The 115343-nt window shown below is 67.0% G+C and carries 74 protein-coding genes and 4 tRNA genes (2 of these 78 cut by a window edge); 37 read left to right on the forward strand and 41 right to left on the reverse strand.

Going from position 1 to position 115343, the window contains the following annotated elements:
* Nucleotides 1–799, forward strand: the 3' portion of a protein-coding gene (locus ABZ824_RS11525) for an N-acetylmuramoyl-L-alanine amidase (RefSeq protein ID WP_355073447.1). It extends 395 nt beyond the left edge of the window; 799 of the gene's 1194 nt are visible here — the last part of the coding sequence; its start codon lies off the left edge, out of view; the stop codon is at nt 797–799.
* Between the two features lie 71 nt (nt 800–870).
* Here ABZ824_RS11525 and ABZ824_RS11530 read toward each other — a convergent pair whose 3' ends face one another.
* The 9 genes from ABZ824_RS11530 to rpmH form a co-directional block, all read right to left on the reverse strand.
* Nucleotides 871–1599, reverse strand: coding sequence for a GNAT family N-acetyltransferase (locus ABZ824_RS11530; RefSeq protein ID WP_355073763.1), 729 nt, complete (start codon nt 1597–1599; stop codon nt 871–873).
* Between the two features lie 251 nt (nt 1600–1850).
* Nucleotides 1851–2864: a ParB/RepB/Spo0J family partition protein gene (locus ABZ824_RS11535; protein WP_356963227.1), complete on the reverse strand. Its 1014-nt coding sequence runs from the start codon at nt 2862–2864 to the stop codon at nt 1851–1853.
* A gap of 70 nt (nt 2865–2934) precedes the next feature.
* The gene (locus tag ABZ824_RS11540; RefSeq protein ID WP_355073444.1) at nt 2935–3945 is read right to left on the reverse strand and encodes a ParA family protein; all 1011 of its coding nucleotides are present in this window, start codon (nt 3943–3945) and stop codon (nt 2935–2937) included.
* A gap of 1363 nt (nt 3946–5308) precedes the next feature.
* Nucleotides 5309–6100: a 16S rRNA (guanine(527)-N(7))-methyltransferase RsmG gene (rsmG, locus tag ABZ824_RS11545; protein WP_356963228.1), complete on the reverse strand. Its 792-nt coding sequence runs from the start codon at nt 6098–6100 to the stop codon at nt 5309–5311.
* A 142-nt stretch (nt 6101–6242) separates the two neighbouring features.
* On the reverse strand, nt 6243–6794 hold the full coding sequence (locus ABZ824_RS11550) for a protein jag (protein ID WP_355073440.1): 552 nt from the start codon (nt 6792–6794) through the stop codon (nt 6243–6245).
* 115 nt (nt 6795–6909) lie between these two features.
* Nucleotides 6910–7989, reverse strand: coding sequence for a membrane protein insertase YidC (gene yidC, locus ABZ824_RS11555; RefSeq protein WP_355073438.1), 1080 nt, complete (start codon nt 7987–7989; stop codon nt 6910–6912).
* Between the two features lie 4 nt (nt 7990–7993).
* Entirely contained in the window at nt 7994–8392 is a 399-nt protein-coding gene (gene yidD, locus ABZ824_RS11560; RefSeq protein WP_356963229.1) for a membrane protein insertion efficiency factor YidD, read from the reverse strand.
* The gene (rnpA, locus tag ABZ824_RS11565; protein WP_355073434.1) at nt 8389–8820 is read right to left on the reverse strand and encodes a ribonuclease P protein component; all 432 of its coding nucleotides are present in this window, start codon (nt 8818–8820) and stop codon (nt 8389–8391) included. Before rnpA ends, yidD begins: the two co-directional genes overlap by 4 nt.
* A gap of 21 nt (nt 8821–8841) precedes the next feature.
* Nucleotides 8842–8985 (reverse strand): 50S ribosomal protein L34, encoded by a 144-nt coding sequence (gene rpmH / locus ABZ824_RS11570; protein WP_006550910.1) that lies wholly within the window; start codon nt 8983–8985, stop codon nt 8842–8844.
* A 635-nt stretch (nt 8986–9620) separates the two neighbouring features.
* Between rpmH and dnaA the strand changes: the two genes are divergently transcribed.
* From dnaA to ABZ824_RS11615, 9 genes are all read left to right on the forward strand, one after another.
* Nucleotides 9621–11549, forward strand: a complete 1929-nt coding sequence (gene dnaA / locus ABZ824_RS11575) for a chromosomal replication initiator protein DnaA (RefSeq protein WP_356963230.1) — start codon at nt 9621–9623, stop codon at nt 11547–11549.
* A gap of 884 nt (nt 11550–12433) precedes the next feature.
* A complete protein-coding gene (gene dnaN, locus ABZ824_RS11580) occupies nt 12434–13609 on the forward strand; it encodes a DNA polymerase III subunit beta (RefSeq protein WP_355073428.1) in 1176 nt (391 codons plus the stop codon).
* A gap of 243 nt (nt 13610–13852) precedes the next feature.
* The gene (gene recF, locus ABZ824_RS11585) at nt 13853–15133 is read left to right on the forward strand and encodes a DNA replication/repair protein RecF (protein ID WP_356963231.1); all 1281 of its coding nucleotides are present in this window, start codon (nt 13853–13855) and stop codon (nt 15131–15133) included.
* A gap of 349 nt (nt 15134–15482) precedes the next feature.
* On the forward strand, nt 15483–16052 hold the full coding sequence (locus ABZ824_RS11590; RefSeq protein ID WP_356963232.1) for a DUF721 family protein: 570 nt from the start codon (nt 15483–15485) through the stop codon (nt 16050–16052).
* A gap of 128 nt (nt 16053–16180) precedes the next feature.
* Complete coding sequence (locus ABZ824_RS11595; protein WP_356963233.1) at nt 16181–17092, forward strand: alpha/beta fold hydrolase; 912 nt, start codon at nt 16181–16183, stop codon at nt 17090–17092.
* A gap of 311 nt (nt 17093–17403) precedes the next feature.
* Complete coding sequence (gyrB, locus tag ABZ824_RS11600; protein WP_356963234.1) at nt 17404–19449, forward strand: DNA topoisomerase (ATP-hydrolyzing) subunit B; 2046 nt, start codon at nt 17404–17406, stop codon at nt 19447–19449.
* Between the two features lie 70 nt (nt 19450–19519).
* The gene (gene gyrA, locus ABZ824_RS11605; RefSeq protein ID WP_355073421.1) at nt 19520–22036 is read left to right on the forward strand and encodes a DNA gyrase subunit A; all 2517 of its coding nucleotides are present in this window, start codon (nt 19520–19522) and stop codon (nt 22034–22036) included.
* Nucleotides 22037–22075: 39 nt separating this feature from the next.
* A complete protein-coding gene (locus ABZ824_RS11610; protein WP_356963235.1) occupies nt 22076–23260 on the forward strand; it encodes a DUF3566 domain-containing protein in 1185 nt (394 codons plus the stop codon).
* A gap of 221 nt (nt 23261–23481) precedes the next feature.
* Nucleotides 23482–23555: transfer RNA gene (locus tag ABZ824_RS11615), tRNA-Ile, on the forward strand.
* A gap of 191 nt (nt 23556–23746) precedes the next feature.
* On the opposite strand, the gene ABZ824_RS11620 is transcribed toward ABZ824_RS11615, so the two are convergent.
* Nucleotides 23747–23938, reverse strand: a complete 192-nt coding sequence (locus ABZ824_RS11620) for a hypothetical protein (RefSeq protein ID WP_356963236.1) — start codon at nt 23936–23938, stop codon at nt 23747–23749.
* 154 nt (nt 23939–24092) lie between these two features.
* Complete coding sequence (locus tag ABZ824_RS11625) at nt 24093–24308, reverse strand: hypothetical protein (protein ID WP_355073416.1); 216 nt, start codon at nt 24306–24308, stop codon at nt 24093–24095.
* A 419-nt stretch (nt 24309–24727) separates the two neighbouring features.
* On the opposite strand from ABZ824_RS11625, the gene ABZ824_RS11630 reads away from it, so the two are divergent.
* Nucleotides 24728–25447 carry an LppP/LprE family lipoprotein gene (locus ABZ824_RS11630; RefSeq protein ID WP_356963237.1) on the forward strand — a complete coding sequence of 240 codons (720 nt, stop codon included), beginning with the start codon at nt 24728–24730 and terminating at the stop codon, nt 25445–25447.
* Nucleotides 25448–25509: 62 nt separating this feature from the next.
* Here ABZ824_RS11630 and ABZ824_RS11635 read toward each other — a convergent pair.
* Together ABZ824_RS11635 and ABZ824_RS11640 are read right to left on the reverse strand one after the other, a co-directional pair.
* Nucleotides 25510–25582, reverse strand: a tRNA-Ala gene (locus ABZ824_RS11635).
* Between the two features lie 109 nt (nt 25583–25691).
* On the reverse strand, nt 25692–25940 hold the full coding sequence (locus ABZ824_RS11640) for a hypothetical protein (RefSeq protein WP_356963493.1): 249 nt from the start codon (nt 25938–25940) through the stop codon (nt 25692–25694).
* Nucleotides 25941–26249: 309 nt separating this feature from the next.
* Here ABZ824_RS11640 and ABZ824_RS11645 point away from each other — a divergent pair.
* The 4 genes from ABZ824_RS11645 (at nt 26250) to ABZ824_RS11660 (ending at nt 29300) form a co-directional block, all read left to right on the forward strand.
* A tRNA-Ala gene (locus ABZ824_RS11645) sits at nt 26250–26322 on the forward strand.
* Between the two features lie 197 nt (nt 26323–26519).
* Entirely contained in the window at nt 26520–27365 is an 846-nt protein-coding gene (locus ABZ824_RS11650; protein WP_355073412.1) for a ParA family protein, read from the forward strand.
* Complete coding sequence (locus ABZ824_RS11655) at nt 27365–28156, forward strand: hypothetical protein (protein ID WP_355073410.1); 792 nt, start codon at nt 27365–27367, stop codon at nt 28154–28156. Before ABZ824_RS11650 ends, ABZ824_RS11655 begins: the two co-directional genes overlap by 1 nt.
* Nucleotides 28157–28835: 679 nt before the next feature.
* Nucleotides 28836–29300: a C40 family peptidase gene (locus tag ABZ824_RS11660; protein ID WP_356963494.1), complete on the forward strand. Its 465-nt coding sequence runs from the start codon at nt 28836–28838 to the stop codon at nt 29298–29300.
* A 34-nt stretch (nt 29301–29334) separates the two neighbouring features.
* On the opposite strand, the gene ABZ824_RS11665 is transcribed toward ABZ824_RS11660, so the two are convergent.
* Together ABZ824_RS11665 and ABZ824_RS11670 are read right to left on the reverse strand one after the other, a co-directional pair.
* Nucleotides 29335–30519, reverse strand: a complete 1185-nt coding sequence (locus ABZ824_RS11665) for a hypothetical protein (protein WP_356963238.1) — start codon at nt 30517–30519, stop codon at nt 29335–29337.
* Between the two features lie 44 nt (nt 30520–30563).
* Entirely contained in the window at nt 30564–31268 is a 705-nt protein-coding gene (locus tag ABZ824_RS11670) for a YoaK family protein (RefSeq protein WP_355073406.1), read from the reverse strand.
* Nucleotides 31269–31492: 224 nt separating this feature from the next.
* Here ABZ824_RS11670 and ABZ824_RS11675 point away from each other — a divergent pair, with 224 nt between their 5' ends.
* The 3 genes from ABZ824_RS11675 (at nt 31493) to ABZ824_RS11685 (ending at nt 35107) form a co-directional block, all read left to right on the forward strand.
* Nucleotides 31493–32431, forward strand: coding sequence for an acyl-CoA dehydrogenase family protein (locus tag ABZ824_RS11675; protein WP_356963239.1), 939 nt, complete (start codon nt 31493–31495; stop codon nt 32429–32431).
* Nucleotides 32432–33260: 829 nt separating this feature from the next.
* Nucleotides 33261–34262: an ATP-binding cassette domain-containing protein gene (locus ABZ824_RS11680; protein ID WP_355073403.1), complete on the forward strand. Its 1002-nt coding sequence runs from the start codon at nt 33261–33263 to the stop codon at nt 34260–34262.
* Complete coding sequence (locus tag ABZ824_RS11685; RefSeq protein ID WP_355073401.1) at nt 34259–35107, forward strand: ABC transporter permease; 849 nt, start codon at nt 34259–34261, stop codon at nt 35105–35107. The genes ABZ824_RS11680 and ABZ824_RS11685 overlap by 4 nt, the downstream gene beginning before the upstream one ends.
* Nucleotides 35108–35122: 15 nt before the next feature.
* Here the strand turns inward: ABZ824_RS11685 and ABZ824_RS11690 are convergent, their stop codons facing one another.
* Nucleotides 35123–35335 carry a hypothetical protein gene (locus ABZ824_RS11690; protein ID WP_355073399.1) on the reverse strand — a complete coding sequence of 71 codons (213 nt, stop codon included), beginning with the start codon at nt 35333–35335 and terminating at the stop codon, nt 35123–35125.
* A 106-nt stretch (nt 35336–35441) separates the two neighbouring features.
* Between ABZ824_RS11690 and ABZ824_RS11695 the strand changes: the two genes are divergently transcribed.
* Together ABZ824_RS11695 and ABZ824_RS11700 are read left to right on the forward strand one after the other, a co-directional pair.
* Nucleotides 35442–35969, forward strand: a complete 528-nt coding sequence (locus tag ABZ824_RS11695) for a peptidylprolyl isomerase (protein WP_356963240.1) — start codon at nt 35442–35444, stop codon at nt 35967–35969.
* Nucleotides 35970–35973: 4 nt separating this feature from the next.
* A complete protein-coding gene (locus tag ABZ824_RS11700) occupies nt 35974–36846 on the forward strand; it encodes a rhomboid family intramembrane serine protease (protein ID WP_356963241.1) in 873 nt (290 codons plus the stop codon).
* Between the two features lie 66 nt (nt 36847–36912).
* Here ABZ824_RS11700 and ABZ824_RS11705 read toward each other — a convergent pair whose 3' ends face one another.
* Both ABZ824_RS11705 and crgA read right to left on the reverse strand, forming a co-directional pair.
* A complete protein-coding gene (locus tag ABZ824_RS11705) occupies nt 36913–37398 on the reverse strand; it encodes a PH domain-containing protein (protein WP_356963242.1) in 486 nt (161 codons plus the stop codon).
* A gap of 89 nt (nt 37399–37487) precedes the next feature.
* Nucleotides 37488–37751 (reverse strand): cell division protein CrgA, encoded by a 264-nt coding sequence (crgA, locus tag ABZ824_RS11710; protein ID WP_039803465.1) that lies wholly within the window; start codon nt 37749–37751, stop codon nt 37488–37490.
* Between the two features lie 97 nt (nt 37752–37848).
* On the opposite strand from crgA, the gene ABZ824_RS11715 reads away from it, so the two are divergent.
* Together ABZ824_RS11715 and ABZ824_RS11720 are read left to right on the forward strand one after the other, a co-directional pair.
* Nucleotides 37849–38493, forward strand: coding sequence for an aminodeoxychorismate/anthranilate synthase component II (locus ABZ824_RS11715; RefSeq protein WP_355073392.1), 645 nt, complete (start codon nt 37849–37851; stop codon nt 38491–38493).
* Nucleotides 38490–39170 carry a dihydrofolate reductase family protein gene (locus ABZ824_RS11720; protein WP_356963243.1) on the forward strand — a complete coding sequence of 227 codons (681 nt, stop codon included), beginning with the start codon at nt 38490–38492 and terminating at the stop codon, nt 39168–39170. The genes ABZ824_RS11715 and ABZ824_RS11720 overlap by 4 nt, the downstream gene beginning before the upstream one ends.
* 210 nt (nt 39171–39380) lie before the next feature.
* Here ABZ824_RS11720 and ABZ824_RS11725 read toward each other — a convergent pair whose 3' ends face one another.
* From ABZ824_RS11725 to ABZ824_RS11760, 8 genes are all read right to left on the reverse strand, one after another.
* Entirely contained in the window at nt 39381–39800 is a 420-nt protein-coding gene (locus ABZ824_RS11725; RefSeq protein WP_355073389.1) for a CBS domain-containing protein, read from the reverse strand.
* 107 nt (nt 39801–39907) lie between these two features.
* Entirely contained in the window at nt 39908–41809 is a 1902-nt protein-coding gene (pknB, locus tag ABZ824_RS11730; RefSeq protein ID WP_355073387.1) for a Stk1 family PASTA domain-containing Ser/Thr kinase, read from the reverse strand.
* Entirely contained in the window at nt 41806–43326 is a 1521-nt protein-coding gene (locus ABZ824_RS11735; RefSeq protein WP_356963244.1) for a protein kinase, read from the reverse strand. The genes pknB and ABZ824_RS11735 overlap by 4 nt, the downstream gene beginning before the upstream one ends.
* 37 nt (nt 43327–43363) lie before the next feature.
* Nucleotides 43364–44830, reverse strand: a complete 1467-nt coding sequence (locus ABZ824_RS11740; RefSeq protein ID WP_356963245.1) for a penicillin-binding protein 2 — start codon at nt 44828–44830, stop codon at nt 43364–43366.
* The gene (locus ABZ824_RS11745) at nt 44827–46311 is read right to left on the reverse strand and encodes an FtsW/RodA/SpoVE family cell cycle protein (RefSeq protein WP_355073382.1); all 1485 of its coding nucleotides are present in this window, start codon (nt 46309–46311) and stop codon (nt 44827–44829) included. Before ABZ824_RS11745 ends, ABZ824_RS11740 begins: the two co-directional genes overlap by 4 nt.
* Nucleotides 46311–47813 carry a PP2C family serine/threonine-protein phosphatase gene (locus ABZ824_RS11750; protein ID WP_356963246.1) on the reverse strand — a complete coding sequence of 501 codons (1503 nt, stop codon included), beginning with the start codon at nt 47811–47813 and terminating at the stop codon, nt 46311–46313. Before ABZ824_RS11750 ends, ABZ824_RS11745 begins: the two co-directional genes overlap by 1 nt.
* Entirely contained in the window at nt 47810–48277 is a 468-nt protein-coding gene (locus ABZ824_RS11755) for an FHA domain-containing protein (RefSeq protein WP_014980860.1), read from the reverse strand. Before ABZ824_RS11755 ends, ABZ824_RS11750 begins: the two co-directional genes overlap by 4 nt.
* A gap of 205 nt (nt 48278–48482) precedes the next feature.
* Nucleotides 48483–49913, reverse strand: a complete 1431-nt coding sequence (locus ABZ824_RS11760) for an FhaA domain-containing protein (protein WP_356963247.1) — start codon at nt 49911–49913, stop codon at nt 48483–48485.
* Between the two features lie 225 nt (nt 49914–50138).
* Here ABZ824_RS11760 and ABZ824_RS11765 point away from each other — a divergent pair.
* From ABZ824_RS11765 to ABZ824_RS11775, 3 genes are all read left to right on the forward strand, one after another.
* A tRNA-Leu gene (locus ABZ824_RS11765) sits at nt 50139–50221 on the forward strand.
* 113 nt (nt 50222–50334) lie between these two features.
* Nucleotides 50335–51231 carry a hypothetical protein gene (locus ABZ824_RS11770; protein ID WP_356963248.1) on the forward strand — a complete coding sequence of 299 codons (897 nt, stop codon included), beginning with the start codon at nt 50335–50337 and terminating at the stop codon, nt 51229–51231.
* A gap of 723 nt (nt 51232–51954) precedes the next feature.
* Nucleotides 51955–52461: a hypothetical protein gene (locus tag ABZ824_RS11775; RefSeq protein ID WP_356963249.1), complete on the forward strand. Its 507-nt coding sequence runs from the start codon at nt 51955–51957 to the stop codon at nt 52459–52461.
* A 236-nt stretch (nt 52462–52697) separates the two neighbouring features.
* Here ABZ824_RS11775 and ABZ824_RS11780 read toward each other — a convergent pair whose 3' ends face one another.
* The 5 genes from ABZ824_RS11780 to ABZ824_RS11800 form a co-directional block, all read right to left on the reverse strand.
* Entirely contained in the window at nt 52698–53126 is a 429-nt protein-coding gene (locus ABZ824_RS11780; RefSeq protein WP_355073374.1) for an ester cyclase, read from the reverse strand.
* Between the two features lie 143 nt (nt 53127–53269).
* Nucleotides 53270–54652, reverse strand: coding sequence for a hypothetical protein (locus tag ABZ824_RS11785; RefSeq protein WP_356963250.1), 1383 nt, complete (start codon nt 54650–54652; stop codon nt 53270–53272).
* A 171-nt stretch (nt 54653–54823) separates the two neighbouring features.
* Nucleotides 54824–83422, reverse strand: coding sequence for a helix-turn-helix domain-containing protein (locus tag ABZ824_RS11790; protein ID WP_356963251.1), 28599 nt, complete (start codon nt 83420–83422; stop codon nt 54824–54826).
* Nucleotides 83422–85146, reverse strand: coding sequence for a hypothetical protein (locus ABZ824_RS11795; protein ID WP_356963252.1), 1725 nt, complete (start codon nt 85144–85146; stop codon nt 83422–83424). The genes ABZ824_RS11790 and ABZ824_RS11795 overlap by 1 nt, the downstream gene beginning before the upstream one ends.
* Before the next feature lie 269 nt (nt 85147–85415).
* Nucleotides 85416–85745 (reverse strand): hypothetical protein, encoded by a 330-nt coding sequence (locus ABZ824_RS11800; RefSeq protein ID WP_356963253.1) that lies wholly within the window; start codon nt 85743–85745, stop codon nt 85416–85418.
* A 664-nt stretch (nt 85746–86409) separates the two neighbouring features.
* On the opposite strand from ABZ824_RS11800, the gene ABZ824_RS11805 reads away from it, so the two are divergent.
* Genes ABZ824_RS11805 through ABZ824_RS11820 form a run of 4 tightly spaced genes read left to right on the forward strand, consistent with a single transcriptional unit; the run spans nt 86410 to nt 90665 of the window.
* Entirely contained in the window at nt 86410–87459 is a 1050-nt protein-coding gene (locus tag ABZ824_RS11805; RefSeq protein ID WP_355073368.1) for a helix-turn-helix transcriptional regulator, read from the forward strand.
* Nucleotides 87456–88895 (forward strand): pyridoxal phosphate-dependent aminotransferase, encoded by a 1440-nt coding sequence (locus tag ABZ824_RS11810; RefSeq protein WP_356963254.1) that lies wholly within the window; start codon nt 87456–87458, stop codon nt 88893–88895. Before ABZ824_RS11805 ends, ABZ824_RS11810 begins: the two co-directional genes overlap by 4 nt.
* Nucleotides 88892–89866, forward strand: a complete 975-nt coding sequence (locus ABZ824_RS11815; RefSeq protein ID WP_356963255.1) for a hypothetical protein — start codon at nt 88892–88894, stop codon at nt 89864–89866. The genes ABZ824_RS11810 and ABZ824_RS11815 overlap by 4 nt, the downstream gene beginning before the upstream one ends.
* 31 nt (nt 89867–89897) lie before the next feature.
* On the forward strand, nt 89898–90665 hold the full coding sequence (locus ABZ824_RS11820; RefSeq protein WP_356963256.1) for an SDR family NAD(P)-dependent oxidoreductase: 768 nt from the start codon (nt 89898–89900) through the stop codon (nt 90663–90665).
* On the opposite strand, the gene ABZ824_RS11825 is transcribed toward ABZ824_RS11820, so the two are convergent.
* Nucleotides 90666–91304 (reverse strand): methyltransferase domain-containing protein, encoded by a 639-nt coding sequence (locus ABZ824_RS11825; protein ID WP_356963257.1) that lies wholly within the window; start codon nt 91302–91304, stop codon nt 90666–90668.
* Nucleotides 91305–91414: 110 nt separating this feature from the next.
* Between ABZ824_RS11825 and ABZ824_RS11830 the strand changes: the two genes are divergently transcribed.
* On the forward strand, nt 91415–92830 hold the full coding sequence (locus ABZ824_RS11830; RefSeq protein WP_356963258.1) for a hypothetical protein: 1416 nt from the start codon (nt 91415–91417) through the stop codon (nt 92828–92830).
* Nucleotides 92831–93637: 807 nt separating this feature from the next.
* On the opposite strand, the gene ABZ824_RS11835 is transcribed toward ABZ824_RS11830, so the two are convergent.
* Complete coding sequence (locus ABZ824_RS11835; protein ID WP_356963259.1) at nt 93638–94663, reverse strand: stage II sporulation protein M; 1026 nt, start codon at nt 94661–94663, stop codon at nt 93638–93640.
* Between the two features lie 43 nt (nt 94664–94706).
* Between ABZ824_RS11835 and ABZ824_RS11840 the strand changes: the two genes are divergently transcribed.
* Nucleotides 94707–95507, forward strand: coding sequence for an RDD family protein (locus tag ABZ824_RS11840; protein ID WP_356963260.1), 801 nt, complete (start codon nt 94707–94709; stop codon nt 95505–95507).
* On the opposite strand, the gene add is transcribed toward ABZ824_RS11840, so the two are convergent.
* The 6 genes from add to ABZ824_RS11870 form a co-directional block, all read right to left on the reverse strand.
* A complete protein-coding gene (gene add / locus ABZ824_RS11845) occupies nt 95486–96505 on the reverse strand; it encodes an adenosine deaminase (RefSeq protein WP_356963261.1) in 1020 nt (339 codons plus the stop codon). The genes ABZ824_RS11840 and add overlap by 22 nt on opposite strands.
* Before the next feature lie 72 nt (nt 96506–96577).
* Nucleotides 96578–97873, reverse strand: a complete 1296-nt coding sequence (locus tag ABZ824_RS11850; RefSeq protein WP_356963262.1) for a DUF58 domain-containing protein — start codon at nt 97871–97873, stop codon at nt 96578–96580.
* A 3-nt stretch (nt 97874–97876) separates the two neighbouring features.
* Nucleotides 97877–98854, reverse strand: coding sequence for a MoxR family ATPase (locus tag ABZ824_RS11855; RefSeq protein WP_355073352.1), 978 nt, complete (start codon nt 98852–98854; stop codon nt 97877–97879).
* 67 nt (nt 98855–98921) lie between these two features.
* The gene (locus ABZ824_RS11860) at nt 98922–99971 is read right to left on the reverse strand and encodes a DUF4129 domain-containing protein (protein ID WP_356963263.1); all 1050 of its coding nucleotides are present in this window, start codon (nt 99969–99971) and stop codon (nt 98922–98924) included.
* Nucleotides 99968–100765, reverse strand: a complete 798-nt coding sequence (locus tag ABZ824_RS11865; protein WP_356963264.1) for a hypothetical protein — start codon at nt 100763–100765, stop codon at nt 99968–99970. The genes ABZ824_RS11860 and ABZ824_RS11865 overlap by 4 nt, the downstream gene beginning before the upstream one ends.
* Nucleotides 100766–100856: 91 nt before the next feature.
* Nucleotides 100857–101396 (reverse strand): TetR/AcrR family transcriptional regulator, encoded by a 540-nt coding sequence (locus tag ABZ824_RS11870; RefSeq protein ID WP_355073346.1) that lies wholly within the window; start codon nt 101394–101396, stop codon nt 100857–100859.
* Nucleotides 101397–101481: 85 nt separating this feature from the next.
* Here ABZ824_RS11870 and ABZ824_RS11875 point away from each other — a divergent pair, with 85 nt between their 5' ends.
* From ABZ824_RS11875 to ABZ824_RS11885, 3 genes are all read left to right on the forward strand, one after another.
* Nucleotides 101482–103020 carry an MFS transporter gene (locus ABZ824_RS11875; protein ID WP_356963265.1) on the forward strand — a complete coding sequence of 513 codons (1539 nt, stop codon included), beginning with the start codon at nt 101482–101484 and terminating at the stop codon, nt 103018–103020.
* 382 nt (nt 103021–103402) lie between these two features.
* Complete coding sequence (locus ABZ824_RS11880; RefSeq protein ID WP_356963266.1) at nt 103403–104692, forward strand: MFS transporter; 1290 nt, start codon at nt 103403–103405, stop codon at nt 104690–104692.
* Nucleotides 104689–105273 carry an isochorismatase family protein gene (locus ABZ824_RS11885; RefSeq protein WP_356963267.1) on the forward strand — a complete coding sequence of 195 codons (585 nt, stop codon included), beginning with the start codon at nt 104689–104691 and terminating at the stop codon, nt 105271–105273. Before ABZ824_RS11880 ends, ABZ824_RS11885 begins: the two co-directional genes overlap by 4 nt.
* Before the next feature lie 138 nt (nt 105274–105411).
* Here ABZ824_RS11885 and ABZ824_RS11890 read toward each other — a convergent pair whose 3' ends face one another.
* Nucleotides 105412–106962, reverse strand: coding sequence for an adenylate/guanylate cyclase domain-containing protein (locus tag ABZ824_RS11890; RefSeq protein WP_356963268.1), 1551 nt, complete (start codon nt 106960–106962; stop codon nt 105412–105414).
* A 91-nt stretch (nt 106963–107053) separates the two neighbouring features.
* Nucleotides 107054–108757: a DUF4407 domain-containing protein gene (locus tag ABZ824_RS11895; protein ID WP_356963269.1), complete on the reverse strand. Its 1704-nt coding sequence runs from the start codon at nt 108755–108757 to the stop codon at nt 107054–107056.
* Nucleotides 108758–108982: 225 nt separating this feature from the next.
* Between ABZ824_RS11895 and aroQ the strand changes: the two genes are divergently transcribed.
* The 3 genes from aroQ to ABZ824_RS11910 all read left to right on the forward strand — a co-directional run.
* A complete protein-coding gene (gene aroQ, locus ABZ824_RS11900) occupies nt 108983–109558 on the forward strand; it encodes a gamma subclass chorismate mutase AroQ (RefSeq protein WP_356963270.1) in 576 nt (191 codons plus the stop codon).
* A gap of 739 nt (nt 109559–110297) precedes the next feature.
* Complete coding sequence (gltB, locus tag ABZ824_RS11905; protein ID WP_355073334.1) at nt 110298–114950, forward strand: glutamate synthase large subunit; 4653 nt, start codon at nt 110298–110300, stop codon at nt 114948–114950.
* A protein-coding gene (locus tag ABZ824_RS11910) for a glutamate synthase subunit beta (RefSeq protein WP_356963271.1) crosses the window boundary here: on the forward strand, nt 114943–115343 show its start. It continues 1069 nt past the right edge of the window; 401 of the gene's 1470 nt are visible here — the first part of the coding sequence; it begins with the start codon at nt 114943–114945; its stop codon lies off the right edge, out of view. Before gltB ends, ABZ824_RS11910 begins: the two co-directional genes overlap by 8 nt.

Here is a 115343-nt window from a genome sequence, read left to right on the forward strand (position 1 = left end):
GCTGACCGCCTTCCAGCGGGAGATCGGCCTGTCGGCCGACGGCATCTGCGGTCCCGACACGCTGCGCTCGCTCGACCTGCTCGGCGCCAGGGTGACCGGCGGCAATCCACACCGGATCGCTGAGGAAGAGGTCGTGCACCGGGCTGGGCCGCAGCTGACCGGCAAGCGGATCGTCATCGATCCGGGTCTCGGCGGTCCGGACAAGGGTGGTGCCGTGCCCACCGAGTACGGCGACGTCTACGAGTCGGAGATCCTGTGGGATCTCGCCAGCCGTCTGGAGGGGCGGATGGCTGCCACTGGCATGGAGACCTTCCTGTCGCGGCCGTGGGGCGCCAACCCCACCGACGCCGAACGCGCGGAAACATCCAACGCCTTCGACGCCGATCTGATGATCTCCCTGCGCTGTGCCGCTAACCCGAGCCCGCTCGCCAACGGCGTTGCCGGGTTCTACTTCGGCAACTCACACGGCTCGGTGTCCATGATCGGGCAGGTGCTGGCCGGGTTCATCCAGCGCGAGGTCGTCGCCCGAACGTCGTTGCAGGACTGCCGCACTCACGCGCGAACCTGGGATCTGCTGCGTCTCACCAAGATGCCCACCGTGCAGGTCGACATCGGTTATCTGACAAACGAATACGATGCCTCGGTGCTCACCAACCCGCGTATGCGCGACGTGATCGCCGAAGCCATTCTGATCTCGGTGAAGCGGCTGTACCTGCTCGGTCAGGACGACCAGCCCACCGGCACATACACTTTCGCGGAACTGCTGGCCGAAGAGCTGGCTGCCGCCGACCGGATGTAGCCATCGGTCTTTCGTAAGTCGAAGCGCCCCCTGCCCTTTCCAGCCCGGCAGGGGGCGCTTCGACGTTCAACTCAACGCGCTCCGATACGGGTCGGCGCGGTCATCGACGCCGCCGCGAGCAGCTGATCCAGCGCCCGTTCGACGTCTTCCTTCCAGCCGTGATCGGAGGCGAGCTCCAACCGCAAGCGTGGGAATCGGTGATGCGGGGCCACGACCTCGAAGCCGACATCCTCCAGGAAGTCGGCATCGATCATGCAACTCTCGGGTGAGCATTCGGTCGTCGCGCCCGCCGGGTTCGCATTCTTGATCGGCGCGACGATCCGCTCGAGCAGTGTCATCGAGCCGGACCGCTCCGAGAGCGCCTGCGTGGTCGGGTCGGTGCGGATACCGAAAGCCTCCAGGGCGCGCACGCCGCGACGCACCAGATCGGACACCACGGCCTGAACCAGGCTGTGGGCGACATCGGCATCCTGATAGGGGAATTCGGCCCGCAGCGTGGTCAACAGGATCGCGTCCGGGCTCACGGGGGAGGTGGGGAAGAGCGTGGCGCGCGGCACGGCGCTCGGTGGCGCGTACAAGGCGCAGCCGGCGACGTTGCCGTCGACGTTCGCCACCTGCCCGCACGAACCCCACTCCAGCATGACCGTGGACAGCCAGGCTTCCTTCTCGAACACCGGATCACTGAAGTTGCGCGAGTCCTCGGCCACAGCGGGGTCCATCTCCCAGAAGACACAGCGCCGCGCATGCGCGGGAAGCTTCTCGAGTCCGCCGAGGGTTAGTGCTGTGACGCTGGTCGACACCGCTCTGCTCAGCCTCCAGCTGTCCGATTCATCCACGCTCACGTCGCATCAATGTTTGCTCGCCAGCAAGAATAAGCGATCAACGGGAACCTGCCTCATTCCATGTCGCTGTGCTGTTGGTCGGAAGAACTTGTGTTGCTCCGCCGGGAGCGATAGACGCTCGCAGCCGTGCCGTACCCCTGCCGTCACAGTGACGTTTCGGCCGGGTACTCGCACCTATCGAAACCACAAGTTAAATTTCGTCACTTCTGTCACACTGCGGGTGCGTTCTGCTCCATCAGGGCGACGATCCGTTCGAGGTCTTCGACCGACCCGAACTCGACGACGATCTTGCCTTTGCGCTTGCCCATACTCACGAGGACCCGGGTGTCGAAGGAACCGGACAGCCGTTCGGCCACCGCTTGTAGGCCTGGCATCTCGATCGGCTTGCGCCGAGCGACGGGAGAGGGCGCGGCCGCGTCCTGCTCTCGGTTCGCCAGCATGACGGCTTCCTCGGTAGCCCGGACCGAGAGTCCCTCGGCGACGATCCGGGCGGCGAGCACCTCTTGAGCGTCCGCACCCGCTTCGAGACCGAGCAGTGCCCGCGCGTGCCCGGCGGACAGTACGCCCGCCGCGACCCGGCGCTGCACCGGGATCGGCAACTTCAGTAGACGGATCATATTCGTCACGACGGGGCGAGAGCGACCGATTCGCGAAGCCAATTCTTCGTGAGTGACGTCGAATTCCTCCAGCAGCTGCTGGTAGGCCGCCGCCTCTTCGAGCGGGTTCAGTTGCACCCGGTGGATGTTCTCCAGCAGGGCGTCGCGCAGCATGGACTCGTCCGCGGTCTCCCGGACGATCGCGGGAATCGCGGCCAGGCCCGCCTCCTGACAGGCCCGCCACCGCCGCTCGCCCATGACCAGCTGATAGCGGTCCACACCCGGTTCGGTCCGGCGCACCACGATCGGCTGCATCAAACCGAATTCGCGAATCGAATGCACCAGCTCGGCCAGCGCGTCTTCTTCGAAGACCGTACGCGGCTGCTTGGGATTCGGCTCGATCTGGTCCGGCGGGATCTCCCGGTAGACGGCGCCGCCTGCTTCCAGTTCGGCGTTGTCGGCGGGATCCGGTACCCGGTGCAGGTAGGCCGAGGGGGGCTGCGGCCCGACCGGATCCAGACCGATGACACTCGCCGCAGCGCTACTGAGGCCCGGTGATGCCGTCGGTGTCGTCGGGATCAGCGCGGCGAGACCGCGCCCGAGACCACCCTTCTTCGCCTGACTCATCGGTCTACCGACCCCTTCCTCATTCCGCTACCGAACCGCACTGTGCCGAGCGTCGACCCGGCCGGCCGAATCACTCCGCCGACTTCGTCGCGGCGACGCGCGGGGCAACCGCGCGGGCCGCCATTTCGCGTCCGGCGTCCAGGTAGCTCATCGCGCCCCGGGAGCCTGGATCATAATCGAGCACCGTCATGCCGTAACCAGGCGCCTCCGACACCTTCACGCTGCGTGGAATCACCGACCGCAGTACGACATCGCCGAAGTGCCCGCGAACCTCCTCGGCGACCTGGTCGGCCAACTTGGTGCGCCCGTCGTACATCGTGAGGATCACGGTCGAGACGTGCAGTTCCGGGTTCAAGTGCGCCTGCACCAAGCCGATATTGCGAAGTAGCTGACCCACGCCTTCCAGCGCGTAGTACTCGCACTGAATCGGAATCAGCACCTCTTTCGCCGCGACGAGCGCGTTGACCGTCAGCAGGCCCAAGGAAGGCGGGCAGTCGATCATCACGTAGTCGATGTCGTATCCGGCGATATTCGCCTCTTGGATAGCGGCTTTCAGGCGCCCCTCCCGGGCCACCATCGACACGAGTTCGATCTCGGCGCCCGCCAGGTCGATGGTCGCGGGGATGCAGAGGAGGCGCTCGCTGTGCGGACTCGTTTGGATAGCGTCTCTGACCGAGACCTCGCCGATGAGCAGCTCGTAGCTGGAGGGGACACCCGAGTGGTGCTCGATACCCAGGGCGGTGCTGGCGTTGCCCTGCGGATCGAGGTCGATCACAAGCACCGTCATCCCCTGATGCGCCAAGGCGGCCGCCAGATTCACGGCGGTGGTCGTCTTCCCGACGCCGCCTTTCTGATTGGCGATCGTGATGATCCGTTGCTCGTGAGGTTTCGGCACAGTCACCTTTCCTGGATGGAGGACCTGACTTGCACGTTGGGCTTCGGCGGCTATCGGGGTCTCGCTGGGGGAGATGTGCCCGAACGGCGTACTTCCGAATGCCTCCGTGTCGAAATTGCTGGAGTCCAGCATCCCCGGCACGCGCGACGTTGTTTCCCGTGAAACATTCGCCGGACCGCTCGACATAGACAGCTCCTAACCCGAGAAACTTCAGAACACGTGCGCGCGACGGGACGGGTCGGCGTCGTATCTGCAACAGCCTTTGTCGGTTCGAACACGATGCACAACTGGCTCCGCGGCGCCCGATCGACCGAGCGGAGCTGCGCGCCGCTGTGACAACCAGATCCCTCGTGGCACCTACGCTCACGCCCGACGCACACTAGCTTGCCAGCACTGAGCGGTTTAAGAAAGCTGAATCGCGGCGAGGCGCAAAGCGACACGCAAATCCGCACGAATTCGCCTCGACGCGCGCGCTGTTTCACATGAAACATTGCCGCCGGACGGTGCGTGGGACAGCAGGCATGCCGCGTGACCGATCGCGGATCGCGGATGACTACTCGCAGTGGCTGTTCGACACACCTGGTTCAGATGCTTCGGCTGACGACCTCGGACCGGCACACCGCCCCGCGCTACTTCGAATGGATTGAGCTCAGTCGCGCATCGACAGAACTGCCGGCGCCGAGGTATGCGTTGCCGCGCTTCGAGAGTGACGCAGCGGCCAGAGCGCCACACGTATTGCCCCTCAGCTGTGTTGGGAGACTGATCGCGTCTCCAGCGGGGCAAGACCGATTCACGTGAAACATCGGGCGGCAATTCCAGACGCGCTCAGGATTCCGGCGGACTCGTTCCGGGGGACTTTGATTCACGTGAAACATGGGCCGCGGCCTCCTGATCCGAGAAGCGCCCGCTAGGTCCGCAACCCACTCCTGTCTCATGCTCGAGGTGTAGTTCGAGACGCACCCCGATGAAGTCGAATGTGACTCGGACACGCTCGCATGGAACTTCGCTCGGGCAACACCCAAGCGTCCGAGAGCGAGGATCAGGCAGTGAGGGAGGCGCGGCCCTTACCGCGAATCAGAAGCGCAAGCGCTGATCGCAGGACAACGGCTTCAACCCGCTGATGGGCTGCCTGCCGATCCTCGCTCAGGTGCCGGTGGGGTTCTACTCTAGGCTCGCCGCGGACCGACTTCCCGCCGATGTTTCACGTGAATCCAGTACGCGTGGGAGTCTGCGCAACCACGCGCACACAACACGACGACTTCTCACCGACACACAACGGACTTGATCCAACCGCGACGCCAGTAGCAATCTCTTCCACAGCCACGGCAGACGCACGCCTCGACTTCAGCCACCAAGCGGCCACGCCGTTCCAGACGGACGTACCGCATGGGCCCCCTCCGTCCAGCCGACGGATCGAGAGAAAGCAAATCAAGTTCGAGCAGATCGCCCGCCGAGTCCACCCGGCGCGCGTTCAACCGGGCCATTCCGTCAGAGTGACGAAACGATCCCAGGCCCGAGGTCGACGGTCGAGTCTTCGCGATCGAAGCTTCTACTTGGCCTTGCGTGCCGCACGCTTACGCGCACGCTCCGTCGTCGCGGCGCGGACGGCCTTTCCGCCACGCTCGACCGCTCGTTCGGCGCGCCGTCGGGTGGCTCGCTCAGCGCGGGGGAGGCGCTCTGCGCTTATTACCATCGTGGGCGTCGCCACCAGGCCGACGCCACATGCCAGGACGACCGCGTTACCTGCGCCGGCCTTCGTCAGCGCGTCGCCATCGCGTTCGAGTTCCTCGGCCGCGCTCGCTCCCTTGAGGGCGAGCATGTGCCCGTGGTCGCGGAGGAGAGGAAGGGACCATTGGGCGAGTTTCCCGAGCGGGGCCACCGCGCGGGACGTGACCACGTCCGCGCCACCGGCCTCCTTCATCACACCCGACTGCTCCGCGCGCCCGCGCACCACGGTCACGTCCAGTCCGACCGATTCGATGAACTCGCTCAAGAAGATCGTGCGGCGCAGCAGTGGTTCGACCAGAGTGATCCGGAGATCCGGACGCGCGATGGCGAGCGGGATGCCCGGCAGGCCCGCACCGCTGCCGATATCGACCACGGACGCGCCCTCGGCGATCAACTCGCCGAGTACCGCACAGTTGAGGATGTGGCGATCCCAGAGGCGGGGCACCTCGCGCGGGCCGATCAGTCCGCGCTCCACGCCCGCGGTCGCGAGCGCCGTGTGATATCGACGCGCGAGATCGAGTCGGTCGCCGAAGACGGTCGCCGCCGACGCGGGTGGCTCCAACTCCGCGGGCTCCGCGGTGGTTCCACCGAGATCTCGTTCCACGTGAAACATCCTTCCGAACTCGGGTCGATCTACGAACGAGCAATCGGGCTCCGGACACGAACAAGGCCCCCGGTCCGAAGACCAGAGGCCCTATCCAACCACTACCCATCCGGGCCGCGAAACACGCCGCCCGCTCCGGGGATGTCGCGACTCAGCCGGGAACGACCACCACGTGCCGGTTCGGTTCCACACCTTCGCTCTCGCTGCTGACGCCCTCCACGGCCGCCACCGCATCGTGCACGATCTTGCGCTCGAACGGAGTCATGGGCGCCAGTGACTCCGGCTCACCGGAGTCCAGCACGCGCTGCGCCGCCGCTGCGCCGAGTTCGCTCAGCTCGGACCGCCGCTTGGCTCGCCAACCCGCCACGTCCAGCATCAGCCGGCTCCGCACTCCGGTCGCTTGCTGGACGGCGAGCCGGGTCAGTTCCTGCAACGCGTCGAGCACCTCGCCGTTACGTCCGACGAGCTTGGTCAGGTCACGTCCGCCGTCGATGCTCACCACGGCGCGATCGCCTTCCACGTCGAGATCGATGTCGCCGTCGAAGTCCAGCACGTCGAGCAACTGTTCGAGATAGTCGCCCGCGATCTCGCCTTCTTCGATGAGCGCTTCCTCGGCATCATTCACGACATCGTCGGTGTCCGCTCCGGCGTTCGCCGTCGTCGTCGCCACGGTGGCGTCCCCTCCGTCGGTCTCAACAGTCATTTGATTTCCTTCATCTGCTCATCGCGCGCGCCGGGCAATCGCCGCCGGGCGGTATTCGCGATCAAGGGGGTTGCTCAGCGATCGAGGTGGGCGACTCGGCCCACCGATGGTGCGATCAGCGCTTGCGCTTCTGGTTCGCCCTGCCCCGGTTGCCCGGCCGTTTCTGCCCGGCCGGACGCCGTTGGCCCGCCGACTGCTTCGGCGGCTTCGCGGTGCCGTTCGTCGACGCGACAGCAGTGTCCTCGTCCGACGCGGCATCGGCAGCGGCGGCGGTCGGCTTCTTCTTCACGTTGACCGGTTTGGCTCCGGGCTTGGGCGCGTTCTGCGCGCGCTGCTCGAGCTTCGCCTGCTTCTTGGCCTCTTCTTCTTTCGCCATGCGGCCGAACACGAGGTGCTGCTGCCCGTAGGTCCAGATGTTGTTGGAGACCCAGTACAGCAGGATGGCGATCGGCAGGAACGGGCCACCGACGAGCACGCCGAGCGGGAACACCCACAACGCGAGCTTGTTCATCATCGCGGCCTGGGGGTTGGCCGCGGCTTCCGGCGTCTGCCGCGCGACCGAAGCACGCGCGTTGAAGTGCGTGGCGATACCGGCGATGACCATCAGGGGGATCGCGACGAGCGCGATGCTCAACTTGGTCGGCACGCCGCCGTAGTCGGCGAAGGCCTGCAACTGGGGGGGCGGAATGGTGATGAACGCCGAGATCGGCGCACCGAAGATGCGAGCGCTCAGGAAGGACTGGACATCGGCGGCGCTGAAGACGTAGTTCGCGGTGTTCGCGTTCTGCTCCGGCGTCATTCCGAGCTGGCCGATACCGTGCCCGGTCCGGTTGAACGAGCGCAGCACGTGGAAGAGTCCGAGGAACACCGGCACCTGAGCGAGGATCGGCAGGCAGCCCATCAGCGGGTTGAAGCCGTTGTCCTTCTGAAGCTTCTGCATCTCGACCGCCATCTTCTGACGGTCGTTCTTGTACTTCTTCTGCAGCTCTTTGATCTGCGGCTGCAGTTCCTGCATCTGCTTTGTGGTGCGCACCTGCTTGACGAACGGCTTGTAGAGCACCAGGCGCAAGGTGAACACCAGGAACACCACGGCCAGCGCCCAGGTGAGACCGTTGTCCGCGCCGAACGCGAACCCGAAGACCCGATGCCAGAACCAGAGGATCCAGGACACCGGGTAATAGATGAAGTCGAGCACGGCTCTATGCACTCCCGTCGTTCGTGTCGCCGATCACCGCGTGCGGCGATCCTTTACAAGCTTTCGGCTCCGACCGCGGTCCGGTGAGCAGGCTCGTTTCCTGCGACGTCGCGTCGGTCGCTGCCCCGTCCGCCGGCTCGGCGCGATGCGTACTCCGCTTCCGCTCCGGGACGGGGTCCCACCCACCAGGGTGCCAGGGCGCGCATTTGGCCAAGCGCACGACCGTCAGTAAGAGCCCCATGAACAGGCCCCGAGTGCGCAATGCGGTCACCGCGTACTCACTACAGGTCGGGGTGAATCGACACACCGGCATGCGGGTGGGGGAGACGTAGGTCCGATACAGCTCGATCGAAAAGATCAGCACGTTCGCGGGCAGTCTGGCGATCTTCGCCCAGAGGCTCATGCCAGGCCACCCGTCGACATACCCGCCTGAGCGCCGACGCCGAGCTTGCGCAGTGCGGTGCGCAGCTGGCGCAGCAGGTCGTCCGACGACGCTGTAGCGGCGCCAGGAAGCGCGCGGATGACGACATCGGTCTCGGCGGGCAATTCGTCGACCACCTGGGCACACATATGACGCAGGCGGCGGGCGACGCGATGTCGAATCACCGCGTTGCCCACCGCCTTGCTGACGATCAGCCCGAAGCGCGGTCCGCCCACGCGGATCAGCACGTCGTCCGGGACCTGATCGTGTCGTCCATTCGCGCCCACGATTCCGTCATACCCGTGCGCGAGCGCATGTACGACCAGATCACGCCTCCCGATTCGCTGGCCGCGGCGCACCGTCCGGGAGAAGTCGGCACGATGATGCAACCGATACGGCTCAGGCAACACCCGAGCGTCCGAGAGCGAGGATCAGGCAGTGAGGGAGGCGCGGCCCTTACGGCGACGCGCCGACACGATGGCGCGGCCCGCACGGGTGCGCATCCGGAGGCGGAAGCCGTGAACCCGCGCCCGACGACGGTTGTTCGGCTGGAACGTCCGCTTGCCCTTGGCCACGGTCAACACTCCTCGAGTAGGCGGGCACCAGGTAGTGCCCGAAGCTTGTCGGTGATACGTATATTGCGCGAATGAATCGCAGGTCTGGTCATCATCGGCGCGCGTCGGTCCTGGCGCACAGTCGGTCGATCACGACCTAAACGCGGTCAGCACAAGACCGCCACCGCACCAAGGGGTGACTGTACGAGGGTACTGATCGGCTCGGGGCGGGTCAAACTCGCCCCATCGCTTCGCTCGCCCCCAGCGACCAGGCGGAATCGGCTCGCCGGATTCAGGCATTCTGGCAATGACCGTGAGTTCGTCCACACCCCTAGCCATCGCGCACCCCGCACCACTAAGGTACGTAGCCAGGCGATTGCTGCAGAACCCCAGGTCGTAGCGTTGTCCTTCCCGCGCGTACGCGCGTTTCACAGTTCCCGAGGGTTCTCCACATCTGTGGATAATTGTGTGGAAAGACCCCTGGAGTGGCATATTCGTAGGGCCGACGGTGCCACGCCGCTGTCCAGATGGGGGACCCGGGCAGCGTCCGAACCGGTTACGGACGTACGCAGGATCACGGGATCCATCCCGAGCATCACATTCCACGCGTGCCCCGGCCGTCTGCTCCTATCGACCTACTCCGGGGAGGAAACTGCATGGACGACGAGCAGAACGTGCTGGCCACGGTGTGGCCCGAGGTTGTCACCGAGCTGACCACCGGGTCGCCCGACGGCGCTATTCCTCCGGTGACCCGAGCACAGCAGGCTTGGCTGAAGCTGGTCAAGCCGCTGACGGTCGCACAGGGGTTCGCGCTGCTCTCCGTGCCCTCGTCGCTGGCCCAGGAGGCCATCGAACGCGATCTGCGCGAGCCCATCCTCCGTTCTCTCGGCCGTCGGCTCGGGCCTCAGGTGGAAGGGCTCGGCGTTCGCATCGCCGCCCCGACCACCCCGACCGTCGACCGGCAGTCCAACACGCCGCGGCACGCGCGGATGACGAGCAGGCCGGAGCGCAACCGAGAGGGCCGTGCTCCCGCCGCCTACCCGGGCTCGGAGTTTCCCGGTCGCGATGCCTACCCGGGGCCACGTTATGCACAGCCCACCGACTTTCCTGCGGCGCCCGCGTACCACGACGGCTCCGACTACCCGGGCACCGAATACGGGCAGGACTTCGCGCCGCCGGAGGAGTACCGCCAGCCGGAGTACGCGCACGCCGACTATCCACCGCGCGGTGAGTACGCCACGACGGCCGAGCTGCCCATGATGTCCGGGCCCGACGCCGCGCCGCGCCGCGAACCCGGGCTTCCGCCGCGGCGAGAGCCCGCCATCCCTCCGGGGCAAGAGTCACTGTTCAATCCGGAGCCGTCGCCGAGCGGTGTGCGCGGCCCGCTGCGCGCGCCGATGCGCGAGACCACCGACGACGACACGGGCTTGGCGCACGATCCGGTGCGTGAGCCGGTGGGTGACCGCGACCAGGACGACGAGCCCGTGGTGAACGTCCGCAACTCCTGGCCCACTTACTTCGCCAAGTCACAGGAAGCACCCGCGCCGTCGACGTCCTCGGCAAGTCTGAACGCGAAGTACACCTTCGAGACCTTCGTCATCGGCGCGTCGAACCGCTTCGCGCATGCCGCGGCCGTCGCCATCGCCGAAGCCCCGGCTCGGGCCTATAACCCGTTGTTCGTCTGGGGCGCATCGGGGCTGGGCAAGACCCATCTCTTGCACGCGGCCGGCCACTACGCACAGCGTCTCTTCCCCGGCATGCGGGTCAAGTACGTCTCGACCGAAGAGTTCACCAACGACTTCATCAACAGCCTGCGTGACGACCGCAAGGTCGCGTTCAAGCGCCGCTACCGCGAGACCGACATCCTGTTGGTCGACGACATCCAGTTCATCGAGGGCAAGGAAGGCATCCAAGAGGAGTTCTTCCACACCTTCAACACCCTGCACAACGCCAACAAGCAGATTGTCGTCTCCTCGGATCGTCCGCCCAAGCAACTGGCCACACTCGAAGAGCGGCTGCGGACCCGATTCGAATGGGGACTGATCACCGACGTACAGCCGCCGGAGCTGGAGACACGCATCGCCATCCTGCGGAAGAAGGCGCGGATGGACCGGCTCGACGTACCGCACGACGTGCTGGAACTGATCGCAAGCCGGGTGGAGCGCAACATCCGCGAGCTGGAGGGCGCGCTGATCCGGGTGACCGCGTTCGCCTCGTTGAACGGCCAGCCGCTGGACCTTCCGCTGGCGGAAGTGGTGCTGCGCGATCTGATGCCGGACACCGCGGCCCTGGAGATCAACGCGGCCACGATCATGGCCGTCACGGCGGAGTACTTCAACACCACACTCGAAGAACTCACCGGTCCAGGTAAGGCGCGGCCGCTGGCCCAAGCCAGGCAGATCGCCATGTACCTCTGCCGCGAGCTGACCGACCTGTCCCTGCCGAAGATCGGCCAGGCATTCGGCCGCGACCACACCACGGTGATGTACGCGGAGAAGAAGGTACGCAAGGAGATGACCGAGCGGCGCCGCGTCTACGACCAGGTGCAAGAACTCACAGCCCGGATCAAGCAGCGCTCCCGCTGAGCGCTATCCACATCTGAGCACCGCCCCTGACCTGGGGCGGTGCTTTTTTGTGGGTTGTGGATTCCTCGAGGAATCCTTGTGGAGTCCTCGAGGAATCCACCGGTTTGTCCACGGATCCGTGCACAGGTCGGGGCAACCGCTCCCTCGAGTTCACTCACAGGGCGAATTCAACAGTTTCCCCAGGCAGAGTTGCGCACAGCCGCTGACCAGGGGAGTGTCCGGATCGGGCCTTGTGGAATCCTCGAGGAGTCCGTGTGGAGTCCTCGAGGATTCCTCGAGCTGTCCACGATCTCGTGCACATGTGTGAACAACCGGGTGAATCCGGTGGAACAACTCGAGGAGCGCTCGAGGATGAATCCGGGACAACCACGGAACCTCCACAGACGCCTCGTGTTCATCCTCGAGACACTCCATGGCCATCCCCACGGCACCACGCCCCCTGAACAGCGGTTTCGGCCGCAGTCCACAGAATCCACAGCGCCTACTACTACTTCAGTTCTTTTCATTAGAGATCTCTCTTCAAAACAGGGTGTGTGGAAAGTCGGTCGAGCGACGCACTTCGCCGTCCGCTCCCGGTTTCCGGCAAGGAAGAGGGATCGACCCGGAGCGGGATCACCCGTCCCGACGACCGATCGCCGGCGGCGTCCGCCCGACCACCGCACGCCCGGCCCGATCTCCCTCGTCGCCCCGCTCGCGTCCGCTCGTGGCTCGGCCATCGGCGGCACCGGAGGGTCGGGCTAGGTGCATGTCCCTCGCGCGGGTACGGTTTGATGTCGGTCGCCTGTGCCAGACTTCGAAGGCGGCCGATTCGGCAGGACCCTTTCGAGCACCGACACTGACGAGCCGACAACAGATCACGGAACCGGGAGAGGACAGATCGGGCGATGGAGCTTGCAAGCATGAAGTTTCGGGTCGCCCGCGAGGATTTCGCCGAGTCCGTCGCCTGGGTGGCGCGCAGTCTTCCGTCCCGGCCGCCGGTTCCGGTACTCGGCGGTGTGCTGCTGGTCGCCGACGAGGACGGCTTGACCGTCTCCGGCTTCGACTACGAGGTCTCCGCACAGGTACGGGTCGCGGCCGAGGTCGCGGGTCCCGGGCAGGTGCTGGTCTCCGGTCGTCTGCTCGCCGACATCACCAAGGCGCTGTCCAACAAGCCCGTCGACGTCTCCGTCGACGGCACGCGCGTGCTGATCACCTGTGGCAGCGCGAAGTTCTCCCTGCCGACCATGCCGGTGGAGGATTATCCCCAACTGCCCGAGGTGCCTCAGCAGACCGGTGCACTGAGCGTGGATGTCTTCGCCGAGGCGGTCGGTCAGGTCGCCGTCGCCGCCGGCCGCGACGACACCTTGCCCATGCTGACCGGTATCCGGGTGGAGATCGAGGGATCGCAGGTCGTGCTCGCGGCCACCGACCGGTTCCGCCTCGCCGTCCGGCACATCGAATGGCAGCCCGCGCGCGCCGATATCGAGACTTCGGTACTCATTCCGGCCAGGACGCTGTCGGAGGCCGCCAAGACGCTCGGACCCTCCGACGCGCCCGTCCAGCTGTCCCTTGGCACCGGTGCGGGGTCGGACGGCCTGCTCGGCATCGTGAACGCGGGCCGCCGGACCACCACCCGCCTGCTGGACGCGGAATTCCCCAAGTTCCGCCAATTGCTCCCCAAGGAGCACACCTCGATCGCCACCCTGGCCGTCGCCGCGCTCACCGACGCCATCAAGCGCGTCGCGTTGGTCGCCGAACGCGGCGCGCAGGTGCGGCTGGAGTTCTCCGCCGACGGCCTGCTGCTGTCGGCGGGCGGCGACGATGCCGGCCGGGCCGAGGAGTGGCTGGAGGCGGATTTCCGCGGCGAATCCCTGACCATCGCGTTCAATCCCGGCTATCTCATCGACGGCCTGTCCGCGCTGCACGCCGACCGGGTCACCTTCGGCTTCACCACGCCGAGCAGGCCCGCCGTGCTGCTGCCCGCGTCGGAGGAAGAGCCCGAGGTACTCGACTCGGGGACGTTCGCGGCGCTGTCGAGCCCGTACATCTATCTGCTGATGCCGGTCCGGCTCCCGGGCTGATCGCCTGTGCACGATCTGGTTCCCGGCGGATCCGCTCCGCGTGATCCAGCGCGGGTGAGCGGTGCCGTCGCTGGAGAATTCCCAGCGACGGCAGAGAAATCGGTCTCCGCAAAGCGGAGGATCCACTTTATCCACAGGTGTTCCACAGGGGTATGGCTCGCCGAGCGGCATGCGCAGGACGCGCCAGCAATGCTTCCACCGGCGGAAATGTCCGCTTCGACGCAGGCAGGGGCGCGATAGCGGATGTTCGTCCGAGCTCTGTCGCTGCGTGACTTCCGCTCGTGGGAGCATGCCGAACTGGAATTATCCCCAGGTCGAACCGTTTTCTTGGGATCGAACGGCAACGGCAAGACGAACCTGCTGGAAGCGATCGGCTACCTGGCCACGCTCGGGTCGCATCGCGTCGCCACGGAAGCTCCGTTGATCCGGACCGGGACCGAGCGCGCCCGGATCGGCGCCACGGTGGTCAACGCCGGCCGCGAGCTGCGCATCGATGTCGAGCTGAATCAGGGCAGTGCGAACCGCGCGCAGATCAACCGCTCGCCGGTCCGCCGGACCCGGGAGATCCTGGGGATCCTGCAGACGGTGTTGTTCGCCCCGGAGGATCTCGCTCTGGTCCGCGGCGATCCCGGGGAACGCCGTCGATTCATGGACGAGTTGTGCACAACTCGCCTCCCCCGGCTGGCCGCGGTCCGCAGCGACTACGACCGGGTGCTGCGCCAGCGCTCGGCGCTGTTGAAAACCGCTGGGCGGCAGGCCAGGTCGAAGGCCGACCTGAGCACTCTGGACGTGTGGGACGGGCACCTCGCCGAGCATGCGTCCGTCCTGCTCGTCCAACGGCTGCGTTTGGTGCACGATCTCGCGCCCTATCTCGCCCAGTCCTATGCGTCGATCGCCCCCGAATCCCGGCCCGCGTCGATCGCGTATCGCAGCGCCGCGCTTCCCCCCGAGTTGCTGGATCCGGCCAGGCCTCCACGCCCGGAGGACACCGAGGAGCTCGCGGCGATCATGCTGCGTGAACTCGCCGCCGCGCGTCCGAGGGAACTCGAACGTGGTGTCTGCCTGATCGGTCCGCACCGCGACGACCTGGACCTGATGTTGGGCGATTCGCCCGCGAAGGGGTTCGCCAGTCACGGCGAGTCCTGGTCGTTCGCACTGGCTTTGCGCTTGGGCGCGTTCGAGCTGCTGCGCGCCACCGGCGCCGAACCGGTCCTGCTGCTCGACGACGTGTTCGCCGAGCTCGACCGGCGTCGCCGCGCCGCGCTTGCGGCCGTCGCCGCGAGCGCGGAACAAGTGCTGATCACAGCGGCCGTGCCGGAGGACGTGCCCGGCGAACTCGCCGCGCTGCCGCTGCGCGTCGAGACGGCGGGTGGCCCCGACGCCCGCGTTTCGCGGATCCTCGCCGAGGATCGGTCCGGCAGCGGAGGTTTCGACGACAAACAACGGCAGGACCACGCCACGCCTCCGGCAGCCGAGGGCGAACGTGATCCGGTCCCCGGATCGACGGAATCGCGGGCGCCCTAGCCATCCACAGGCGAAGTGGACAGAATCGCCATACACCGCCCCGGTCCACTACAGTGACCTCTCGTCGGGATCGTCGATCGAGTTCTCAACAGTGGAGACCGATTCCCCAACACCTGTGGAAAACTCGTCCGGTCACGCTTGCCCGCTTCCCCGAAACCTCACCCAGCAACAGCTGAGCAAGTCGTCGAACTTTGCCGGAAAAAGCCAGTTTGGGCGGGGAACAGAGCGTCCAAACCGCTGCCTGCGGCAGGCAGTAGGCAGGATTCTCGATGCAGGCAACCTTGTGCGACGGCTGGGGACAACTCGATCGAAGCTGGGGACAAATCATCGGACGCGGAGAAAGAGGGCGATGAGCGATCAGCCTCCGGAGCCCGGATCCGCCGAATCCACCGGACCGGAACCCGAACTGCGCGGAATCGACCTGGCCCGGCGTGCCCTGGAGGAAGCGCGTGCGGCGGCACGGGCGAGCGGAAAATCCGTCGGTCAGGGGCGTTCCTCGCCTCAGCGCAGGCTGCGAACGGGTGGCCGCAGACGAACCGGATGGTCGGGCGCGGGTCCGGACGATCGCGATCCACAGTTGTTGTCCAAGCTGGCCGGCTCCATCGCCAGGAGCCGCGGCTGGTCGGGCCGAGTCGCCGAGGGCATGGTCTTCGGTCGCTGGGCGGGCGTGGTCGGCGAGGACATCGCCGCGCACGCCACACCGGTCACCTTGAAGGACGGCGTATTGAGTATCTCCGCCGAGTCGACCGCCTGGGCGACGCAGCTGCGGATGCTGCAAAGCCAGATCCTCGCGAAGATCAATGCCGCGGTCGGGCAGGGGGTGGTGACCTCGCTGAAGATCTCGGGGCCCGCTGCGCCGAGCTGGCGCAAGGGCGAGCGTCATATCAAAGGTCGCGGACCGCGCGACACCTACGGATGACCACGGTGGCCAGTATCTGATACTGAGTGTTACGTTTATTCGAGGCGTTTCACGTGGAACGCCCCGGTTCGACGTCCCATCGGAAGCGCACGGCGTCGGATCGAAGCGTCCGCGCAGAAGGAATCTCGATGACGATCACCACCTCGGTCGGCCCGTTCCCCGCGACTGCGACCCGGACGGTTCACCGAGGCGACGTCGAGCTCGCGGTCTACGAGTGCGGCAATCCCGAGGGTGTTCCGGTACTACTGATCCATGGTTGGCCCGATACTCATCTGCTGTGGAGCCGGGTGGCGGGCCTGCTCGGCGGCCGTCATCGCGTGATCGCCTTCGACAACCGGGGCGCGGGGAGCAGTTCGGCGCCGGAAGCGGTCGAGGCCTACCGGATCGAAGAGCTCGCGGCGGACGTCCGCGCGGTCATCGCCGCGGTCGCGCCCGGTGAACGGGTGCACGTCCTCGGGCACGACTGGGGATCGGTGATCGGGTGGGAGTTGGTGGCCGCTACGGACGCCGCATCCGTCATCGCGTCCTTCACCTCGGTTTCCGGTCCGAATCTGGATTTCCTCGGCGCCTATCTGCGTGGACCGCTCACCTCGGCGCGGCTGCGCGGCGCGCTGACCCAAGCCGTGGCCTCGGCCTACACCGTCGCCTTCCAGATCCCCAAGCTGCCGGATCCGGCACTGCGCGTGTTGTCCAGCCGCTGGCCGCGATTCCTCGCGTTCTTCGACGGCCTGGACCCCGCGCTGGTAGAGACGGCGCCGACGCTGCGCACAGATATGGTCAACAACCTGAAGCTCTATCGAGCGAATATCCGGACCCACCTGCGTCATCCCCGACCGCGCCCGATCGAGGTGCCCGTCCAGTTGATCGTGGCCACCGGCGACCGCGCCGTGCGGCCCGTGGTGAACGCCGAGGCCGACCGGTGGGTGCCGCATCTGAGCCGGGTCGAGATCCCGGCGCGGCACTGGTCGCCGATCTCACATCCAGCGGAGCTGGCGCGCCACACCGCCGCGTTCATCGCTCGGGTCGACGCCGCTCGCTGATCCCGGGTGCTCGAAGGGTCGCCCTGCCAACGCATCTCTCAGCCCACTTCTGATGGATCGAAACCGGCGGGAGGCGGAACCGAGTCACCGAATTCCGATTTCTCGCATCCACGCCGCCGTGAGGGGTGTCGGAGGTGGGTTGTAAGTTGGCTGTACCAGTAGGATGGTGACGTAACTAGCGGCGATACCTTCGGCGCGTTCCGCACAGTCCGCGCGTGGACCCTAATTCTCCAGCAGGCATCACCAGGGCCCCACGTGTGCTGTCCGATCGCTCTATGCCGGGATCAGCAAGTAAGGAGAGCTACCGACCAGTGGCTGCCAAAGACTCCAACGCATCGGGTTCGACCAGAGCGACCGGGAAGCAGGACTACGGTGCCTCCTCCATCACGGTTCTCGAGGGACTCGAGGCGGTTCGCAAGCGTCCGGGCATGTACATCGGCTCCACCGGTGAGCGCGGTCTGCACCACCTGATCTGGGAGGTCGTCGACAACTCCGTCGACGAGGCGATGGCCGGATACGCGACGAAGGTCGAGGTCACTCTGCTGGCCGACGGCGGCGTCGAAGTGATCGACGACGGCCGCGGCATCCCGGTGGAGATGCACGCGCAGGGTATCCCGACCATCGAGGTCGTCATGACCCAGCTGCACGCGGGCGGCAAGTTCGACTCCGAGTCCTACGCGGTGTCCGGTGGTCTGCACGGCGTCGGCATCTCCGTGGTCAACGCGCTGTCGACGCGGCTGGAGGCCGAGATCGACACCGGTGGCTATCACTGGACCCAGGAATACAAGGACGCGAAGCCCGGCAAGCTCATCCAGGGCGAGCCGACGAAGCGGACCGGTACCACCATCCGGTTCTGGCCGGATCCGGACATCTTCGAGACCACCACCTTCAACTTCGAGACCGTCGCGCGCCGGTTGCAGGAGATGGCGTTCCTGAACAAGGGTCTCACCATCGTCCTCACCGACCAGCGGGTCAGCGACACCGAGATCACCGACGAGGTGGTCAGCGAAACCGCCGAGGCGCCCAAGCACGCCGAAGAGGGCGCAGCGCCCGCCGAGCACAAGGTGAAGTCCCGGACCTACCACTACCCGGGCGGTCTGGAGGACTTCGTCCGCCACATCAACCGGACCAAGCAGCCGATCCACAACTCGGTCGTCGCGTTCACCGGTAAGGGCACCGGCCACGAACTCGAGGTCGCGATGCAGTGGAACTCCGGTTACTCGGAGTCGGTGCACACCTTCGCCAACACCATCAACACCCATGAGGGCGGTACGCACGAAGAGGGCTTCCGCGCGGCGCTGACCACTGTGGTCAACAAGTACGCCAAGGACAAGAAGCTCATCAAGGAGAAGGACGGCAACCTCACCGGTGACGACATCCGGGAGGGCCTGGCCGCCATCGTGAGCGTCAAGGTCGGCGAGCCGCAGTTCGAGGGCCAGACCAAGACCAAGCTGGGCAACACCGAGGTGAAGTCGTTCGTGCAGCGCACCTGCAACGAGCACCTCACCCACTGGTTCGAGGCCAACCCGGCCGACGCGAAGACCATCGTCAACAAGGCGGTGTCCTCGGCGCAGGCCCGCGTCGCCGCGCGCAAGGCCCGCGAGCTGGTGCGCCGCAAGTCCGCCACCGACCTGGGCGGACTGCCCGGCAAGCTGGCCGACTGCCGGTCGAAGGACCCGAGCAAGTCCGAGATCTACATCGTGGAGGGCGACTCCGCGGGCGGCTCGGCCAAGTCCGGCCGCGACTCGATGTACCAGGCGATCCTGCCGCTGCGCGGCAAGATCATCAACGTCGAGAAGGCGCGCATCGACAAGGTCCTCAAGAACAACGAGGTCCAGTCGATCATCACCGCGTTCGGCACCGGCATCCACGACGAGTTCGACATCAGCAAGCTGCGGTATCACAAGATCGTGCTGATGGCCGACGCCGACGTCGACGGCCAGCACATCTCCACGCTGCTGCTGACCCTGCTCTTCCGCTTCATGCGCCCGCTGGTCGAGCACGGGCACGTCTACCTGGCGCAGCCGCCGTTGTACAAGCTGAAGTGGCAGCGCAGCGAGCCGGAGTTCGCCTACTCCGACCGGGAGCGCGACGGCCTGCTGGAACGCGGTCTCGCCGCGGGCAAGAAGATCAACAAGGACGACGGCATCCAGCGCTACAAGGGTCTGGGCGAGATGAATCCGAAGGAACTCTGGGAGACCACCATGGATCCCAGTGTCCGGGTGCTTCGTCAAGTGACGTTGGACGATGCGGCCGCGGCCGACGAGTTGTTCAGCGTGCTGATGGGCGAGGACGTGGAGGCCCGCCGCAGCTTCATCACCCGTAACGCCAAGGACGTCCGCTTCCTCGACGTGTGACCTGCCCGAGGCGCCGCCGATGGCGGTGGCGCCCGGCAGTTTTCGCACGTCAGCCCGTTAAGGAGACTTCATGACCGACATCACCCTGCCGCCGGACGGTGCGGGCGACCGCGTCGAACCGGTCGATATCCAGCTGGAGATGCAGAACAGCTACATCGATTACGCGATGAGCGTGATCGTCGGCCGCGCGCTACCCGAGGTGCGCGACGGCCTCAAGCCGGTACATCGCCGCATTCTCTACGCCATGTACGACAACGGGTACCGGCCTGATCGCGGATACGTGAAGTCCGCGCGCCCGGTGTCGGACACGATGGGTAACTACCACCCGCACGGCGACTCGGCGATCTACGACACCTTGGTGCGTATGGCGCAGCCGTGGGCGATGCGCTACCCGCTGGTGGATGGCCAGGGCAATTTCGGCAGTCGCGGTAACGACGGCGCGGCGGCCATGCGTTACACCGAGTGCCGCCTCACGCCGCTGGCGATGGAGATGTTGCGCGAGATCGACCACGAGACGGTCGATTTCGTCCCCAACTACGACGGCAAGACGCAGGAACCGGTGGTCCTGCCGAGCCGCGTGCCGAACATGCTGATGAACGGCAGCAACGGCATCGCGGTCGGCATGGCGACCAACATCCCGCCGCACAACCTGACCGAGCTCGCCGCCGCCATCTACTGGGCGCTGGACAACCACGCCGCCGACGAGGAGGCCACCCTCGCCGCGTGCATGGAGCGGATCAAGGGCCCGGACTTCCCGACCGCGGGCCTGATCGTAGGCACCCAAGGCATCCACGACGCGTACACCACCGGCCGCGGTTCGATCAAGATGCGCGGTGTCGTGGAGATCGAGGAGGACAATCGCGGCCGCACCACGATCGTCATCACCGAGCTGCCCTATCAGGTCAACACCGACAACTTCATCAACGCGATCGCCGAGCAGGTCAAGGACGGCAGGATCGCGGGGATCGCCGACATCCACGACGAGTCCTCCGACCGCGTCGGCCTGCGCATCGTGGTGACGGTCAAGCGTGACGCCGTCGCCAAGGTCGTGCTGAACAACCTGTACAAGCACACCCAGCTGCAGACCAGCTTCGGCGCCAACATGCTGTCCATCGTCGATGGCGTGCCGCGCACGCTGCGCCTGGACCAGATGATCCGGTTCTACGTCAACCACCAGTTGGACGTCATCGTCCGGCGCACCAGGTACTTGCTGCGCAAGGCGGAGGAGCGGGCGCACATCCTGCGCGGCCTGGTCAAGGCGCTCGATGCGCTCGACGAGGTCATCGCGCTGATCCGCCGCTCGGCCAACACCGACACCGCGCGCACCGGCCTGATGCAGCTGCTCGACATCGACGAAATCCAGGCGACCGCGATCCTGGACATGCAGCTGCGGCGGCTCTCGGCGCTGGAGCGGCAGAAGATCGTCGACGATCTGGCCAAGATCGAAGCCGAGATCGCCGATTACAAGGACATTCTCGACAAGCCGGAGCGGCAGCGCGCGATCGTGCGCGACGAGCTGGCCGAGATCGTGGAGAAGTACGGCGACGATCGGCGCACCCAGATCGTCTCGGCGGACGGTGACGTGGCCGACGAGGATCTGATCGCTCGCGAAGACGTGGTCGTCACGATTACCGAGACCGGTTATGCCAAGCGCACCAAGACCGATCTCTACCGCAGCCAGAAGCGCGGCGGCAAGGGCGTGCAGGGCGCGGGCCTCAAGCAGGACGACATCGTCAAGCACTTCTTCATCACCTCGACGCACGACTGGCTGCTGTTCTTCACGAACAAGGGCCGGGTCTACCGCGCCAAGGCCTATGAACTGCCCGAGGCCAACCGCACCGCGCGCGGCCAGCACGTGGCCAACCTGCTGGCCTTCCAGCCGGACGAGAAGATCGCCCAGATCATCCAGATCAAGTCCTACGACGACGCGCCGTACCTGGTGCTCGCCACCAAGAACGGCCTGGTGAAGAAGTCGAAACTGACCGACTTCGACTCCAACCGCAGCGGCGGCATCGTCGCGGTGAATCTGCGCGACGAGGACGAATTGGTCGGCGCCGTGCTCTGCTCGGCCGACGACGATCTGCTCCTGGTCTCCGCGCTCGGCCAGTCGATCCGGTTCTCGGCCACCGACGAGGCGTTGCGTCCGATGGGGCGCGCCACCTCCGGCGTGCAGGGCATGCGGTTCAACGACAGCGATGAGTTGTTGTCGCTCAACGTGGTCCGCGCCGGCACATATCTGCTGGTCGCCACGTCTGGCGGTTACGCGAAGCGGACCGCGATCGAGGAGTACACCGCGCAGGGCCGCGGTGGTAAAGGTGTATTGACCATCCAGTTCGACGCGAAACGTGGCACCCTGGTCGGGGCGCTCATCGTCGACGACGAAGATGAGTTGTACGCGATCACCTCCGGGGGCGGCGTCATCCGGACGGCGGCTAAGCAGGTTCGTAAGGCTGGACGACAGACCAAGGGCGTGCGATTGATGAACCTCGCCGAGGGCGATACCTTGCTTGCGATCGCGCGCAATGCCGATGAGCCCGATCCCGATCAGGTCTCCGGTGGCGGCGACACCGGCTCCTCCGAGAAGTAACCCAACAGCGGCGGCAACGAACGGATCTAAGGATTCCCATTGACCACTCCGAATCAGCCGAATGACGAGCGGCACCAGACGAACGGTGTGACCGAGCGGATCGCACCGTCACCGATTCCGCCGCGGCCGATCCCACGGCCGGTCGCCTCGGCCGAGAACGGTCAAGGCCAGCAGAGCGGCGGCCAGCCGGGCGGTCACCCTGGTGGCGGCCATCCCGGTGGGCCGCAGCCGGGTGGTCCGCAGGGCCAGTCGAACGGGCCGCAGTCCGGCGGTCATCCGGGTGGCCAGCCGGGCAACCAGCCCGGAGGCAACCAGCCGCGCGAGATCCGCGATCCGCAGGTCGCGCAGCAGCAGGGCGCGCCCGACCAGGTGCCCGGAGGCGACGGCCAGGATCGCTTCGACCAGAAGACGACCCGGATCCCCAATCAGGCCCCGCAGTCCGCGCCCGAGAGCGAGGACAAGCAGCCGGTGGGCGCCGCCAATGGCGGACAGCAGTCGCCGTATCAGGACGGGTGGGCGCAGCTGCCGCAGCGGGAGCCGCAGTCCAACCTGTACCGCCCGGGGCAGGCCCCGGTCACCGGCCGCCCGACCTCGGGCGGTGCGGGCGGCGGCCTCGGCGGTAGCACGTCCAACGCGCGTACCACCGCCGACTTGGCCGCCAAGGCGGCGCGCAAGGAAGCGGCGATGGTGAAGTCCGTCGGCATCGACGGCCCCACCCGCAGCATCGCGCGGCCGGAACTGATCAAGGACATGCCGGACCTGTCCGAGATCCGGCATCCGCTGCCGCAGACCGAAGCCGCGGGCCAGCAGTCCGGGCCGGTTTCGCCCGCGGTTCCGGTCGCGGTCGCGGCGGTCGCCTCCGGCGAGCCGCTGCGGGCCACCGTGCAGATCCGTCGCATCGACCCTTGGTCGACGCTGAAGATCTCGCTGGTCATCAGTGTGGCGATGTTCTTCGTGTGGATGCTGGCGGTCGGCCTGCTGTACATCGTGCTCGAGGGCATGGGCGTGTGGGAGCGGCTGAACAACACGTTCACCGACATGGTGTCCCAGGACAGCGGTTCGGTGGGACTGATCGACGCGGGCACCGTGTTCGGGTACGCGGGCGTGATCGGCTTGATCAACGTCGTGCTGTTCACCGCGCTCGGCACCGTCGGCACCTTCATCTACAACCAGTGCTGCGACCTCGTCGGCGGCATCCAGGTCACCCTGGCCGACCCCGACTAGTCCCGGAACGTCCAGACGGCCGGTACTCGCCCAATGGGCAGAGTGCCGGCCGTTTTCGGGGATGCTGTCGCCTGATGGACTGTCATACCGGCGGCACTGGACAGCGGCTGTCGCTGCCGCCGCAAGTGCGCCTCGCTAAGGCTTCTACCAGCCGTTTTGGTTCAGTGGATAGGTGTTGTGTAGTCTCTACACGTCGTTGTTCATGCAAACAACACAACTACGGGCCTATAGCTCAGGCGGTTAGAGCGCTTCGCTGATAACGAAGAGGTCGGAGGTTCAAGTCCTCCTAGGCCCACCTCCCTCAGTGCCAGGTCAGGCGCCATTCCGGTCTTCTCGAGCCGATCTACCGTTGCGTCATCAACCGGCCGTCCGCCGTTCAGCGAACTTCGCCGCGTTCCCTGTAGACCCGGCGCGTCCGCTGCTTCACCCCGCGCTCCAGGGGCCGAGTACCGCACCGTCTACTCGGCGCTGATGCGTCAAGGACTTCTACGCCGATTGGCTGATGAAGCACCACAAGGCGAGGGCGGGGTGTGGGTCACAAAGCCCGCCAGCGACGGAGTCGGTCGGTGCCGGGGTGAAGGCCTCGAGCGGAAGGGGTTCGGCCGTGGCGGCGCCGGCGCCGACAAGGGTCGCGGCACTGATCAGGGCGCCGACGAGGATTCCACGCAGTGTGGACATCTGAAACTCCTGAAACGCTGGTTGGTAGCGATTCATGTGAGAGCGGGGTCATGTCGCCTGGGCGAGACCGCCGGGGGCACCGTCGTCCGGCAATCGCCGGTGCCCTGCGCACACGCCGGTCGGTCGTCGAAATCCCGGCCGCGCTCTCGGGGTTCTACTGGCAGAACTGGGGGCCCTGGTTCATGAGCATCAGCTTGATGATGGTGCAAAGGATTCCCGACGACGAACCGCTCGCCGAGCCGCTGTCGCCGGCGGCGATCGAGGACACAGACGGAGTGGGCTGCGAAGTCTCCGCCTGCGCGGTTGCGGCAGGTGCCAGCACAGCCACGGTCAAAAGCGCGCCGATGGTGAGCCGAGTGATTCGAGTCATGTCGAATCTGCCTTTCTCTCTTCGGTTTTCGGTCCGCTCAGGCGTACCGCCAAGTCCATCGGCGACTCCACTTCCGCCGTTACAGCGGTGTTATCCAACGACCGTTCGCCCTCCGAACGCTGCGCCGGCCCAGAATGACCTCCTGCGGGACGGTGTTCTGGGCCTGGGCGATTTCCTGGAGGGCTCGCGCGTGCCCGAGATGTCTCCGCGTATCGGCACTTGCTGTTCAGACCGGAGACTCCCGCTGGACGCACCCCTGTAACACCACGGGCCGTCGGTCCGACATCTCTGACAACAGTTGAGGGACAAGAACATTCGTCGCGCTGCGAGGCCGCAACGCGTCGCTTCGGCGCGCCGGTGATCGAGGCACGAACGAATATCGAAACCGAAGCTCGGTCAGCAATTTCGAGGGGTGCGCAATGAACGTCAGACTATCGGCTGTGCTGTCGATCGCGGCCACCGTTGTGGTCGCAACCACCGCGTGCGGGACCGACTCGAGCACATCGGCCGGGTCCGCGACGTCGGCGGGAAGTACGACCACCGCGTCATCGGCGGGTCCGGCGGCGACGCGGACAACAGCGATCGGCGAACAACCGGGGGCGCCGCCACAACCGGGAGGGGCACCACAGCCGGCGACGGCGCAACAACCGGCTCCCGGGGCCACCGCGGTCCCGGAACCATCCGTCGCGGCGACGTCGTCTCCCGCTACGCAGTCGGCGCCGGAAGGTAGCGGCCACGGCCTGTGCTTCGACGTCAACTCGGCGCTCGCGGCGTCCTCGGTCGCCACGTTGGCCGCGCCGCCCGGTGGCGGGTCGTGGACGATCCAAGGGGCGAGCGAGGATCCCATCGCGGCAGGATGTTCCGGGGTGCTGTCGTGGATGACTGTGGAATGGCCGGGAATTCATCCCGGCACACACGTTCTCTTCTTCACCGGCGGGAAGTATCTCGGGACCGCGAGCGCGCGGCCATACGGGTACACGACAGTTCTGGGCAAGACCCGCGACACCGTGTCCGTGCAGTACCGCTGGCCGTTGAAGGACGACGCGCTGTGCTGCCCGCAAGGAGGACCGAGCGTCGTGACATTCACCCTGAACGGCACCACCGTGCAGGCGAACGGGCAGTTCCCGCCGGAGAACTGAACGGTCCACACCGGAACCACACGAAAAAGGCTCACGCTCCGCGAGCATGAGCCTTCGACGAGTGGAGCCTAGGGGAATCGAACCCCTAACCCCTGCCTTGCAAAGGCAGTGCTCTGCCAATTGAGCTAAGGCCCCGCGCGTACATACGCCTGCAAAACGTTACCTTCTCGCCGCTGAGATGGTCAAAACGGCAGGTTGTCGCGTCAAGCCGAGCGCCGTCGGCCGCGCCCCGGGTGACGCCCGGTCAGGCGGCGCGCTCGAGCACCTCGGCGAGGGAAGGCAGGGGGCGTGAGCAGATCTCGTCCGCCTCGTCGGCCGGAACGCCGAACATCCGAAGCAGGTCTTCGATGACCTGATCGGTGGCGGCAGCGTCGTCACGGTCGGGGTGATCGGGCAATAACCGGCCGAGACACAGAGCGGCTCCGGCCACGATCGTCATGGCCAGGTCGGCGTCCGGTGTGCGGAAACGGCCGATGCGAGCGGCGGCCTCGATGTCGCGGCGAGCGCGCGGTGCGAGTCCCTTCGGGGAGCGTCAGGCCGTTGTTGAGCAACACCCTTGCTCAGAGTCGGGATTCTCCGGTGTAGCCTCGATGACGATAATTCATTGTTCAGTCTTGACGAATCCATCAGTGATCCGGCTCGGGTCTTTCTGGGCGGGCTTCGGGCACCGCAGTAGGGTGGAAGCCATGAAACTTCTTCTCACCGCCGGTGTCGTGGTTCTGGTTCTCTTCGGCATCTCCAAGCTGCGCCAGCGCAGCGACGCGGACATGTGGCACGAGGTGACCACCCGCTGATCCCGGGAGGGGCCTTAGCTCAATTGGCAGAGCACTGCCTTTGCAAGGCAGGGGTTAGGGGTTCGATTCCCCTAGGCTCCACTGATGACCTGAAACGCTTCGTTCCGGTGCGGCGGCCTACCGCTGGTGCGTTGGTGTACGCACCCGAGCTTCGAGGCCGATACGGATAACGGGCGTCCCCCCGACGAATTTCGAGTCGGCAGCAGCGGTAACACGGGCTCGCCGTCCCGGTGGGGTGGTGAAATTTCCGACCGGATAGCCGGAGCCTTTGTGTCCAATTGGACACAGAGCGGCAGCGGCACAGCCGCGACAAGGCGCCGCAATCAGACGATATTCGTCGATACTGTGCCAGACTGGCCCGGCACAGTAATACACTCCTCACCCTCGGAGGAACGTCAATGACGAATTCTGTTGCGCCACTCGAATTGCCCGAACCTCTGGTCATCACGCTGGGGAATCTCAAGGGCGGTGTCGGCAAAACGACATCAGCGTTCTTCTTGGCGAGCTACTTCGCTTCTGTTCACGAACTGCGGGTGCTGGTGATCGACGCCGACCCGCTCAGCCAGACCGGCTACTCCTGGTACCGGCGGCTGGTCAAGGGGGGCATCGAAGTGCCGTTCCATCTGGTCGCGTTCCCGTCGCGGCATGTCGGCGACTGCATAACGGACAATGCCGCCGATTTCGACGTCATCATCGTGGACGCCGGGGGTGAGTCGGCCGATATCTTCAAGGCCGCTGTTCCGGAGAGCGACGAGCTGTTGCTGTTGACGAGTGTGAGCCCGTCGGAAGTCAAACGCGTGCCGAGTACGTTCAAAGCCGCCGAGGAGGCGGCGGCCGACACCGACCGGGAAATCCGGGTGCGGGTGCTGATGACCAAAGTCCCGGTGATCATGAAGAAAGGCGTCAATGTCTCGACCGAATACCGTGCGCAGCGGGGCCATTTGGAAAGCGCGGGCTACGACGTATTCGATTCCTATTTGAGCGCCTGGAAATGGTATCGGGAGGCGGCCGACGGGGAGGTGGGGGAGGGCGCCGAGAATCCGATCGAGGATTTGGGCGAGTACCGCAAGGTGGGCGACGAGCTGCTGAGCGCGTATCGCGCCCTGCTGGAGGTGCCTGCCTGATGCCTCCACAACGCAGGAAGGGTTCGATCGGCGGGGCGAATCCGCTATCCGACGGGGCCGAGCACACGCCACCGGTGTCCCCGCTGCGCGACGCCGAATGGCGGCGGTCGAAGCCGGCCGTGAGCCCGAATGTCTTGACCATGCCGGTGCCGGACGCGGGTGACGGACCCCTGAGCGACCGAGAACGGGCGCAGTTGACGGCGTGCGAGTCGTCGATCGACACGCTGCGGATCGCATTCTGGGCCGCCGGGCGTGCGCTGCAGATCGTGCGGGACGGCAGGCTCTATCGCGACAGCCACGAGACGTTCGACGACTACGTGGAACAGCGGTGGGATATGCAGCGGTCGTACGCGCACAAACTGATTCGCGCTTGGCCGCTCGCCGCGCGGCTGCAGCCGGTCGCGCCCGCGATCAACGAGGGCCAGGTCCGCGAACTGCTGCCGGTGGCGGCCGAATACGGGGAAGACGCGGCGGTCACCATCTACACCACCGTGGCAGCGGGTGCCGACGTGAAGGTCACCGCGGGAAAGCTCCGGCAGGCGGTGGCCCTGCTGCCCGAACGCTATGACGAAGAAGTGGTGGTCGAGCGTCTCCAAGCGTGGCTGCGCGGCGAACTGCCGGGCGACCCGACCGATCGCTCCGCCGACATCTTCACCGCCATGGAATCCCGGCTCGCGGCGCTGACGAAGCGCGTGGTCAAAGGATCCAGCGACGACCCACGCGCGGCGCGCGAATTCGCGGCCAAGCTCCGTACGATCGCCGAGCAGATCGAGGAACAGATCACCGCGTGAAATCGCAGTCGGCGACGGCCCCGCAGCGGAATGTTTTCCCTGCGGGGTCATTGCGTATAGGGGGAACGAATTGCGAGACGCGGAATTATCGTTGCGGGTGCCGGAACGAGTTATTATTTCGTTATGGAAATAAAGGTGTGTTGTGCTTTACGTGATGCAAACTATGCCGAAAGGTGAATACTCGGATCGGATCCGCTGGACTGACGAAGCACCGTGATGGTTTTCGAATCAATTCGAGGTCTTTGGTGAAGTCCGTCGCGCCACGCATGGCGGCGTCGTATGGCTCCGCCGGAGGCCGGCGATATGAGCATCGGAGGACCGCATCATGGCATCATCGACCGACGACCGATATATCCGCTACCTGCGACGTGCTGTGCTCTGGGCACTCGCCACCGGAGCGGCCGCATTCATCGGCGTGTTGTGCAACGCAGGGGAGGCATCGGCCCAGCCGGTGACCATTCCGGGCGTGGGAACGTTCGAGATTTCCGACTACATTCCCCTGAACAACGCCATACTCCCCGTCACCGAATCTCCGGTGACCGCGGGGTTCTCGGATATCGAGAACATCGCGAGTACCCCGGTTCCGCAGATCGAGATCGCGCCTGCCACGCTCGGCCCGGCGATCGAGTCCCCGGTTTCGGTGAAGATTCCCGTAATCGAGCTGCCGTTACCGACGACTGTGCCCGCGATCGAGATCCCCCTGATCGGCGTGCTTCCGGAGATCGAGATCCCTTTCCTCGGTGACCTCCCGCAGATCATGCCTCGGGCGCCCACTCCGCCCGCCGCGGTGATTCCGCAGAGGACCGCCGGTGAGATGGCCGTCGACGCGGCACGAACCAAACTCGGTTCCGATTACAGCTATGGCGCCGTCGGCCCAGACTCCTTCGATTGCTCCGGGCTGGTGCAGTGGTCCTACGAGCAGGCCGGCGTGGAGTTGCCACGCACCAGCTACGACCAGCTCGCCGCCGGAACGCCGGTACCGCTCGACGAACTGCGTCCCGGCGACATGGTCTCGTTCTACGGCGGAAGCCACTCCGCCCTCTACGCAGGCGACGGCAAAGTCATCCACGCATCGACATACGGCACGGGCGTGACCACTTCCCCCCTCTCCTCGATGCCGGTGACAGGCGCCCGCCGATTCTGATTCCCTCTGGTGCGGCCGCACCGCAGTTCGCAGGTCAGGGAGAGACCGCCGCCGCTTCCAGTGCGGCCAGCGTCTCGGCCTCCGGCCAGTGGCGGATTTCGTAGCGGCGAGGTGAGAGATCCGGGACCGGAGTGAGGCCGGTCAGTCCCACGACAGCATCGAACGGGACCTCGAAAAGGCGCTCCAGTTCACCTCGGTCGTCACGGCAGAAGGCGACGTAGTCGGCCTCCGGGAGCAAGTAGTCGACACCTTCCCCCCAGACGGTGATCGTGAAGGGACCGTTGTCGCCATGGCCGTACATGACCGAACCGACATAGGCGGACTCGAGGTCATAGGGCGTGAATTCCAGATCGCGCTCGACGATCTCGTTGAGAATCTGAGCCTGCGCGTCGTATTCGGTGACCGCCAAACCGCATCGGGCCCGCTGCACGGCGGGCAGGTGGCGGTGCGCGGGCGAACGATCGAGCGGAATGACCGCGCCACTGTCGTCCACGGTGTACCCCTGTGGCGAGACCGGCCGGGCCGCGTCACGGTACTGCTCTTCCACCACCTCGAAGATCGGCTCGAGATCGTCCGCGCCGGTCGCGATGATGAGCGTGTCGACATCGGGCATGAAGGCGACAGGTAGTCGGGTTCCGAAGCCGGAACCGGCGAGCCAGCCGGGGAACAGCGGCCATGATGTGCAGTAGCCGTCGCCGTCGTCGACGAATTGCAGGATGCCGTCTTCCTCTATGTCGGTGAAACTCACTATCGCGCCGAGGTTCTCGCGCGCCGCCGCGAAAACCTCCTCGGGACTCACATCCCATTCGCGCAACGACGCGTAGGTGACGATCGATCGGGTGTGTGGCAAATCGATGGCCACCATCTCGTCCACGAATGGAAACGCGGAGCGAGCGATCGGCCGCGACTCCGGTTCGACGCCCGCGCCGAAGCTGTTGGGACGCAATATCGGCCGCAGCATGGACCGCACCGAAGGCCAACCCGGTGCGGGGGTGCGTAGCTCACGCACGGCGTCGCAGTGCTGTGCGACCCGGGCATCGCGCTCCGTGGCATCGAGCTCACGCGTTTCCCGAAAGATGTTGTGCAGGTCGAGAAAAAAATCGCCGACCCGTATCGCGAACTCGTCCGGGTCGTATTCGACATCGGTTTCGCCCAGCGCCGCCAGATGCTGCATGACGAGCGCGGCGAAGGCGGCGGCTTCGTCTTCGATATTCTGCACGCCGCCACCGTAGTCGCGAAGTCCCGCGGTCACCCGGCGGTGGCTTACCGTGTGAGGGGACCGTGCCGATCCAGGTGCAGATAGGTGAAGCCGGTGACGAGCAGGCACACGACTGTCGCGGTGATCAGCATGGCCCAGCCGGCGACCAGCAGGCTCAGCAGTCCGCCGAGCAGCGCGCCGAGCGAGAAACCGGCATAGAGCAGGAAGTACCCGAGCCAGTCCGCGTAGTCGCCACCGCTGAGGTGGCGTTCGACACCTTGACCCAGCTTGACGAGCGTCCCGGTGACGTAGCTGAGCGGTATGGAGACCTCACCGTTGCGGACGAACGATGTGTTGAGCGCGCCGACGCCGAAGGCGACGAACAAGATCGGCAGCAGACCGATCGGCTTGCTGGACGTCTGGTATTCGAGCAGGTCGACGGCCGAGGCCAGCGCCAGGCAGACAGTGGTGAGCAGAGTGGGCCCGTGTGGGTGCCCGGACCAGTAGCGTCTGCGGCACCATGAGGCCACCACGACACCGGACAGGAAGGACATCAGCAATCCGGCGGCCGCCAAACCCATGTCCGATTCGTCGTGAAAGTACCCGAGGACGGCCCGTTCGGTATTGCCCGTCATGAAAGTGACGAAATAGCCGGCGGTATGCATGAACGCCGCCGCACCGATCAGCCCGGCGAGTGCCGCCAGCACCCAGGACAGTCTGGCTTCGGAGTCGAAAAGTGCCTTCTTGCGATCTTCTTCCAGTTCCGGCACAGGTCGAACTCCTTCCGGTACGGCGCGGCAGTTCAGTCAAGCAGGCTCGTCGACGGAATCGGCCCACGCAGGGCCGACCGTTGCTCATAGATCGCCGGCATTCCGGGCACGTTCCGTCGACGCATGCTCCCACGCGATATCGAAGCGCCGTTTCACCCTGGTCGGCGGGCCGTCGTCCGCACCGAGCCCTCTCGAGCGAGTCGCTGCTCGGTTACCGTGCTGAGGTGGATACTCTGCTCGACTTCCTGCTGACCGAGCCGGTGGCGGCCGCGCCGCTCGATGACGTCGCCGCGGCGTGGACGCGACATCGTGTGGCGGCGAATCGTTTCGAGCAGCCGGTGGAGGTGTCGATCGCGGGCGGCTTCGGAGCCGACCGGCTCGGCTTCGCCTTCCTGTCCGGTTATCAGGAAGCGCTGCGGACGCTGATTCCCGACCTGCCGGACGACGAACTGGTCGCGATGTGCGCCACCGAGGAAGGCGGCGGTCACCCCGCCGCGATCCGCACCACGCTCACCGAGCGGGACGGGGTCTGGCTGCTCGACGGCACCAAGTCGTTCGCGACCATGGGCTCTTACGCGCGACAGCTGGTGGTGATCGCCAGTGTCGGCACGGCGCCGGACGGGCGGAACCGGTTGCGCGCCTGCACGGTCGAGACGGGGGAACCAGGCGTGCGCCTGACCGATCATCCCGCGCTGTCGTTCGCGCCCGAGGTCCCGCACGCGTCGGTCGTGCTGACCGGCGTGCCGGCGCTGCCGCTTCCCGGTGACGGATATCTGGACTACCTCAAGCCGTTCCGGACGATCGAGGACATCCACGTGCTGGCCGCCACGCTGGGCTGGCTGGTGCGGGTGGCTCGGGTGTCGCAGTGGCCGCGCGCGAGTCGGCAACGACTGTTGACACTGGTGGCCGCCGTGCGCGGCCTGGACATCGATGCGCCGGGTGCTGCCGGGGTGCACATCGCCCTCGGCGGGGTCTTCGATTCGTTCGGTGACGTGCTGGCCGAGCTCGAGCCTTTGTGGCAGTCCGCCGACCCCGTGACACGGCAGCGGTGGGAGCGTGACCGGCCACTGCTCGCCACCGCCGGGCGCGTGCGCGCGCAACGCCTCACCGCCGCGTGGCGGGCGGTGGAACCGGGCGACGACCAAGCGGGAACAGGGGTCTGACCTGGTCTGAAAATGGGGAGCGGGCCTCGGCGAAGGGGGGGAGTTAGCCGAGGCCCGCGTAGGGTCGGCCCGGGGGGGAGGGGCCGACGAGAACGATGCTACTCGATGATGTGTGTTTGTGTGTGCGGGGGGACGGCCGCGCTCCAAGTTTTTTTGGGTGGGCTTACTTTCTGGATGCCGCATGGCAGTTGTCCCTGGCCCCTCGGTCGCCAACGCGATTCCCGCCTGTTGGCTTAGTGTTTGCCAAAACTGTTGTAAAGCAAGCGTTTCCATGGCTGTACGGCAGCATGACCTGCTGCGGATACGCGTTGTGCACAACATGCCGACCGGTCGCCGAAGAAAGGAATCCACGAGAACGTTCGGGCGTGTCCGCCATTCCGGGCGTGGTGCCGCCCGGCGCATGGACCGAATGTGTCGTACCCCGATGCGAACATGTGTTCGTGATCACCGACTGGACCGTTCGCGCGGAGCGCCCCCGCTCGCCGCGACAACGCGCATGCGAATTTCCGTCATCCGAGTACGGGGCCTCGGCGATTCGGGTAGCCCGCTACGCGCGCTCAGGTACCCGTGCGCGCGGGATCATCGAACCGGTCGCATTCCGATCCGGTACCCCCGAGCACCGACCGGATCGGAATGCGGCCTTCTCGCGTTGCACGAGTCGTCCTTCCGGGGCAGACAGGTCTCCGGAAACAAATCGGATGAAATTGTCGGCGAGCGGGACGATACTGTGCCGGGTATCGGCCGGTGATCCGATCCAGCGAATTGATCGGCGCCCGGGGCTCCTGGGGTCGCGCTCATTCGCATCGAACTCGTCAACTTCAGGAGAATCATGCCCGACGCAATAGTCGCCGAGGGTCTGGTCAAACGATACGGCCAGCTGGTGGCCCTCGACGGACTCGATCTGCGAGTCCCGGAAGGCACCGTCACCGCACTGCTCGGACCCAATGGCGCAGGCAAGACCACCACCGTCCGCGTGTTCACCACTCTGCTGGTGCCGGATGCCGGACGCGCGACGGTCGCCGGAATCGATGTGCTGCGCGATCCGCAGACGTTGCGTTCCCGCATCGGGGCGTCGGGACAGTATGCCGCGGTCGACGAATACCTCACCGGTTTCGAGAATTTGGAAATGGTGGGACGTCTTTATCACATGGGGGTGCAGCGAAGTAAGGAACGCGCGCGCGAATTGCTCGAACGATTCCGGCTCACCGACGCCGCGGACCGTCCGGTCAAGGGTTACTCCGGCGGCATGCGCCGTCGCCTCGATCTGGCGGGCGCGTTGGTCGCGAACCCTCCTGTGCTGTTCCTCGACGAGCCCACCACCGGACTGGACCCTCGTGCGCGCCTGGATCTTTGGGACGTGATCGAGGAATTGGTCGCGGGTGGGACAACGTTGCTGCTCACCACCCAGTACATGGAGGAGGCGGATCGGCTCGCCGATTCGATCGCGGTGATCGACCACGGCAAGGTGATCGCCAAGGGCACCGCGGACGAACTCAAGACCATGGTCGGCGGCGACCGCATCGAGTTGACCGTCGATCGCGTGGACAATCTCGCGACGGCCGAGGCCGCGCTGAAGAGTTTGGCGGACGGGGAGATTCATCTGGAACCGGGGTTGCGCCGGATCATCGTCCCGGTCTCCGACGGGTCGCAGGCACTGGTGGAGGCAGTGGGGCGGCTGGCCGAGCACAGCGTGCAGATCCACGACGTAGGTCTGCGCCGCCCGTCGCTGGACGACGTCTTCCTCACCCTCACCGGTCATGAGGCGGAGGCAATCGCCGCCGGTGACGCGGCGAACGACGAGCTGGGAGCTACGGAAGGAACGATCCGATGACCGCCACCGCCCCGGTCCTGGGCAGGCCCTCGCTGGGCGCGCGACTGTCCATTGTGGTCAGCGACAGTGTGACCATCGCGAAACGAAACGTCATCAAGATCAAGCGGGTCCCCGACGTCCTGATCTTCTCCACGCTCTCGCCGATCATGTTCGTGCTGCTGTTCGCCTATGTCTTCGGCGCGGCCATCGACGTCCCAGGCCTCTCCGGCGGATATCGCGAGTTCCTCATCGCGGGCATCTTCGCGCAGACCGTGGTGTTCGGTGCGACCTTCACCGGCGCCGGGCTGGCCGAGGACATGCAGAAGGGCATCATCGACCGATTCCGCTCGCTGCCGATGGCCTCGTCGGCGGTGCTGGTCGGCCGCACGATCAGCGATGTGGTGATCAACGTGGTCAGCCTGACCGTCATGTCGCTGACCGGTCTGCTCGTGGGTTGGCGCATCCGCGGTTCGTTCCTGGACGCGGTGCTGGCCTACATCCTGTTGCTGCTGTTCGCCTACGCGGTGTCCTGGATCATGGCCGTGGTGGGGCTGCTGGTGCGTGCGCCGGAGGTGTTCAACAACGCCAGCTTCATGGTGATCTTCCCGCTCACGTTCATCGCCAACACGTTCGTCCCCAGCGAGAAACTGCCCACCGTCCTGCGGGTGATCGCGGAATGGAACCCGGTGTCCGCGTTGACCCAGGCGACGCGTGAGCTGTTCGGGAACACGAGTCCGCTCGCGCCGACGCCGGATGCCTGGTCGTTGCAGCACCCGGTGATCACTTCGCTGGCCTGGGTGGTGGTGATCCTGGTGGTGTTCGTGCCGCTGGCCCTGCGTCAGTACAAGAAGACGGTCAGTCGCTGATCCGCCGCTGTCTCGTCAGTGCTCGGTCTCCACGCCGGTCTCCGCCAATGGAGTCGGCGTGGAGCCGTTGCGGGAGTATCCGATGCGCGGCGGCGCGGGCGCGGGTTCCGGCGGTTGCGGCCGCCGGGTGCGGGCCAGATAGGCCACGCCACCCGCCAGCGCGACGGCGGCGGCGAGAAGGAGCCGATTACGTGAACGCGACGAGACATGCAGGCGCCCAGAGGTCATTGGACCACTCTATGCACAGCCCGGTGATTCGCGCAGGAGGCCCAGCTCACAGCACCGTCCGGCCCAGTTCCGCGGCCGCGTCGCCGACCGTGGCACGATGGGCGGCGTGACCTCACCGAATCAGACATCCGTGGCAACGCTGCACACGAATCACGGCGATATCAAGCTCGCGCTTTTCGGTAACCACGCGCCCAAGACGGTCCGCAACTTCCTAGGTCTCGCCGACGGTTCGGCTCCGTACACCACCGCGAACGCCAGCGGAGGCAACAGCGGCCCGTTCTATGACGGCGCCCTGTTCCATCGCGTGATGGCCGGTTTCATGATTCAGGGTGGCGATCCCACCGGGACCGGTCGCGGCGGCCCCGGATACGAATTCGGTGACGAGTTCCACCCCGAGCTGCGGTTCGACCGTGGCTACCTGTTGGCGATGGCCAACGCGGGGCCCGGCACCAACGGCTCCCAGTTCTTCATCACCGTTCGACCGCAGCCGCACCTCAACCGCAAGCACACCATCTTCGGTGAAGTCGTGGACCCGGAATCCCGGAAGGTCGTCGACGCCATCGCGACCACCAGGACCGATCGCAACGACCGGCCCGTGGAGCCCGTCGTCATCACCAAGATCACGATCGAATGAGACTATGAACCCCCAGCCGCCCGCACCCACCTGCGTCCGCCATCCGAATCGCCCGACCGGCCTGGCCTGCACGCGGTGCGGGCGGCCGTCCTGTGCGGAGTGCCTGCGACCCGCGGCCGTCGGTCAGCACTGTGTCGACTGTCTGCGCGCGGATCAGCGCGACGTCGCGCCGGTGCGGACGGTCTCGGGCGCGGCAGCGCCCCGGATGTCCGCACCCTATGTGACCTATGCGCTGATCGCGATCAACGTGGTGATCTACGCGATCACCGCGGCGCAGGCCAAGAGCCTGATGGACAACCAGCGCGGCTCCGCGCTGTTCTTCGACTGGGTGCTGTTCGCACCGGCGGTCGCGGACGGCGAATGGTGGCGGGTGCTCGGTTCCGGGTTCCTGCACTACGGCCCCATCCACCTGCTGCTGAACATGTTCGCGCTTTATGTGGTGGGCCGGGATGCCGAATTGGTGCTGGGCCGGCTGCGCTACCTGGCGGTGTACCTGGTCTCGTTGCTCGGCGGGGCCGCCGGGGTCATGCTGTTGTCCCAGAACAGTCTCACGGCGGGTGCGTCGGGCGCGGTGTACGGCCTGTTCGGTGCGATCACGATCATTCTGCTCCGGTTGCGGCAGAACCCGAATCAGATGCTGATCATCATCGGCATCAACGTGTTCATCAGCCTGTCACTGCCCGGCATCTCGCTCTGGGGTCATCTCGGCGGTCTGGCCGCGGGCACCGTCGCCACGCTCGGCATTCTGTTCCTGCCGGGTTGGCTGCGAGTGCGCACTCCGCAAGCGGCACGGACGGTCGGCTGGATCGCGGTGGCGCTCGTCGCGTTCGCGGCGCTGGGGCTGGTGGCTGTGGGCGCGATCACTTCGACTGCCTGACAGCGGGATTCGCTTCACGTGAAACATTCGCGTCCGGGTTTGCCGAATGTCCCGGCCGCGGCGTCGTCAGCGGGTCTTGTCCTGGGTGAGCCGCAGGGCTTCGACCAGGTCTTCATATACGAACTCGGGATTGGCGCCCAGATCCCAGCGGCCGAAGATCAGCAGCCGGTCCACTCCGTCGTGCTGGACGTCGAGTTCCAGCATCGGCATCTTCCGCCCGAGACGGCGGTAGCTCACCACACGGGCGCGCACGATTTGCTCGGGGGTGTATTCGTCAGGTCCCGTCAGAGTGCGGACGACCATGCGTGGTTGTGCGCCGGGCACCACGGACAGTCGCGGGCGTTGCCGGAACCCGAGCGCGGCGAGGGCGAGCAATCCGGCCGCTGCCAGTCCTACGAGCAGGCGGCTCGCCGCCTCGTTGGTGACCACCGCCGCGACGGCCAACGCGACGCCGCCCACGGCGACCGCGACGAGCGCGGAGGTCGGCGTGGTCCAGGCCAGGCCCGGCTCGTCATGGTCCGGCGAGCCGGGGACCGCGGACTCCGAACTCACGGCACTCCCCAATCGCTCCTCGAGTTGTCCACAGGCTCATCCACAGGTGTGCATGAATGACACGTCTGTAATCTGCGCGATGTCGCCGCTCAGCGCCAGCGCATCGTCATGATCAGGCCCACCACCATCAGACCGAAGCCGATCAGGAAGTTCCAGGCGTTGAGATCGTTCATCCAGCTGATCTGCTCGGCCGCCAAGTAGTAGACGAGCAGCCAGGCCAGCCCAGCGAGCATGAATCCGAGCATGATGGCGACATACCAGACCGGCGACGGCCCGGCCTTCACCTTCACCGGCGTCCGGCTGGCGGGGTTGATCGTATAGTCGGTCTTCTTACGGACCTTCGACTTGGGCATGACGTCCTCGTATTCGGCGTGCAGGTCGTGGTCTCTAGGCTATCCCAACAGGTAATGGATGCGACGCGGTGCCGTGCGGGCACGTAATCTCGATGCCATGCGTGTTCTGGTCGTCGACAATTACGACAGCTTCGTCTTCAACCTGGTGCAGTACCTCGGTCAACTGGGTGTCGACGCAGTCGTCTGGCGTAACGACGATCCGAATCTGGCCGACGTCGCGGCGGTCGTCCGTGACTTCGACGGCATTCTGATCAGTCCAGGCCCCGGCACTCCGGACCGTGCGGGCGCCAGTATCCCGTTGGTGCGCGCCTGCGCGGAAGAAAATGTCCCGCTGCTGGGCGTGTGCCTCGGCCATCAGGCGATCGGCGAAGCCTTCGGCGCCACCGTCACCAGGGCTCCCGAGTTGCTGCACGGGAAGACGAGCGAGGTCTTCCACATCGGCGCCGGCGTGCTGGCCGGTCTTTCCGACCCGTTCACCGCCACGCGGTACCACTCCCTCACCGTGCTCGAGGACACCCTGCCGGAGGAGATCGAGGTGCTCGGGCGCACCGAGAGCGGGATCGTGATGGCGATGCGGCATCGCACCTTGCCCATCCACGGTGTGCAGTTCCACCCGGAATCGGTGCTCACCCAGGGCGGGCACCGAATGCTGGCGAACTGGTTGGGCGTGTGCGGTGAGCGTCCCGCCGAAGGGTTGGTGCAGACGCTGGAGGCGGAGGTCGCCGCGCTGGTGCTGCAGTGACCCGTCCGTATGTGCTCCTGTCGGTCGCGACGAGTATCGACGGGTACATCGACGACGCGAGCCCCGAGCGGCTGCACTTGTCCGACGCGGCGGACTTCGATCGGGTCGACCAAGTCCGCGCGGACTCCGACGCCATTCTCATCGGAGCGCAGACCCTGCGCAGCGACAATCCGCGACTGCTCGTCGGCAGCGCCGAGCGCAGGGCGGCCCGCCTCGCCGCGGGCAAGCCGGAGTATCCGTTGAAGGTGACAGTCTCCGCGAGCGGCGAGCTCGATCCTGAACTGCGGTTCTGGCACCACGGCGGCGGCAAGCTCGTCTACACCACCGCGGCGGGTGCGGCGAAGCTCACCACCCGGCTGAGCGGACTGGCCGATGTGGTGGATCTCGGCACCGAACTCGACTTCGGTGCGCTGTTGGACGATCTGGGCCGCCGGGGCGTCGACCGTCTCATGGTGGAGGGCGGCACCCGCATCCATACCGCGTTCCTCGCCGCCGATCTGGCCGACGAACTGCACCTTGCGGTGGCCCCGATCCTGGTGGGTGACGTCGCGGCTCCGCGCTTCCTCGACCCGGCCGATTTCCCGGGGGCGCCCCACCGCAGGATGCGGCTGGCGGGCGTGACGCAAGTCGGCGATGTCGCCGTGCTGCGGTATCTGCCGAAGGCCGACCGGATCTGACGGCGGGTCGTGCCACGACAAAGGGGCGACGCACCGCGGACGACGGTCCGTCGTCCGCGGCCGGGCGTCGGCTCACACCACACCTCGACCGGATTGTGCTGCCCGCCCTAACTCCCTCGAGTTCGCATCGCCGGACGGCAGACCGTTGTCGAAGTGCACAGGTCGATCCGAGAGGGCGGTGGGATACCGCCCTCCGCACCGGTTCGAAATCTACGGACGCCCGTAGACGGCGGTCACGAACTCGCCGAGCTGGTTATCGTCCAGATGCCTGGCCAGGTCCGCTTCGCTGATCATGCCGACCAGCCGCTTGTCCTCGATGACGGGCATGCGCTTGACCCGGTTGCTCTCCATTTCATCGAGGACTTCCTCGATGTCGGCGTTGGCATCGACCCACCGCGGCGTCGCTTCGCACAGTTCCTCGACCCGGCAGTTCGCGGGGATCTTGCCCTGAGCGATGCACTTCACCACGATGTCGCGGTCGGTGACGATGCCGCACATCCGTTCGTTGTCGTCCGAGACGATCAGCGACCCGACGTTGAGTTCGGCCATGGTGCGCGCGGCCTGCTCGATAGTCGTGTCCTTGGAGATCCACTGAACGCCGGGTTTCATGATGTCCCTGGCAGTGGTCATGAGCTACCTCCTCGTGCTCAGCTGCGCTGATTGGGATGGAGCAGCATCATTCTCCCGCAATTCACACCGGTTGGTCTCGTTTTCTGGATACCGGTGACCACGCCCGATCACGGCGGACCCAGTACCCCCACACCGACCAGGATGGCGCTGTTCTTCTGGATCGAACTGCCCGCGGACGGCTGCTGACTGAGTATGCGTCCGACATTGCCCGCGTCGAAGGTTCCCTGCGGCGACTGGCTGATCTGGCTGGTGCTGCCGGTCCAACCTTCCGCGCGCAGCTTCTCCACCGCCTGCGAGACGGTGAGACCGACCAGCGACGGCATCTTCAGATCGCCCGCGGACACCTGGACGGTAACCGTGGAGCCCTTCTCCGCGTTGCTGCCGCCGGCCGGGCTGGAGGCGACCACCTCGCCCTTCGGCTTCGAGGACTGCACCTCCTGCACGACGACCTTGAAACCGTTGCCCTCGATATTCGGCTGAGCCACGTCGATCGTCTGGCCGACGACGTAGGGGACGCGAACCGCTTCCGGGCCGGTGCCGATCGTGACGACGACTTCCCAGTCCACGTCGACCTTCGAACCCGGCGACGGATTCTGCTCGATCACCTGATCCTTCTCGGCGGTGCTCGACGGTTTGCGCTCGATGTTCGAGTTGATCCGCAGGCCTTTGGAATTCAACACCTGCTCGGCCTGCTCCTGGGTCAGCCCTGTGAGCTTCGGCACCTGCACTTGGGCGGGCCCGGAGGACACCTGAACCGTGACGGTGCTTCCCTCGTCGATCCGCGAGCCGCCCAAGGGTTGGGTCGCGATGACGTTGCCCGTGGCGACCTTGCCGTCGGGCTTCTGCTGGATCGCCACCGTGAAGCCGAGCTTCTGCAGCGCGTCCTGCGCCTGTTGCGAGGACTTGTTGGACAGATCGGGAACAGCTACCTGGTCCGGCCTGCTGCCAGGCCCGAGCAGCACCCAGAACAAAGCGAAAGCCACGGCGACGGCCGCGACTGCGCCGAGCGCGATGTAGGCGGTTCGGCGCTGGCCGTTCGGTTCGGCCGGGTCCTGCTCTGCGGTGTCGTCGTGGCGTTCGACGGTGCGGTAGTTCCGCGGCGGAGGCTCGTCCGCGCTCATGAAGGTGGTGCGGTCCTCGTCGGTCATCACCATGGGGGCGCTGGGCTTCTGGCCGCCGAGTACCCGGATCAGGTCGGCGCGCATCTCGGCGGCGGACTGGTACCGGTTGGCCGGGTTCTTGCTCATCGCCTTGAGCACGACCGAGTCCAGCTCGCGGGGCACCCCCGCGTGCACGTGCGAGGGCAGCCGCGGATCTTCCCGGACGTGCTGGTAGGCGACGGCGACCGGGGAGTCACCCGTGAAAGGCGGCTCCCCGGTGAGGATTTCGAACAGCACACAACCCACTGAGTAGACGTCCGAGCGGGCGTCCACCGTCTCTCCGCGCGCCTGTTCCGGCGAGAGGTACTGCGCGGTGCCGATCACCGCCGCGGTCTGCGTCATCGGGTTGGAGCTGTCGGCGATCGCGCGCGCGATGCCGAAGTCCATCACCTTCACCGCGCCGGACCGATTGATCATGATGTTGGCGGGCTTCATGTCGCGGTGCACGATCCCGGCCTTGTGGCTGAAATCCAAGGCGGCGCAGACGTCAGCGACGACTTCCATCGCTCGGCGCGGCGGCAGCGGCCCCTTGCCGCGCACGATGTCACGCAGTGTGTCGCCGTCGACGTACTCCATCACGATGTACGGCAGCGGGCCGCCGTCCACCTCGGCCTCACCGGTGTCGTAGACCGCGACGATGGCCGGATGATTGAGTGCGGCGGCATTCTGCGCTTCGCGCTTGAACCGCAGGTAGAACGTGGGATCGCGGGCGAGGTCCGCCCGCAGCACCTTGATCGCCACGTCGCGGCTCAGCCGGATGTCGCGGGCCTTGTGCACCTCGGACATACCGCCGAACCCGATGATCTCGCCCAGCTCGTAGCGAGACGAGAGATTCTTCGGGGTCGTCATGGCAGTCCTTGCGAAGAAGTGGCGGATCCGCTGCGAGTGGCCGAGGGCCCCCGGGCACCGGGAATCTCCGGGAATGGTAGGTCGAGAGTCGGGATGCGCGGGCGCGTTGCGGTGGCAGTGGGCGCGGTGGTCGTCGGCTTCGTCGTGCTCGGTGCCGTGGTGGTGGGCGGCGCGGTGGTCGTCGTCGGCTCCGGTGTCGTGGTCTTCGGCTCGGTGGTGGTCGGTTCGTAGGTCTCGGTTTCCACCGGCGCGGGCGCGGGCTTGGGGGTGGTCGTGGTGGCCACCGGCGGGACCGGCTTCGGGTTCGGTGCGACCGTCGCGGTCGGCGACGGCGTGGAATCCGGATTGGTGTCGCCACCGAAGAGCAGGTAGGCCGTGAGCGCGGCGAGCAGGACGGCGCCGATACCGAGTCCGGTCAGCCATTTCTGGGCAGTGGTGAACCGCTTGTCGCCACCGGGCGGTCGATCGCCCGCTGTGCCACGGCTCAGCACGGTGGCCGGAGCCGCGATCGTGCCCGCGCGATTCGCCGCGCCCACCGCGCCGGCCGCGGGCGTCGAGTAGCGCACCGTCGCCCCGTCGAAGTCGGGTGGCGTGGAGGGGATCACGGCGGTCGGGCCCGGCGGGAGCACCCGCGTGGCGCCGGTCAAGGGCGCGGCGGGATGGGTACCACTCGGCGGCGGCGGACGCCGGCCCGCGCGCACCGCGGCGACCGCGTCGGCGAACTCGCCGCCACTGGCGTAGCGGCGCGCCGGGTCCTTCTCCATCGTGATCTCGACCAGTTCGCGCACGTTGCCGGGCAGATCGGCCGGCATCGGGGGCGGCGTCTCACGCACGTGCTTCATGGCGACGGTGAGCGCGCCGTCGCCGGTGAACGGCCGCTGGCCTGCCAGCACTTCGTAGCCGACCACGGCGAGGGAGTAGACGTCGCTGGCCGCGGTGGCGTCCTCGCCGACCGCCTGTTCCGGTGCGATGTACTGCGCGGTGCCCATCACCATGCCGGTCTTGGTCACAGGGGAGGCGTCCACCGCCTTGGCGATACCGAAGTCGGTGATCTTCGCCTGACCGGTCGGGGTGACCAGGATGTTGCCCGGCTTCACGTCGCGGTGCACCACGCCCGCGCGGTGCGCCACCTCCAGGGCACGGCCGGTCTGCTCGAGCAGGTCGAGGCCCTGGGCGACCGATAGCCTGCCCAGGCGGTTGAGCACCGTGTTCAGCGGCTCACCCTGGACGAATTCCATGACCAGGTAGGCGATCTCGCTGCCCTGCGGGTCGATCGTCTCGCCGTAGTCGTAGATGCCCGCGATGCCGGGGTGATTCAGCTGGGCGGTGGTCTTCGCCTCGGTGCGGAATCGATGCCGGAACGTCGGGTCGGCCGAGAACTCCGACTTCAGCACCTTGACCGCGACCCTGCGGTCCAACCTGGTGTCCAGCGCTTCCCAGACCTGGCCCATGCCGCCGGTCGCGATCAGTCGCTGCAGCCGGTACCGGTCGGCGATCATCGCACCGTTGTTCAGCATCGAGGTCCCCGTACCTTCACTCGCACATCCATATCGTTCAGCCCCCTCGAAGACCGGCGTCGAGAACCGCGCGAGCCACCGGCGCGGCGACCGAGCCACCGGTCGCGGCAAGCGCCCGGTCCCCACCGTTCTCCACGATCACCGCGATGGCGATCTTCGGGTTCTGCGCGGGGGCGAACGCGATGTACCAAGCATGCGGCGGCGTGTTGCGCGGGTTGCTCCCGTGCTCCGCGGTGCCGGTCTTGGACGCGATCTGATAACGGGTCTGGTTACCTCCAGAGGTGTTGCCCTCCGACGCGATCATCAGGTTGGTCACGGTCGACGCTACATCGGCGCTGACGGCTTGGCCGACCGAGACCGGCTTGGTCTTCGACAGCTCGCTCAGATCCGGGCCCTGCAACTGATCGACCAGGTAGGGCTCCATCCGGACGCCGCCGTTGGCGATGGTCGCCGCGACGACCGCGTTCTGCAGCGGGGTCAACGCCACGTCGCGCTGCCCGATGCTGCTCTGGGCCAGGGCGGCGTCGTCGGAGATGGTGCCGACGGTGCTCTCCGCCACCGGCATCGGGATCCCTCGGTGCGGGCCGATACCGAACGCGGCCGCCTCGTCCTTGAGATTCGTGGCACCCACCTTGACGCCGAGTTCGGCGAACGCGGTGTTGCACGAGCGACGGAACGCTTCGAACAGCGAAGCTGTCGGATTGGGACCGCACGTGGAGCCGTTGTAGTTCTCCAGCGTGGTGCTGGTGCCGGGCAGCGTGATGTTCGGCGCGGCGGTGAACTGGTCGTCGGGAGTCGCGGCGCCGTTGGACAGCGCGGCGGCGGTGACCACGACTTTGAACGTGGATCCGGGCGGATAGGTCTGCGAGATGGCGCGATTCAGCATGGGGTGGCGCGGATCCGCGCTCAGCGTTTCCCACGCCTGGGTGCCGCGCGCACCGTCGTGCCCGGACAGCAGGTTCGGGTCGTAGCTGGGCGTGGAGACCATGGTCAGGATCTTGCCGGTGCTCGGCTCGATCGCCACCACCGAACCGGTGTAGCCCTTGCTGGTCATCTGGTCGTAGGCCACCTGCTGCATCAGCGGGTTGAGCGTGGTGACCACGTTGCCGCCGCGCGGGTCGCGGCCGGAGATGAGGTCGACGAGGCGGCTGCCGAACAGTTGACTGTCGGACCCGTTGAGCACCGAGTCCTCAGCACGTTCCAGTCCGGTGCTGCCGTACTGCATCGAGTAGAAACCGGTGGCGGGTGCGTACGCCTCCGGCTCGCTCGGGTACGTGCGCAAGTACTTGTAGCGGTCATCGGTCGCGACCGAGCCGGCCAGCACCGTGCCGCCTGCCGAGATCTGCCCGCGCTGGCGGGCGTACTCGTCCAGCAGAACCCGGGAGTTGCGCGGATCGGAGCGCAGGTCGTCGGCCTTGATCACTTGGACGTAGGTGGCGTTCGCCAGCAGTGCGACGACCATCACCATCACCGCGATCGCGACTCGGCGTAGTGGAGTGTTCATGTCAGCGGCCCCGCCTCCGGTCGCCCGCCATCGCGCCGCAGCAGTTCGGTCTGCGCGTCGGCGATCGGCGCCGGTTCCTTCTTGCGCACCGGGGCGGGTGCGCGGGCGGCGTCGGAGATCTTGATCAGCAACGCCAGCAACGCGTAGTTGGCCAGCAGCGAAGACCCGCCGTAGGACATGAACGGGGTGGTGAGACCGGTCAGCGGAATCAGCTTGGTCACACCCCCGACCACGACGAACAGCTGGATCGCGATGGTGAACGACAGGCCGGCCGCGAGCAATTTGCCGAAGCTGTCGCGCACCGCGAGGGCGGTGCGCAGCCCGCGCACGACGAATACCAGGAACAGCGCCAGCACCGCGGCGAGCCCGATCAGGCCGAGTTCCTCGCCGATGGTGGTGACGATGAAGTCGGTCTTGGCGAACGGCACCTGGTTCGGCCTGCCGCTGCCGAGGCCGGTCCCGGCGAGACCGCCGGTGGCCAGGCCGAACAGCGACTGCGAGATCTGATAGCCGGTGTTGTTGTAGTCGTCGAACGGGTGCAGCCAGGTCTCCACCCGGACCCGCACGTGGCCGAACAATTGATAGGCGAAGACGAATCCGAGCGCGAGCAGTCCGCCGCCGATGACCAGCCAGCCGACCCGTTCGGTGGCGATGTAGAGCATCACGAGCACCGTGCTGAAGATCAGCAGCGAGGTGCCGAGATCCTTCTCGAACACGAGCACGCCGATGCAGACGACCCAGACGGCCAGGATCGGTCCGAGGTCGCGGCCGCGCGGGAACTCCATGCCGAGCACATGGCGACCGGCGGCGGTGAAGATCTCGCGCTTGGCCACCAGGACCGAGGCGAAGAAGATGATCAGCAGGATCTTCGCGAACTCACCCGGCTGGACACTGAACCCGGGCAGCCGGATCCAGATCTTCGCGCCGTTGGTCTCGGAGAACGCGCTCGGCAGCAGAGCTGGAATGGCCAGCGCGACAAGGCCGATGAGGCCGAGGGTGTAGCTGTAGCGGGCCAGGGTGCGGTAGTCGCGCAGCGCGATCAGCAGCGTGATGAACACGAGCGTGCCCAGCGCGGTCCACAGGATCTGCTGATTGGCGTCGGGGGAGGGGGTCGCCCACGAGTTGTAGGCGGCGGTCTGCTGGTCGGCCAAGTCGAGCCGGTGGATCAGCACGAGACCGAGTCCGTTGAGCAACGCCACGATCGGCAACAGCAGGGGGTCGGCGAACGGGGCGAACCGCCGCACGGCCAGGTGCGCCACCGCGAACAACGCCAGGTAGGCCAAGCCGTATTTGGCGATATCCAAGGTGATCGACTGTTCCTGACTGGCCTCGACCAGGAACAGGGACACCGTGGTGATCACCGCCGCCGCCCCGAGCAGCAGAAGTTCGACATTGCGTCTGGTGCTCGGCGGTGGCGCGGGAGCGAAGCCGCCCGGGGGACTGGGAAAAGCCCCAGCCGACGGCGGTGCCGGCGCGGACATCAGTCCGTCACCCGGCAGTTCTCCCCCGCGGTCTGGGGGGCGGGCGGCGCGCTCGACGGCGGGACAGGAGCCTCCGACTTCGTCGGTGTCTTGATTTCGGTGCCCCTGGCGTCGCCCTGTTCCGGCGCCGGAGCCGGCGCGGGCGCGGCGGTGGCCGGAGCGGGCTGAGCGCCGTTGGGCGCGGGGGCCGGGGTTTCGGCAGGCGACGGGACGACACCCGGCTGCGGCGCCGATTCCTTGACCGGGCACGGCGGCAGCAGTTCTCGCTGGGCGAGGTAGGTCATCGAGTCCCTGGCCTTGTCCAGCGAGCCCGGCGGCAAGCCCTTGTCCACCTGCTCGCGGCCGGTCTGCTTCAGATCGGTGACCTTCAGCGGCTTGCACGCCGACGGCAGACTCTCGCCGGGGTCGGTCAGGGTGAGTTCCCCGTTGCGGGTCACACATCCGACGAGATTCACGTCGTGGATCGAGTAACCGAGGATCGAACCGGGCAGCCCGCGCAGGATCACCACCGAACCGTCGTCGGCGCCGACGTAGTAGTTGCTGCGGATCATCTTGTAGCCGACCACGAGCCCCACGCAGACCGCGACGATGAGCGCCAGCGCGAGCACGATCCAGCGCAACCGGTGCGACTTCTTCGCGGGCGGCTCGGGCGCGGCGGCGGCCCGGCGCGGCGCGGCGCGCGGCGGGCGCAACGCGGAGGCCCGGCCTGCGGCGGTGTTCGGCGGCGGCGTGTCCTCGTCGACGCCGGAGGCGGCGCCCGCGACGATCGGGTGGCTCTGGCCGTAGTCCAGGTCGATGACATCGGCGACGACGACGGTCACGTTGTCCGGACCGCCGCTGCGCAACGCCAGCTCGATGAGCCGGTCGGCGCACTCGTCGGTGCTGCCCTCGCGCATCGTGTTCGCGATGGTCTCGTCGCTGACCACGTCGGAGAGACCGTCGGAACACAGCAGGTAGCGGTCACCGGCGCGCGCTTCGCGCATGATCAGCGTCGGCTCGATCTCGTTGCCGGTGAGCGCGCGCATGATCAGCGAGCGCTGCGGGTGCGTGTGCGCCTGCTCCGGTGTGATCCTGCCCTCGTCGACCAGCGATTGGACGAAGGTGTCGTCCCGGGTGATCTGGCCGAGCTCGCCGCCGCGCAGCAGGTAGGCGCGCGAGTCGCCGATGTGCACGAGGCCGAGTTTCTTGCCCGCGAACAGGATCGCGGTGAGCGTGGTGCCCATGCCGTCGAGCTCGGGCTCCTCCTCGACCTGATCGGCGATGGCGGCGTTGCCTTCTCGGGTGGCCGCGTCGAGCTTGCCGAGCAGATCGTCGCCGGGCTCGTCGTCGTCGAGGTGGGCGAGCGCGGCGATCATCAACTGGGACGCGACTTCTCCCGCGGCATGGCCGCCCATGCCGTCGGCGAGTGCGAGCAGCCGGGCGCCCGCGTACACGGAATCTTCGTTGTTGCCTCGGACGAGACCGCGGTCGCTGCGCGCTGCGTAGCGGAGAACAAGTGTCACGATCGCAGCTCGATCACTGTTTTGCCGACACGGACAGGCGTGCCGAGTGGAACACGGACGGCGGTGGTGACTTTCGCGCGATCGAGGTAGGTGCCGTTCGTCGAGCCGAGGTCCTCGACGTACCAGTCGTCACCACGCGGAGACAGTCGCGCATGCCTGGTCGAGGCGTAGTCATCGGTGAGTACCAGCGTGGAGTCGTCCGCACGCCCGATCAGCACCGGTTGGGTGCCGAGCGAGATGCGAGTGCCGGCGAGTGAACCCTGAGTCACCACAAGAAATTTGGCGCCCTTCTGGCCCCGGCTGAAGGAAGGCAGCACCGCGGAACCGCGTGCGGCCCTGGGCTGGATCCGAATGCCGGATGCCGCGTAGATGTCGCTGCGCAACGTGCGCAGCACAGCCCACACGAACAACCACAACAGCAGAAGGAACCCCGCACGGGTCAGTTGCAGGATCAGTCCCTGCACGGCGCTCCACCTCCTGTTCGACCGTGTACGTCGGTGCCGTAGGTGCGGTTCGACCACCCCCACCAGCCTGCTGGTCTTGCCGGCCCCGGTGTCGGCGCCGCGCGTGTGTTGGCAGCATCATAGGGCCGTCGGTCGATTTCGATCACGATACGACCGACGATTCCCTCGAGAGCCATGTCGTGACCTGCACCGCGAGCTTACGGGATCAGACGATACGGATCAGGATCTCGGAGTGCCCGGCACGGATGACGTCACCGTCGGCGAGCTGCCAATCCTGCACGGGGGAGCCGTTCACCAGGGTGCCGTTGGTGGAGCCGAGGTCGGACAACATCGCGGTCTGCCCGTCCCAGCGCACCTCGATGTGCCTGCGAGAGACGCCTGTGTCGGGCAGCCGGAAGTGCGCGTCCTGGCCGCGGCCGATGATGTTGCTGCCTTCCCGCAGCTGGTAAGTGCGGCCGCTGCCGTCGTCCAGCTGGAGCGTCGCCGAATAGCCCGAACCGGCCTGCGGGGCGGCGCCGTAGCCTTGCCCGCCCGCGTAGCCCTGCTGCGCGCCGTACCCCGGTTGCTGCGAGTATGCCTGACCGTAGCCGCCCTGGTCGTCCTGAGCGTAGCCGCCTTGGTCGGCGTAGTTCTGATCGCCGTAGCTCGGATCGGTGTACCCCGACTGCCCGTAGCCGGGCTGACCGTACCCTTGCTGGCCGTAGCCTTGGTCGGCGTAGCCCGGCTGGCCGTAGGCCTGGTCGCTGTAGCCCGGCTGGCCGTAGGCCTGGTCGCTGTAGCCCGGCTGGCCGTAGGCCTGGTCGCTGTAGCCCGGCTGGCCGTAGGCCTGGTCGCCGTAGCCTTGCTGGCCGTACCCGCGCTCGCCGTAGCCGCTCTGCTGGCCGTAGCCGGACTCGCCGTAGCCGCCCTGCTGGCCGCCGTAGCCGGACTCGCCGTAACCACCCTGCTGCCCGTAGCCCTGGCCACCCTGCGGGTAGTCGTAGCCGTTCTGATAGTCGCCGTAACCCTGCTGCGCGTCCGGAGCCTGGTAATCCGCCCCGTATGCGCCGCCACGGCCGTAGTCGTCGCGGTACGCGCCGTTCTGCGGGCCGCCGCGTCCGGCAGGCGGTGGAGCGTACCCGCGGTTGCGTGGATCGGACTCCGCGGGCTCACGGCTCGGGTCGTAGCCTGAGTTCTGCGTCATGGGGCCAGCTCCTGGTTGCGGGTGTGCAGGTCGTTGTGGCGGTGATTCGGGGCCGCGAGCCGCGCTGGCTCTGTGTCCGGCGTCGGGATCGACGCGGCCACTCGCCCTGAACTGTCCGGTGTGCAGCGTAGGTGATGCCTCGAACGCCACGTGTACTTCGCCGTAGGTCTGCCAGCCTTGCTCGCGGATGTAGTCCTGTAGATGTTTGGCGAATGCGCGGGTGGTGAGGTCGTGGTCGGCATCCAACTGCTGGTGATCGGAGGTGTTGATCGTGATCACATAGCTGTTGGGTGCCAGCAGGTGCCCGCCGCCCAGGTCCTGGACATGATCGGCGGCCTCGCGTTGCAGCGCCGCCTCCACCTCCTGGGGTACGACACTGCCGCCGAAGACTCTGGCGAACACGTCACCGACGGCGCCTTGCAGGCGACGCTCGAATCGCGAAACGATGCCCATCTCGGCCTCCCTTCGGTGCGCGTCTCTTCCTGATTCGTAACAACGACACGCGTGTATGGCGTGTCGTTAATCGACCACGTTCATTGCATGATATCCACGATCGTCCACACCTGTAACTCTTGGCGACGGCCCCAGGTTCCCGGACCCGTTCAGCCCCCCGGTCAGGCCTCTGAAATGGCGATTTCGTATCCAGCGCGCGGCCGTGATACTGTCTCCCAGTCGCTCGGGCGAGTGGCGGAATGGCAGACGCGCTGGCTTCAGGTGCCAGTGTCCTTCGGGACGTGGGGGTTCAAGTCCCCCTTCGCCCACAATTTCGACGCAGGTCGGGGGCATAACCAACAGGTTATGCCCCTTCTGCGTCCACACAGCGGTCCACAGGGAATCTGAGGGGATTCGGCCTGAGTGCAAGGACCCGTGCTTCATGGCGACTACACCCCGCATTCGCGTCCGCAAGGATGGCTCTACCCACTCGCAGGTGCGCTACCGCATCATCCGTGACAGCAAAGCGGTACAGACGTCCCAGAGTTTCGACGATCACGCCGCCGCTATTCGATGGGCGCGGCTGCTCGACCGCGTCGGCCCGGCCGAGGCCGAGGGCGTCCTCGCCGCCCAACTCGGCGCCGTGGTCGACACCATCACATTGAAGGTATGGCTTCACCGATGCGTCGACAGCCTCGGTAAGAGTGTGGACGAGGAGACCAAGCGCAAATACCGGCGCATGATCGACCGCGACATCGTTCCCTTCTTCAACGGGGAGCACCTGCCCGTTGATGGTGTGACCCCCGAGCTCGATGCCGCGTGGGTCGAGTGGCTCGAAACCGAGTTCGACAATGCGCCGAAGACCATCCGTAATAAGCACGGCCTGCTGTGCGCTGCGATGGGTGCGGCGGCCCGGCAGCGGCCGACTCCTTTTATTCCGTGGAATCCGTGTGCCGAGACCAAGTTGCCGAAGTGCTTCGGCGCGCGAGGTCGACCACCTGAGCGAGGACGAATACGAGCTCGTCGAGCAGCTGCTCGCGCCGTTCTGGCGCCCGTGGTGGGAGTTCGGCGTGCTGAGCATTGCCCGGCCCGGCGAGCAGGGCGCGCTCTCGTCGGCGACATCGACCGCAACACCGGCGGCGTCTCGATCACGAAAGCGTGGAAGTGGGCCAACGGCCGGATGCGCCTAGGCGACCCGAAGACCGAGCGCGGCGTCCGCACGTTCGTTCCGCTCGAAACGGTCGCGCAGCTCGACCTCGACCGCCCGGCCGACGCCTTCCTGTTCCTGACGCCGAGCGGATTACCGGTGACCTCGGCGCGGTTCTGGCAGCAAGGCTGAGCTCCGGCGGTCGCCCGCCTCGAGGCGCTCGCCGCGGGCGACCGCGCACCGTTCACTGGCGCGGCCGGTTGGGAAGGGCTGTCGTTCGACGAGCTGCGCCGCCGCTACGGGCACCTCATCGGCCGCCTCATGTCCAAGCGCCTCACCCCGTATTGCACCAGACATAAGGGGATTTCGTGGCGTCTGCAGGACGGCGAGCCGATCTGGGTCGTATCGCGCGACGCCGGGTACTCGTCGATCGCGATCACCGATAAGCGGTACGGGCACATCTCGGCGGTGGCATCCGCGGCGAGCGCGCAGGTCGTCGCAGACAGGCTGCCCCGGCTGCGCGGCCGGGTCCTCGATATGGAGCAGGCGCGCCACCGCCGTCCGGCTCGGCCAGATCAGCGAGATCGAGCGCGTCGCGACGGGTTTCGAGGCGGTGTGGATGGACGCACGCGGGCTCGTGCAGTCGCAGGTGTTCGACGCCTCCGTGGCGGAGGGGAGCCATCTGGTCGAGGTTGCGCGCCTCGAGTGGTAGTTGTAACCAAACAGAGGGGCTACCAAAAGCACGGTTTACGCGCGAATTGCCGGGGTAACAGTGACCGTGAGCGAGTACCACCTGATCGTTAGAAGCAGCGGCGACACCCGACGACGAGGAAGAACCGAAGCGAGGCGGGAGAGGGAAAGCTTCGCCGAAGATGTCCGGCACAGCAACCAGTGGTCTCCACCGAAAGAGGCGGCATGGGAAACGTGACTCCGGCGCCAAGGGAACCGAAACACAGCTTTTGGACGTCAGTCCCCGGTATCCTCACCGGAATCGCAGCGGTCATTACGGCCGTCGGGGCGATTATCGGCATCTATGTCGGTACGAAGTCCACACCGCCGGCTCAGCCGCCCACGACGGCCGCACCGACGTCCGCCCCATACGGCGGCGCGTACGCCGATCCAGCGGCGACGATCTATTTGCAGTACCGAGGCGACTCGAACCAGTGCGCCTTGCAGTTGACGACGAAGATCGCAGGAAAGACCGTCTCGATACCGAATTCCGCATCCACCATATCCGTGAGCGGGGTGCCTCAAGGCGCGCAGAAGTACGAGGTCGCGGGCCAGATCGCATGCCCGACCCTTGGAACGTTCGATGCTTACGGCTCCGGGACGATCAATGTCACCAGCGGTAATACATATTACTACTGGTGGTCGCAATCCCCAGGTACCAAGAATGCCACCGTCACAATCGGAACTCAGTGAAATCCCATGTGGACCACCACGTCCACAAATCGGGCTATTCTTGCCCCGACCAATCCCGGTGAATCCCGACTAATCCCGATGAAACCCAAGGTCGCACGCTGCTAGCTGGGCGATACGGCGGTTCAAGCCCCCCTTCGTCCACAGGCGAAAGCCGCGCATCAAGTGCTGATGCGCGGCTTTCTCTTTGTAGTCGGAAGGCCGCGTCGATCATGTGACGGATGTCCCGACCCGGCCGGTCAGTGTCTTCCCACCGCAGGTAGCACTCCCAACTGTTGCAAGAACCCGAGCACGTCCTTGTCGGACCACTTCTCGGCGAGCTTGCCGTCGGCGATCCGGTGGATCGCGGTACCCGTCACCGTCAGTTCGCGCCCGGTCGCCGGTATGCCGGGCAGGTCCCTGGTGTGCCGCCCGTACGCGGTCAGCCGCGTGACGACCCGGTCGCCTTCCGCGACTTGGTCCTCGATCTCGTGCCGCCCTGGAGTGGCGGCCCAGAACATGCGAAAGGCCTGCTTCAGGCCTTCTCGGCCGGGGCCGAGACCGGGAAACGGCGGCGGCGAGTGATCGATGTAGTCCTCCGCGACGAGGTCGTCCATGGCGTCGATGTTTCCCGCGTCGATCTCCCGATAGAACCTGCGGACCAGTGCCTTGTTGGTTTCCAGCGACATGATCGGGCCTCCTCCTCGCGGGTCGAGCGAACCGTCGAGGCGGTTCGCCGAGTCTCGCGTCGCGTGGCAGCAACCTATCTCATTGGAGATGGGCATACCCAACAAGATTTATGGCGAACTATCAGCAAATGCAGTGCGCCGCGTCAGACCACCAGCCCGTGGCGGTCGAGGAAGCGCTGTTCGAACGCGGCGACGAATTGCCCATGGTCGATGGCCGACGACGAGTGCACGAATTCGCCGTCGTCGGCGATATAGAACACCGCTCGGTGGGCTGGTGTGTTCTCGGGAGCGGGCACGTGCACCATCCAGCCGAAGCGCAAGCGGTCGGCGGTCAGCTGCGCCAGCGGGTATCCGGTGGTGTCCAGCTGCCGACCGGTGATGTAGTCCCGTACCCGGCTGATCGCCTGTTCGGCGGGCATCGGCTCGGGCGCCGTGGACAGCAGCCCGGCGGCCGAGAATTGATAGAGCGCGCCGTCGATGTCGAAACGGCTGTCATCGCCGAAGACGGCGATCAGCGCCCCTCGCGTCACCCCTCCCGTCTCGGCGGCGGACAGTAAGGCTCCGATGGCCTCCGACGCGTCCTGGTCCGGGACCAGGCCCGCCACGATCTTGATGGTCGTTTCCCGCGTCCACACGCCCGGCACCGCGGGCGCGCATTCCTGCGCGGACGGTGACTGCCCGCGGTACCAGCGCCCCGCTTCCCACCAGTAGCAGAAGGACAGCAGGCCCGAAGCAGCCCGCGGATTCAAAACCGGGTCGGCGATCCAATCCGGCGCGCCGCCGTACAGCTCCGGCATCGGTGCGCCCGCGTTGTATACGGCGTCCAAGGTCGGCGCATTCCATACTCCGCCGGACAACACGGCTCGCCCGCCCGGAAGCGCGTGCAACGTCGATCCACCGCGTGCGGTGCCTTCGAACACGCCGACCCAGGGCAGCATCCGCGGACCCCATTCCGACTTCGCGGCCACGAAGGCCGCCGCGATGGTCGTCCATCGGGCCCACATCTGCGGGAACGGCGGGAACTCGTTCTCCGCGAGCACCGCCCACACCTGTTCGGCCCGGTTGGCACGGGCCTGTTCCGCCGCCTGCTGCGGAGTGCGGCGCTGCCGGTCGCCGTGACCGATATACGCGGCCAGCCACACAGGTACTTTCTGCCGCGGATACGCCTCGAGATCAGCGCGATATGCCTCCGGGACGAAAAGTTGACCCTCGGGAAAGGGCTCGTCGCCGTAGTCGTAGGCGACCTCGATATTGCCCGCACTAGTCATCGCCACCAGCAGACGCCACCACGGACCCGCACCGGAGCCGGCCGCGAGCGCGCGGTGCTCCCGCGCGAGGGCGAGCACCGGTTCCGGCGGGTCCACCGGCATCACTCGGTCGTCGACCGTGTAAACCAGCTGGGCGACCTCACTCACCACCGTGACCGCGAACACCGCGTCCACCCGCTGCCATCCGGTCGGCGCGTGCGCCGCCAGCGCACGAGCGAGCGGGTGCTCGGCGGTCAGCCCACCGGGTTCGTCTGCCACGTCGTCCTCCTGATCGATGTCCAGCCACCGGCCTCGCGGCGACGCCGTCGAGAGAGTGCCCACTCTGGTCTGCGGCGGCAACGCGCATGTCGAAGATAGCCGGGGCACGGACCCGACTACGGTGGCGAGCGGGGTGACAGACTCCCGCGGTAGGGAATCAGGCCCTGCCCGTCAGGCGGAGGTTCCGTATACCACCTCGAGGATTCTGGAGACACCGGGCGGTGTGGGCCGCCACGTAGCCGGCACCGCTGACTGTAGGCTGCGGAGCGCGCTGTTGACGTAGTGAGCGAGTTCGATCGCCCGGTCGTCCGGCGGCCCGCCGGTCAAGCGGCGGTGTTCGATCAGGCGCGTGAGGTCGTGCTCGGCGCGCTCTGCCGCGTGCACTGCGGTGTACCCCCGCAGGTGCTGGGGAACCGCGCGGATATCCGCGAAATACGGGGCGACGGCGCCGCGATGCACGATAACTGATTCTTCGTAGTCGGGCGGGCCGAAAGTCGCGGCGCCGAAATCCAGGACGGCGTACCTCTGGTCGTCAGCGACGCGGATGGCTTCGGGACCCTCGGCCTCCTCGAAGAAGTTTCCCCAGAGGTCGCCGTGCAGCAACCGGAACTGCTGGGGCCGCACCGACGCGATATACAGCTCCATACCGTCGTACAGCGACGCAGGAAAGCCCAACTTGTCGGCCACGAAGGCGAAGAACGGGTCCCGCATCGATTCTTGGAAGTGCTGTTCGGTGTGGCCGAAAACCCTGCGCAGGAAGCCGGCGGAGTCCCCCGATTCCGGCCAGCCCGATGGCAGCGGCGGAAGCGACTCGAGCGGGACTTGCTCGAGTACCTGCTCGAGCCGCCGCAGCGCTCCCCGGGGACCCGCGGCGTGCAGGTTGTCCACCCGGCGACCGAGTCTCAGGCGGGTGAGTACGGTGAACCGTTCGGTGGGATCCGGGGAATCGGCCACGTACAGCACTCGGGGGATCGTCGGCGCCCCGGGCACTGTGTCGATGTACCTGGCGAGTGCGCCCAGGATCAGATGCTGTTTGCCCGGCCACGTCTCCATGTCGATCTGGGTGTCATCAGGGCCGAGGAGACGTGGGTGGACAACGGCGATATCCCGCCACAGATCGACGAAGTTGTTGTTCCCGTGCCGACGTGTGCCGTGCCGTGCCGCTGTCTCCCTCAGCGCCCTTGCCGCGTCGCCGGACATCACGATGGCGCCGCGGGATTCGCGGGTTCCGGGAGGCTCACCGAGGTAGGCGTAGTCCGCGGCCGGCCGTCTGTTCGCCAGTCCCGGATGGTCGGCACCAGCGTCCCCGGTAATCGACCATGTGTCCGGAGGCGGCGCTACCGGGACGGTCCACGACAACTCCTGCTCGACGTACTCGCCATCCGTGACAGCGAGGTGGGGGGGATCGGCGAACGGTTCGGATTCGTCGATGACGAACCAGAACGTCGTGTTGCCGTCGGGGTGGTGGTCGATATCGCGTTCGTGGGTCAGCGGGTCCAGTAGGTTGAGACTCAGCATCGCACTCTCGTACAGTGCGAACCAAGCCTCCGCACTCCCGGATCGGGGGGCCCGGCAATCTGTGATCGCGACCCGCAACCGACGTGCGCCCGGATTGCCGGTGATAGTGATGTCGATGGAGACGGTGTCGGCGTCGACTGCGCCAGGGGCGAATTGCGGGCGGCTGAATACCTGGCTGAACAAGATGGTGAACGCGGATCCGGCGTTCCTGATGTATGACGATGACCACCCGTCCTGCTCCAGCCGTGCCACCAAGTTCTTCTGCTCGGCGAAGAAGCGGGCCAGAGGTGCTCTGCGGACGACATCGGTCGGATCGCTGGCCTCGCGGTCATCGGTAGCGCTGTCCGGTGGCGGAACCGGCTCGCCGGTGCCGGATTCGGTGCGTGCGGGCGATGAGTCGGCGGGATCGAGCGTCTCCGCGCCGGGATCAGACGGGATGTGGCGTGTGGCGTGTCGGTGCGATCGGAACAGTTCGTCGACCGGCGGGATCTCCGATCGGATCGGGAAGCCCAACTCGCCCCGCACTCTAGCCAGGACGTGGCGGAAGCTTCCCTGGAGAAAGCGTGTCTGCTCGGGGCTGAGCTGTCCGGCGGCCGCCGCCGGGGCGAAACGGATGGTTACGGAGATAACCTGCCGCAGGTCGAACAGCGCGGTGTATGCCAGAACATTGCGATACTGCGGTCCCGGCCCGGTGGGCAGGATGCCTCTCGCTGCGCGCTGTAGGTGGGCCCGATCGTAGTTCGGATCTCCCCGGAATGCTCGTTCCCACCCCACGATGCCGGTAATGCGAACGTCGTTCTCATCCACGAGGAATTTTCCGGGGGTCAAATTTCCATGTAGCAGCCGAAACGGTGTTGGTGCGAGCGACCCCGCCCACTCCACCAGCGGCGGGAAGGGATCGGCACCCAGACCCATGGCGTCGAAGATCGGCCCGAACTCTTCGTACGCCGGCCCGTAGAGCTGTCTGGTGCCGTCGATCAAACTGAGCATGAATTCGGTCGATTCGCCCTCCCGAACCCCGGGCGGAGTCAGCTGCCGCATCAATGGACTGTCCGGGACCAATGCCAGGGCTTTCTCCATACTGCCGAACGTCCGCACCAGGAGAGTATCGTATTCATCGGTGTCTGCGAGCACCTCCGAAAGTGGGCGTCCGGGTTTGCGATCCGTGATGAGTGCATCGGCGAGTCGGCCGTCGGGCATTCGCACGCCACGGAGGAAGTGCAGGGCGTGAGGGGAGTTGAGGAGATGGGAAGGTAGCTCGGCGAGCACTTCGTGTACCCGGCCGGTAGCCAGGCGAGCCTCGCCGATACCGGATTCGGTAAGAAGGAATTGCACGTTGAAAGGCGATTCTCCGGGGCCTACTGCCACATTTGTGCTGTTGTCCACCGCAGGTGTCCCCGAAAGTTTTCGAATGGCTTCCTGGATCAGCGATCGAGCTTTTTCCTCGGACATGGCGACGCCGCTGCGTTCACCGAAGGCGCGGTATCCATTGGCCAAGGGGGGTTGTGCGGCACCCTGCTCGGGCGGCAGCGGGCGCTCGCGCACCTCGAGTGATTGCGGCCTGTTCCGGTGGTCGGTGTATATGTCCGGCACATCGTTGGGTACCCATGTGCCCACAAGATCGGCCGATTGCGCCGAATCAGCACGCCGGTAGGCCATATGGGGACCGAAATCATAGTAGCCGAGTACCGCCGCTCCGGTGACACCGCCGATCATATAGACCGGCCAGGGGGTGCCGGGGCGCACGAAGGCCACGGGAGGTCTGGCTAAATAGACGCGGCCAGTTGCGGAGTTCTCCAGCGCTCGTTCTACGGTCCGGTACCCAGGCAGCGTAGAGCCGGCGACCCTATCGATGCCGAAGGTGAAGATCTCACGTGGTGGCCAGCCGACTTTCGGGTGATACGCGTCGGGGATGTACACAACTCCGGGCTCGGACACGAATCCGGCCCTGGGCATGTAGTCCCCTTCGAGCGCGAAGTCCATCAAACTGGAGTCGACATCCACACTCCAGCCCAGCTCCACCGGCACAGACGCGGCGCTCACGCCGTCTGGTACTCCCAACCGCCGACGAGCCCAGGAGATTGCCTCTGGAGGCAGTTCCTTTCCTTCCCGCCGGGCCGATCGATAGATGTCGGCGACAGCCTGTCCGGCGTCGGTCCCGTCCGGCTCGCCGGGTAGAGCAGCTTCTACATCGGTCGGCTCGTAGGGCACCGCCGCCCGGAGCCGTTCGCCAGAGCGGTCGCCCGCTGTTTCTGCATCGGACACCGGCGACAGATCAGAGCGCTCTATCCGCATTCTGGAACGCGCCGCGACTGCTTCTCGACGCAGCTCGTCTACGAGGCGGGTCAACGTGCTAAAGGTAGGAACCGATTCCATCGAGTAGCCGTGCCAAGACGTGTACGGTCGAGCGATCGCAGACATCACATACTCGACCAGAAAGTCTATCCGAGCGGTATCCGGTTCCGGTGCGACCGCTTCGTTTACGAGGTTGATGGTGTCGTGCAGGACTCGCGCCACATCGAGTAGCCAGAAATAGGACATCAGGTGACGGTCACCTTCAGTACCGATATCGGCGCCCGGATTTCGATGCAGAAATACGGCCCGTTCGTAGTCGGGCGGGCCGTAGAGACCCATGGGATCGACGATCATGATGCCGTCCGGCGTTCTCAGGACATTGCCCTTGTGGATGTCGGCGTGGATGACGCGAAGTCGCTGCGGGCGAATTCCGGTTACCAGTGTCTCCAGGCCGTTCGTGAGTGATTCGGGAAAGCCCAGTCGATCGAATGCGGTCCGATAGGCCGCGAGCGTGCGGTAGCGTTGAAAGACCTTCTCGAAGTGCTCCAGCATCATCCAGAAGAATCCCAGCGACGTTGTCGGATAGTCCGGGCGAAGCCGCAAATGGCCTTCCCGCCGCATCCCCGAATCACGTTGGACCTGCACTCGGCCCAATTGCTCAGCCGCTGTCGACAACGCCTGCGGGATCTCTTTGTCGCCGAGCGAGTCCACTGTTTCGCCATCGATCCGCCGGTGAATCTCGAATATGACCTCGCCCTCGTCGTTCAGCTCCACGTGCAGCACCTTCGGCAACAGCAGTCGCTCATCACTCGGCGCGGCTTCAGCGACCGCTTGCAGAATCTCGTATTGCCTCGGCCAGAGGATGTAGTCGAGCGTGATCGTGTCATCCAGAATTCTTGGCTCGAGCACCGCGTATTTGCCGATCAGGTAGACGTCCTTCTGGTTTCCGGAGCGCTTCTCGCCGACCTTTTTCGCGACCTGCCGCAACTCCCATGCGATCTCGGACGGCATCACCTCGCCCTCGTCGCCACCGAGATGCCGGTATTCCCCGTCCCGACGCAGGTGCTTGAGTACCGGATGCACAGCCAGGTGCGCCTCGGATGCCACATAAAGCGGTGCCTCGTCCTCGTCGGATTCGACCGCCGAGTCCTCTTCGGCGGTGACCGGGTCTGCGGAATGCGTGGCGACGAAGAGAGGGCCGTCGAGGTCGATCTGCTCTGCCACGAAGAGCGGACCGTCGAGGTCGATCTGCTCTGCCACGAAGAGCGGACCGTCGAGGTCGACGTCGTCGTCAGCCGCGTTTTCGTCTTCGAGAGGAACGACCTGCTCCCCGGATTGCGCTGCTTCCGCCGGCACCGGGGTGTAGCCGCTTTCCGCAAAAGCGCCGTCCTCTGGGTGGTTCGGGTCGGCGGCATGCGCTATCACCCCGTGGGGCACACCGCGCGGCACGCCGCCAAAGGGGTCCGCGACTGCGGGTGGCGGATCGAAGCTCAGTCCATCCAGCCCCCGGGCACGTTGCGGCGGAGTGTCGGTCGGGTGTGACGCGGGGGCGGTACCTTCTGGGCGCGGCGCGGGCGGTCTCGCCTGCTGGGTTGTCCCGGTCGAAAGGTCGACCACCACCGGGTAGTGGTCGGTTTCGGTCATCACGATGTGGCCGTTGGCCGTTCGTAGGTCCGTGGTAGCGAGTACTTGGTCCGGCGCGCCGCCCCACGGCACGGTCGCGGTCGCCGGATCGAGCGCGGCGGTCAGCCCCAACTCGTCGATGAGCGGCCGGTATACCGAGCGCGGGTCATCGGTGTTGAAGTCGCCGAGGAAGACGACCGGGCCATCCGCCGTGGAGCGCAGACCATCCGCCAAGGAACGCAGCAGCTGCTCGATAGCCCTGGCATGCGCAGCGCCTTCGACATCGTTCTCCTCGTAGCTGCGGCCGAAGAAACCGAGCGGCGTCGGGTGGATGTTCACAAACCAGATACCGGCGATCCTGACGGCCTGCGCGTAACGGTCGAACTGCTCGTCCGGTTCCAGCACTCGGCCCCCGAGTGACAGCTCCACCCCCGTGGCAGGCAGCAGTATGTCGTGAGCGGCCTCGATCGGCAGATCGGTGATCACGGCGAGGCTGATCGCCTTGCTCGTATCCATGTGCGACGGGCACATCACGGTCTCGTAGACGTTCCGATAGCCGAGCATGCCCGCCAGTTGCCGCGCGTTCGAACCGTCCGGACCGACCTCCGATTCCTGGAAGAAGACGATCTCGGCGCTGATCTCGGGCAACCGGTCGACGAAATACGGCAGATCAGGGATGTAGTCGAATGCCTCCTCCGAGCGCGAACGGCGAGCGCCGGCGAAATTCCAAGTGACCACCCGCAGTGGGCCGGCATCGGCCACAACTTCGGCGGCATCGTGATGCGTCGGAGCGGGCCCGGCTTCCGATTCCGAGGCCCGTTCACCGAGAGCCGCGGCGGCACGATCGACGATGTTCGCGACGCGGTCGCCCAGGGGACGGCTCTCGCTCGGCCGATAGACGGTGCGGCCGGATCGCGGCATCTCGGCGCCGTCAGCGGCGACCTCCAGAGTCCACCGGCCGGACCGAGTGATCGTCGCCGTCGCCGTCACCACCTGGCGGCCCTGACTCACTTCCCGCACCAGCGTCTCCGCCAGTGCCGCCGCTTCGGCCACCGCCGGTCCGATGTGGTTCCAGAAGGGCATATCCGGGCTGATCATGACGAAGGCCAATGCGCGGATCGTGGCCGATGCGTTGCCCATCGGATCGACCCGCACCGTTCGGGTATCCACAACCGGATCGTCAGCGGAATCCGCGGCGGCGCCAACGCGTTCGGGCACGCTCACCGCGTCGCCGCGGAGGTGGAGTTCGAAAACAACTCGGCCGCTGTCGGTGTCGTACGACTCGGACCGCCAGGTCGTCGCTCCGGCCTCCAACGCCTGCACGGTTTCTGGGGACAGGTCGGTGGCGCCGACGTGTTCGACGGTAACCCGCAGGACGTCGGCGTGCGGTGCCTCGACATCGGCCCGGGTGGCCCCGCGCCGAGCGGCATCGGCCGCCACCGCGGAGGCCGTCTGGGCCGCGGCCGCTTTCGCGGCGATCGGCCACTGCGGCGCAATCGCCTCGACGGCGGCCCGAACCGATTCCTCCGTCACGGCAGCTTCGGCGGCGTTCTCCGAATCCGCGGTGATCGTTTCGGCATCCGGCAGCACCGACGAGTCCTCCCGAGACTCGGTGCGCTCCGCGGGTTCGGTCGGTGTCTTGGGCTGGTGTGCGGCGGGTGGCTTCTGTGGGCCGGTGGCATGCGCATCCGCGTCCGGGGGCAGGTCCGGATCGATGGCGAACCAGGTACCGGGCCCACGGCTCCGGCCCGGACGCTTCGGCTGCCGTGGCTTGCGCCAGGGGAGGCCGAGTGAGTAACCGCGCACATCCCGGGGTGGTTCAGGCTGTTCGCGCGCTTCGTCCTGGGCCGCATGTTCGGCCTCGAGCGCACGATCGATACGTCCGGTGGACTGTTCGTGAGACTCGCCGCGCCGCTGCTGCCACGCTGCCTCGATCGGCACCGGGGATTCGACCGGGTTGGCGTCGGTTGCGGTCTTGATGTCGTCGGGAATGTAGCCCAGATCTCGAATCCTGACGAACCTGGCCACGGCGCCGTCGGCGCTACTGGGGTGCATACCGGCGTCTTCGAACGCTGCACGCAGGTGGTTTGTGTCCACATTGCGCATGGCCTCGAGAACCTCTGGTTCGAGTGGGTGTTGCTCGCCCTTGTGGGCGGCGACGAAGGGGGAATCGATCTCGATATCGAATGGATCGGTGGAAGCGGGAAACGACCAAGCGTGGTCGATGAGGACCAGGTCGCGGTGGTCGCCGCGCTTGACGGTGCGCCAGTTGCCCCGGCGGTCCATCATGCCGATGGTGGCATCGATGACAGCCGCTTGCTGCTGCTGGACGACCGAATACTTGTCGATTGCCTCGCCTGGTGTGGAATCGATGAACTGCTGGATCATTCCCGGCCCTGAGCGATCTTCCGGGCCGCTGACTCCCTCGGTGCGCGCGGTCGCAGGGATTCGGCCGAAGCCGACAATTTCGCTGAAACGGTAGGCTGCAACCTCGTTGGCGGTGTATGTGTCCAGTTCGGGATTGGCGCTCTCGGCCTCCTTGTCCGCCCCCGCTTCGGGCTTGTAGATGTTGATCTTCCCGTCGCTCGATAGCATTTTGCGGACCACCGAGCTGGTGTAGCCCTTCTCGGGGAACTCGACATCGGTGATCAAGTGCCGGGCCGCCATGGTTGCTTCGGCATCGCTTGGGTTGTAAATGCCGCGCGGTGCTGGGTTGCTCGGGGATCGTGTCGTTGTCGCCGGGTCGATCTCGTTCGGTGCGTCCGGCCCTGTTCGGTCGACTGGAGGGTTTGCGTCGGCCGAATTTCCGGCCTGCGGTTCGGCTTGCCGGTCAGGTCGGCCTCCGATTCCCCATCCCTCCGGGTTCGGGCCTTTCACATGGATCGGGCCGAATGGTTGCTCGGGCGGCTGTGGCACCACATCCAGCTGGTTTTCCCATGCTCCAGGGCCGAGCGCATCGAGTCCGAATGCTGCGCGGTTCTCCGATATCCCTCTCGGTGACAGTGGCTTCGCCGGCGCTCGATCGGCGACCGGGTTGCGGGCAGGTCCGGCGGAGTTGTCACCACCAGGGGTCTGCGCCGACGGCGCCGGTCCGGCCGGTGGCTGGTCTGTGGAGTCATGCGATCGCATGGATATGGAACGGTCTTCAGCCTGGAGCGCGGTGTCGGGCGCGTGGCGACGCAGCCAATCTTGGAGTTCGGCTTCATAACGCCGGCCTCCGCGCCCCCACGGCCCGGGTCCGAACTCGACGCGGACCGCGTCATCGTTCGGCGCGGTCGGATTGTCGGTCAGCTGGGCGATCTCGGCGTCGACGGTTGACACTCGGACGGTTTCCAGCATCGGCCAGGAGTGGTATGGCCAGAACGTGAACACCTCGGGAGATCCGTCGACGCCCAGTTGCCCGGTCGCCACGGCCACATGGCCCAGCCCGTTGAAAAAAACCAGATCACCACGCTGCGGCAGCGAGATGTTCGAACCGTCGGCGTGATACTCACGCAAACCGTGCGGGGCCAAGAACAGCAGCGACAAGTTACCGTGCTGGCCACTCTCGTCCGCGGTGATCTCCGAACCGTCCTGCCACAGCATCTGCGTGCCGCCTGGCTCCGGGACGACCCTGCCGTTCCACCACTCGAATCGGATGTACGACCGGAGATAGTCGCGGTCGAGAACGTGGCCGAGGACGCCGCCGTACAGCGCCAGTTTGATGCAGTTCATCGTGGTGTTCACGGTGATTCCCGGCGGCCTGGAATCGGGTGTGGCCGTGAGTGCCCAGCGATCGAATCCATGGAACTCCATGGGGAGCTTTCCGCTGGCCCAGATCGCTTGCCTACCGAGCAACTGTGTTTCTATGACGTCCGCGACGATCGCTCCCGCCTCCGCCGGAGTGAGGTCTTCGGGCCGGGCGAGGATCGGCATCTCGCGCATGACGAGAGGGCCGGTACCGACGTTTATCGGCAAGCCGGCTGCGTGATGCTTGGCCGCCGCCTGTTCCAGGGTCGCGATCAGCGACATACGATCCGTGGCAGTCGACCCGGATGTCGACACCTCGAACTCTCGCCACTTGTCCGGGTCATCGAGATAGCGCCGATATGACCCGGAAAGCACGTCTTCCGGACCGAACGGCAAACCGTTGGTTTTCTCCTGCAACGTATTCCACGCTCGCTCACGGGCTTGGCCCGCAGCCTTCTCCAGTTGCTCGGTGAGCCATGCAGCCCGTGTGTCGCGCTCATCCGCGACGGTCTTGCCCGGGCCGAGTTGCGGGGCGATTCCGGCCGGTCGTCCTTCGCCGGTAGGGGTGTCGCCCAGAACGGCACCGGTAGCCTCGTCCGCCGGGTCGGATTGCCTGCCGCCTCGGGGCCACCCACCGCCATCAGCGTGGGGTTCCGCGAGCCGCGCCATTCGTTTGTGTCTGGGTACCGGGCCGCCGCGATCCCAGGGTGCGCCGCGGTCGTCGAAGGGGTTCATCAGGTCGGGGACGCCCCCGATCAGACCTTTGGGCCGGGCAGTGGTGGGTTTGCGTTTCCGGTCCGCACCATCGACCGGCTGTTGCGCTTGTGGGGCGGAATCGGCCGAAGCGGTGTGGTCGGCCGGAGGCATCGGTTGGCTTGCGGTGGTGCTCGAAGTGCCCACGCGGCGCAGCTCCTGCAGCGTCTGGTCGAGTGCTGGGAAAAAGGCCGCCTCAGGGGCGAGGATGATCAGCGCATCTTCATGCATCTTCCTCGGCAGTTCGTAATCGGGCAACTTCTGCCGCCAACCGGCAATCGATCTGTGCAGCGCTGAAATTCGTCGCGCGGCGTCCTGCGCCGGTTGCCAGTGAGGCAGGCGACGGGCGGTTTCGGCGAAGGCTCGATCGGCCCGTTCGAGCAAGTCGAGCGCGAGTGCGGCATCGCGCGCCCGCATCACATAATGCGTGATCGCCGTGGTCAGAACAGGCAGATAGGAAGCCGCGGCGCGAGCGAAATCCTGATCCGGTCCGGCCTGCGCGTGCGCGAAAGCCGCCGCCTCCGTGGACAGCGACGCAACGGCACGGGTGAACTCGGGATCGAATCCGAGTTCGGATGCCGACGTCAAGCGGCTGTCGATCATCTCGGACCAGTTTCTGCCCTCCGAATCGCGGATTTCGTCGAAATACAGCCGTAGTTCCGCTATCTGTTGAACCGCCGCGTTCGTAAGTCCCACATGTTCGTAAACCGACACATTCCCGGGCGTCAGCGACGACTCCTCCGACCAGGGCACGGAATCGAAAGATCGCTCGATCTTGGCAACCGCCCGGCCGAGATGCTCGGGGAACCTGTGCAGGACAGTGGAAATCCGGCCATCCGAGGGATGCGCCGCAGTGGCGCCGAAGGTTCCCGCCACGGTGAAGGCGGTGTCTGCCGCCGCGGTCAGTTCTCGGACAGCAGGTAGCTGGGCGGCCAGCCGACGGCTGACGGCGAACAGCGTCGCATAGTCGTTGATGGAGCCGGGGTGCGTGTCGGCCCTGAGTCGGTGAGCTTGCTCCCACACCAGGATGTTGAGTGCTCGTGCGGTCGCGACCGCTTCTGCCGCCGGCGGCGACGCGCCACGCTCGGCAGCCTTCAGATGCTCGATGGCCTCGGCGTGCACGCGGGTGAGCAGCGTATCCGCGTCATCGACGGAAAGCGCGGCGGCCCAGGCACGAAGTTCGGCGTAGGTGGCGTCACGGGGTGGATCAAGTGCCGGGTCGTGGGTCGCCCCGGCGCGATCGGCCTGCCCGGCGGTCCAACCTGCTTGCCCTTCCGGTGCCGATAGACCCTGCTCGGCCGCATGCTCGTTCACCGCGTCGATGTCGGGGAGGGGGCCATCGGCCAGCAAGGTTGTCAGCAATCGCTTGGCGGCAGCGCTGTCGTGTTGTTCGCCCGGCACGAAAGGAGAACGCCTGCCGTTCATTTGCTGGTAGCGCTCTCGACCACGTTCTAGGCCCAGCAGCACTACCGGGTGGACGTCGCTACCGAGCTGCTCCAGATTTGCTGCCCACAGTCGATAGCGCAGGCTTCCTGCCCTGACCGTCTCCACCCAGTCCGGCCGCGACGTGAACAGATCCTCATCGAATTCGGGTATGGCGCTCGGTGGCCGCCCAGCCCGCAGCAGTGCCCAGTTCAAGAGGATTCGGGACAACCGGCCGTGGTAATCGCCCATCCCGTGGTGTCCCGAAATGCTCCACAACTGTAGATCTGTCGCGACTTTCCACGGGTCGCGACCAGCGCTCGCCGCTTCGTTGTAGATGCGGCACATTTCTTCCACGTCCGCTCGGGTCCCGTCCAAGCCGCCATAGTTGGGATACAGGATGACCCCGTGTTCCCGGACGAACGGTCCTTTCACATATCCCCGCAGCGGATCGGCCTCGATGGCCGCACGCTCTTCGTCGGTGAGTGGCGTGTCCAGTACCCGGACCTGGCGAGCCCCCGGTTGCCCGGCTACCGCTGGATCCAGTACCACCCCGTATTCGCCGGATGCGAAAGGGCCGGGCACATAGGTCAACAGCGGATTCTCGTCGAGCGCGGCGATCTCGTACTCGGTCAACGGGCCGGACAATATGCCCCAATGCTTGTTCTTCGCGCTGTAGAACCTTCCCGCGTGATCCGGCGCCGTCCGCCGCGCCAACCTCCGGTGCAATTCGAGGATGAACGACACGCTCAGCGGTTCGTCGAGATGCTGAGTCGCGTAGTGCCAGGCGTCCAGCCAGCTCAGCCACTCCGCGCGCCCGAAGAGGAGTTCGGGCCGATCCTGGTCCGCCATGATGGCGAGGTGTAGGAACTTGTCCTCCATGTACAGCGTGGCCAAGAGCATGCGCTCGGCATCGGTTTCGATGTGCAGGGCGCGCTCTAGTTCACGTATTTCCGCATCGAGTACCGCGTCGGGGTCGGTGGCCGCTTCGGGGTCGGTGGTCGGTTCCGGGTCGGTAGTCGGTTCCGCAGTGTCGCCGGCCTGCTGGGGGGTGCTCGCAGTCCGCCACCGGGTAGCGCCCATTGGGGGCGTCAGGTCGACCGCACGCCCGACCGGAAGTACCTCGCCGAGGCGGCGCAGAGCGCGGTTCTGCAACATCTTGGTGGCGCCGCTGGTCCTGCCGATCGCAGCGGCGGTCGCCTCGACCGAAAGCTCCTGCACGAAACGGTGATACAACGTCGCTCGTTGTGCGTCGGGAAGTTGACGGATGACATCGGCCAGAAATTCTCGATGGTTGCCCAAGATTTCCCGCGTTCGCGCGGGCAACCAGTCGGCGTTCTCCAGTGCCGTCACGATCGATTCGGCATCCGGCCGCACCGACGCGTCCGCCTCCCGCGATGCGGTGCGTTCCGCGGTTTCGGTCGGCGTCACCGGTCGATCACTCGCCGGATCCTCCTGCTTGCCAGTGCTCTTGGTCTCTCCGCGCCGCGATGGCGCCGAGGCACTTCGAGCGGGATCGCGCGCCGAGTCGGACGCGGTCCGGTGCCACGGGGTCGATCCGCTGGGCTTGCCGTTGCCAGGAGGAAGTGCGCCGGCATCGAGCGGCCGCAGAGCCCGCCCGCGTGCGATGTCCGGATCGGGGGGAACGATATTTTCGCCCAGCTGCCGCTGTCGCGATTCCAGAGTGCTGCCGGCATCCCGGCGGGTCAACAGCAGGGCATGCGTGGTCTGCGCCGTGAACGGCAGATCCTCGGGGTTGAAAACCGCCTTCGGTCTCGGTGCCTGCCGGTCATGGATCCAGATCTGTTGACCGTCGTTGTGCAGCAGGAACATGTGCCCGATCGCCGCACCTACCGGGCGCGCGTTCACCAGCATTCCCGCACCGGGCTCCAGACCGGCCAAGAACTGCGCGACTTCATCGAGGCCGCCGTCGAACCGCTTGTGATGGGCCCCAGCCAGCCAGGACACCGCTGCTGCTGGAACCGGCCCGTCCACGTCGACCGGTTGCTGCACGTCGAAACCGAGATTCTCGGCATCCGCGAAAGCCCCTACCACACAGGGGGCATCCGCGGTGACATCCCGGGGTTGAGAGTTGTCCGCGGCGGCCGAGGGAGGCCTCGCCTGGACGCCCCGCGCGTTTTCCCTGGACTCGGGTTCAGGGGTTGAGCCTTCGATCGGGTTTCCCGGACGTGATCGTCGGGGACGGCCGGGGTGGCGGAAGAAGTGTGACCAGGGAATTCCCGCCCGGTCCAGTAGCTCTTGCGTTAGTTGGTCCGGGGGATGCCTATGGAATACGACGTAGTCGATGTCGGAGACCGTGGGGTCGACCACCTGTGCCTCGATATAGCTACTACCGGTGAACCGTTTCCCGGCGTAGTCGCGGTTGATGCCCTCCAGTCCTATATAGCCGAGCGTTTTATGATCACGTTGAGTGGCGGCGAATGACTCGGGTTGCGGATCGGTGACCTTGCTGGGTATCGCCGCGACCGATTTCGAATCGCCTGCCATGGCCGTCGTTCGGTCTTCCACTGTTGATTTGAAGACGATGTCGACGTCGCCGTACTGAGCGAGGGCGTCGCCCTCGGTCACCCGATAGGACGGTGCCGTGCGGATGAACCCGTAGATCGGCCGCGATTCTGCCGGAAGGTTCGGTGGGTAACCGAACAGCGCCTGCTCGAGGGCTATCCGGTCGGCCAAGAGGGCACGCCCTACTTCACTCTTCCCGACGAAGTCGAACTCGGTCTTGAACTTGCCGCTTTCGAGGATGCCTCGCAACGATCCCGAGGTGGTTCGAGTCACGATCTCGCCGTCGAATATCTGCCGCAGCTCTTCGACCATCAACGTTCGGAGCCGATCGAGTGAGATTCCAAGCTCTGCCGCCAGCGCGGCCGTACGACGCTCATTTTCGGCGAAGCGTCTCGCATAGGCGCGTTCTCCGGCATCCGGGATGCGCTGTTCGACCTCCGCGAGCAGTTCTTGTGCCCGCCCGTCGGCGGCCTCCGCCCCATCGAGATAGCGGTGCCACACTTCCAACGCCGTACCACTCGGCCTACCACGCAAGATCGGCCCCGCGACGGTCGGCGGCTCGTCTTGTGGTTCTGAAATCTTCGGATGTTCCTCGCCCGGCGCCCGGACCGCGGTGGCCGGCTCCGGACTGCTGCCCATCGCAGTGTGGTCCGCGTTGGTGGGGGGTGTCTGGCGGGATTCTGTGGTTCGCGACAGCTGCGGGGCATCGGTGGCCGGAGGATCGGAATGCAGCTCGCGGTCGACGGATTCGCCGGCCCCGTCCTGATGGAGTTCTTTGATCGCTATCGTGGTGTCCGGAAAGCGTTGCAGCAAAGCGGAATCGATGAGCCTGCGTACGGTCTCGAAATCGGCATGGTCCTGTACCGGCGAAACGTAGATGATCATCGCCTCGGCGGATCCCGATTCGAAAATCCGGTAGAGAATCATCACCTGCGCAGTGAGATCGCCGCTTGTGATGGTGATGGGAGCGAAGCCGCCGACTTTGCCGGCCAGAGTCGGATGGCTCATGTCCGGTGCTTCGACCGCATGCAGTACCAATGAGGCAGTGGTTCGGGGCACTCCTGCTTCGTCGATCACCGTTGTCGGGGTGGCATCGGTTTCCGGCCCGACCGCCGTCACGAGGCCGCTTATCGTGGAACGCTTCGAGAGCCCGGCGGTTCCCGTGGGCAACGTCTGGATGACGATCGCTCCCGATACCTCGACCGTGGAGTTCCGAGGTGGTTCGCCGCCTTCCAGCGGTGGAGGCGGGACGGTTTCTTCAGTTGGCTGCGTCTGCGTTGCGCGGTTCCACGGCGTGGTTGAGGAGGTCGCGGTGGCGGGAGCGCTGGAATCGGGTACGGAGGTGGCTGAGTCGGCATCGCCGGTGCGTGACCGCTCGGCCGGTGTGTCGTTCGCGGCGGGCTCGGTTTCGGAGCTGGGACTACCGCTCCATGGGGTGGTCGGGCGAAGTTGCGCCGAACTCGTCTCCGCTGATGGTTCGGCGGCGACGACCGAGTCTCGTTCGGACAGCGGCTCCTCCGCGGCGGTCGCACCTGGTTCGGCCCAGGCCAACGCTTCCTCGGCCAGTTCGATCTCGTCGGGTGTCGGCATCTCCACCTCGCCGGGAACCGCCGCCCGGTTGCCGATCGGGTGCTCCAGGTGGTCGGCCCGGTGTGATTCCGGGACGCTGTCGAGATGGTCGTGGGCCAACTTGTCGAGACGCTGGGCTTCCGCATTCAACTCGTGGAACGAAACGGCGTGCGCAACCAGACTGGTGAGCTCCAGCGCTGCGCCGGCCCGGTCGGCATCCGCGGGCGAGGTTGCCTCGGCGATCATCTGCTCCAGCCGCGTGGCCACTTCGTCCGGGTCGAGACCGGGCGGAATCGCCAGCTCGTCGAGAACTTCGTCGCGCTTGCGCGTCAACTGCTCCGGCGGCGAGTCCGGCGTCAAGCCGCCCAGCAGCTCCGCGGTGTCCTCGGCGAGGTTGTCGCGCAACTCACGCGTCTGCTCACGCCGGGAATACGCGTGGACGGCGTCCGCGAGCCGCCCGGCGTGCGCATCCCAAACAGCTACCAGTTCGGCCTGCTCGATCACCGTATTCAGCTGCGGATACCGCTCCTCGGCGATCTGGAGCAGCCGTGCGTCCTCCGGCGACCGGTTATCGACCGGTCCGCTACTCGTCTCGAGGATCACCGCCTCGAGGCGCTGGGTCACTTCATCCGGGGTCGCGTCTTCGGGGATGCCCAGTTCTTCGCGCAATTCGTCGCGTTCGCGGGTCAGCTCGACCAATTCGGCCGGATCGACCTCCAGCAGTTCGGCTATGTCGTCGCGCTCCGCGCGCGCCTCATCACGCCGCGCCTCGGCCTCCGCAAGTTCCTGGCGCACCACCTCCAGCCGCTCGGGCCGGTCCCGTCCGGGCCTTCCGAGTGCCCAGGCGTCCAGTCCGACATCGTCGCCGTAGCCTGTGAGGGTGCCGGGGATGTCGTTTCGACGAGGCTTTTTCCGAGGGCGGCTCTCCATCGCGTCTTCGGGGCGCACCGGTCCCTGATACGGAGGTACCGAACGGGCACCGGGGCTCTCCGGTGGCGCATCACCACCCCACGGTGTCGGTCGGCGTGCGCCTTCCGCGTTCCCCGGCTGTCCGCCGCGGGAATCCCCTTGCTCCGCACCGGTCGCGAGCCTATGGCGTTGCGCTTCGAAAATATCTTGCAGCACCCCGGGGTGCCGCTCCGGCAGGCCCCAGAATCGGCGAGCAATGGCATAACTTGTCGCGTATTCCGCGATTAGGTTGGGGTTCGGCTGAGTCTGCGAGGCCAGCTCCACGGCACCGTGAACGGCACGATGGACATGCAGCGAGCTCTCATAGATGGGCATATTGAGCGGTCTGAGGTGTGACGGCACATAATCACCGGTCCCTCGGTGGTTCAGCCAGGCCCAGTCGAAGCCCGGGTCTCCGATCAGGCCCGTCCAACCTGTTATGGCGGTGATCCGCCCTCGTTCCACCCAGATGCTCTCTCTGCCGAGACGCCCGTGCAGCACCTCGAACTCGACCGGGATCATGAAGATCGCACGCTCGACCACCGCCGCGAACGGGTCTCGGGCGGGAATCTCCAGATCGGTGAACATATCGGCCCAGCCCGCTTGCCGCTGGCGCGCGAACTGACCGGTCCAGTCGTCGACGAGAAACCTCAGAAAACCCTCGGCGTCTCGGTCATCAGGGAACCCGGGGAGCCACTGTCGTAGTGGCTCCACCGGCACCTCGCCAAGCGCGCGCCGCAGCGCTTCGACACTGCGCAGCACCATGGCCCGGAGCCGATCGAACTGGAAATCGGATGGAATGGCGCCGGTCGGCCGCTGCTCGATGAGCACCGGTGTCGAAGAATCCAGAATCCGGCCGTCCGGTGCCCGAACGTCCGTCAGCAGGTGTAGGACTTTGCGGAACCGCTGGACGTGGTGCGGCATAAGCTGCCACAGCTGATGGTCGGGTACATGCGGTCGGCCTTCGGCTGTGGACGCGTCCGGGATGCGCACCGTGAAATCGCCGACCGTGGGATTTCCACTGCGGATCGCCGATTCGAACAGCACATAAGCCTCATATCGAGTCATCTCGTACCCGGAATCACCACCCAGGTACCGATACTCGGCCGCCGGCTCGACAACGCCCAGTGGCGGAGCGACTCCCTCGCGCTGCGCGAATGTGACACTGTGCCGGTCCGCGGCTTCGAGTACGCGGCGCCTGGTCTCCGGCGCGAATTTCCCTGCGCCTCTCAGCACCTTCTCGGCGGTGCTCTGACTGACGCCTGCCTCCCGAGCGACGTCCAGCGACGTGGCGGCCTGAAGCAGTCCTCGACTCGCGTAACTTTCCCGCAGCTCGGCGGGGACCTTCTGAGCCAGGAACTGGGCCACCCGGTACACCCGCATGTAGATCGTCTTGGGTTTGGTGCTTTGCGCGGCGGCCATCTCATTGACCGTTTGCCGTCGCACGAAGAACCGCTCGAAACTCTCCTCGTGGAGCGGGTCGAGTCCCGGTACATATGGCGCCAATACCTCAGGGTTGTGCTGCTGCGCTGCCCGCGTCAGCATCACCGCCTCATGGTCGGTGAACAGCGCCCCGCCGGTCAGCAACGTCCCCAAGGCCGGGACGATCTGGCGGTACAAGGTTTCCTTGAGCTTGCTGGGTGAAGTGCCCAGCGCCTTCGCCGTCTTCGTGGGCGGCGGCGTGCGGGGCAGCAGCAGGAGGGCGGCGATCGCACGCTGTCGCTCGGGAAGCATCTGAATATGCCGCTCGAGCTCGCCGGGATCCGCCTCCTGGACTGTCCGCCAGTGCTGTCGGCGCTCGGCATTCGGTCCGCCGGTGGCCAAACCGAGTTCGGCGGCGACCGCCTCGACCACACGCCGCGCGCTCCTGCGCTCCAACCTCCGAACTGTAGGGATCCCCCAGGAGGTCGGCATCGATTCGGCGATCTGCGCCGCCGTCTTGTCCTGCTCGAAACGCCAGATGAGCACCTTGCGGTAGTCGGACGGCAATTGGTGCACAGCATGCAGCACCATCGCGCGATCGGCTTTCGCCAGCAGGCCACCTCGCGGCCCCGCCTCGGCTTTCCGCGGACCTACGTAAGCGGCCCATATCCCATCCCGCAGCCGTTCGTACCTTCGGTGCTCGACCAGTACATTTCGCGCGATGACGCCGAGCCACTGCTCGATGTCCTGTCTCTCACCCAGTTGACCGATTCTGGCTGCGGCACGGGTGAACACCTCGTCGGTCAGTCCATCGGCCGCCGCTCGGTCGCCGTCCACCCTGGCCGACATCCACTGGGCTATCGGTTCGGTCAAGTGCGTACGCAACTGGTCGAACGCCGTGCTGTCGCCGTCGCGAGCCGCGCGTACCAGCGCGGGCATGTCGGCTGCCTCGCGGCCGCGGTCGCTCGGCGATGTTCCCGAACCGGTCTCTCCAACGCTTGCCTCGTCCGGTGCTCGGTCCGGTTCGGCACCCCGCCCTGGCTCCTTGAAGGCCCACGCCTCCGGGCCCACCCGGTCGCCAAAGGCGTTCATCAGGCCGGGATCGAATCGCTCGCGGTTGCGATTCGGGCGGTGGACCTCGAGTGCGTCGTCGGGGCGGACCACCGGGCTGGGTGCGCTCTGCGCGCGGGGTCGGTGAGGCGACGCCTTCGGCGGTGAAGTCGGCTCGGACTGTCCCTGTGGGGCGTTCGGTGGCGTAGCGATACGCGGATCAGGCGTACCGCTCTGCTGGGGTGCGGGTGGTGCGATGCGGGGATCGGGCGCCGTGCCTTGCTGCCAGGGGGTCGGGCTCGGTTTGTTCGGGCCGGCCGGCGCAGCGCCGTCGCCGTCCGCGTTCGGAGGCGGGGGAGGTATCAGGACCCCGTTCTCGTCGAACAGGGCGACCCAGGCCTTTCGTAGAATCGTGTCCAATCGCGCTGCGTTCGTGGCGCGCTCGATCGGCCGCAACTGGGCCACAGCCGGGTTGATCTCGATGATCGGGCCGCCGCTGTCCTTCGTCAGTACCAGCACCGTGTCGGTATTGAATTTCGTCAGCAATCGCACGATCGCGGTCGCCTTGGCGGGCATCTGGTCGACGAGGTCGAAAGCCTCGGTCAACGAATCGAGCTGATGCAGGTTCTGGTCGCCCACCGCCCGCGCGAGGTCTCCTCGGGAGTAAATGGGGCTGGTATCCCGCACTCCGGTGGGAATGGTGACGACCTGTCGTCCGTAGCGGTCGTTGACCACCTGGAATGCCAGTCGCGCCTCTTCTGGCTGGATGATGAATTCGGCACGCTCACCAGGTGGCGTTCCGCGCAGAGCGGACGGATCGGTGTGCCTCGGCGCGAGTGCCCGGCCGGCGCGGTCGCGCTCGGCGCGCAAGTCGTCGCGCCGACGCGTCAGCTCGGCGACAGCGGCGGGGGAAAGGTCCGGGTCGGCGAGCCGATGATCCAAGCCGAGGACCGCCAGCTCCAGTGTGAGCCAACGGTGGGCGAGTGCGTCGAGTCGAGCTTTGTCGGCGGCCAGCCGCTCGTGCTCGGGCGTCCCCGGTTGGGATTCCCCGAGCTGGACGTACGCGGCCAGTCGTTCTCGGGGTACATCGGTTTGCGGTGGACCGTCTTGTGCCGCGAACTCGGCCGGTCCAGCCTCCACATCGTTCTGCTGGGGCGGGCCCAACACTGTTTGCATCTGGGTAACCCGGGTGTCGGCTGAGTGATAGCGGTTCACCGCTTCGGTCGCCATCCGGATCTGCGTGGACAGGTCCGGATAGACCTGCCCGCTCGCCGCGTTGTTCGCGTCCATCAACGCGGCCAGCCACTCCTTCGCGATATTGAAGTGGTGGACCAGCAGCGTGAGGCGTTCTCGGGGAACGGTCGTATTCGTCTGCCGCATCGCGGCCACCAATTCATCGAGGTGGCCGAGCATGTGCTGCAACTTCCGATTACGTGCCCTGTCCGCGTCCGTCGCCGCAGTGTCTTCGGTGGCGGCATCGAGTTCGGCCGCGATGCCTTCGCGCACCAGCCGGAGCGCGTCCAGGTCGACAGTGGACAGTAGGCTGAAGAAACCGAGACTCGGCCGGCCCTCCGTCGGCGCGTCGCGCAACTCGGCCAACACTTGCTCGACCCGATCGTCAGCCGCTCGGTGACGGTTCACGGCTTCCGCCGCAAGCCGTTTCTGGTCCTCGAGTCCCGGGTGCACTCGGCCGTCGGTGGCGTGGTGTGCGTCCATCAGGGCCGCCAGCCACTCCGCGGCGGCGTGGAAATGGTGGACCAGCGGGCGGAGTCGATCCGGTGCGACGGTCCCGTCCGTTCGTCCCAGCACCGCGCGCAGCTCGTCGAGGTGCCCGAGCATGTCGTCCAGTCTCCGGAAGCGGGCCACGTCGGCAGGTTCCGCGCCCACACCCGTATCGAGGATGGCGGCATCACGTTCGGCCGCGACGCCCTCGCGAACCAACTCCAGCAGTCCGGGATCGACGGAGGCGAGCAACTGCTGCACCAAAGATCCGCCCGATTGAGCAGTCGCATCCACAGGTGTATCAGGAGGGTTCGTAGCTGAATGGGATCCGCGACCCGCCTCAGTCGTGTGAACTGGGAGTGCGGGCGCTGATGGAAATTCTGCTCTTTTGACAGCGGTTATTTCGTACCAGTCGTCCGGACGCTCCGACGAGAAAATGTCTTCCTTGCCGATTCGGAATTCGATCTGTCCGAACCCCGCTTCTTCGAGTCTGTGGATGGTGGCGCCGCGGGCGGACGCATGTGTCAGGTTCCTGATGCCCGGGCTCATCATCAGCTTGCCGCCAGGTTTCAGGACCCGGTTTACTTCGGTCATCGCGCCGGGCGACTCCAGGAGCACCGCCATCGGTGCCCGTTCCAGATAGACGACGTCGAAAACAGAATCCGGGATGGCGGACAGATCACGGACATCCGCGACGATATCCGGCTGGACCTGTGCAGCGATATTGACGAAAACCTCGCCGGGCTCGGCCAGCCGATAGGTGTGACCGCCGCCGACCACGAGCCGTGCCTCGACACCGGATCCCTGGATATCGCTCAGTAGTGCGGGCAGATCGGATGCGGGTTCGCTCCGAAGCCGATCCCGGCTACCCTTCCCGTCCGCATCGGTGCGCGCGGCGCCTTCTGGTCCATGCTCCGCGTAGCGGTTGTCCATGTCCCGGATCTGGCGCATTTCTCGGACACGCTGCGCCCGAAGGTCTTCGTGCCCGTCCGCGTCTTCCGGTGGCAGTCCCGCCTGTTCCCGGACCATGCGCACCAGTTGCTCTCGACGATCGCCGACATCGGCTCGGCTGCGCTGGTCGGCCGCAGGATCGGGGGCAGACGGCGAGAGTTCCGAGTGAGCGGTGCCCTCGTTTGTGTCGGCTGGCGCAGTGGCCGACGGTTCGTCCTCAGCGGCGGCCCGGGCAGGCGGTACGGCCGAATAGTCGCGGCCCAGCGGATCGTCCTCGTTGTGATGGAAGACGCGGTGGTCGAGCCCGACTCTGCGTCCGATGCGCTGGTTGCGGCCGGGGCGATCGAATATCGCATCGGGATCGACGTCGTCGTAGAAATACAGTGGTGCGTCGGGAGAGGGCGCGCCACCGCCTCGGGCCTGCCGATCCGGCGGGGATACCTCCCGGTCGTCGCGCTGCTCGGGCTCGGTGCTCTCCGCTGTCTCGCTGGTGGATGCACGCTCTTCGGACTCGTCCTGGTCGGCTGGGTCGGGCCGGTCGAATACCGCACGCAGCACGCCGCTCGCCTGCTGGAGTATCCCGCCTGCGTCGGCGATACCTATGCCCAACTCCTCGGCGGCGTCGGGCAGCGGAACTTCTTGAAGGAAGACCAGTTCGACCAGACGTTCAGCAGTACTCGGATTCGGGAGGTCAGCTAGAGCCGAACGAATCACACTCGAGAACTCGCTGTCGATGGTGGCGAGCGTAGGGTCGGGCTCGCCCGCCGTGCCCGGATCCGTGTCGCGGTCGGCGATATCGAGGGACCGATCCTCTCCCTTCTCCGATGCATTGAAGGACGTGGTTTTCCCGTGAATTATCTGCTGTGCGAAGGAGACTTCGGCGGGTGTCAGATCGAGTGCGCGTGCGACCTCGCCCTTCTCGGGCATGTACCCCGGATTGCCTTCGCTTCGTTTGTTGACATAGGTATAGACCCTGATCACCTGCAGACGTGTCGGTCTGTCGAGGTTCGGGAATCTAGATTCGAAGTACGCACTCAGCATCGCCCCGCGAGCCGAACGCCAGGCATGGGCAGCGAATGGAGGTCCGCCCGGTACATGGTTTGTGATCGCGCCCCGGATAGCGAGGCGGAAGCGTTGCGTGAGGTCTTCTCTGGATTCGGGTAATGTCCGCCAGCGATGAGCGGCGGCGTGTGCGATCCAGTCGTATTGCTCCCAGATTCGGTTGCGAATGACCAATTCTTCAGCTGAGCCCGGCGCAGTATCGATGAGATCCCAGAAAATAGACTCATCCGCTCGGTCTTCGAGTGATTCGCCAGGTTGGTGTTCAGGCTGAATGAATATCTCGATCGCGGATCGCGTAATTCCCCAGGGAATATTGGTCGCGAAACGGAATCTCCGCACGAAGTCGAGCGTGACCGTTCCGCCGTTCTCCACTGACGACACGGTCCAAGTGGTGCGGCCGATGCGCTGAGCAAGTTCGGACCGAGAGAGTTCGCGGAAGATGCGAACCGCCTTGACCCAATCCCCGATCGCCGGGTAGTCGCCTGGAAGCGGAGTTGTTTCTCTGAAGTAATCTACAGCGCGGGTTTCGAACCGCGTCAGGGCTGTTCGAACGACGTCGTAAGGGATTCCGAGAGCGTCCACTATCTCGCGCAGTAACTTGATCCCGACTGGGCGATCGCTATCCTCCGTCATCCACACTAGAATGCGGGGGCGCTCAATGCTGTCGGCGAGCTCTTGCACGCTCCATCCACGGCGTTGTCGAATTTCCTTGATCCATTCGCCCAACGTCCGGAATTCTGGGTCGTCCGGGTTGGGAATGGTGAAACTTTGCTCGGCGGATCGGAGGGCGTCTTCAGAGATTCCCACGGCTGCACCGAAGGCCCGCAGGAATTCGGCAGTGATTGGTCCGCCGTTTTCTGCTCGCCAGACCGTCGACTCACCGCGAGCCATGTGCCGGGCAAGCTCTTCCTGACTCCAACCCCGGCGCTGGCGGTTGGCCTTCAGCCAGTCACCCAGCGACCGGTATTCGGGGTTGGTCGGGTCTGGAGCCGAGTCGCTGAAATGGTGCTCGAGCCGAGGAATGAAGCGCCGAACAGCGGACAACAGCGTGGCGTCGGAGATGGCGAGGGCTGTACCGACAGACCGCAAGTGGTCGGGGGTGACTTGTCTACGGCCGTCCTCCGCGCTCATTACCGTGAAAACCGATCGATCTGCCCGATCGGCGAGTTCTTGCTGAGTCCATTCATGGTGTGTGCGGACGGCCTCGAGCCAGTCTCCTATCGACTGGAATGCGGAGTCGGTCGGGTCTGGGACAGGTTCGCGGAAATGATCCGCCAGCCTGGGCACGAAGCGTAGGACAGCGGACAGAATCGTGGGTTCCGGTATGCCGAGCCCCTCCCGGAATGCGCCCAGGTAATCTGATGTGACGCGGCGTCCGCTTTCGGCGTTCCGAACGGCACCGAGGCTTCGTCCGATACGCTCGGTGAGCTGCTGCTGAGTCAGCTCACGATGATGACGAATAGCGGTGAGCCAGTCGCTGATCGACTGGTATTCGAGATCGGCCGGGTCGGGGGCGGTGAAGTATTGCTCGACATATTGCAGCGTTTCGTCCGGTATGCCGAGCGTCTCGCCGAATGCCCGTCGGTAATGCGAGGTGACGTTTCCGCCGTTCTCCACGGTTGTGACAGTTCCGCGATCGACGTTCATACGCTCGGCGAGCTGGACAACGGACAGGTTGTGGCGCATGCGGTTGGCTCTGTACCAGTCGCCGATCGTCCGGTATCTGGGGTCGGCCGGGGTCGGAGTCGATTCGAGGAAATGATCGGCGAGTTCGGGCGTGAAGTGCTGGACGGCGGAACGCAGGTCGTTGTCGGATATGCCGAGGGCTTCACTGACGGCCCGGAGGTAATCGGAGGTGACGCTACCGCCGTTCTCTGTTCGCACCACGTTGCTTTGAGCGCCATTCAGGCGGTCGGCCAATTGTTGGAGAGTGAGACTGCGGTACTGGCGGTAAGCCTTGAGCCAGTCTCCGATCGACTGGAGCATCGGATCGGTCAGGTCGGGGGGTGATATGCCCAGACGCTGTGCCATGTGGGGTTCGAACCGTTGAACGGCTGTCAGCAGCGTGGTTTCAGGTATGTCGAGGGCGTCTCCGAGGTCGCGCAGGAGACTGGGCGTGATGCGCCGCCCATTTTCTGCATTGCGCGGAGCCTCCCTGTTCCGGCCCATGAGATCGGCGACTTCTTCTCGAGTCAGCCTCCGATGCTCCCGGACGGCCTTGAGCCAGTCTCCTATCGACTCGAACTGGGCCTCGGTCGGGTCCGGAACAGGCTCGCTCTGTCCCTTCTCGGCCTGTGTTTCGCGTCCATGCGTGGACTCGGTCGCGACCGGCACTTCGGATTCCGCCGTGCTGGCTTGTTCGGTGGCCTGCTCATCCTGGGGGAAGCTTTCGCTTGGGAGTCGACTATCCGCGGGATCGCCGATTTGATCGTCGGAGGTCGCTGGAGGGTCACTTTCCGCGTCGGGCGTCTGATCGCCGTCCGTGTGGGCTGGCGCGGTCGCGCTCTCGGTTGTGGTTTCGGAGCCTGGGGCACCGGGGCGCCCTCCGTTCGGTGAGTTGTCCGCCTCAATGGAATCGAGGTCGTCACCACGTGGCCCATGCAATTCGAACCAGGTGGACTTGCCGTCTTCGTGCGTGGTGGCCCCGTGGGCGTCCGACATCATGGCGACGAATTCGCCGCCGCGGCCACGTTCGGCATCCCAGTCCGGCATGCCGGTTCGCTCCGGAACGACTGTGCTGTCGTCGGTGACGGTGAATCGGGTTTTGCGGGTGTCGTCGGCATCCGTTGCCGTGGCGACGACCGCGACCTTGCCCTCGGTCCACCGCAGGGCATTCGCCACCATCTCCGAAATCAGCAGTTCCGCGGTTTCGATCTGGACTTCGGTGAGCCAGGGGAGCTTCTGCGGCAGCGACCTCACCCATCGCCGGGTCTTCGCGGCGGGGGCGACTCGTGGGCCTTCGTCACCGATCTCGCCGATCGCTTCGCCGACATCGCGGACCACGAACTCCTCGTGGGCCGGCGGTGCGGACGGTTGGTTGCGCGGCTTCGGCTTCGGCTTCGGCTGCGGCTGCGGCGTCGGCTTCGGGACCGGCGCCGGTGGCTCGGGTGACGGCTGTGGTGGTTCGGGTGGGGGCGGGGGTGGTTGTTGTTTGCGCGTACGTTTGCGCCGTTTGGGTTCGTCTGGATCGGCACCCATTCGGGTGACCAGGCGCTTCCGCTCCGTCTTCTTCGGCGGTGGGGCAGGTTGCAGGTGTGGGACTCCGCCGACGGCCGGCAGGCGGCTGGGGTCGTCGCTGTATTCGAGAGAATGCGGGTTCAGTTGCGGGGCAGCGGGTTTCTGGGGCGCGCCGGGAGCATCGGGGCTCGGTTCGGTCGCGTACCGGGATGGCATCGAGAGTGAGTCGGGCGTTTTGCCGAGCCCGGCGTCCAGATTCGTTTCCGGCGCGGCCATATGGCGATCCGACAGGGGGTTGGTGATATCTGGAGCGCGCGGTGAGGTGGGACCAGGGGTGTTCTCGGGGTCGTCGGGGTTTTGGACGAGGCGCCCCAAGCCGACGGAATCGTTGGGCAGGGGAGTCAAAGAGGGGGTATGCGGTATGACGGGTATCGCGTCGGCGGGTGGTTCGTCCTCCAGCGGGTAGGAGACGCCGGGGATGACTACGTAATCCCCGGCGGGCTTCTTCTGGACACTGTGTTCCCGCGGGTCTTGTTGGACGCTGTGCTCTCGGGGGTCCTTTTGGATGTTGTGTTCCCGGGGGTCGTCCACGACGGTGCCCGGTGGGGTGGGGAACTCTTCTGGATCGGCGTCGGGTTCGTCGTCGCCCGGTCGGCCGGTTGCGGCCGCCGGGGCTGTCGCGGCGGAGTGGGGAGTCTCTCCGGGATCGGTCGGCAGGAATCCCGTTGGCGAAGTCGATGCTGTCGGCGAGTTCGTCCGAGCGACAGAGCTTCCCAGATCCGCTGACGGAAATCCTGCCGCCGGCGCCGATGCCGTCGGCGCGTTCGTGTGGGCGGTAGGGCTGTTGGCATTCGGTGTGTGGCCCGCCAGTGGTGCCGCGAGCGGGCTGGTGCCGCCCGAACTGCGCGTGCCGCTGGACGCTGTCGGCCCAACAGGCGGTCTCGGCTCGCCGGTGTGCGAGGTATTGCTCGCCGCCGGGGCGCCGGCTGCTGGGGATGCGGTCGACGGGGGAACGGGATTTCGCGGCTCCGCCGTGGCGGAGGCATACCCTGCGGGGTCGGTGTCCGGTGTCGGAGCACTGGCCTGTGCGACCGGATTCTGCGTATCGGAACCAACAGGTGTCGCGGGCGCGGCATCCGGAACGGACAGTGCGTGCCCCGCCACGGCGTCTGCCGTTCCGGTGTGCGTCGAGGGCGGTGGTGTGGTGTCCGCGGCCGGTATCGGCGCTTCCACCGATGGTGCGGCGGTATCCGCACTCGCTGGTAGTGAAGTCTGAGCCAGCTCCGCTTCCAGCTTGGCGATCTCCGCGTCGAAATCGACCCTGTGCAGCGGCTGTCCCTCGTGGGTGGTCGCGCCCTCGTCCAGTGTGCCACCGGTCGGTCGGGGTCCCGCCATGTCCGGAGAGGCGTTGCCCGCCGACTGTTCCGGCGCGACCAAGTACATCTCTCCGGCAGGTCCGTGTTCGACCATGAGTGGGCTCGGGTAAGAACTGCTGCCGTCGTCGAGAAGGACTTCCGTGCCCGGCCGGGTAGCGGACCCTTCGGCGGTCACATTCATTCCCCGCTGCTCCGGGCGCACCTGAGGATCGCTGATCTGTGCCTGGCGGGTCGGCATCGGTGTGGCCGAACCGCCTTCGGGATGGGCGGCCACCGCGACACCGCCTCGTGTGGTCTCGGTCATGTTCCAGCCGGACCATCCGGTGCCGCCACCGCGCGACGACGAAGGCGACGACCCTCCCGACGGGTAGTCGGGCGTGCTCCTAGGTGCGATTCCGCCGCCGCCGTCCAGCGACTGGCCAGGGTCCTCGCCGCGTAGGATTCGGGCGATGGCGTCGTCGACCATGTCGCGGAGGATCTGATCGCCCTCCGCCATCCTCGCCTCGGACAGGTTCTCGGGCCGGTCCATCGAACCATCGCCGGACTCGGGATGCCTCGCTCGCGGTGCGTCCACGTCACTGGTGGTGGACGTGGACTCGGGCGTCGCCGTCTGTGTCTGCGGCGGACGACCATCCCCGGGCGCGGAAATTCTGGCCGATGGCGCCGCGTCGGGGGGCGGCCCCGAATCGAGAGAGGGCACCGGTTCGGTCGAACTCGCGGTCGCCCCGGCCCGCCCGGCGCGCACCCCCGCCCCGATCCCCCCGACGAGGCCGGAGCCGAAACCCGTCCACACCATGGTAGCCAGGTCCTTGCCGCGCAGGTCGCCGCCCGTCAACCCCCACGCCGTCAGCCCACCCGCCAGACCACCGGCGATACCGCCCACGCCGCCGGCCGCCACGGTACCCAGCACACGCCCGCCCGCTTTGATCGCGAAGGGCGCGACGCGACGACCGACCTCGACACCGACCAGACCACCGACGGCGCCTGCCGCGGCTCCGATCCTGACCTTCTGCCAATCCACCTTCTCGCGGTGGCCCTGTGCGATCTGGACACGTTGTGCGACATAGGGCACTCCGCCGCCGATCACCGTCCCGAAGAACACACCCTTCGTAGCCAGCATCAGTCGCGGGTGCTCCGCGACGAACCGTGCGGCCCTGCTCAATATGGTCAGTACCAAGTCGCGCTGCGCGAGTTCCATCCCCACCCTGGCCTCGGCGCGATCGGAGATCGCCTTCACGATGCTGCCGGGCGGCGGCATGGCCATGTCGATGATCACCTGGGCCAGCAGCGCTCCCGCGATACCGATGATGACGTACTGTTCGTACTCGATGGCCGTGGCGCTGTCGTACAACTGCCTGGCCATCGAGTTGTTGAACTCGATCTGCGCATGGATCTGGTCGAGGATCTTGCGGTACTGCTTCTGTATTTCCGTACCGGTCTCGCCCTCGACCGCCTCGTCCAACCGCTCCAACGCCGCTTGGAGCCGATGCGCCACCGGCATCAGCGCGTTCGCCGCGTCCGACCAGGCGTCGGCATCGCGCCGCATCGCCTCCGGGTCCCCCTCCGGAAAGTGCCCCAGCACCATGCTGGTCAGCCAGTCGGGGAAATAGTCCGGGATCTGCACCATCAGGCGCTCGATTGTCCGCGGGCGTGCTCGATGACCAACCGGTGCAGTATTTTCGCGGGCCCGCAGGCGCGGTCGCCGCGCAGTTCGACTTCGGTGAACGCTTCCACCACCGCCGCACGGGGATCGAAAAGGCCACCGGAGAAGCACGCGCGGATCAGCTGGGCGCGCCACTCCCGGTAACCGCGCACGATCGCGGCCAGCGTGTCGCCGCGATCCCAAGGCCCGCTGATGCGCCGGTACTCCATGAGCAGCGACCGGTGCGCCGACTGCCGCACATGGAGGCCGGAGGCCGCTTCGAGTATTCGGCCGAGGTCGCGAACGATGGTCGAATACATCGGGCGGTCCGCGGATCCGGCTACGCGCTCGCCCGAGCCAGCCGCGGCCTCGACCTTTTCGGCGAGGAGTACTGGATTGGCCACCGCTACCCGGTCCAGCAGAATCCACCCGCCGGTGACCGCGTCCGCTGTGTCGTCGGGCGCGCGATTCGGCACCACGCGCGACACCGTGCCATCCCGCAGGTCGGTGATCTCGATCCCGGCCGGCCGAATGAAAGGATATTTGCCGAGGATGCCGTCGACGGCCGCCGAGATCTCGTCGACCGTAGGTTTCGACACACCGGAGTCTTCGAATCCGGCGATCCGGAGGCCGTGGCGAGCGGCCAGCGCCCGCGCGGCGGCCACGGCATCCGGGTCCGTCCGTACCCGGGAGTGCTTCGCTTCCGCCGGTGCCGGTTTCGGCTTGCGCGCTTTCGGGTCCTTGCCGGGTTTCGCCGCGTCGGGCCTCGGCCGCTTGCGGCGTGGCGGGAAGGCCTGATTCTGTGCCGGACCGCCCGGGCTGCGCGACCACGGCGTGCCGGATGTGTTTCGCATCCATGGCGAATCAGCGGGCGGCCTCGTCCATCGGGTCTCCGGCGTACGCGGGACGGCCGCGGGTCCGGACGCGCCGGGCTTGGATGTCGCGGCAGGGGATGGTTCGGCGGCGGTAGGTGTGGCAGTGGCCGGTGATGTCGGGTTTCGCGCGGCGTCTCGTGCCGTTGGCGTCGCTCGGTCCTGGACGGAAGGTGTCGAGGGGAAGTCGGCGGACGGCTCCCGCCCGGACGAGTCGGGAGTACCGGCCGGGCCGTAGTCGCCGGGGTTCGTCGAGCCGGGCGCGATCGGGTTGCTGGTCGGTTGATAGCCGGGCTGTCCTGTTCCACGTGCGGCAGTAGGGCCACTCGCCGTAGCGGTAGGGTTGGCGACCTTGGTGGCGGGGTTGTCGGCTTGGGCGGTGGGGTTGTCCGCCGAGGTGGGCGCAGTGGTGTCGCCGGCGGATCCCGGCTCGGTGTTCGGCGTGGAGCCGGACTGCGACGGCACCGGACTCCGCGACTGCGGCTGGCCGTAAGGAGTGTTGCTGACCGGCACGGAGTCGAACGGGTCCTGCTGGCGGAGCTGGGAGCCGCTGTTGTGGTCCTGGTCGTGCAGCGCCTCGCCCGCGTCGGCGACGCTGCTGCTCATCCCGTGCAGATTGTGGACCAGGTTCTCGAAGCCGGTGATCCCTTTTTCGGACGCCGGCTCGTAGCTGTCGCCGAAGGCCCGGCCCGGCTCGTCGTCGCCCCAACATTTGCCCTCGGCGGCGAGTCTTTCCTTCAGGCGCGCCAGTTCTCCTTGCGCGGCGTCGGCAATGGCGGCCAGTTCAGGAGTGACGGCTCGCAGCAGGTCCGTGTCCACCCGCAACGATTGAGCCATGTCCCGGTAAACCCTTCACCTGCGTCAACGACACCGAGAGAGAACATTGTCCGCCAGGATGGTTCCGGCCCCGTGTGCTTTGTTCCCGAGGTTGGGAAAGAACCTTCGCCCTCCTCGCATCGTGGTCCATCGACGGTGGGACATCGCACGGTGGTCGGCTCGAGTCGAGCGTTCGCCGCGCTGATCCCGGGCGCATCGTCCTGACGCCGGTGCACCGATCGGTAGTGTGTGCCATCGTCGTGCCGGACCGAGCCCACGCCGGGTCGCGATCAGGCGGGCAGGGGCGTGTGATCGCGACAGCTGGGTGCATTGTCGCGTTCGGTGATGCGGACGTACAGCCGGAGCAGCACCTCACGCAAGGTGATGCCGAGCTCGGCGGCGTGCATGGCGGCCAACTCGAGCGCGAGGTCGCTGGCGAGTGTGCCGGGATCGCTGAGCATTTCGTCGAGCACCATCCCGCTGACGGCCTGCTCGCGGGTAAGAGTGACTGTCGGCAGCCAGCTGAGTTCCCAACCGGAGTCAGAGGAATAGGGGAGCAGCCGTGCCGTTTCCGGGGTGATATCGCTGGTGATGATCGAATCGGTGATGTCGAGTGCCATGATTCGCTCTCATTCACTCTGTTTCGGGAGGACGCGGAGGCGCCGCTCGCTCGAAGGGCGGTGACCGTGCTCGGCCACGGCCCGAACGCGGTGGTTTCGTCCGTGCCTGAATTACTGGGTGCCCGATTGCTTTCGGAGAACAGGCGCGAGCGCTGCGGGCGGGGTGGTCATGTCCGGCCACGGGTGCGGCCTGCTCGAATCGGCTCGCGCGGTAACGAGGTATCCGTATCCGGCACCTCCTAGAGTTGTCGAGCCGCCGAGCCGGGCCAGTGGGAAAACCCTTGCGCCGATATCGAATTGCGGTGGCTTCGAGAACCAGGCTAGGTAGTGACACGTCGTGCTGTCAACGAAGCTTTAGCGCTTCGTGACGATATTTGATACGCGTTGATGCCTTGAAGTAGACGTATAGCCCAATATGTGTCGAAGATCGACGGAAATGTTCCTTATCTCTGCTGGCTGGAGCCCGAAAGGCCTGCTTGTGAGCGCATGTGGCAACCTTCGATCGTGCGGCGGCGGGCGAACGAGCGCGCGGCTGGATTGCTGGTTGACAACGAAATTCGGCGAACGCGATACATCCGACACCGCTTGACACTTGGTGACTAAAATGTCGCATCGTGATACTCCGTGAGCATGCGTATGCAAGGCGCAGAATGGGAGGCGCGGAATGGCTGACTCGGGCTCGGACGAGCAGGTCGGCAACCTGGTCCGCAGGCTACGACTGGAGCGCGGTTACACCCAAGCGTCGCTCGCCACCAGAGCGGGCTGCTCCCGCAGCCTGATTCAGCAGATCGAGAACGGCAGCAGGATTCCGCCGCTGGCGCTGCGCGAACGTCTGAGTCTGGCGCTCGGCGCGGAGTTGCCGACCGATGGCAGCGCCGATCCCGCGACCGATCCGACCAGCAGCGCCTACTACGACCTGCGGATGCGATTCAACGTCCTGCTCGGCAAGGACCCTCAATTGGTCTCGCGCGCACTGAGTATCGCGCAGAGCCTGATCGATGCCTCCGGAGCGCGGGCGGAGATCGAGCCGCTGCGCCTGGTCGCCGATCGGCAATTGGAGCGCGCCGAGGAGATCCTCGCGCAGATTCCCTCGCGCAGCGCGACGGTATGGGAATGGAATACCGTCACCGACTGGCTGACGATCCTGGAGCAGGCCACCACGTCGGTGCGCGCGATTCACACCGCGGACCTGGGCACGATCGGCGGCGACGTCGGCGACGACTATCACGCGGCGATTCTGCGCCTGGCCGACACGACCCATCCACCGAAGATCGATGTACGGCGGATGTATGTGCTCGACGACATCTCGGACGTCTGGCCCTACGACGACAAACTGTGGAAGCAGGCCCGATCGGGCGTGGAAAGCGTGCTGGTCAAGCGCGAGTATGCGCGCAACGCGCAGAGCATGCTCGTAGTCGATGATCGCTACGTCGCGGTGGGCGAGTACGACTACTCGCGTCAGGCCCGGGTCGCGACGCGCTTCTCCGCGCTGAAGCACGATGTCGCGTTCGCGGTCCGGCGGTTCGAGAAACTCTACGACCTCCGGCGCGCCGGTTCGGCCATCGTGGTGGACCAGATCGTCGCGCAGCCGCCGCTGGCGGAGTTCGAACGACTCACCGAGGGCAACTGCCGCAGCCTGTTCCGCGCCGCACTCCAGGAGAAATGGAACACCATGCCCGCACCGGGAGACTCTTCAGAAGGCGAGGTTCCGTGACTCAGAGCCAGGTGCTCACCGATCCGCTCGCCGACCTGGCGAGGCTGACCAATCGCTCCGAAGCCAGGAAACGTGAAGTGCGCGGCCACCTTTCGAGAGACGCCTGGTTCGCCGGGACCGGTGGCCGCCGCTACTCGGGCGTCATCGACGCGTACCACGGCGAAACCGGCCGGGCTCCGGACGCGCACGCGGTCGCGGCGCTGGACCGGGCATGGCGCGAAAGCCTGCACATCGCACCCCCGGCGGAGTACCTCGACGGCAGGCTCTACGACAAGCGGCAGCCGCTGATTCTGCGGGAACTCGCGGCCCGCAAGCTGTTCGAGCGCCTGTCGCATCCGGTGGAAGGGGTGCCCGGCGTCCGGGTGCGCCCGGAGGAGGTGATCGTCTGCCCGTACTCGAGCACGATGTTGCTCGAGGAGGCGGTGGCCACCCTCGCCAGGCCAGGCGGGGTGATCGTGTGCCCGGAGGGCTTCTACAAGAGTTCCAGCATCCACGTGGAGAAATTCGGCTTGCGAATCGTCTCGTGCCCGGTGGCTCCGGACGACGCGTTCAAGATCGATCCGGCCCGGCTGGCCCGCTGCCTCGCGGAACTGCGGGCGACGGGCGAACTGTGCGGCGTGCTGCTCACGCTGCCGGGCAACCCTGTCGTCGCGGATTACACGGCCACGGAGCTGGCGGAACTCGGGCGGGTGCTGCTCGACTCCGGTGTTCCGGTGATCTGCGACATGGCCTTCGACCGGCTGGTGGCCTCGCACATCCCGATCGCGGCACTGCACGTGGAGACCGAGCAGGGCATCCGGCGGCTGTACGACGTGGTGCTGACCATCACGGGGAACTCGAAGGGCTACAACGCCTTCGGCCCGTGCAAAATGGGTGCCGCCTGCACCGGCGACGGCGCGTGGCTGGCGCGGATCAGGGAACGGCTCACGATTTCGTTCCAGCGCGAGACCACCCATCTGGCCCGCGCCATCCTGGAGCACACCTCTGAGGACTACTTCGACCGCAATCACGCGCTGATGCGCGCGCAGATCGATCGGACATGCGGCCGGATCGCCGCGATCAACACCCGGCTGGGAACCGACGTGCTGCGACCGTTGGGCAACCCGGAAGGCATGTTCGTCTCGGTGGTTTTCGACACCGCGCTGCTCGACAAGGCGGGTGTGCACACGAGTGCGCAGGTGGAGGACCTGTTGCTCGCCGTGGCCGGCGTCGACAGCGTCGCGCTGGACCGGACCGGCTCGCTGCGTCCCGGTGTCCGGTTGAACGTCCTCGCTCCGCGCAAGGCGCCGCGACACGAGTCGCCCGCTTTGATCGAGGAACTCTTCGACCGGCTGGAGCAATTGATTCGCGACATCGTCGGCGGGCTCACCTATCGCGACGCGCTCGCCGATCGCGGCCTGACCGCTCTGGTGGCGGAGCCCGGGGCCGCGCGATGATCGTCGGAGTGCTGCGCGAGACCGCGTCGCGGGAGACTCGCGTGGCGCTCACCCCGGACGAGGTGCGCACGCTGTCGGCAGCGGGACTCCGCGTTCTCGTGCAGGAAGGCGCGGGACAAGGCGCGGGTTTCGCGGACGAGGACTACAGCGCGTCCGGGGCGGTCGTCCTCGAGGATCGCGCGGCGGTGTTCGAGCGCGCGGGCATCGTCGTCTGGGTGAAACCGCCCGCGTTCGAACTCGAATCGATGCCACTGCGCGCGGGGACGACGCTGCTCGGCTTCCAGGATCCGCACCACCGGCGCGACGAGATCGACCGGTTGCGCCGCCGCGGCATCGAATCGGTCGCCTTCGACGCGGTGCCACGCGACGACACGACCACCGAGTTCGACGCGCTGTCCACCATGAGCCGGATCGCGGGCGCGGTGGGTTACGCCGAAGGCAGGCGGCTGCTCGCTCCCGGGCGGCTGGCCGGCCCGGTCCGTGCCTTCGTGCTGGGGTGCGGGGCCGCCGGTCTCGCCGCCATCGCGGCCGCGCGCACGTTCGGCGACGAGCGGCCGACGGCGGTCGGCAACCGCATCGAACAACGAGTGGCCGCGATCGGGGCGGGCGCGGGGAAATTCGTGCCGAACCGGGACGACAACGCGGCACTGCTGGCCACGCTCGCCGCGACGCCGCCCGATCTGGTCGTCTGCACGGCCGTGCACCGCGGATCCCCGGCGCCTCGCCTGCTCGGACCGGCGGCGCTGGACCTGCTCGGCTCGGGAACCGTGATCGTCGACCTGGTGGGCAAGGCGGGCGGCAACTGCGTCGCGACCGTGCCGGACAAGACGGTCACCCTGCCCAACGGCGTCGTCGTCACGCATCGCTCCAACTATCCGGCGGATCGGCCGGGCTCGGCCAGCCGTGCGTACGGCGCCGCGACGGCGGCGATGGTGCTGCGAATAGCCGGGGAGCGCGGCGAAGTCCCTTGACGCTCGATGAGAACGTGTTCTAATTTTTGGCATGCGCAGATTTGACGGCCGCCGCGTGGTGGTGACGGGAGCGGGATCCGGCATCGGTCAGGGCATCGCCCTGCGGCTGCTGGACGAGGGGGCGCAGTTGGTCGCCGCCGACATCGACGCGGCGGGCCTGGCGGCCACCGCGGAGAAGGCGGGCGACGGCGCGGAACGACTGCGAACGGTAGCGGTCGACACCGCCGACCCGGAGTCGGTGCGCACCGCGACCGCAGCGGCGCTGGAGTTCCTCGGCGGACTGGACGTGCTGGTCAACGCGGCGGGCATCCTGCGGCCCGCGCGCACCCACGAGATGCCGCTCGAGGTGTGGGACCAGGTGATCCGGGTGAATCTCACCGGCACCTTTCTCATGACCCAGGCCGCGCTGCCCGCTCTGCTGGACACCGGACGCGGCGTGGTGGTCAACATCTCCTCTACCGCGGCCTTCAGCGCGGCGCCCTACCTCGCCTCCTACGCGGCGTCCAAGGGCGGCGTGAACGCCTTCACACACGCCATCGCCCTGGAGTACGCCAAGCAGGGCTTGCGCGCGGTGAACATCGTTCCGGCAGGCATCACCAGCGGTATCACGACGAAGTCCATCCTGGATCAGCCCGAGGGTTTCGATCCGCAGCTGTTCTCCCGGATGACCGGATGGCTCAACGGGGGAGCGCTCGGCAGCCCGGAGGACATCGCCGGGGTGGTCGCGATGGTCGCCTCCGACGACGGCAAATACATGACCGGCACCGAGATCCGGGTCGACGGCGGCGCGCTGATGTAGTCAGCGGGGCGTCGCCACCAGCAAATGGTGCGGAATCGGCGTGTTCGCGAGCCTTCGTTGCTCGACGGTGCAGCCCGCCTGTTCCAGCGCCGCGACCACCTCCGGGACCGGGCGCAGTGTGAACCCGTACGACGTGAACGGAAGCTTCGCCATCGCGTCCGGATCACCGATGCCGATCACCAGACGGCCGCCCGGCCGGACCACCCTGGCGAGTTCGGCGCAGGCCGCAGCCAGGTCCGGCACGAAGTACACGGTGTTGACGGTGATCGCGGCATCGAGGCTGTCGTCCGGCAGCGGCAGCGCGGTGAGCGAGCCCTCCACCAGCCGCAGGCGACCGGCATCGATGTCGCCGCCATGACTCGAGCGCGCGCGTGCCAGCATGTCGGCGGAGATCTCCACGCCGTGCACGACGCCTCCCGCGCCGACCCGCTCGAGCAACCGGGAAAGCCCCGCTCCACCACCGAACCCGACGTCGGCCACGGTGCCGCCCGGCGCGACCGCGGCGGCCTCCACCGCCCCCGTAATGGCGGGCTTGTTGCTGCGATTGAGCACGAAGGCGACACCTTTGCCGAGCACGCCGTGGGGATTCCCGAGTTGACCGGCGAGTGTGGACAACAGACGGCCCCGAACCGAGTTCATGCGCGTCATCGTATCGACCCCCCGCTGTGCCGGGGGCGCGGCGAATACCCGAATACTCTTCTCTCCGGTATCCGTTCGGATACCGCGATGCCCAGCGAAAGAGGACCGCGATGCGTCGGCCGATGACCCTCCTCGCCGCCTGCGTGCTGGCATTGCTGCCCGCTCAGCCCGCGTCGGCGGCCGGGCCATGGGGTCCGCTCGCGCCGCCGAATCCTTTCCTGGGGCCGACCGGCACCGCCACCATGCACGGTGACGCGGGGTCCTCGGACGCGACACCGCTCGCCGGTCCGGACGCCCGCGCCGCGGCGATCGGCGCGTACCCGCTGGCCTCGGCGTGCCCCACCCTGCTGGAGGGATCGGACCGACTCGTGGTCGCCCTGTGCACCGCGATCGCGGGACAGACCCCGACGGTGCATTTGCTCGATCCGGCGGCGCCGGGCCTGTTGGCGCCATCGCTCGCCGCGCTGCCGTTGACCAAGGGCAGTCTGCTCGGCGGTGTGTACGCCTACCTCGATCAGGACGACCGTCTGGTGGTCGTGGACGGCACCGACCGGTTACTCCGGGTGCGGCACGAGCGTGACGCGGCGGGAGCGTGGCGGCTGATCAGCGAAGAGTCCGCCGACCTCGGGTCGGTGATCCCGTCGGGGGACAACGTGACGGGACTCGTTCCGGACTGGTCGGGCAACGTGTGGTTCGCGACCGGCCGGGGAGTGGTCGGATTCGTCACCCCGGCCGGGCTGGTCACCGCGTTGACGCTGCCCGCGGGGGAGCAGGTGGCGAACAGCATCTCGGCGGCTCCGCGTGGACAGGTCGCGGTGGCGACGACGCACGCGCTGTACGAACTGCGCGTCGGCCCGTCCGGCGCTCCGGAGATCGCGTGGCGCGCGGCCTACGACCGGGGATCGGCGCGCAAGCCGGGACAGCTCAGCTGGGGCACCGGGTCGACGCCCACCTACTTCGGTCCCGAGACCGGTGCGGACTATCTGACCATCGTCGACAACGCCGACGGGCAGGTGCATGCCTTGGTATTCCGTTCCGGAACAGGCGAATTGATGTGCACGGTTCCAGTGCTCGGCGAAGGTGGGGCCGGCAGCGAGAATTCACCCGTCGGCATCGGCCGCTCGATCTTCGTGGCGAGCACATACGGCTACCCGTATCCGGCGCTGCCCGAGGGGGCGGGGCCCGCGTCGCCGCCGAACGCTCCTTTCACCGGGGGGATGACACGAGTCGACGTCTCCGCTGACGGATGTCACGTGATGTGGGAGAACAAGGTTCGGAGTGCCGCCGTTCCGCGGCTGTCCACCGCCGACGGCGCGCTCTACACGGTCGCTCGCGTCGGCTCCGATCACGCCACGCCCGTGGACGGGTACGCGTTCACCGTTCTCGACCCCGAAACCGGTGCGGTCACCGCATCGCATCCGCTGCCCGGCACCATCGTCGACGATCCGCTGGAGACCGCACCGTTGATCACACACGACGGCCGTCTGTTGCAAGGCACGGTCACCGGGATACTGCGCGTCGGTTGAGTCCCCTATCACCTTGAAGGTGATTCAGGTCACTTTCGCGGAGTGATTCGAGTCGCGGACTGCCGTTGCGACGGTCCGGTTCGGGCGTTGGAGTGCGGCATGGCCGTGCGTCGACGGTGACGTGGGTCACTCCAAGTCAGGTGTCACGGCGTCGATTTCGCGCGACTCGACGCTCGGTAACGGCAGGTGAGGCGAAGATCACATGCCTCGTTATGGTTGCGGCTCCGGTGCTGAATCGGGCGTGCTGAGTGGGTGAACTGAACCCTTTTCACTCGCTGGTTAATGCGGAGCCTGTCGGGGAACTGTCCGGTCTTCCCGGCGTGCCGCTATGTCTTTACCCGGTTTATTACCGCGTAAACAAACTTCTGGTCTCTTTCCATTGGGCGGTGACCAGCAACTGTCCTTTCGTGCAAATGAACGTGCAGGTGGGAAGGGGTGTCAGCAACCATGGAGGGGTCTATCGAAACGCTCCGCTAACGCCCGAGGCGAGTTCCGATTCATTGCCGTGACGTATTCCCCGTGACTATTCCGGCGGAGTCGCCGGAGCGGTGCCCGGTCGCCGAAATCGGGGTCGCCCGGGTCGCATGCGGTTAGCTGGCACGGGGCGAAAAGGCGCTGCCGCAAGGGTTTGCTGGGGTGCTGCTTTATACGCTTGACCTCGACAGGCAGGGTTGCGTAGGGATAACGGTTGTGTAGAGTTGACGGTAACGCTGGCCGCAGCTAGAGCAGCGACTCGCTGCGGCCAGCGGAACTCAAATGGGGGACTTCCGAACCGATCTGGCGCCGCTTAGCTGCCGATTGTCCCAGTCACTTCACCCAGCGTGTGCTGAATGTTGGCTGCGTCACAGTGGTCAGATGATCGCCCGATGACTCGGCACCCGGCTTCGCCTGCTCCGTGACCGCGCGGCGTCCCACCCCGAACACGTACACCAGGAACAACGCCTCGGCAGTGAATCCGATCGCGATGCGAATCGGTGTGGGCAACGGGCTCGGCGTCACGAAACCTTCGATGAAGCCACAGATCAGCAACACTCCGACCAGGCCGAGCGCTACGGTCGCGGTCGCCCGGCCCTGCCTGGCCACCGCCTCCACCCGGCTGAGCCGACCCGGATCGATCAGCGTCCAACCGAGTTTCAGGCCGACGCCGCCCGCGACGAACACCGCGGTCAGCTCCAGCGTGCCGTGCGGAAGGATGAAGCCGAAGAACGAATCCAGCCGCCCCGCATCAGCCATCAGGCCCGCGCTGACACCCAGGTTGAGCGCGTTCATGAACAGCAGGTAGACCGCGGGCAGGACCAAGACGCCGGTGAACAAGGCGATCGCCGTCACCCATGCGTTGTTCGTCCATACCTGCGCGGCGAAGGCCTCCTGCGGATGCTCCGAGTAGTACGTCTCGAACGCGCCGCCCGGCGCGGTGAGGCTCCTTGTGTCCTCGGGAATTCCGAGCACCTCGCGGGCCGAATCGAACCGGTCCACCCAGACTGCCAACCCGGCCGACACCGACAGGAACACCGCGGCGACGCCGACCCACCACGGCCATGCCCGATAGAGCGCCGCCGGGAAACGGTGACTGAAGAACCGTCCGATCTCCTGCCAAGTGTCGGCTCGCGTGCCCAGCACCCGGCCGCGCGCACGTGCCAGCAGCGCGCTCAGCCCGGCGATCAGCTCCGGGTCCGGGCTGTGTGACTGCAGCCGCGCCAGCTGCTGGGAGGTGCGGCGGTAGAGCATGACGAGTTCGTCCGCCTCCGCGCCGGTGAGCTTGCTCCGGGTGGACAGGTAGTCGAGCCGGTCCCACGCCCTGCGGTGCGCCAGGCTGTATGCGTCCACGTCCATTCGGTTGCCTCCCACTCCCGCCGGTCGCAAGAATGCTATCGACATGGCTGAGTTCACCACCGGCGAAGCAGTGGCCCTGGAACTGCCGATCGCCCGCATCCCCACCAGGGCCACCGCGTTCCTGATCGACGTGCTGGCCCAGTGCACGCTCGGGTTCGTGCTGTTGTTCGCGATCGTCACGTTGCTGCTGCCCGCGGGCGTCGACTCGGCCTGGTTGGACGTGGTCGCACTGGTGACCATCGTGACCGTGCTGGTCGGGTACCCCGTGACCTGTGAGACCGCTTGGCGGGGACGAACACTGGGCAAGCTGATGCTCGGGCTGCGGGTGGTGCGCGAGGACGGCGGGCCGATCGATTTCCGGCACGCGCTCACCCGCGGCCTGGCGGGCGCGATCGTCGATTTCTGGATGCTGGGCGGGTTCGGCGCCATCGCGGTGCTCACCTCGATGTGCTCGCCGCATGCGCGGCGGATCGGTGACGTGCTCGCCGGCACCGTGGTCGTGCACGCGCAGCACCCGCTGCCGCCGCCCGCGCTCGCGATCGCGCCGCCGTGGCTCACCGGCTGGAGCGCGCAGCTCGAGCTGTCCGGACTACCGGAAGATCTGGCGCTGGCGGTGCGGCAGTACCTGACCCGCTTGCGCACCCTGACGCCCGCGGCGCAACACCAGCTGGGGACGGCGCTCGTTGCCGAGGTGTGCGGCCGGCTGCGCGTCGCGCCACCGGCCGGTTGTCCGCCGTCGCAGATTCTCGGCGCGGTCATCGCCGAACGGCAGCGCCGGGTGCTGCCGTGGCCGCTGTACCCGGTCTTCCCGCCGCGCGCCGGTCAGCCGTTCGCCGCCACGTAGTCGTCGATCTCGCGCAGATAGGCGTCCTGCCGTGCGGGCGTGATCCACGAGGCACGGAACGAGTTCCGGGCCAACTCGACCACCTGATCGGTCCCGAGACCACCTTGCTCGGCGAGCGCGAGATAGTTGTCGGCAACGTAGGCGCCGAAGTACGCGGGGTCGTCGCTGTTGACCGTCACCGTCAGCCCACGGCTCAGTAGACCGACGATCTCCTCGGCTTTCATCTGCGCCGTGACGAAGGAGTTCGACACCGGACAGCAGGTGAGCGCGATCCCCTTGGACCCGGCCAGTTCGACCAGACGGTTGTCCTCCACGATGTTGGTGCCGTGGTCGAGGCGGTCGACGGCGATGTCCTCCAGCGCCTGGCGGATGTGCTCGATCGAATCCGGCTGGTCGATGTCGCAGTGCATCGTCAGCAGGAACCCTTCCGCGCGGGCGCGCTCGAAGACGGCGGCGAACTTGCTCGGCGGGTTGCCCCGCTCGTCGGAATCCAGTCCCACACCGAGGATCCAGCTCTTGTACGGCAGCGCTTCCAGCAGCGTCGCCATGGCGTACTCCGCGGAATGGTCGCGCAGGAAGCACAAAATCAGTTCGGCGGATATCCCCAGCTCCCGCCGCGCCCGTGCGATCGCCGACCGGTATCCGCTGATCACCGTGGGGAACGGGACTCCGCGCCCGGTGTGCGCCTGCGGATCGAAGAACAACTCGGCGTGACGCACGCCTTGGCCGTGCGCTCGGCGCAGATAGTCGAAGGCGAGGTCGTGGAAGTCCTCCGGGCGCTGTAGCACGCGCATCGCGGGGTAGTAGACCTGGAGGAATGACGTCAGGTCATGGAATCGGTAGGTCTGCTTGACCTCTTCCACGCTCTTCTCCGGCAGCTCGATGCCGTTGCGCCGGGCGAGGCGGAACTTCAGCTCCGGCTCCAGCGTCCCTTCCAGATGCAGGTGCAGTTCCGCTTTGGGCAATCCGCGGACGAAGGCGGCGAGATCTGAGGCCATGGGGTCATGATCCTCCTCGGCGCGCGCGCGAGGACGCGCTTCGACGAGACCGCGGCGCCCGGCGGAAAAGACTCAAAGGGCTCCGGATTGTTTCAGCTCCAGATATTCGTCCGCCAGGGCCTCCGGCAGTCGTTCCGGAGACGCCGCGACGACCGCGATCCCGGTGCGCCGCAGCGATTCCTGGACCAGCGCGCGTTCGGCGAGCACGGATTCGGCCGCGGCCGCGGCGTAAAGGTCGGACAGGTTGTCGCGCCGGGTGGCCGCCGCGGCGACATCGGGGTCGGTCACCGAGACGATGAGCACGCGGTGCCGTTGCGCCAGGACCGGCAGCACGGGCAACAGGTTCTCCTCCACCGCGGCGCCGTCCAAGCTGGTGAACCAGACGACCAGGCTGCGCCTGCGAGTGCGCTGAATGGCCGCTCGCACCAGTCCGGCGCTGTCGGTGTCGACGAGGGCGGGAGTGATTCCGGCCATCGCGTGCATCAACTTCAGCTGGAGACCCTTTCCGCCGACACCTCGGACCTCGGCGCGCGCTCGGCGGTCGAAGGCGAGCAGGTCGACCGAATCCCCCGCGGCGGCGGCGAGACCGCCGAGCAGCAGGGCCGCCTCGATGCTCGCGTCCAAGCGCGTACCGTCGCCGACCCGGCCCGCGCTGACCCGGCCGGTGTCCAGCAGCATCAGCACGTGCCGGTTGCGCTCCGGCCGCCAGGTGCGGACCAGGACGTCGGTGGCGCGGGCGGTGGCGCGCCAGTCGATCGCGCGCACGTCGTCACCGGCGACGTACTCGCGGAACGAGTCGAATTCGGTGCCCTGCCCGCGCAGGTTGGCCAGATTGCGGCCGTCGAGGTGCTGCAACCTTTTGACTTTCGACCGCAGCAGCCGTTCGGCGCGGAACGCGGGCAGCGCCCGCACCCGGGCGGGCACGTCCCGCCTCGTCTGCCTGCCCGCCAGTCCGAGCGGGCCGATCAGCCGCACCGTGATCCGGCCCGCGACCCGATCGCCGCGGTAGGTGGGCGTGAGCACGGTGCGGAAACGGACCTTGGTACCAGGGGCGAGATCCAGTACGTGCGCGCCGTTCTCGGCGCGGGCGCTGTCGGGCCAGTCGTCCCACACCGTCCCGCGCAGCCTGCGGGCTCCGGTGTTGACCGCGACGAGTTCCACCTCGGCGGAGCGGCCGAGCCGCACCGTGGTCAATGCCTCGCGGGACAGCGACAGGTCGCGCGCCCGCCCCACAGCGCCGAGATCGACGAGCAGCCCGGCGGCCAGGACGCAGGTCACCACGACCACGCCGACCACCGAGGGCAGGACCAGGGTGACGAACAGGGCCGCCACGCCTGCCGCGGCGGCCAGCCGACCGGTGACGACCATCGGCTACACCGGGACCGGGACCGAGAGCAGCAGCGACGACAGCACGCCTTCGGTGGTCACACCGTCCAGTTCGGCCTCCGGGCGCAGGTGCAGGCGGTGCCGCAGCACGGCGACGGCGACGGTCTTCACATCGTCCGGCGTGACGAACCCGCGCCCGTTGAGCCAGGCGAACGCGCGGGCGGCCGCCATCAGGGCGGTCGCGCCACGGGTCGACGCGCCGTGCTGTACGGCGGGCGAGATGCGGGTGGCCCGGCACACGTCGACGGTGTAGGCGAGCACCTCGGGGCTGATCGTGGTCTGCGCGATCGCGGTGCGGGCGGCGGCGATGTGCGCCGGGCCCGCGACCGGACGCAATCCCGCGGCGGTGAGGTCGCGCGGATCGAAACCCGAGGCGTGGCGTTGCAGGATGCGGAACTCGTCGTCGCGACCGGGCAGGTGGATGTCCACCTTGAACAGGAACCGGTCCAGCTGCGCCTCCGGCAGCGGATAGGTGCCCTCCTGTTCGATCGGATTCTGGGTGGCGACGACGACGAACGGATCGGGCAGCGGCCGTGGTTTCCCGTCCACCGAGACCTGGCGCTCCTCCATCGACTCGAGCAGGGCCGACTGGGTCTTCGGCGGCGTGCGGTTGATCTCGTCGGCGAGCAGCAGGTTGGTGAATACCGGGCCGTGCCGGAAGGTGAACTCGGCGGAGTGCGGATCGTAGATCTGCGACCCGGTGACGTCGCCGGGCATCAGGTCGGGGGTGAACTGCACCCGCGCGTGCTCCAGGTCCAGCGCCGTGGCCAGCGCCCGCACCAGCAGCGTCTTGGCCACCCCCGGCACGCCTTCGAGCAGGACGTGGCCGCGGCACAGCAGCGCGAGCACCAGGTACATGACCGCGTTGTCGTTGCCGACCACCGCCTTGCCGATCTCGGCGCGCAGAGCATGGAACGCGGCGCTCGCCTGCTCGGCCGTCGGGGTGGTCTCGGTGCTGGTCATTCCATCTCCTGTGGTTCGCGGGCGTTCCCGCGGGCGGTGAGCCGGGCGAGGATCGGGCGAGGGCTTCTCATCCGACCTCCGATTCGATCCATTCGAGCTGAGCGGCGACCACCCGGAGGGTCTCGGGATCGGGAACCGGGCCGAACAGGGCGGCGCCGATCTGGGCCGGGTCGGCGCCGACGCGCGCGGCGATCACGGCGACGATCCGGTCCGGCGGGGTGTCGGCCGTGATGCCGAGCGGGGTGCGGATGCGGCGCAGCGCGGCCGCCCGTAGCTTTCCGGCGACGTGATCATGATCCTTCGAGCGGCGATACAGCGCGGCCTGGCCGCCGAGCAGTTCGTTCGCGGCCACTTCGACGGGGCGGGGTTCGCGCACCAGAGCGCCCCGTCTGCGGGCACGCCACCACACCACCAGCGCGGCGGCGATCAGGAACTGCACGCCGCCGTAGAAGACCGGTGCTGGCAGCCGGTCCCAGATCGCGTCGTCACCCGCCCCGAAGCCGGGGCGGTCCGGCGGAGGGACGTCGGGCAGATCCGGCGGCGGTTGCGGCGGCGGGGCGGTAGGCGCGATCGGCGCGCCGCAGGACTGCGCGACGCCGTAGACCAGCAGCAACAACGCGGCCGTCGCGGCGAGCACCGCCCAGAACCTGGGATCGCGCACCAGGTTCGGCAGCGGCGGCAGTTTTCGCCTGGTGCGCGGCTCCTGCTCGACCGCCTCGATCTCGACCGGTTCCGGTGCGGGGGGCGGCGCGGACCCGGAGAACCGGTCGGCGTATTCCAGCCTGCGATACTCGTCCTCGGTGGCGCGGCGTCCGCCGTAGACCACCTCGTCGAAGCTTCGTGCGGCGGGCTGGAACTCGGTGGCGGTCTCGAGCGGCAACGCGGTCGTCACGTCGTCGGCGGTCTCCCGCGCGGTCCGCGACCGCCGCACCTCCAGCACACCGCCTTGTTCCAGGCCGCGCAGCACGGCGCGGAAACGTTCCCGCAGGGCGCGGTCGAAATCCCGCTGCGCGGCGGCTGTTTCGGCGGCGGCGCGATGATCGGCGGCGGCGCCGAGCCGCGGGGTGCCGGGCGCGGGGTCGGCCGTTCGCGGCTCCATCGGCACGGGATCGCTCATCGCGCCTCCCGCCTCGGAATGCGAATGTCCAAACCCTCTCTGCGGCAGCGGCGATCGACGTAGCACACCACCCGCGACGAAGCCTCGACCACTTCGCCGAATGCCGTCAGCAGCAGCACCGCCGACGTGGTCAGCACGATCACCGGCCACCGGTGCGTGCCGGAGAAGTCCGAGACGAACAGCGGGATGCCGAGCAGTGGGATGGCGAGCAGCGTGAACAGGGCCCGCTGGGCGATCCAGAGCCCGGTGGTCGGCCACTCCGCGCCTTCGGCGAGCAGCGTGGCGCGCGCGACGCCGTCGCGGTGCGACGTGCGTTCGACCAACAGCACCGGCACCGCGACCCAGCGGCGGGCGCGCAGCCGGCCCAGCCAGATCGCCGCGAGCGGCAGCGTCACGATCAGCAGGCCGCCCACCGTGAGCACGCCGACGCCCACCATGGTGAACAGCAGTTGGAAGACCAGCAACGGACCGAGCGTCCCACCGAATCGGCGCAGCGCGGTCCGTCGGCCGATCGGGGTTCCGTCGACGGTCGCGAGCCCCAGCGCCACGGTCGTGCCGCGTAACGCGAACCGCAGCAGCCACGCGCAGGCCGCGGTGGACAGGATCGCCGCCCAGGCGGTGCCGGGGTCGGAGCCGTCGGTGAGCGCGGAGGCGCCCGCGGTCACCGCGACGACCACGGCTTCGGCGAGCAGCAGGCCCGTCACGCTCAACCCGGCCAGGGCGCGGATGTTCGCCTGGATCAGCGCGAACGGCACATCGAGCAGTTCGCGGAAACTCAGCGGTCGGATCGGCACCGTCGCTCCAGGAGACCCCGGTACCGGATCTGTTCCCGCCCCGACGGCGCCGGCCGGTTCGGCGGCTGGCAGCACGGGCCGAGTCTAACCGTCAGCGCCGCAGTAAGCGGTCCACCACGTGCCGGTAGCGAACGGGATCGATGGGCGGAAGACCGAGCAGTGCGCGCAGGTACACGCCGTCGCCGACCAGCCGGATGAGGTCGGCCTGAACCGGGTCGGCGACCTCCTCGTCCAGACCGTCCGACCAGGAATTCATCAGGTCCACCAACGCCTGCTGCACCTCGTCCGGCTCGGGCGTGGCGTCGATGGTGCGCATGGTCGCGAGCATGGACCGGTAGAGCTCCAGCTCCACCGCCTCCGCCTCGACGGCCGGGTTCGGCGTCTGCAGGTACCACTCGGCTACCGAGCCGCCTTTGGCGACCGAGTTGTCCAACTGCTGGCCCGCACGGTCGGCCAGTCTGCGGACCAAGCCCGCGAGCAGCGCGTCCTTGCTCTTGAAGTGATAGAGCAAGCCGCCTTTGGAGACGCCCGCGGTGGCCGCGACATTCTCCAGAGTCACGTGCGACATGCCTTTTTCCAGGAGCAAGGTCTCGAGCGCATCCAGGATTCGGTCGCGGGTGTCAGCCGTCACCCGGCTGACTATACCGTCCGGACGGTTATGTGAGTACTATACCGTCTGGACGGTAAGAAAACCGACGACGGAAGTCGAGAAAGTCATGACCACCCAGACCGCGCAACCCGCCGAACGATCGACCAACGCCCCACCTCGAGCGGGGACACGCGAGTGGGTGGGGTTGTCCGTGCTGGCGCTCGCGCTACTGCTGCTGGCCGTCGACGCGACGGTGCTCGATCTGGCCGTGCCCGCGATCAGCGCCGATCTCGCGCCGACCACGCCGCAACTGCTGTGGATCATCGACGTCTACTCGTTCGTGCTCGCCGGACTGCTCGTCGTCATGGGCAACCTCGGCGACCGGATCGGGCGGCGCAAATTGCTGCTGCTCGGCGCGGCGGGATTCGGTGTCGCATCGATACTCGCGGCGTGGTCCCTGACGCCGGAAATGCTCATCGCGGCGCGCGTACTGCAGGGTGTCGCCGGTGCGACGCTGATGCCCGCGACGCTGGCACTGATCAGGTCGATGTTCCTCGATCCGCGGCAGCGAACCGTCGCGATCGCGGTGTGGAGCGCGATGGCGGGCGGTGGCGCCGCGGCGGGACCGCTGCTGGGCGGCTGGCTGCTCGAGCACTACTGGTGGGGTTCGGTCTTCCTGGTGAACCTGCCGGTCATGCTGGTGCTGATCGGGCTCGGTCCGCTGCTGATCCCGGAGTCGCGTGATCCGCGGCCCGGTCGTTTCGACCTGCTCAGCGCCGTGCTGTCGATGCTCGCGCTGGTGCCGGTGGTGTACGCGGTGAAGGAATTCGCGGCGCACGGGCCGAGTGTCCTGGTCGCGGTGATCAGTCTGATCGGCCTGCTTGCCGGGGCGTGGTTCGTGCGCAGGCAGCGACGATTGGAGCAACCGATGCTGGACCTGGCGCTGTTCGCGCTGCCGAAGTTCCGTACGGCGGTGCTGACCAATCTTCTCGCGGTGTTCGCGCTGGCCGGTGTGCTCTTCTTCGGCTCGCAGTACCTCCAGTTGGTGCTGGGACGCTCCCCACTGCAAGCGGGATTGCTGTTGCTGCCCGGTTTGTCGGCCGGGATGATCGCCTCGCTCGCCGCGGCCTGGCTGGTGCGGCGGCTGCGGCCGGGCACGGTGCTGGGCGGCGCGCTGATCACGGCGGCGCTGGGCGCGGCGCTGTTCGGCCTGCTCGGCCCCGACGCGGCCACCAGTACCACGCCGTTCGTACTCGGTTTCCTGTTCATCGGGGCAGGCGTGGGCGTCGCGCTCACCGTGTCCTCCGACCTGGTGGTCGGCTCGGCGCCGCCGGAGCGCGCGGGCGCGGCCGCCGCCGTGTCGGAGACCGCGTACGAGACCGGCGTCGCGCTGGGCGTCGCGATCCTCGGCAGCGTGGTCATGGCGATCTTCCGCGACGGTCTCGATCCGACCCACGTGCCGGGCGACCGGATGGCTGCCGCCTCGGAATCCCTGGGCGCCGCCACGGCTTTCGCACGTGAATTGCCGGAGGCCGCCGGGCGCGCGTTCCTCGCCTCGGTGCACGAGTCCTTCGTCTCGGGCATCCACTTCGCGGCCCTCGGTACCACCGCGATCTTGTTGATCGCGGCCGCGGTGGCGTTCCGTTTGCGCCATGCGCGCGGGTGATTTCGCGGGCCGGATTGCGCGGCGCTGCCCACGCCGGTGTTCGAGGCCGCGGCCGACCCGCCGGTTGCGGAACCACCACTGCCCGGTCGGCGGCGGTGAGCCCGCTGAAGACGATCATGAGGGTTCACCGCGCGACATCGGCCCGACTGCGGTGCCGATCCGCCGGCCGTCGCCGTGATGCGCGGGATGCGCTGCGCCCATGCAATACCCGGACCTGGGTGTCGGGTGCGTCCGCTCGTCTGAAGTCGAGGTAGTCGCGGCGTTCGAATCGCACAACATTTGGTTGTGGATCATCGCTGGTTCGGTTGTTTGATCACACCTCCGCGCCTTGCTTTGATCCATGGCGGTCAACAGTGAGTTGTGCGATCGAGAGGTGCGAAGCTTGGGGACCGGACGATCTCTCGGTCGGCAGTTCGGATGGTTGTGGGCGGCCTACGCGGTCAGCGCCTACGGGTCGGGTCTTGGGTTCGGTGCGTTGCCGCTGATCGCCGTGCTGGTGCTGCACGCAGGCCCCGGACAAGTGTCCGCGCTGTCGGCGGTGGGGCCGGCGGTGGGCGCGCTGATCGCGTTGCCGCTCGGGCCGTGGGTGGAATATCGCCGCAAGCGACCGATGATGATCGCGATGGACCTCACCCGGTTCGCGGTCATGATGACGATCCCGCTCGCCTATGCCTTCGGCCGACTCGGTTTCGTCCAGCTGCTGGTCGTCTCGGCCGTGGTCGCCGCGGCCAAGATCGCCTTCAACGCGGCGAGCGGCGCCTATCTCAAAGCCCTTGTGCGGCCCGAGGACCTGCTCGTGGCCAACGCGCGATTCGAGTCGACGACGTGGAGTTCCACCGCCGTAGGGCCGCCGCTGGGCGGAGCGGCGATCGGTTTGTTCGGGCCGGTCACCACCGTGGTGGCCGACGCGCTGAGTTACCTGCTCTCCGCGCTGGCGGTCGCGGCGATTCGCGGCAGGGAAGAACCCCCGCCGCGGACCGGCAAGCCCCAGCTGCGCGCCGGTGAGTTGCTCGAAGGCTGGCGGTACCTGCTGGCTCATCCGGGATTACGGGCGCTTTACCTCAACCAGCTGCTCGTGGGCGGACTGATCATGGCCACCGAGCCGCTCCTGGCCGTACTACTGCTCCGCGAGCTCGGATTCCCACCCTGGCAGTACGGCCTCGCCTTCGCCGCCCCCTGCGTCGGCGGACTCATCGGCTCACGCCTTGCCGGCCGTGTCGTGGAGCGATACGGCAGGCACCGGGTCCTGCGCACCGTCGGCACGCTGCGCGCGATCTGGCTGATCGGCCTCGCGTTCGTCCAGCCCGGTGTCGCAGGCCTCGCGACGGTGATCGCTGTCGAGCTCGCGATCATCATCAGCATGAGCCTGTACAACCCGGTACTGGCCACCTATCGACTCGAGCACACACCCGAAGACCGCGTCGCCCGCACCCTGTCGGCCTGGTCGATCAGCAGCAGCGCTTCCATCGCAGTGCTCAGCGCGCTCGGCGGACTGCTCGCCGACGTGACCAGCCCGCGCACGGCCATCACGGTCGCGGGACTGCTGATCCTCGTCAGCCCGCTGCTGCTACCCCGTCGCCAGGAATCCGCACCTGCACCCGAGCTTGCGGTGGCGACAACCCTTCAACCACAAACGGCAAGCGTTTCGCAGGAAGCCAGGCACAATTCATGACTGTCACCGCACTCGACCCGTCCAGCGCGCTGGTCCTCGTCGACTTGCAGAACGCCCTCATCGACGCGCCGACCGTCCCCTATACCGGTCGAGAAGTGGTCGCCCGGGCGGTCGAGCTGGCTCGTGCTTTCCACGAGCACAGCGCCCCGGTCGTCCTGGTGCGGGTGACGGCCCGTGCGGACGGAGCGGATGCCGCTCCAGGTCGCAGCGACATCTCGAGCCCACCAGGTTCATTGCCCGACGGCTGGGATGTCATCGTCGACGACCTCGCCGGTCACCCTGACGACATCACGGTGACCAAGCGCACTTGGGGTGCCTTCTACGGAACCGACCTCGATCTGCAACTGCGCCGCCGCCGCGTCACACAGATCGTGCTGGCCGGGCTCACCACCAGCATCGGCGTGGAGTCGACCGCTCGCGCCGCCTTCGAACACGGCTACCACGTCACGCTCGCGACGGACGCCATGGCCGATCTGAACGTGGAGGCGCACCGCAACAGCATCGAACGGATCTTCCCCCTCCTCGGCGAAACCGGTTGCACCGCCGAGATCGTCGAAAATCTTGCCAAGACCCGCGCCTGACCCCGGCAGAAGGTGGATCCGGCCTCGGTGGTGGCGCCGGTCGCAGCTCAGCTCGTCCCGATGCAAGGTCGGGCCGTGTCCGGCGATCGAGTGAGGAGTCGGGGCGCGCGAACAGCGGGCGGGCGGTAGCGAGGAGCGTCAGGCCGGGCGGGCGAGCCGGGTCGGCGTGAGGCGGCCGCGAAGGGTGACGGATTCACCGAGCCGCCAGTGTCCGGCTTCGGACTCGGCGGACGCCGCGACGGTTGCGCCGGAGGCGAGCAGCAGGCCCTGCTGCTTGGCGAGTTCGCACAGGCGAGCCGCTTCGTTGACGGCGTCGCCGATGACGGTGAACTCGTAGCGCTGATGCGCGCCGACATTGCCCGCGACCACCCGGCCCGCGGCCACGCCGATGGCCGCGACGAAATCGGTCGCGGTGCTGTCGAGCCGAGCCAGGATCGCGCGGGCGGTGGCCAGCGCCGCGCCCGGGGCGTCGGCCAGCGGAGCGGGCGTGCCGAAGACGGCCAGGGCCGCGTCACCCTCGAACTTGTTGACCAACCCGCCGTGGCGCTCCACCTCGTCGACCACGATGCCGAAGAACCGATTGAGAATGGCGACCATCTCCGGCGCGGGAATGGTCGCGGCCATGGTCGTCGAGCCGACGATGTCGATGAACAGGGCCGCGGCGTCGGTCTCCACACCGCCGAGCGCCGGGTCGCCCGCCAACGCGGCCGCGGCGACCTCACGGCCGACATGCCTGCCGAACAGGTCCCTGATCTGCTCGCGCTCGCGCAGTCCCTCCACCATGTGGTTGAAACCGCTCTGCAGCTCACCCAGCTCGGTGCCGTCGTAAACGGCCAGCGCGACATCGAGATCACCGTCCTCCACCTGACGCATCGCGCGGCGCACGCCGAGGATGGGCGCGACGGTCGCGGCCAAGGTCTGCGTCATCAGCAGGAGACCGAAGACCAGTGTCGCGCCGCCGAGCGACAGCACGCAGACCGCCAGTCGCGCCTTGGTGACGTCATCCATCGTGAGCGCCAGCACCGCGAGCACCATCATTCCGGCCACCGGCACGCCGGAGCCGACCACCCAGACGACGAGCGAGCGTCCGAAGACGCCGATGCCGCGGCGCCGACCGGAATCCGCGGCTTCCAGCACCCGGGCGGTGACGGGCCGCAGCGCGAACTCGATGATCAGGTAGCTGTTCGCGCACACCACGATGGCGCTGATCGCGATGCCGAAGGCCACCTTCGGGATCAGTTGCGGTTCGGCCAGCCCGTACAGCGTGGTCAGCAGCACGAGCCCGCCGAACCACAGCAGCGCTTGGTCGCGCACCAGCCTGCGCGGCACCGCCGTGGCCGCGGCCATCTCCTCCTCGGTCGGCACGTGGTCCGGATCGGTGGCCCACCGCAGCGCACGCAATTCGCGGGTGGTGCCCCACCACAGGCCGAGCAACAGCGCGCAGGTCGCGTACAGCGGTGCGGCGAGCACGTCGAGCAGCAGGAGATCCCGGGTGAACACCGACGGGCCCGGCAAGACGAAGCCGACCAGGACGATCGACACGACCATGCCCGTCAGATTGCCCAACAGCGTGGGCACGGTGAGCAACAGCTGGACGCGAATGCGTCGTAGCCCGGACGACTCCTCGGCGGACCCGAGCAATCGCGACCCCCACGGCGCCGCGGCGAGCGTCACCTCCCTGTGTTGCATGGGTGCAGCGTAAGCCGCAGAGCGCCCCAGCGCCGTAGGTCGCACTCGGCCGGATCCGGCGCCGGGTGGGCCGTGGGTGGCAGTGGTGCGTTCAGCGACCCGGCGGCAGTTCGCGGCGGCCGGGCTCGGGGAGTTCGGGGCGGTGGTGGCCCGGCAGTTCGTCACGGTGGGCGCCGGTGGGCAGACCGTAGCCGGCTGCGCCGGTGGGCGGAAGCGAGGAATAGCGCGGGGCGTGCGGCGCGGAGTACGCGGCGTCCACGACGGTGGCGGCGATGTGCTGGGCATGCGCGATCTCGGGCGCGCCGGGCGGCAACTGGTAGCCGACCGCCTGCGGATTCGAGGTCTGGCCGTCGACGGTGACCTTGCGGGTGCGCCGCAGCGTGAAGGTGATCTCCTCGACCTCCTCGAACGCCTGCCGCGCCGTGCGCAACGGATGCGTGGCCGTATCGATCGCGTTGGCGACGAAGGACGGAACGAGCGGCCGGATGAAACGCGCCGCGGTGTCGGTGAACGGGACCGTGCCGATCAGCGGCAGCTCGAGACCGCCGCCGCTCGGCGCCGCCGGTGCGGATGCGACGGCGGGCACCTGCGGGTGCACGCCGGTGGGCGCGGGTAGGTTCGGCGTCGCCTCGTCGGGCATGGCGCTGTCCTTTCGGTCGTCCGCCGTGGCGGCGGGAAGTTCGGGGCGGCGCGGCGGCTCGGTGATGCCGATCTCGATGCCGCCGATGGCCGCGATGATGCGGGTGCGCTGCCGTTCCCGGTCGATGGCGGTGTCCGCCTCGACGGCGAGGCGAGCGGCGGTGAGTTGCTGCTCGGCGCGCAGGGTCTCGGCCTCGGCGCGTACCTCGGCCTGCTTGACCGCGATCACCGCGTCGGCTTCCCGCTCGGCGCGGTCGTGCACGGTGCGCGCCGCGTTGTGCCGGTCGAACGAGGTCTCGCCACGCCACCAGCGCAGCACCAGCGGCAGCAGCGCGAAGGCGACGAACGCCAGGATGGTGAGAATGCGCAGCGGCAGCGCGTCGTGCACGGTGTAGTCGTTCATCGCCTGCCAGCGCGCGCCGAGCCCACGGTCGGCGTCGTCGAAGGCGGCGGTGCGCGCGGCCGACAGGACGGCCTGGTCGGCGTCGATCCGGCGATCGGCGGCGTCCACTCGGTCCTGCGCGGTGGCGAGATGCTTGCGGGCGTCGTCGAGCATGGCGTTGGCCGTCTGCGCTTCCGGCCCACGGCCCGGCACGCCGGTGATCCTGGTCCGCGGGCACTCCGGGGTCGGATTGAATTCGCAGCGTGCGATCACCAGGGCGTGGTCGATATCGTTCTGGGCCATCGCGATCGCCTGTTCGAGCGCGGCCCGGTCGGCTTTCGCCCGGTCCAGTTCCGCCTGCGCCGCGACGACCCGCGGCGCGGAATCGAGCGAGCGCTGCGCCTTCTCCGCCAGCACCCGGTCGACGGACCCGCTGAACAGCACGATCGCGGCCAGTTCCGCGAGTAGCCCACCGGCCAGCACGGCGACCGCGATGCGCGCGACCAGCCCGAGCCGATCCGGTCCGCCGCTCGGCCGCGCGGTCGACAGTGCCCTGGCGAGCGCGCCGGTGAGCGCGGCGACCACGATGCCCGAGGCCAGCGCGGCCGACCACGGCCACGCCGAGGCCGCGGCCAGGGCGGCGACCACACCGGAGATCGTGGCGAACAACAGCACCACAGCACCGGTGACGGCGTATCCGGCACGCTCGTGACGATCGCTGATCGCGCTGGTCCGGCCGCCGCCGAGCCAGGTGAACAAGCCGGTGACGGTCATCGGAATGCACATCCTCTACGTCCCAGGCGCTTTCACGGGCGCGACGAAACTGTCACGGATTCGTTGTGACAGCGTGACAGGCTCGCCCGGTTCGCAGCGAGCAGGGACGGTCGGATGTGGCAAGGCTCACAGATCATCCGGCGTAGCGCGGAGCGCGGCCGGTTCGTTCGCCTACGCTGGCGCGGTGCTTCGTATCCGGGGTGGGCGATTCCAGGAGGTCACAACGTGCGCGGAGTCTGGTTGACGCTCTTGGCGGCGGCGCTTCTGATCTGGCCGGTCAGCGCGGGGGCCGCTCCGGCCGACCGGTCGCTCGACCGGCTGGTCGCCCTCGTGGTCGAGCGCTTGGACACCGCCGACGCGGTGGCCGCCGCGAAGTGGTCGACCGCGGGTGAGCGCGGCATCGAGCCGACCATCGACGATCCGGTCCGTGAGGCGGAGGTCTACGAGGTGATGGTCCGGCTCGGCCACGACCGTGAGCTGTCGGAGAACTGGGTGCGGCAGGTTTTCCTCGGGCAGATCGAGGCCAGCAAGACGGTGCAGCGGGGGCTGATGACGAGGTGGCGCTTCGACCCGGCCGCCGCGCCCACCGCGCCGGTGGGACTCGACTCGGTGCGCCCGGTCATCGACCGGGTGAACGTCGAGATCCTCGATCAGCTCGCCGGGCACCGAGCGGAGCTGACCGCGCCGGATTGCGCGGAACACTTGGCGCGCAGCGTCTTCGGCGTGGTCGTCGCGGACCGCGCCGATGTCCTGCACCGAGCGGCGCTGGCGCGGGCCGCCGTGTCGCTCTGCCCGGCGTAGGCCGCGGCCGGGCCCGCCGGGCGACCTCGCGCGGAAAGATGTGTCCAACACCACTTCTTGATATTTGCTGGATATGTGCTGAACCCCACAGTGGGCAAAAGAGTCCGGACGGTCGGATCATATTCATTGCTTGTCACGCAGCTGTCGGAAATCTCTCATCGGTCACAGCGCCGAGTTAGCCGCCGCCACTTGGTTTGCCGGGCGTCCAGCGGGGGAAATCCATTTCGACGCAGGTGAGGGCGGTTTCCGGGTCTCGTGAGGAAGGTCTCGGGTAGGTGTCGCGCGTCGGTTTTCCCAGCTGGCACCGGGTGCCATGGGGATCGATCGCATGGCGCTCGCTGCTTTACACTGGACGGCGCGCACACGTGGAGGACCCAATGCAGAAGCCCAGCTAAACCTGGTTATTAGCGCAACCTAAGTTGGTTGGGCCCTGGACCTGACTTATCGTTTGCTCTTACGCCGAACACAGAACGTTCGGCTACCTCGCCCGCTCGGGCAGCCCTAGCCAGGTGCTCAGCGTAGCGGTCGAGCACCCGCTCGGAGGTAAGGATCTTGTTAGGGATCCGTTACCGAAGGGCACCCACTACGTCACAGAAGCGGGTGGAAAAAACTGCAGACCTGACTGCACGCCGAAGACCATCAGCGCGGCTGGCTTCGGAACGTACGGGCGCAGTCTTGTACGGAGGCGTTCGACGAAAGGCCGTTTTCTTCGAAGGCCGACTTTCCTGAAGGCAGAGGCATGACGCAACTTCCTGGCCACCGGTCACCTGGACCCATCGGGCTCTACGACCCGGCGAACGAGCACGACGCCTGCGGCGTCGCATTCGTCGTCGACATGCACGGCCGCCGCAGCCGCGACATCGTCGACAAGGCTATTACGGCTCTGTTGAACCTGGAGCACCGTGGCGCCGCGGGCGCCGAGCCCAACAGCGGCGACGGTGCGGGCATCCTGATCCAGGTCCCGGACCGCTTCTTCCGCGCCATCGTGGACTTCGAGTTGCCGCCGGAGGGTTCCTACGCCACCGGTATCGCCTTCCTGCCGCAGGCCCGCCGCGAAGCAGCGCGCGCCGCCTACGGCGTGGAGAAGATCGTCAAGGAAGAGGGCCTCGACGTCCTCGGCTGGCGCGAGGTGCCGATCGACGAGTCGTCGCTGGGCGCGCTGGCGCGCGACGCCATGCCGAGCTTCCGGCAGATCTTCATCGCATCGCCGAAGAACGCCTCCGATCCGCTGTCGGATATGGATCTGGAGCGTCGCGCCTACGTGGTGCGCAAGCGCGTCGAGCGTGAGCTGGGGTCGGCCGGAGCCGGTGAGGGTGCGGTCGGCAGGGAGTCGGTCTACTTCCCGAGTCTGTCGGGGCAGACCTTCGTCTACAAGGGCATGTTCACCACGCCGCAGCTGCGCGCGTTCTACCTGGATCTGCAGGACTCCCGGGTGGAGAGCGCCCTCGGCATCGTGCACTCCCGGTTCTCCACCAACACCTTCCCGTCCTGGCCGCTGGCGCACCCGTTCCGCCGGGTGGCGCACAACGGTGAGATCAACACCGTCACCGGCAACGAGAACTGGATGCGCGCCCGCGAGGCGCTGCTGCGCAGCGACGTCTTCGGCGTCGACTCGGCGGGCAAGAACCGGCTGGAGAAGATCTTCCCCGTCTGTACCCCGGGGGCGAGCGACACCGCCCGGTTCGACGAGGTGCTGGAACTGCTGCACCTCGGCGGCCGCAGCTTGCCCCACGCCGTGCTGATGATGATTCCCGAGGCCTGGGAACGCAACGAGAACATGAACCCGCAGCAGCGGGCCTTCTACGAGTACCACTCGATGCTGATGGAGCCGTGGGACGGCCCCGCGTCGGTGTGCTTCACCGACGGCACCGTCGTCGGCGCCGTGCTCGACCGCAACGGCCTGCGGCCGAGCCGCATCTGGGTGACCGACGACGGCCTGGTCGTGATGGCCTCCGAGGTCGGCGTCCTGGACATCGACCCGTCCAAGGTGGTCAAGAAGGCGCGCTTGCAGCCGGGCCGCATGTTCCTGGTCGACACCGCCCAGGGCCGCATCGTCGGCGACGAAGAGGTCAAGTCCCTGCTCGCCGCCGAGCAGCCCTACCAGGAGTGGCTGGACGCGGGCGTCTCCCGCCTGGCCGACCTGCCCGACCGCCCGCACGTGCACATGTCGCACGACCGCGTGCTGATCCGCCAGCAGATCTTCGGATACACCACCGAGGAGCTCAACCTGCTGATCTCGCCGATGGCCAAGACCGGAGGCGAAGCGCTCGGCTCGATGGGCACCGACACCCCGATCGCGGTGCTCTCGGCCCGTCCGCGCCTGCTGTTCGACTACTTCTCCCAGCTGTTCGCGCAGGTCACCAACCCGCCGCTGGACGCGATCCGCGAAGAGGTGGTCACCAGCCTCAAGCGCAACATCGGCCCGGAGGCCGACCTGCTGCACCCGGGACCGGAGTCCTGCAACATGATCGCGCTCGAGCAGCCGATCCTGGACAACGACGAGCTGGCCAAGCTCGTGCACATCAACGACGACGGATCGCACCCCGAGCTGCGCTCGGTGGTCGTGCGCGGCCTGTACCCCGTGAAGAAGGGCGGCAAGGGCCTGCGCAGGGCGCTGGAGGCGATCAACACCCAGGTGTCGGCCGCCATCGACGGCGGCGCGCGGATCATCGTGCTGTCCGACCGCGAGTCCAACGAGAAGCTGGCGCCGATCCCTTCGCTGCTGCTGACCTCGTCGGTGCACCACCACCTGGTGCGCGAGCGCACCCGCACCAAGGTCGGCCTGGTCGTGGAGGCCGGTGACGCCCGCGAGGTGCACCACATGGCCACCCTGGTCGGCTTCGGCGCCGCCGCGATCAACCCCTACATGGCCTTCGAGAGCATCGAGGACATGCTCGAGCGCGGCGCGCTCGAGGTACCTGGCAGCACCGGCGACCTGGCCGCCGACTACCGCAAGGCGGTCGCGAACTACAACAAGGCCGCGGGCAAGGGTGTGCTGAAGGTGATGTCCAAGATGGGCATCTCCACGCTGGCCTCCTACAACGGCGCCCAGCTGTTCCAGGTGATCGGCCTGTCGCAGGACCTGGTGGACGAGTACTTCACCGGCCTGCGCTCGCACTTGGACGGCATCGGCCTGGACGAGATCGCCGACGACGTCGCGCAGCGGCACCGCATCGCGTTCCTGGAGAACCGCAACGAGCGCGCGCACCGCGAGCTCGAGGTCGGCGGCGAGTACCAGTGGCGGCGCGAGGGCGAATACCACCTGTTCAACCCGGACACGGTGTTCAAACTGCAGCACGCCACCCGGTCCGGCCAGTACTCGATCTTCAAGGAGTACACCAAGCTGGTCGACGACCAGTCCGAGCGGCTGGCATCGCTGCGCGGTCTGTTCAAGTTCAAGCACAACGCGCGTTCCCCGATCTCCATCGACGAGGTCGAGCCGGTATCGGCGATCGTGAAGCGGTTCTCCACCGGCGCGATGAGCTACGGCTCCATCTCGGCGGAGGCGCACGAAACCCTGGCGATCGCGATGAACCGTCTCGGCGGCCGGTCGAACTCGGGCGAGGGCGGCGAGTCCCCCGCGCGCTTCGAGCCGGAGGAGAACGGCGACTGGCGGCGCAGCGCGATCAAGCAGGTGGCCTCCGGCCGCTTCGGCGTGACCGCGCACTACCTGACCAACTGCACCGACATCCAGATCAAGATGGCGCAGGGCGCGAAGCCCGGTGAGGGCGGCCAGCTTCCGGCGCACAAGGTGTACCCGTGGGTCGCCGAGGTGCGGCACTCGACGCCGGGCGTCGGCCTGATCTCGCCGCCGCCGCACCACGACATCTACTCGATCGAGGATCTGGCGCAGCTGATCCACGACCTGAAGAACGCGAACCCGCAGGCGCGCATCCACGTGAAGCTGGTCGCCGAGCCGGGCGTCGGCACCGTCGCGGCGGGCGTCTCCAAGGCGCACGCCGATGTCGTGCTGATCTCGGGCCACGACGGCGGCACCGGTGCTTCGCCGTTGACCTCGCTGAAGCACGCGGGCGGCCCCTGGGAGCTCGGCTTGGCCGAGACCCAGCAGACGCTGCTGCTCAACGGGCTGCGTGACCGCATCGTCGTGCAGGTCGACGGCCAGATGAAGACCGGCCGCGATGTGATGATCGCCGCGCTGCTCGGCGCCGAGGAGTACGGCTTCGCCACCGCACCGCTGGTGGTGTCGGGCTGCATCATGATGCGCGTCTGCCACCTGGACACCTGCCCGGTCGGCGTCGCCACGCAGAACCCGGTGCTGCGCGAGCGGTTCACCGGCAAGCCGGAATTCGTCGAGAACTTCTTCCGGTTCATCGCGGAGGAGGTCAGGGAACTGCTGGCGCAGTTGGGCTTCCGCTCGCTGGACGAGGCGATCGGCCGGGTGGACCTGCTCGACACCTCGCGCGCCAAGCAGCACTGGAAGGCCAGCAAGCTGGACCTCTCGCCGATCCTGGACGACGTCGAGACGGCGTTCATGTACCAGGACCGCCGCTGCACCAAGGCGCAGGACCACGGCCTGGACAAGGCGCTGGACCAGCAGCTGATCGTGCAGAGCCGCGACGCGCTCGAGCGCGGTCAGGCGGTGAAGTTCGAGACCAAGATCACGAATGTGAACCGCACCGTCGGCACCATGCTCGGCCACGAGGTGACCAAGCTCTACGGTGGCGCGGGCCTGCCCGACGACACCATCGACATCACCTTCACCGGGTCGGCGGGCAACAGCTTCGGCGCCTTCGTGCCCGCCGGCATCACGCTGCGCGTGCAGGGTGACGCGAACGACTATGTCGGCAAGGGTCTTTCCGGCGGCCGCCTGGTGGTGCGCCCGTCGCTGAACGCGCCCGGCGAGTTCGTCGCCGAGCAGAACATCATCGCGGGCAACGTGATCCTGTTCGGCGCCACCAGCGGCCAGGTCTTCCTCAGCGGTGTGGTCGGCGAGCGGTTCGCCGTGCGCAACTCCGGCGCCACCGCGGTGGTCGAGGGCGTGGGCGACCACGGCTGCGAGTACATGACCGGCGGCCGGGTGGTCATCCTGGGTGAGACCGGACGCAACTTCGGCGCCGGTATGTCCGGCGGCGTGGCGTTCGTCTTCGACCCGAACGGCACCTTCGCGTCCAAGCTCAACCCCGAGCAGGCCGACGCCGTCGAGCAGCTGGCCGGTGACGATTTCACCTGGCTGCACGACATCATCACCCAGCACCGTGACCAGACCGGTTCCCCGGTGGCCGAGCGCATTCTGAGCGACTGGTCGCAGCAGGTGAACCATTTCGTGAAGGTCATGCCGCGCGAATACAAGAAGGTTTTGCTCGCCATCTCCGAAGCTGAGAAGAGCGGCAAGGACGTGGACGAGGCGATTATGGAGGCCGCTCGTGGCTGACCCCCAGGGTTTTCTGAAGCACACCGCACGGGAACTGCCCAAGCGGCGCCCGGTGCCGCTGCGCCTGATGGACTGGAAAGAGGTCTACGAGGAGAACTTCTCCCACCAGACCTTGCAGACCCAGGCCAGCCGGTGCATGGACTGCGGTATCCCGTTCTGCCACAACGGCTGTCCGCTGGGGAACCTGATCCCCGAGTGGAACGACCTGGTCTACAAGGACCGCTGGCGCGAAGGCATCGACCGGCTGCACGCGACCAACAACTTCCCGGAGTTCACCGGGCGGTTGTGTCCCGCGCCGTGTGAGGCGTCCTGCGTGCTCGGCATCAACCAGGATCCGGTCACGATCAAGCAGGTCGAGGTCGAGATCATCGAGAACGCCTTCGACGAGGGCTG

This window comes from Nocardia sp. NPDC047038, from assembly GCF_040644075.1.
GTDB classification, from domain to species: Bacteria; Actinomycetota; Actinomycetes; order Mycobacteriales; family Mycobacteriaceae; genus Nocardia; species Nocardia sichangensis.

What these genes read in the sequence shown, in the direction of transcription:
- ABZ824_RS11535 (WP_356963227.1), bottom strand. Translation starts at nt 2,864, where the DNA reads ATGAGTCAGGCGAAGAAGGGTGGTCTCGGGCGCGGTCTCGCCGCGCTG.
- ABZ824_RS11550 (WP_355073440.1), bottom strand. Translation starts at nt 6,794, where the DNA reads ATGACTGTTGAGACCGACGGAGGGGACGCCACCGTGGCGACGACGACG.
- ABZ824_RS11820 (WP_356963256.1), top strand. Translation starts at nt 89,898, where the DNA reads ATGCGCAGATTTGACGGCCGCCGCGTGGTGGTGACGGGAGCGGGATCC.
- add (WP_356963261.1), bottom strand. Translation starts at nt 96,505, where the DNA reads ATGGCCTCAGATCTCGCCGCCTTCGTCCGCGGATTGCCCAAAGCGGAA.
- ABZ824_RS11700 (WP_356963241.1), top strand. Translation starts at nt 35,974, where the DNA reads ATGAACCCCCAGCCGCCCGCACCCACCTGCGTCCGCCATCCGAATCGC.
- ABZ824_RS11855 (WP_355073352.1), bottom strand. Translation starts at nt 98,854, where the DNA reads ATGACCAGCACCGAGACCACCCCGACGGCCGAGCAGGCGAGCGCCGCG.
- ABZ824_RS11595 (WP_356963233.1), top strand. Translation starts at nt 16,181, where the DNA reads ATGACGATCACCACCTCGGTCGGCCCGTTCCCCGCGACTGCGACCCGG.
- ABZ824_RS11745 (WP_355073382.1), bottom strand. Translation starts at nt 46,311, where the DNA reads ATGTCCGCGCCGGCACCGCCGTCGGCTGGGGCTTTTCCCAGTCCCCCG.
- ABZ824_RS11625 (WP_355073416.1), bottom strand. Translation starts at nt 24,308, where the DNA reads ATGACTCGAATCACTCGGCTCACCATCGGCGCGCTTTTGACCGTGGCT.
- ABZ824_RS11540 (WP_355073444.1), bottom strand. Translation starts at nt 3,945, where the DNA reads ATGTCGAGCGGTCCGGCGAATGTTTCACGGGAAACAACGTCGCGCGTG.
- crgA (WP_039803465.1), bottom strand. Translation starts at nt 37,751, where the DNA reads ATGCCCAAGTCGAAGGTCCGTAAGAAGACCGACTATACGATCAACCCC.
- ABZ824_RS11655 (WP_355073410.1), top strand. Translation starts at nt 27,365, where the DNA reads ATGCCTCCACAACGCAGGAAGGGTTCGATCGGCGGGGCGAATCCGCTA.
- ABZ824_RS11895 (WP_356963269.1), bottom strand. Translation starts at nt 108,757, where the DNA reads ATGACCGTCACCGGCTTGTTCACCTGGCTCGGCGGCGGCCGGACCAGC.
- ABZ824_RS11590 (WP_356963232.1), top strand. Translation starts at nt 15,483, where the DNA reads ATGAGCGATCAGCCTCCGGAGCCCGGATCCGCCGAATCCACCGGACCG.
- pknB (WP_355073387.1), bottom strand. Translation starts at nt 41,809, where the DNA reads ATGACGACCCCGAAGAATCTCTCGTCTCGCTACGAGCTGGGCGAGATC.
- ABZ824_RS11685 (WP_355073401.1), top strand. Translation starts at nt 34,259, where the DNA reads ATGACCGCCACCGCCCCGGTCCTGGGCAGGCCCTCGCTGGGCGCGCGA.
- ABZ824_RS11850 (WP_356963262.1), bottom strand. Translation starts at nt 97,873, where the DNA reads ATGGTCGTCACCGGTCGGCTGGCCGCCGCGGCAGGCGTGGCGGCCCTG.
- ABZ824_RS11620 (WP_356963236.1), bottom strand. Translation starts at nt 23,938, where the DNA reads ATGTCCACACTGCGTGGAATCCTCGTCGGCGCCCTGATCAGTGCCGCG.
- ABZ824_RS11775 (WP_356963249.1), top strand. Translation starts at nt 51,955, where the DNA reads ATGGGAAACGTGACTCCGGCGCCAAGGGAACCGAAACACAGCTTTTGG.
- ABZ824_RS11825 (WP_356963257.1), bottom strand. Translation starts at nt 91,304, where the DNA reads ATGAACTCGGTTCGGGGCCGTCTGTTGTCCACACTCGCCGGTCAACTC.
- ABZ824_RS11860 (WP_356963263.1), bottom strand. Translation starts at nt 99,971, where the DNA reads ATGAGCGATCCCGTGCCGATGGAGCCGCGAACGGCCGACCCCGCGCCC.
- ABZ824_RS11630 (WP_356963237.1), top strand. Translation starts at nt 24,728, where the DNA reads ATGAACGTCAGACTATCGGCTGTGCTGTCGATCGCGGCCACCGTTGTG.
- ABZ824_RS11780 (WP_355073374.1), bottom strand. Translation starts at nt 53,126, where the DNA reads ATGTCGCTGGAAACCAACAAGGCACTGGTCCGCAGGTTCTATCGGGAG.
- ABZ824_RS11715 (WP_355073392.1), top strand. Translation starts at nt 37,849, where the DNA reads ATGCGTGTTCTGGTCGTCGACAATTACGACAGCTTCGTCTTCAACCTG.
- ABZ824_RS11815 (WP_356963255.1), top strand. Translation starts at nt 88,892, where the DNA reads ATGATCGTCGGAGTGCTGCGCGAGACCGCGTCGCGGGAGACTCGCGTG.
- ABZ824_RS11835 (WP_356963259.1), bottom strand. Translation starts at nt 94,663, where the DNA reads ATGGACGTGGACGCATACAGCCTGGCGCACCGCAGGGCGTGGGACCGG.
- ABZ824_RS11890 (WP_356963268.1), bottom strand. Translation starts at nt 106,962, where the DNA reads ATGCAACACAGGGAGGTGACGCTCGCCGCGGCGCCGTGGGGGTCGCGA.
- ABZ824_RS11805 (WP_355073368.1), top strand. Translation starts at nt 86,410, where the DNA reads ATGGCTGACTCGGGCTCGGACGAGCAGGTCGGCAACCTGGTCCGCAGG.
- ABZ824_RS11760 (WP_356963247.1), bottom strand. Translation starts at nt 49,913, where the DNA reads ATGGGCATCGTTTCGCGATTCGAGCGTCGCCTGCAAGGCGCCGTCGGT.
- ABZ824_RS11875 (WP_356963265.1), top strand. Translation starts at nt 101,482, where the DNA reads ATGACCACCCAGACCGCGCAACCCGCCGAACGATCGACCAACGCCCCA.
- ABZ824_RS11680 (WP_355073403.1), top strand. Translation starts at nt 33,261, where the DNA reads ATGCCCGACGCAATAGTCGCCGAGGGTCTGGTCAAACGATACGGCCAG.
- dnaN (WP_355073428.1), top strand. Translation starts at nt 12,434, where the DNA reads ATGGAGCTTGCAAGCATGAAGTTTCGGGTCGCCCGCGAGGATTTCGCC.
- ABZ824_RS11690 (WP_355073399.1), bottom strand. Translation starts at nt 35,335, where the DNA reads ATGACCTCTGGGCGCCTGCATGTCTCGTCGCGTTCACGTAATCGGCTC.
- ABZ824_RS11790 (WP_356963251.1), bottom strand. Translation starts at nt 83,422, where the DNA reads ATGGTGCAGATCCCGGACTATTTCCCCGACTGGCTGACCAGCATGGTG.
- gyrA (WP_355073421.1), top strand. Translation starts at nt 19,520, where the DNA reads ATGACCGACATCACCCTGCCGCCGGACGGTGCGGGCGACCGCGTCGAA.
- ABZ824_RS11735 (WP_356963244.1), bottom strand. Translation starts at nt 43,326, where the DNA reads ATGCTGAACAACGGTGCGATGATCGCCGACCGGTACCGGCTGCAGCGA.
- ABZ824_RS11795 (WP_356963252.1), bottom strand. Translation starts at nt 85,146, where the DNA reads ATGGCTCAATCGTTGCGGGTGGACACGGACCTGCTGCGAGCCGTCACT.
- ABZ824_RS11840 (WP_356963260.1), top strand. Translation starts at nt 94,707, where the DNA reads ATGGCTGAGTTCACCACCGGCGAAGCAGTGGCCCTGGAACTGCCGATC.
- ABZ824_RS11830 (WP_356963258.1), top strand. Translation starts at nt 91,415, where the DNA reads ATGCGTCGGCCGATGACCCTCCTCGCCGCCTGCGTGCTGGCATTGCTG.
- ABZ824_RS11800 (WP_356963253.1), bottom strand. Translation starts at nt 85,745, where the DNA reads ATGGCACTCGACATCACCGATTCGATCATCACCAGCGATATCACCCCG.
- ABZ824_RS11770 (WP_356963248.1), top strand. Translation starts at nt 50,335, where the DNA reads ATGGCGACTACACCCCGCATTCGCGTCCGCAAGGATGGCTCTACCCAC.
- dnaA (WP_356963230.1), top strand. Translation starts at nt 9,621, where the DNA reads ATGGACGACGAGCAGAACGTGCTGGCCACGGTGTGGCCCGAGGTTGTC.
- ABZ824_RS11740 (WP_356963245.1), bottom strand. Translation starts at nt 44,830, where the DNA reads ATGAACACTCCACTACGCCGAGTCGCGATCGCGGTGATGGTGATGGTC.
- yidD (WP_356963229.1), bottom strand. Translation starts at nt 8,392, where the DNA reads ATGAGCCTCTGGGCGAAGATCGCCAGACTGCCCGCGAACGTGCTGATC.
- rsmG (WP_356963228.1), bottom strand. Translation starts at nt 6,100, where the DNA reads ATGTTTCACGTGGAACGAGATCTCGGTGGAACCACCGCGGAGCCCGCG.
- recF (WP_356963231.1), top strand. Translation starts at nt 13,853, where the DNA reads ATGTTCGTCCGAGCTCTGTCGCTGCGTGACTTCCGCTCGTGGGAGCAT.
- gltB (WP_355073334.1), top strand. Translation starts at nt 110,298, where the DNA reads ATGACGCAACTTCCTGGCCACCGGTCACCTGGACCCATCGGGCTCTAC.
- ABZ824_RS11725 (WP_355073389.1), bottom strand. Translation starts at nt 39,800, where the DNA reads ATGACCACTGCCAGGGACATCATGAAACCCGGCGTTCAGTGGATCTCC.
- ABZ824_RS11885 (WP_356963267.1), top strand. Translation starts at nt 104,689, where the DNA reads ATGACTGTCACCGCACTCGACCCGTCCAGCGCGCTGGTCCTCGTCGAC.